Origin of the sequence: Rhodanobacter sp. K2T2 (genome assembly GCF_013408815.1) — a bacterium.
Classification (GTDB): Bacteria; Pseudomonadota; Gammaproteobacteria; order Xanthomonadales; family Rhodanobacteraceae; genus Rhodanobacter.
Map to the genome: position 1 here is coordinate 228,287 of NZ_JACCCA010000002.1, position 114,322 is coordinate 342,608.

At 61.1% G+C, this 114,322-nt stretch carries 108 protein-coding genes, 2 tRNA genes, 1 pseudogene and 1 riboswitch (2 of these 112 cut by a window edge); of the genes and pseudogenes, 52 read left to right on the forward strand and 59 right to left on the reverse strand.

The window, feature by feature from the left end; all coding sequences use genetic code 11:
- The 5 genes from HDE78_RS04430 to HDE78_RS04450 form a co-directional block, all read left to right on the forward strand.
- Positions 1-254, forward strand: partial view of an SPFH domain-containing protein gene (locus HDE78_RS04430; RefSeq protein WP_179477318.1) — the 3' end only. It extends 616 nt beyond the left edge of the window; 254 of the gene's 870 nt are visible here — the last part of the coding sequence; its start codon lies off the left edge, out of view; its stop codon occupies positions 252-254.
- Positions 255-265: 11 nt separating this feature from the next.
- Entirely contained in the window at positions 266-619 is a 354-nt protein-coding gene (locus tag HDE78_RS04435; RefSeq protein ID WP_179477319.1) for a hypothetical protein, read from the forward strand.
- Positions 609-797 carry an Arc family DNA binding domain-containing protein gene (locus HDE78_RS04440; RefSeq protein ID WP_179477320.1) on the forward strand — a complete coding sequence of 63 codons (189 nt, stop codon included), beginning with the start codon at positions 609-611 and terminating at the stop codon, positions 795-797. Before HDE78_RS04435 ends, HDE78_RS04440 begins: the two co-directional genes overlap by 11 nt.
- A gap of 151 nt (positions 798-948) precedes the next feature.
- On the forward strand, positions 949-1,239 hold the full coding sequence (locus HDE78_RS04445) for a DUF3887 domain-containing protein (protein WP_179477321.1): 291 nt from the start codon (positions 949-951) through the stop codon (positions 1,237-1,239).
- 11 nt (positions 1,240-1,250) lie between these two features.
- Positions 1,251-2,036: a CPBP family glutamic-type intramembrane protease gene (locus tag HDE78_RS04450; protein WP_179477322.1), complete on the forward strand. Its 786-nt coding sequence runs from the start codon at positions 1,251-1,253 to the stop codon at positions 2,034-2,036.
- 7 nt (positions 2,037-2,043) lie between these two features.
- Here HDE78_RS04450 and HDE78_RS04455 read toward each other — a convergent pair whose 3' ends face one another.
- Entirely contained in the window at positions 2,044-2,430 is a 387-nt protein-coding gene (locus HDE78_RS04455) for a hypothetical protein (protein ID WP_179477323.1), read from the reverse strand.
- A 64-nt stretch (positions 2,431-2,494) separates the two neighbouring features.
- The gene (locus HDE78_RS04460) at positions 2,495-2,872 is read right to left on the reverse strand and encodes a DUF423 domain-containing protein (RefSeq protein WP_179477324.1); all 378 of its coding nucleotides are present in this window, start codon (positions 2,870-2,872) and stop codon (positions 2,495-2,497) included.
- A gap of 82 nt (positions 2,873-2,954) precedes the next feature.
- Here HDE78_RS04460 and HDE78_RS04465 point away from each other — a divergent pair, with 82 nt between their 5' ends.
- Positions 2,955-3,569 carry an SCO family protein gene (locus tag HDE78_RS04465; RefSeq protein ID WP_179477325.1) on the forward strand — a complete coding sequence of 205 codons (615 nt, stop codon included), beginning with the start codon at positions 2,955-2,957 and terminating at the stop codon, positions 3,567-3,569.
- Complete coding sequence (locus tag HDE78_RS04470; RefSeq protein ID WP_179477326.1) at positions 3,566-4,018, forward strand: copper chaperone PCu(A)C; 453 nt, start codon at positions 3,566-3,568, stop codon at positions 4,016-4,018. Before HDE78_RS04465 ends, HDE78_RS04470 begins: the two co-directional genes overlap by 4 nt.
- An 11-nt stretch (positions 4,019-4,029) precedes the next feature.
- Here HDE78_RS04470 and HDE78_RS04475 read toward each other — a convergent pair whose 3' ends face one another.
- From HDE78_RS04475 to HDE78_RS04505, 7 genes are all read right to left on the reverse strand, one after another.
- Positions 4,030-4,905, reverse strand: a complete 876-nt coding sequence (locus HDE78_RS04475; RefSeq protein WP_179477327.1) for a cytochrome c oxidase assembly protein — start codon at positions 4,903-4,905, stop codon at positions 4,030-4,032.
- Positions 4,906-4,933: 28 nt separating this feature from the next.
- Entirely contained in the window at positions 4,934-6,901 is a 1,968-nt protein-coding gene (locus tag HDE78_RS04480; protein ID WP_179477328.1) for a Gldg family protein, read from the reverse strand.
- Positions 6,902-6,904: 3 nt separating this feature from the next.
- Entirely contained in the window at positions 6,905-7,639 is a 735-nt protein-coding gene (locus HDE78_RS04485) for an ABC transporter permease subunit (RefSeq protein WP_179477329.1), read from the reverse strand.
- A complete protein-coding gene (locus HDE78_RS04490; RefSeq protein ID WP_179477330.1) occupies positions 7,636-8,595 on the reverse strand; it encodes an ABC transporter ATP-binding protein in 960 nt (319 codons plus the stop codon). Before HDE78_RS04490 ends, HDE78_RS04485 begins: the two co-directional genes overlap by 4 nt.
- A 235-nt stretch (positions 8,596-8,830) precedes the next feature.
- Positions 8,831-10,183 (reverse strand): polyketide cyclase, encoded by a 1,353-nt coding sequence (locus HDE78_RS04495; protein ID WP_179477331.1) that lies wholly within the window; start codon positions 10,181-10,183, stop codon positions 8,831-8,833.
- A gap of 438 nt (positions 10,184-10,621) precedes the next feature.
- The gene (locus HDE78_RS04500) at positions 10,622-11,263 is read right to left on the reverse strand and encodes a response regulator transcription factor (RefSeq protein WP_179477332.1); all 642 of its coding nucleotides are present in this window, start codon (positions 11,261-11,263) and stop codon (positions 10,622-10,624) included.
- 154 nt (positions 11,264-11,417) lie between these two features.
- The gene (locus HDE78_RS04505; RefSeq protein ID WP_179477333.1) at positions 11,418-12,641 is read right to left on the reverse strand and encodes a sensor histidine kinase; all 1,224 of its coding nucleotides are present in this window, start codon (positions 12,639-12,641) and stop codon (positions 11,418-11,420) included.
- Positions 12,642-12,856: 215 nt separating this feature from the next.
- Between HDE78_RS04505 and HDE78_RS04510 the strand changes: the two genes are divergently transcribed.
- The 6 genes from HDE78_RS04510 (at position 12,857) to HDE78_RS04535 (ending at position 17,920) form a co-directional block, all read left to right on the forward strand.
- Complete coding sequence (locus HDE78_RS04510; RefSeq protein ID WP_179477334.1) at positions 12,857-13,483, forward strand: GNAT family N-acetyltransferase; 627 nt, start codon at positions 12,857-12,859, stop codon at positions 13,481-13,483.
- Positions 13,483-14,277, forward strand: a complete 795-nt coding sequence (gene minC / locus HDE78_RS04515) for a septum site-determining protein MinC (RefSeq protein ID WP_179477335.1) — start codon at positions 13,483-13,485, stop codon at positions 14,275-14,277. The genes HDE78_RS04510 and minC overlap by 1 nt, the downstream gene beginning before the upstream one ends.
- A gap of 73 nt (positions 14,278-14,350) precedes the next feature.
- The gene (minD, locus tag HDE78_RS04520) at positions 14,351-15,166 is read left to right on the forward strand and encodes a septum site-determining protein MinD (RefSeq protein ID WP_179477336.1); all 816 of its coding nucleotides are present in this window, start codon (positions 14,351-14,353) and stop codon (positions 15,164-15,166) included.
- Positions 15,167-15,171: 5 nt separating this feature from the next.
- Entirely contained in the window at positions 15,172-15,456 is a 285-nt protein-coding gene (gene minE / locus HDE78_RS04525) for a cell division topological specificity factor MinE (protein WP_179477337.1), read from the forward strand.
- A 56-nt stretch (positions 15,457-15,512) separates the two neighbouring features.
- Positions 15,513-16,028 carry a hypothetical protein gene (locus HDE78_RS04530; RefSeq protein WP_255457626.1) on the forward strand — a complete coding sequence of 172 codons (516 nt, stop codon included), beginning with the start codon at positions 15,513-15,515 and terminating at the stop codon, positions 16,026-16,028.
- 110 nt (positions 16,029-16,138) lie between these two features.
- Positions 16,139-17,920: a DUF885 domain-containing protein gene (locus tag HDE78_RS04535; RefSeq protein ID WP_218862029.1), complete on the forward strand. Its 1,782-nt coding sequence runs from the start codon at positions 16,139-16,141 to the stop codon at positions 17,918-17,920.
- Positions 17,921-17,974: 54 nt separating this feature from the next.
- Here the strand turns inward: HDE78_RS04535 and HDE78_RS04540 are convergent, their stop codons facing one another.
- Positions 17,975-19,243, reverse strand: a complete 1,269-nt coding sequence (locus HDE78_RS04540; protein ID WP_179477339.1) for a multidrug effflux MFS transporter — start codon at positions 19,241-19,243, stop codon at positions 17,975-17,977.
- A gap of 113 nt (positions 19,244-19,356) precedes the next feature.
- Positions 19,357-19,479: riboswitch (Fluoride riboswitch) on the forward strand.
- Between the two features lie 73 nt (positions 19,480-19,552).
- Here HDE78_RS04540 and crcB point away from each other — a divergent pair.
- The 9 genes from crcB to HDE78_RS04585 all read left to right on the forward strand — a co-directional run bounded on the left by crcB (position 19,553) and on the right by HDE78_RS04585 (position 27,301).
- The gene (gene crcB, locus HDE78_RS04545; RefSeq protein ID WP_179477340.1) at positions 19,553-19,939 is read left to right on the forward strand and encodes a fluoride efflux transporter CrcB; all 387 of its coding nucleotides are present in this window, start codon (positions 19,553-19,555) and stop codon (positions 19,937-19,939) included.
- Between the two features lie 17 nt (positions 19,940-19,956).
- Positions 19,957-20,295 (forward strand): DUF190 domain-containing protein, encoded by a 339-nt coding sequence (locus tag HDE78_RS04550; RefSeq protein ID WP_179477341.1) that lies wholly within the window; start codon positions 19,957-19,959, stop codon positions 20,293-20,295.
- A 70-nt stretch (positions 20,296-20,365) separates the two neighbouring features.
- Positions 20,366-21,484: a cyclopropane fatty acyl phospholipid synthase gene (gene cfa / locus HDE78_RS04555; RefSeq protein WP_179477342.1), complete on the forward strand. Its 1,119-nt coding sequence runs from the start codon at positions 20,366-20,368 to the stop codon at positions 21,482-21,484.
- Positions 21,485-21,571: 87 nt separating this feature from the next.
- Positions 21,572-22,303 carry a DUF4386 domain-containing protein gene (locus HDE78_RS04560; protein WP_218862030.1) on the forward strand — a complete coding sequence of 244 codons (732 nt, stop codon included), beginning with the start codon at positions 21,572-21,574 and terminating at the stop codon, positions 22,301-22,303.
- Entirely contained in the window at positions 22,300-22,749 is a 450-nt protein-coding gene (locus HDE78_RS04565; RefSeq protein WP_179477343.1) for a DUF6326 family protein, read from the forward strand. The genes HDE78_RS04560 and HDE78_RS04565 overlap by 4 nt, the downstream gene beginning before the upstream one ends.
- Positions 22,750-22,781: 32 nt before the next feature.
- Positions 22,782-23,654, forward strand: coding sequence for a TraB/GumN family protein (locus HDE78_RS04570; RefSeq protein WP_179477344.1), 873 nt, complete (start codon positions 22,782-22,784; stop codon positions 23,652-23,654).
- Between the two features lie 4 nt (positions 23,655-23,658).
- A complete protein-coding gene (locus tag HDE78_RS04575; RefSeq protein WP_179477345.1) occupies positions 23,659-24,315 on the forward strand; it encodes a hypothetical protein in 657 nt (218 codons plus the stop codon).
- 82 nt (positions 24,316-24,397) lie between these two features.
- The gene (gene parC, locus HDE78_RS04580) at positions 24,398-26,638 is read left to right on the forward strand and encodes a DNA topoisomerase IV subunit A (protein ID WP_179477346.1); all 2,241 of its coding nucleotides are present in this window, start codon (positions 24,398-24,400) and stop codon (positions 26,636-26,638) included.
- A 114-nt stretch (positions 26,639-26,752) separates the two neighbouring features.
- Positions 26,753-27,301 (forward strand): hypothetical protein, encoded by a 549-nt coding sequence (locus HDE78_RS04585; RefSeq protein ID WP_179477347.1) that lies wholly within the window; start codon positions 26,753-26,755, stop codon positions 27,299-27,301.
- A gap of 27 nt (positions 27,302-27,328) precedes the next feature.
- Here the strand turns inward: HDE78_RS04585 and HDE78_RS04590 are convergent, their stop codons facing one another.
- Entirely contained in the window at positions 27,329-27,817 is a 489-nt protein-coding gene (locus tag HDE78_RS04590; RefSeq protein ID WP_179477565.1) for an 8-oxo-dGTP diphosphatase, read from the reverse strand.
- 172 nt (positions 27,818-27,989) lie between these two features.
- Here HDE78_RS04590 and HDE78_RS04595 point away from each other — a divergent pair, with 172 nt between their 5' ends.
- The 3 genes from HDE78_RS04595 (at position 27,990) to HDE78_RS04605 (ending at position 33,227) form a co-directional block, all read left to right on the forward strand.
- Positions 27,990-28,760 carry a phosphodiester glycosidase family protein gene (locus tag HDE78_RS04595; protein ID WP_345776027.1) on the forward strand — a complete coding sequence of 257 codons (771 nt, stop codon included), beginning with the start codon at positions 27,990-27,992 and terminating at the stop codon, positions 28,758-28,760.
- Positions 28,757-31,171: a penicillin acylase family protein gene (locus HDE78_RS04600; protein WP_179477349.1), complete on the forward strand. Its 2,415-nt coding sequence runs from the start codon at positions 28,757-28,759 to the stop codon at positions 31,169-31,171. Before HDE78_RS04595 ends, HDE78_RS04600 begins: the two co-directional genes overlap by 4 nt.
- Positions 31,172-31,460: 289 nt before the next feature.
- Entirely contained in the window at positions 31,461-33,227 is a 1,767-nt protein-coding gene (locus HDE78_RS04605; protein ID WP_218862032.1) for an aspartyl protease family protein, read from the forward strand.
- A gap of 159 nt (positions 33,228-33,386) precedes the next feature.
- On the opposite strand, the gene HDE78_RS04610 is transcribed toward HDE78_RS04605, so the two are convergent.
- The 5 genes from HDE78_RS04610 to HDE78_RS04630 all read right to left on the reverse strand — a co-directional run bounded on the left by HDE78_RS04610 (position 33,387) and on the right by HDE78_RS04630 (position 38,846).
- The gene (locus tag HDE78_RS04610) at positions 33,387-34,133 is read right to left on the reverse strand and encodes an SDR family NAD(P)-dependent oxidoreductase (RefSeq protein ID WP_179477350.1); all 747 of its coding nucleotides are present in this window, start codon (positions 34,131-34,133) and stop codon (positions 33,387-33,389) included.
- 72 nt (positions 34,134-34,205) lie between these two features.
- Positions 34,206-35,051 carry an SDR family oxidoreductase gene (locus HDE78_RS04615; protein WP_218862034.1) on the reverse strand — a complete coding sequence of 282 codons (846 nt, stop codon included), beginning with the start codon at positions 35,049-35,051 and terminating at the stop codon, positions 34,206-34,208.
- The gene (locus HDE78_RS04620; RefSeq protein WP_179477351.1) at positions 35,048-36,001 is read right to left on the reverse strand and encodes a fumarylacetoacetate hydrolase family protein; all 954 of its coding nucleotides are present in this window, start codon (positions 35,999-36,001) and stop codon (positions 35,048-35,050) included. The genes HDE78_RS04615 and HDE78_RS04620 overlap by 4 nt, the downstream gene beginning before the upstream one ends.
- A 53-nt stretch (positions 36,002-36,054) precedes the next feature.
- Complete coding sequence (locus HDE78_RS04625) at positions 36,055-37,134, reverse strand: VOC family protein (RefSeq protein ID WP_179477352.1); 1,080 nt, start codon at positions 37,132-37,134, stop codon at positions 36,055-36,057.
- A complete protein-coding gene (locus HDE78_RS04630) occupies positions 37,131-38,846 on the reverse strand; it encodes a bifunctional 3-(3-hydroxy-phenyl)propionate/3-hydroxycinnamic acid hydroxylase (RefSeq protein WP_218862035.1) in 1,716 nt (571 codons plus the stop codon). Before HDE78_RS04630 ends, HDE78_RS04625 begins: the two co-directional genes overlap by 4 nt.
- Before the next feature lie 79 nt (positions 38,847-38,925).
- Between HDE78_RS04630 and HDE78_RS04635 the strand changes: the two genes are divergently transcribed.
- Positions 38,926-39,690: a TetR/AcrR family transcriptional regulator gene (locus HDE78_RS04635; protein ID WP_179477353.1), complete on the forward strand. Its 765-nt coding sequence runs from the start codon at positions 38,926-38,928 to the stop codon at positions 39,688-39,690.
- A gap of 157 nt (positions 39,691-39,847) precedes the next feature.
- On the opposite strand, the gene HDE78_RS04640 is transcribed toward HDE78_RS04635, so the two are convergent.
- The 16 genes from HDE78_RS04640 to HDE78_RS04715 form a co-directional block, all read right to left on the reverse strand.
- Positions 39,848-40,735 (reverse strand): EamA family transporter, encoded by an 888-nt coding sequence (locus tag HDE78_RS04640; RefSeq protein WP_179477354.1) that lies wholly within the window; start codon positions 40,733-40,735, stop codon positions 39,848-39,850.
- A 115-nt stretch (positions 40,736-40,850) separates the two neighbouring features.
- Positions 40,851-41,651, reverse strand: coding sequence for a hypothetical protein (locus tag HDE78_RS04645; RefSeq protein ID WP_179477355.1), 801 nt, complete (start codon positions 41,649-41,651; stop codon positions 40,851-40,853).
- A 131-nt stretch (positions 41,652-41,782) separates the two neighbouring features.
- Positions 41,783-42,481, reverse strand: a complete 699-nt coding sequence (locus tag HDE78_RS04650) for a lysozyme inhibitor LprI family protein (protein WP_218862037.1) — start codon at positions 42,479-42,481, stop codon at positions 41,783-41,785.
- Positions 42,482-42,725: 244 nt separating this feature from the next.
- Positions 42,726-42,851 (reverse strand): type IV secretory system conjugative DNA transfer family protein, encoded by a 126-nt coding sequence (locus HDE78_RS04655; protein ID WP_179477356.1) that lies wholly within the window; start codon positions 42,849-42,851, stop codon positions 42,726-42,728.
- Between the two features lie 129 nt (positions 42,852-42,980).
- The gene (locus tag HDE78_RS04660) at positions 42,981-44,102 is read right to left on the reverse strand and encodes a peptidoglycan-binding protein (RefSeq protein ID WP_179477357.1); all 1,122 of its coding nucleotides are present in this window, start codon (positions 44,100-44,102) and stop codon (positions 42,981-42,983) included.
- 190 nt (positions 44,103-44,292) lie between these two features.
- Positions 44,293-45,186, reverse strand: a complete 894-nt coding sequence (locus HDE78_RS04665; protein WP_179477358.1) for a DUF4189 domain-containing protein — start codon at positions 45,184-45,186, stop codon at positions 44,293-44,295.
- Positions 45,187-45,246: 60 nt separating this feature from the next.
- Positions 45,247-45,873, reverse strand: a complete 627-nt coding sequence (locus HDE78_RS04670) for a type IV secretory system conjugative DNA transfer family protein (protein ID WP_255457627.1) — start codon at positions 45,871-45,873, stop codon at positions 45,247-45,249.
- 27 nt (positions 45,874-45,900) lie between these two features.
- Positions 45,901-47,226: a peptidoglycan-binding domain-containing protein gene (locus HDE78_RS04675; protein WP_179477359.1), complete on the reverse strand. Its 1,326-nt coding sequence runs from the start codon at positions 47,224-47,226 to the stop codon at positions 45,901-45,903.
- Between the two features lie 46 nt (positions 47,227-47,272).
- Entirely contained in the window at positions 47,273-47,707 is a 435-nt protein-coding gene (locus HDE78_RS04680) for a lysozyme inhibitor LprI family protein (protein WP_179477360.1), read from the reverse strand.
- Entirely contained in the window at positions 47,704-49,509 is a 1,806-nt protein-coding gene (locus HDE78_RS04685; protein ID WP_179477361.1) for a type IV secretory system conjugative DNA transfer family protein, read from the reverse strand. The genes HDE78_RS04680 and HDE78_RS04685 overlap by 4 nt, the downstream gene beginning before the upstream one ends.
- Positions 49,510-49,685: 176 nt before the next feature.
- Entirely contained in the window at positions 49,686-50,699 is a 1,014-nt protein-coding gene (locus HDE78_RS04690; RefSeq protein ID WP_218862038.1) for an NADP-dependent oxidoreductase, read from the reverse strand.
- Between the two features lie 46 nt (positions 50,700-50,745).
- Entirely contained in the window at positions 50,746-51,534 is a 789-nt protein-coding gene (locus HDE78_RS04695) for an SDR family oxidoreductase (protein WP_179477362.1), read from the reverse strand.
- A gap of 39 nt (positions 51,535-51,573) precedes the next feature.
- A complete protein-coding gene (locus tag HDE78_RS04700; protein ID WP_179477363.1) occupies positions 51,574-52,344 on the reverse strand; it encodes an SDR family oxidoreductase in 771 nt (256 codons plus the stop codon).
- Between the two features lie 65 nt (positions 52,345-52,409).
- Entirely contained in the window at positions 52,410-53,099 is a 690-nt protein-coding gene (locus HDE78_RS04705; RefSeq protein ID WP_179477364.1) for a histidine phosphatase family protein, read from the reverse strand.
- A 2-nt stretch (positions 53,100-53,101) separates the two neighbouring features.
- Positions 53,102-54,172: a phosphotransferase family protein gene (locus tag HDE78_RS04710; RefSeq protein WP_179477365.1), complete on the reverse strand. Its 1,071-nt coding sequence runs from the start codon at positions 54,170-54,172 to the stop codon at positions 53,102-53,104.
- On the reverse strand, positions 54,169-55,407 hold the full coding sequence (locus tag HDE78_RS04715) for an acyl-CoA dehydrogenase family protein (protein ID WP_179477366.1): 1,239 nt from the start codon (positions 55,405-55,407) through the stop codon (positions 54,169-54,171). Before HDE78_RS04715 ends, HDE78_RS04710 begins: the two co-directional genes overlap by 4 nt.
- Before the next feature lie 152 nt (positions 55,408-55,559).
- On the opposite strand from HDE78_RS04715, the gene HDE78_RS04720 reads away from it, so the two are divergent.
- Entirely contained in the window at positions 55,560-56,486 is a 927-nt protein-coding gene (locus HDE78_RS04720) for a LysR family transcriptional regulator (protein WP_179477367.1), read from the forward strand.
- 78 nt (positions 56,487-56,564) lie between these two features.
- Here HDE78_RS04720 and HDE78_RS04725 read toward each other — a convergent pair whose 3' ends face one another.
- Complete coding sequence (locus tag HDE78_RS04725) at positions 56,565-57,356, reverse strand: hypothetical protein (protein ID WP_179477368.1); 792 nt, start codon at positions 57,354-57,356, stop codon at positions 56,565-56,567.
- A 263-nt stretch (positions 57,357-57,619) separates the two neighbouring features.
- Between HDE78_RS04725 and HDE78_RS04730 the strand changes: the two genes are divergently transcribed.
- A complete protein-coding gene (locus HDE78_RS04730) occupies positions 57,620-58,036 on the forward strand; it encodes a hypothetical protein (protein ID WP_179477369.1) in 417 nt (138 codons plus the stop codon).
- Between the two features lie 40 nt (positions 58,037-58,076).
- Here the strand turns inward: HDE78_RS04730 and dapE are convergent, their stop codons facing one another.
- From dapE to uvrB, 6 genes are all read right to left on the reverse strand, one after another.
- Entirely contained in the window at positions 58,077-59,216 is a 1,140-nt protein-coding gene (dapE, locus tag HDE78_RS04735; RefSeq protein WP_179477370.1) for a succinyl-diaminopimelate desuccinylase, read from the reverse strand.
- Between the two features lie 24 nt (positions 59,217-59,240).
- Entirely contained in the window at positions 59,241-59,633 is a 393-nt protein-coding gene (locus HDE78_RS04740; RefSeq protein ID WP_345776028.1) for an ArsC/Spx/MgsR family protein, read from the reverse strand.
- The gene (locus HDE78_RS04745; protein WP_179477371.1) at positions 59,626-59,976 is read right to left on the reverse strand and encodes a Spx/MgsR family RNA polymerase-binding regulatory protein; all 351 of its coding nucleotides are present in this window, start codon (positions 59,974-59,976) and stop codon (positions 59,626-59,628) included. Before HDE78_RS04745 ends, HDE78_RS04740 begins: the two co-directional genes overlap by 8 nt.
- A complete protein-coding gene (gene dapD, locus HDE78_RS04750) occupies positions 59,973-60,800 on the reverse strand; it encodes a 2,3,4,5-tetrahydropyridine-2,6-dicarboxylate N-succinyltransferase (RefSeq protein WP_179477372.1) in 828 nt (275 codons plus the stop codon). The genes HDE78_RS04745 and dapD overlap by 4 nt, the downstream gene beginning before the upstream one ends.
- Positions 60,801-61,124: 324 nt before the next feature.
- Positions 61,125-61,199, reverse strand: a tRNA-Val gene (locus HDE78_RS04755).
- 103 nt (positions 61,200-61,302) lie between these two features.
- Complete coding sequence (uvrB, locus tag HDE78_RS04760; protein ID WP_179477373.1) at positions 61,303-63,324, reverse strand: excinuclease ABC subunit UvrB; 2,022 nt, start codon at positions 63,322-63,324, stop codon at positions 61,303-61,305.
- Between the two features lie 152 nt (positions 63,325-63,476).
- Here uvrB and HDE78_RS04765 point away from each other — a divergent pair, with 152 nt between their 5' ends.
- Positions 63,477-64,064 carry a GspH/FimT family pseudopilin gene (locus HDE78_RS04765; RefSeq protein WP_255457628.1) on the forward strand — a complete coding sequence of 196 codons (588 nt, stop codon included), beginning with the start codon at positions 63,477-63,479 and terminating at the stop codon, positions 64,062-64,064.
- Between the two features lie 94 nt (positions 64,065-64,158).
- Here HDE78_RS04765 and HDE78_RS04770 read toward each other — a convergent pair whose 3' ends face one another.
- The 10 genes from HDE78_RS04770 to grxD form a co-directional block, all read right to left on the reverse strand.
- On the reverse strand, positions 64,159-65,463 hold the full coding sequence (locus HDE78_RS04770; RefSeq protein ID WP_179477374.1) for a cytochrome c: 1,305 nt from the start codon (positions 65,461-65,463) through the stop codon (positions 64,159-64,161).
- Positions 65,460-67,733 carry a molybdopterin cofactor-binding domain-containing protein gene (locus tag HDE78_RS04775; protein ID WP_179477375.1) on the reverse strand — a complete coding sequence of 758 codons (2,274 nt, stop codon included), beginning with the start codon at positions 67,731-67,733 and terminating at the stop codon, positions 65,460-65,462. Before HDE78_RS04775 ends, HDE78_RS04770 begins: the two co-directional genes overlap by 4 nt.
- Positions 67,730-68,245 carry a (2Fe-2S)-binding protein gene (locus tag HDE78_RS04780; RefSeq protein WP_179477376.1) on the reverse strand — a complete coding sequence of 172 codons (516 nt, stop codon included), beginning with the start codon at positions 68,243-68,245 and terminating at the stop codon, positions 67,730-67,732. Before HDE78_RS04780 ends, HDE78_RS04775 begins: the two co-directional genes overlap by 4 nt.
- A 764-nt stretch (positions 68,246-69,009) precedes the next feature.
- Positions 69,010-69,086, reverse strand: a tRNA-Asn gene (locus tag HDE78_RS04785).
- Between the two features lie 68 nt (positions 69,087-69,154).
- Positions 69,155-70,555 (reverse strand): nucleotide 5'-monophosphate nucleosidase PpnN, encoded by a 1,401-nt coding sequence (gene ppnN, locus HDE78_RS04790; protein ID WP_179477377.1) that lies wholly within the window; start codon positions 70,553-70,555, stop codon positions 69,155-69,157.
- A 168-nt stretch (positions 70,556-70,723) separates the two neighbouring features.
- On the reverse strand, positions 70,724-73,270 hold the full coding sequence (locus tag HDE78_RS04795; RefSeq protein ID WP_179477378.1) for a TonB-dependent receptor: 2,547 nt from the start codon (positions 73,268-73,270) through the stop codon (positions 70,724-70,726).
- 659 nt (positions 73,271-73,929) lie between these two features.
- Positions 73,930-75,642 (reverse strand): GNAT family N-acyltransferase, encoded by a 1,713-nt coding sequence (locus HDE78_RS04800; RefSeq protein ID WP_179477379.1) that lies wholly within the window; start codon positions 75,640-75,642, stop codon positions 73,930-73,932.
- A gap of 93 nt (positions 75,643-75,735) precedes the next feature.
- Positions 75,736-76,335 (reverse strand): YhgN family NAAT transporter, encoded by a 600-nt coding sequence (locus tag HDE78_RS04805; RefSeq protein WP_179477380.1) that lies wholly within the window; start codon positions 76,333-76,335, stop codon positions 75,736-75,738.
- A gap of 79 nt (positions 76,336-76,414) precedes the next feature.
- Entirely contained in the window at positions 76,415-77,182 is a 768-nt protein-coding gene (locus tag HDE78_RS04810) for an SDR family NAD(P)-dependent oxidoreductase (protein WP_179477381.1), read from the reverse strand.
- Positions 77,182-77,505: a Grx4 family monothiol glutaredoxin gene (gene grxD, locus HDE78_RS04815; RefSeq protein WP_179477382.1), complete on the reverse strand. Its 324-nt coding sequence runs from the start codon at positions 77,503-77,505 to the stop codon at positions 77,182-77,184. Before grxD ends, HDE78_RS04810 begins: the two co-directional genes overlap by 1 nt.
- A gap of 113 nt (positions 77,506-77,618) precedes the next feature.
- On the opposite strand from grxD, the gene HDE78_RS04820 reads away from it, so the two are divergent.
- The gene (locus HDE78_RS04820; RefSeq protein WP_179477383.1) at positions 77,619-78,197 is read left to right on the forward strand and encodes a Fe-Mn family superoxide dismutase; all 579 of its coding nucleotides are present in this window, start codon (positions 77,619-77,621) and stop codon (positions 78,195-78,197) included.
- Between the two features lie 78 nt (positions 78,198-78,275).
- On the opposite strand, the gene HDE78_RS04825 is transcribed toward HDE78_RS04820, so the two are convergent.
- Entirely contained in the window at positions 78,276-79,430 is a 1,155-nt protein-coding gene (locus HDE78_RS04825; RefSeq protein ID WP_179477384.1) for a 5-(carboxyamino)imidazole ribonucleotide synthase, read from the reverse strand.
- Positions 79,427-79,930 carry a 5-(carboxyamino)imidazole ribonucleotide mutase gene (gene purE / locus HDE78_RS04830; protein WP_179477385.1) on the reverse strand — a complete coding sequence of 168 codons (504 nt, stop codon included), beginning with the start codon at positions 79,928-79,930 and terminating at the stop codon, positions 79,427-79,429. Before purE ends, HDE78_RS04825 begins: the two co-directional genes overlap by 4 nt.
- Before the next feature lie 68 nt (positions 79,931-79,998).
- Here purE and HDE78_RS04835 point away from each other — a divergent pair, with 68 nt between their 5' ends.
- The 4 genes from HDE78_RS04835 (at position 79,999) to HDE78_RS04850 (ending at position 84,043) form a co-directional block, all read left to right on the forward strand.
- A complete protein-coding gene (locus HDE78_RS04835) occupies positions 79,999-80,271 on the forward strand; it encodes a Trm112 family protein (RefSeq protein WP_179477386.1) in 273 nt (90 codons plus the stop codon).
- Between the two features lie 125 nt (positions 80,272-80,396).
- Complete coding sequence (locus HDE78_RS04840) at positions 80,397-82,724, forward strand: DUF1631 domain-containing protein (RefSeq protein WP_179477387.1); 2,328 nt, start codon at positions 80,397-80,399, stop codon at positions 82,722-82,724.
- Positions 82,724-83,581 carry a carboxylating nicotinate-nucleotide diphosphorylase gene (gene nadC, locus HDE78_RS04845; RefSeq protein ID WP_179477388.1) on the forward strand — a complete coding sequence of 286 codons (858 nt, stop codon included), beginning with the start codon at positions 82,724-82,726 and terminating at the stop codon, positions 83,579-83,581. The genes HDE78_RS04840 and nadC overlap by 1 nt, the downstream gene beginning before the upstream one ends.
- A gap of 45 nt (positions 83,582-83,626) precedes the next feature.
- Entirely contained in the window at positions 83,627-84,043 is a 417-nt protein-coding gene (locus HDE78_RS04850; RefSeq protein ID WP_179477389.1) for a DUF3301 domain-containing protein, read from the forward strand.
- An 89-nt stretch (positions 84,044-84,132) separates the two neighbouring features.
- Here the strand turns inward: HDE78_RS04850 and HDE78_RS04855 are convergent, their stop codons facing one another.
- From HDE78_RS04855 to petA, 5 genes are all read right to left on the reverse strand, one after another.
- Positions 84,133-84,576: a ClpXP protease specificity-enhancing factor gene (locus HDE78_RS04855; protein WP_255457629.1), complete on the reverse strand. Its 444-nt coding sequence runs from the start codon at positions 84,574-84,576 to the stop codon at positions 84,133-84,135.
- A complete protein-coding gene (locus HDE78_RS04860; protein WP_179477390.1) occupies positions 84,576-85,214 on the reverse strand; it encodes a glutathione S-transferase N-terminal domain-containing protein in 639 nt (212 codons plus the stop codon). Before HDE78_RS04860 ends, HDE78_RS04855 begins: the two co-directional genes overlap by 1 nt.
- 82 nt (positions 85,215-85,296) lie before the next feature.
- A complete protein-coding gene (locus tag HDE78_RS04865; protein WP_179477391.1) occupies positions 85,297-86,043 on the reverse strand; it encodes a cytochrome c1 in 747 nt (248 codons plus the stop codon).
- Positions 86,044-86,074: 31 nt separating this feature from the next.
- Entirely contained in the window at positions 86,075-87,376 is a 1,302-nt protein-coding gene (locus tag HDE78_RS04870) for a cytochrome bc complex cytochrome b subunit (protein ID WP_179477392.1), read from the reverse strand.
- Positions 87,376-87,981 (reverse strand): ubiquinol-cytochrome c reductase iron-sulfur subunit, encoded by a 606-nt coding sequence (gene petA / locus HDE78_RS04875; RefSeq protein ID WP_179477393.1) that lies wholly within the window; start codon positions 87,979-87,981, stop codon positions 87,376-87,378. Before petA ends, HDE78_RS04870 begins: the two co-directional genes overlap by 1 nt.
- A 155-nt stretch (positions 87,982-88,136) precedes the next feature.
- Here petA and HDE78_RS04880 point away from each other — a divergent pair, with 155 nt between their 5' ends.
- Positions 88,137-89,324, forward strand: a complete 1,188-nt coding sequence (locus HDE78_RS04880; protein WP_179477394.1) for a trypsin-like peptidase domain-containing protein — start codon at positions 88,137-88,139, stop codon at positions 89,322-89,324.
- 43 nt (positions 89,325-89,367) lie between these two features.
- Here HDE78_RS04880 and HDE78_RS04885 read toward each other — a convergent pair whose 3' ends face one another.
- Positions 89,368-90,234: a lytic transglycosylase domain-containing protein gene (locus HDE78_RS04885; RefSeq protein ID WP_255457630.1), complete on the reverse strand. Its 867-nt coding sequence runs from the start codon at positions 90,232-90,234 to the stop codon at positions 89,368-89,370.
- Positions 90,235-90,857: 623 nt separating this feature from the next.
- Here HDE78_RS04885 and HDE78_RS04890 point away from each other — a divergent pair.
- From HDE78_RS04890 to HDE78_RS04945, 12 genes are all read left to right on the forward strand, one after another.
- Positions 90,858-91,187, forward strand: a complete 330-nt coding sequence (locus HDE78_RS04890) for a hypothetical protein (RefSeq protein WP_179477396.1) — start codon at positions 90,858-90,860, stop codon at positions 91,185-91,187.
- Between the two features lie 34 nt (positions 91,188-91,221).
- Positions 91,222-92,766, forward strand: a complete 1,545-nt coding sequence (locus HDE78_RS04895; protein ID WP_179477397.1) for a PepSY-associated TM helix domain-containing protein — start codon at positions 91,222-91,224, stop codon at positions 92,764-92,766.
- The gene (locus tag HDE78_RS04900; protein WP_179477398.1) at positions 92,763-93,113 is read left to right on the forward strand and encodes a DUF3325 domain-containing protein; all 351 of its coding nucleotides are present in this window, start codon (positions 92,763-92,765) and stop codon (positions 93,111-93,113) included. Before HDE78_RS04895 ends, HDE78_RS04900 begins: the two co-directional genes overlap by 4 nt.
- Positions 93,114-93,121: 8 nt before the next feature.
- Positions 93,122-95,329 (forward strand): TonB-dependent siderophore receptor, encoded by a 2,208-nt coding sequence (locus HDE78_RS04905; RefSeq protein ID WP_179477399.1) that lies wholly within the window; start codon positions 93,122-93,124, stop codon positions 95,327-95,329.
- 189 nt (positions 95,330-95,518) lie between these two features.
- A complete protein-coding gene (gene miaB, locus HDE78_RS04910; RefSeq protein ID WP_255457631.1) occupies positions 95,519-96,877 on the forward strand; it encodes a tRNA (N6-isopentenyl adenosine(37)-C2)-methylthiotransferase MiaB in 1,359 nt (452 codons plus the stop codon).
- On the forward strand, positions 96,874-97,368 hold the full coding sequence (locus tag HDE78_RS04915) for a GNAT family N-acetyltransferase (RefSeq protein ID WP_179477401.1): 495 nt from the start codon (positions 96,874-96,876) through the stop codon (positions 97,366-97,368). The genes miaB and HDE78_RS04915 overlap by 4 nt, the downstream gene beginning before the upstream one ends.
- Positions 97,365-98,420 (forward strand): PhoH family protein, encoded by a 1,056-nt coding sequence (locus HDE78_RS04920; RefSeq protein WP_179477402.1) that lies wholly within the window; start codon positions 97,365-97,367, stop codon positions 98,418-98,420. Before HDE78_RS04915 ends, HDE78_RS04920 begins: the two co-directional genes overlap by 4 nt.
- A 20-nt stretch (positions 98,421-98,440) precedes the next feature.
- Complete coding sequence (gene ybeY, locus HDE78_RS04925) at positions 98,441-98,914, forward strand: rRNA maturation RNase YbeY (RefSeq protein ID WP_179477403.1); 474 nt, start codon at positions 98,441-98,443, stop codon at positions 98,912-98,914.
- A 126-nt stretch (positions 98,915-99,040) separates the two neighbouring features.
- The gene (locus HDE78_RS04930; protein WP_179477404.1) at positions 99,041-99,886 is read left to right on the forward strand and encodes a transporter associated domain-containing protein; all 846 of its coding nucleotides are present in this window, start codon (positions 99,041-99,043) and stop codon (positions 99,884-99,886) included.
- Positions 99,887-100,157: 271 nt separating this feature from the next.
- Positions 100,158-101,378 (forward strand): DUF4105 domain-containing protein, encoded by a 1,221-nt coding sequence (locus HDE78_RS04935; RefSeq protein WP_179477405.1) that lies wholly within the window; start codon positions 100,158-100,160, stop codon positions 101,376-101,378.
- A gap of 48 nt (positions 101,379-101,426) precedes the next feature.
- On the forward strand, positions 101,427-102,446 hold the full coding sequence (locus tag HDE78_RS04940; RefSeq protein ID WP_179477574.1) for a magnesium and cobalt transport protein CorA: 1,020 nt from the start codon (positions 101,427-101,429) through the stop codon (positions 102,444-102,446).
- An 87-nt stretch (positions 102,447-102,533) separates the two neighbouring features.
- Positions 102,534-104,357 (forward strand): hypothetical protein, encoded by a 1,824-nt coding sequence (locus HDE78_RS04945; RefSeq protein ID WP_179477406.1) that lies wholly within the window; start codon positions 102,534-102,536, stop codon positions 104,355-104,357.
- A gap of 286 nt (positions 104,358-104,643) precedes the next feature.
- On the opposite strand, the gene HDE78_RS04950 is transcribed toward HDE78_RS04945, so the two are convergent.
- Both HDE78_RS04950 and HDE78_RS04955 read right to left on the reverse strand, forming a co-directional pair.
- The gene (locus HDE78_RS04950) at positions 104,644-106,779 is read right to left on the reverse strand and encodes a S9 family peptidase (protein ID WP_179477407.1); all 2,136 of its coding nucleotides are present in this window, start codon (positions 106,777-106,779) and stop codon (positions 104,644-104,646) included.
- A gap of 102 nt (positions 106,780-106,881) precedes the next feature.
- Positions 106,882-107,940: pseudogene (locus HDE78_RS04955) on the reverse strand (IS3 family transposase).
- A 378-nt stretch (positions 107,941-108,318) separates the two neighbouring features.
- On the opposite strand from HDE78_RS04955, the gene HDE78_RS04960 reads away from it, so the two are divergent.
- The 5 genes from HDE78_RS04960 to HDE78_RS04980 all read left to right on the forward strand — a co-directional run.
- Positions 108,319-109,743, forward strand: a complete 1,425-nt coding sequence (locus HDE78_RS04960) for a glycosyltransferase family 39 protein (protein WP_179477408.1) — start codon at positions 108,319-108,321, stop codon at positions 109,741-109,743.
- A 95-nt stretch (positions 109,744-109,838) separates the two neighbouring features.
- A complete protein-coding gene (locus tag HDE78_RS04965; protein WP_179477409.1) occupies positions 109,839-110,279 on the forward strand; it encodes a pilin in 441 nt (146 codons plus the stop codon).
- A gap of 384 nt (positions 110,280-110,663) precedes the next feature.
- Positions 110,664-111,098, forward strand: a complete 435-nt coding sequence (locus tag HDE78_RS04970; RefSeq protein WP_179477410.1) for a pilin — start codon at positions 110,664-110,666, stop codon at positions 111,096-111,098.
- 84 nt (positions 111,099-111,182) lie between these two features.
- Entirely contained in the window at positions 111,183-113,327 is a 2,145-nt protein-coding gene (locus HDE78_RS04975) for a tetratricopeptide repeat protein (protein WP_218862040.1), read from the forward strand.
- Between the two features lie 31 nt (positions 113,328-113,358).
- On the forward strand, positions 113,359-114,322 hold the 5' portion of the coding sequence (locus tag HDE78_RS04980; RefSeq protein ID WP_179477575.1) for a hypothetical protein. 1,130 nt of this gene lie beyond the right edge of the window; only the first 964 of its 2,094 coding nucleotides appear in the window; its start codon is at positions 113,359-113,361; its stop codon lies off the right edge, out of view.

Consider the following 114,322-nt stretch of genomic DNA (forward strand, 5'->3'; position numbering starts at 1 on the left):
TCGCCTACGCGCAGGAAATTGCCCAGGCCATGCTGCAGCGGCAGCAAGCCGGCGCCATCATCGCGGCACGCACGCAGATCGTCGAGGGCGCTGTGAGCATGGTCGAGATGGCGCTCGATCAGCTCTCCAAACGCGGCGTGGTGCAACTCGACGAGGAGCGCAAGGCGTCGATGGTCAGCAATCTTCTCGTGGTGCTGTGCGGTGAGCGCGGCACCCAGCCAGTGGTGAATACCGGCTCGCTCTACAGCGGCTGAGGAGTTCCGCCATGTCCACACCACTTTCCGAACTGCTGATCCATCTGTTCACCGCCGCCGTAGTGGCGGTACTGGGCTGGACGATTCGCACTCGCGGCCCGCAGGGGCTGGTGCATGGCGTCGTCGACTGGAACAAAGTCGATGAGGCAAAACGCCGGCGCGCCGGCCGGGATATAGGCAATGTCTTTTTTGCGATGGCGACATGGATGTTCGGATTCGCCGTGTTCCGCTATCAGGGCGGCTACGACCAAGCCAGCAACAATCTGGCCCACGTAATCTTTATCGGCGGACTTTGCGCTCTAGTGCTGCTAATGCTCTTCATGCTGCTGCACCTGCGGGAAACCAAGCGAACGCATGGCCGCTGAGAAAAAAGCCTATCCGCTGCGCATCGGCGCCGATGTGCTGAAGGCCATGCAGCAGTGGTCTGACGACGAGTTGCGCAGCGTCAATGCGCAGATCGAATACGTGCTGCGGGAAGCGCTGCGCAAGGCGGGGCGAATGAAGGGCGGCAAGCCGTCCGATACCGACGAAGAGGCCGGCTGATCTACCCGCGACGCCAAAAAACTGAGCATTCGCCTGAATCTGATGCATTCAAAAGGAGCTTTCGATGAAACATCGCCCATGGCTTGTCGCGACACTCTTTTTTCTTTCAGCCGCAAGCGCACTCTCCGCCCAGGCGGCTGATTGCAAAGCCATGTCCAGCAAGCTGCTGGACGATCTCGATCACGGCCAATACGCCGTCGCTGGCGCCGACTTCGACACAAAAATGAAGGTACTTACCCCGGAAAGGCTGCAAAGTTTTTGGGAAAAACTTCCGGAACGGTGGGGCGCCCTCGGCGCCCGCGATAACGCCCGGCTCGTGCAAAAAGACGGCAACGACATCGTGGTGACACCGCTGCATTTCGGCGACAAGGTCGCCAACGCCGTGGTGGTCTGTACGCCCGCTGGCCAGATTTCCGGCTTCCACGTGTTTCTGCAGCCGTAATCGCTACGACCATGTCTGAACTATCGCAGCCAATGCCAGGACGCGGGCCGCACCTGAAACTTGCCCTGTGTTTCGGCGTCGCCGGCGTTATCGCAACCCTGCTGCTGTTTCCCTACCTGCTCGCGATGATGCCGCTGAAATTCGCCATGCTGCGGCAACCCTGGTGGATCGTGATGCTGCTGCAATCGGCGCAGTCCGGCGTGCTGTGCCTGCTGCTGGGCTGGCTCGGCCTGGTTCTGGGAACGCGGTACGGACTGGATGCACCATGGCTGCGTGCCTGGGTTTATCGCCAACCGCGTGATCCCGCAGCGCGACCGCACTGGTTCATCGGCCTCGCGCTGGGCATGCTGGCGGGATGGCTCGTCATCGCCATCAGCCGGCTGCTGCCTCACCCTGCGGCCACAGCGGCAGCACCGTCGATGGGCTGGGCATGGCGCGGTGCGCTGGCATCGTTTTATGGCGGCTTCGTGGAAGAGGTGGAATGCCGGCTATTCCTCGCCAGCCTATTCGTATGGCTGCTGGCACGACTCAATCGCCGAAGAGCCCGACCGTGGACGTTCGTCGCTGCGATCGCGCTGGCGGCGCTGCTGTTCGGCGCAGGCCATCTGCCGGCGGCGTTTGCCGCGGGCATGAAGCCCGCGTTTTTGCCCATCTCGCGGATCATTCTGCTGAACGCGCTGGTAGGCGCCGTCACCGGTGGGCTGTTCTGGAAATGGGGACTAGAACACGCGATGCTTGCGCACTTCGGTGCCGACCTTGTACTGCACGTGGCGTGGCCCCTGGCCGGCAGCCTGTAGGGACGATTCAGGGCCGGTTGGCGGCGACCATCTGCAGCTGCGGCAAGCTCAATTCACCGAGCTTTCCATCATCGCCGACAACGAACAGGCGACCGTCGCGCTGGGCGAGTGCGTTGGCGTCGTTGAGGCCGTGCCGCACGGCAACGCGCCGTACCAGACTACCGTCGATGGCGTTGTAGATGCTCAACCGGTCGCTCGCGCCGTCGCCGACAAGCAGCCAGTCGCGGCTGGCATCGTGCCAATGAACCAGCGTCGTCGGCGTGGCCGGTGTCACGCCGGCCAGCGGCGCCGCGTGATTCAGACCGAAGCCGCTCATCACCACGACGACGAGCGCTGCCAGCGAGGCCGGAGCCAGAATCCAGGCTAAAATGCGCGAGCGGGTGAGCATGTCCATAGCGGCATGCTGACGCCGCTGCATGACACGGGGATGACGCAGCCGGTTGACACCGGCTTCGGCGTCAGTCGCGACGCCAGCGCAACGACAGTCCGAGCGCCATCCAGCCGATGATGAAAGCCAGGCCGCCGAACGGCGTGATGATCCCGGTCCAGCGCGGCGCGCCCAAGGCGAGTGCGTAGATGCTGCCGCTGAACAACACGATGCCGAGAGCGAAGGCCATGATCGCCACCCGTCGACTGCGGCCCGCGCCCAGGCCTACCGCAAGAGCCAGCGCCAGCGCGTGCCAGACGTGATAGTTCACCGCCGTATGCCACAGCTCGAGGCTGTGTGCGTCGAGCACCTTCTGCAGCGCATGCGCACCGAAGGCACCGAGCAATACCGCGCTAGCGCCCGCCGTTCCAGCCAGCAGGGCGGTTCGGGTACTGACGAGCTGACGCATGATGAGCGGCCTTTCGAATGGATCAACGCCGACTCGGGGCCGGTGTCGTATGCTTGATGGGATGAACCGTCTGGATTCTCGCATGAAGCTCCTTCATCCCAAGCACCTCGCCCTGCTCTTCCTTCTGCTCGCGCTGGGGACGCTGGTGGGATGTCATCGCGACAAGAAGCTGCCGTTCCGGCTGACCGACGTCAGCGGCCACATGCCCGACCTCGATTTCAAGCTCACCGACGATCACGGCAAGCCGGTCACCGGCACGGATTATCGCGGCAAGGTCGTGGTGCTGTATTTCGGCTACACCCACTGCCCCGACGTCTGCCCGCTGACCATGGCGCAGTTGCACGTGGTGATGCAGCGGCTGGGGCCGCTGGCGGACAAGGCACGGATCTTGTTCGTCAGCGTCGATCCGACGCGCGACACGCCGCCCGTGATGCATGCCTACGTGAATGCGTTCGACCCACGCGCCGTCGGCCTGACCGGTGATCCGCGCGACATCGAAGCGCTGAGCAAGCGCTATCGCTCGGCGTATACGCGCGAGCCGGACGGCAAGGACGGCAATTACGAAGTCAGCCACAGCTCGGCCATGTACGTCTTCGACAGCAAGGGCGCGGCGCGCGTGCTGGCCACACCGGCCGACTCCCAGGATGATCTGGTGCACGATTTGCACCTGCTGCTCGACAACGGAAACCCATCATGAAGCCACAGGCACTGCTGTTTCTCGTGACCGGATTGCTGCTGACCGGCGCTGCCCAGGCCACTGAGGCCGAACACGTTCGAGCCAGCCACGCATGGCTGCGCGTGCTGCCGGGCGAGCTGCCCGCCGGCGCGTATGTCACGCTGGAAAATAGCGGCGATCAGCCGGTCGCCCTGAAAGGCGCCAGTAGCGACGCTTACGCCGACGTGATGTTGCACCAAAGTTCCAGCGAGGGCGGCATGAGCCGCATGGCCATGGTCGACTCGGTGACCGTACCGGCGCACGGCACAGCCACACTGGCGCCGGCCGGCTACCACCTCATGCTGATGAAGTCGACGCATCCGGTGAAGCCCGGCGACACGGTTCGCATGAACTTGAAATTCGCCGATGGCAGCACGCTGGTTACCGATTTCGTGGCCCGCCCCGCCAATGCGGTGGATGCCGGTAGCTAAAGCCTTCCGGATTACTTGTTCAATACGGTGCCGCTGGATGAGCGAACGATCGCCTGCCGAGGTACGCGGCGCGGCAGGCGGCCGTGGCGCGACAGCCACAGCCACTGTCGCAGGGCCATCAGCCCGCCGATGGATTCGATCAGCGCTGCCGGCACCCAGGTGATCACGCCGCCGATCAGCTGACCGGTCAGCACGTTGAAGGTAAACGCGCGCCCGCAGATTTCGAAGATGGGATAAAGGTCGGTTTTCGAAAACGTGACGATGGCGCCGGCCAGAATCTGCGGCGTCATGGTGATCGCCGGCGACAGCACGCGCAGCCCGGCGATCATGCGGCCGGGCGGATGCGGCCGGTGGTCGAGCACCAGCGACCAGTAGGCGAAGCCGCTGATCAGCATCGTCCAGTTCATGAAACGGTACACGCGCCAGTCCAGCATGGCCGTGGTCTGCAGCGACGGGATCAGCCAGATCAGGATGAAGCCGATGAACATCACCGTCGCCACCGCTGGATTCAGCAGCACGCCCATCACCAAGCGCCACGGCCACGATCGCTGCAGCGGCCGCAGCACACGTACGCGAAACGCCAGCGGCAGACCGGCGCGCAGCACGCTGGCCGGATACGCCGTGACGATCAGCAGCGGCGCCAGATGATGCAGCAGCACCTGCTGGATGCGGTGCATGAAGAACTCGTGCTCGGCGTAATAGTCCAGATACGTCTGCAGCGACAGGTAGATGATCGCCATGCCGATCCAGAACACCAGCTGCCGGCTGAAGCTCACCGTCAGCCGACGGCTGCCGCGCACGTACAGCACGCAGGTGACGAGAAAAACCGCGAGAAAAACCCACGAAAACTCCCACGGCACCACCCATTTCAGCAGCGTGGCGATCACTCAAGCACCTGGCCCAAGGTCGGCGCCATCAGCGGCGCTCGCGACTGCGCCGGGATCGACGCCAGCCGTATAGCAGTCCAAACGCAATCACCAGTATCGGCACCAGCACGATATTGATGAACTTCAGGCGGAAGCCCAGCCGGTCGATCTCCGCGTTGAGCTGGTGCTGCACGTCGCGCAGCTCCTTGTTGATGGCCAGCTGACGCTGCCGGAACTGCTCGATCTCGCGCCGCTGCTCGGTACTGGCGGTGCTGGGCTGGCTGCTCTTGGCCGGCTGCAGCTCTTCCAGGCGGCGACGCGTCTCGGCCAGCTGCTGTTCCAGCTCGTGCTCTTTCTGCAGAAACTTCTGATCGGCCACGTTGCGCAGCGCCTGCACGCGGGTGAACGGCCGCTGCGAGGTCGAACGCCCGCGTATCGAAAGCAGCGCCGACGATCCGCTGAGATTGTCGACCAGGTTGGTGACGAAATCGCCGTTGTTGGCGAACACCCTCAGCATCGTTTGACCCAGAATATTCTGCGGCTCGACCCACAGCCGGTCGCTCAGCATGTCGGTATCGGCCACCAACACCACCTCGGCATTTGGCACGGACACCGAAAGATGCCCCGCCTTACCGGCGCGTTCGGGAAACGCCGAATCGAACGGGCCGCGCAGCCGCGCCGCCAGTACGTAGTGCGCATTGTCCGGCTTGTAGCCCTGCAGCAGCTGGGTCGGATCGTTGCTTGCCGCCATCACCCGCTGGGTCGACACCAGTTCGGCTTCGGCGCTGCTCTGGAACAGCGGAATCAGGCGCGTGCGCGCATTCGGCGCCAGATCGAAATGACCGGCATTGGATACGTTGATGCGCTGCAGGCTGGCGGTAATGACATCGTTGCGGTTGAGCTCCTGCGAGCCCAGCCCGAGCATGGCCGGATGATTGAAGCTATTGCCGCCCTGCTCGATCGACAGCATGCGCGCGCGGTCCAGCACGACCTTTGTCGGATCGAAAAGCACACCCCACGCAGCGAACAGGCGCGGCAGATCCGAGCTCTGATCGGGCTGGCCGCCGCCAACCAAGCTGGATGCATCGGTGCCGGTGTCAAGTTCGGCGTCAGGATCCACAAAAACCGCCAGATGCCCGCCGCGGAGCACGTACTGGTCGATCGCATACTGCGCGTCGGCCGACAGGTGGCGCGGCTGGATCAGCAGCAATACCTTGATCTTTTCATCGACCTGCTTAAGCTTGTCCGCATCCAGTCTTTTGACATCGAACAGCTGCCCGAGCTGCTGCAGCACCGCCCACGGCTGCTCGCCCAGTACGGGGTTACCGTCGATCGGCAGCAAGCTGATCACGCCGATCTCCGGCTTGCTGGTCTGGTTCAGCTCATACAGCAGCTTGGCCACGTCGTATTCGAGAAACGCCTCGCGGGCCGGATCGAAAAACGGGATCGACAACGCCCGCTCCACCGGCCGATCTTCGGTTGCATCGCCATCCGCTGCCGCGGCATCTGCAGGCGCGCCGTCGTTGGTGGCGGCCACCGCGGTGCCGGCGAGGCCGAAAAACATCCGCTCGCCGTTGGTGCCGCCGCTGGCCGCGGTGAGGCCACTGCCTTCCGCGCTGGCCTCGTCGTCGGAGTAAGGCACCGGGTCGACGATCTGCAGCTGTATACGCCCGTGCGAACGCGCCACCATTTCCTGCAGCATTTCGCTGACGCGCTGCTCGTAGCTGCGCAGCTGCGGCAGATCGCGTGCCGCGTGGTCGGAAAAATACAGGGTGATTTTCAGCGGGCGCTGCAGCGTATCGATGATGTGCAGCGTGCCAGGGGTGAGGGTGTACAGCTGGTCGGTGGTGAGATCGATGCGCGAGGCGCGCAGCCAGCGGCTGGTCGTGACGATCAGCGATGCAAAAATCAGCATCAGCACGATCAGCAGGCCGTACAACACGGTGCGCCGACTCGGCCGCGGCAGTGTCGAAAACGCATGGCGCAAACGCTGGCGAATGGAGGGCGATTCGACCATGGCTCAGCGCGTCCGCTTCAGGTCGAGCAGCAGCACGCCGGCGATCAGCCAGCCGATCATGCTGATCAGGAAATACAGCAGGTCGCGCACATCGAGCACGCCGCGCGAGATCGCATCGAAATGCTGCAGCATGCTCAGATGCGCGATGGCGTGCACCAGCTTGCGCGGCAGCGCGCCCTGAAAAAAGTCCAGCACCTGCGGCTGCCCGGCCAGTATCAACAGTACGCAGACCAGCGCGGTGAGGATGAACGCCACCACCTGGCTGCGCGTCAGCGCCGACAGGCAGGCGCCGATGGCAATGAAGGTACCAGCCATCAGCCAGCTGCCCAGATAGCCGGCGGCGATCACGCCGTTGTCGGGGGCGCCCAGATAATCGACGGTGATCCAGATCGGAAAAGTCAGCCCCAGCGCCAGCCCGATAAATAGCCACGCCGCCAGAAACTTGCCCAGCATGGCCTGCCACAATGTCAACGGCAGGGTCAGCAACAGCTCCAGCGTGCCGCCCTTGGCTTCCTCCGCCCACATGCGCATGGTGATCGCCGGTACCAGGATCAGGTATAGCCACGGATGCATCACAAAGAACGGCTGCAGATCGGCCTGTTCGCGCTCGTAGAAGTCGCCGGCGTAGAAGGTGAGCGTGCCCGCCAGCACCAGAAAAATCACCAGAAACACGTACGCTACGGGCGTGACGAAATAGCTGCGCAGCTCGCGCCGCATCACGGCGGTGATCGGACTCATGCGTTCACTCCGGCTACCGCGTCGCGTGCGCCGTCGGTTTCCTGCGTGGTGATCTGACGGAACACTTCATCCAGGCGGCCACGCTCCAGCTGGATCTCCGACACCTCCAGACCCTGCTCGCGCAGCAGCCTTTCCACCGGCTCCAGAATGCGTTCGCCGACTTTGGGAAACACCGTGATGCGCCCATCCAGCGGATCGACCTCGATCGAGGCCACCTGCGGCAGGCGGCCAAGCATTTCCTGCGACATGCCGCTGCCCGGTGCACTGAACGACACCGCGCCGTGATAGCGCGAGCGCTGCTCCAGCTCAGCCGGCGTGGCGTCAGCCAGCAGCTTGCCGCGGGCGATGATCACCACGCGATTGCACAGCGCATGCACTTCTTCCAGCAGATGCGTGGAAATCAGAATCGTGCGCTCGCGCGCCATCGTGTCGATCAGCTGACGCACCGCATGCTTCTGATTCGGGTCGAGGCCGTCGGTGGGCTCGTCCAGCATCAGCACCGGCGGATCGTGCAGGATCGCCTGGGCCAGACCCACGCGCCGCCGCAGGCCTTTGGACAACGTATCGATGCACAGCCCGAGTACGTCCTCCAACTGCAGCCGCTGCACTACCTCGTCAAACCGTCGGTACGCGGCATCCGCCTTCAGTCCGCGCATGCGCACGATGAACTGCAGGAACTCGCGCACCGTCATTTCGCCATAGCTTGGCGCACCTTCGGGCAGATAGCCGAGCGCGCGCTTGGCCTTCAGCGGCTCGCGAGCCACGTCGTAGCCGCACACGCGGGCGATGCCCGAGGTGGGAATCAGGAAGCCGGCAATCATGCGCATGGCGGTGGACTTGCCGGCGCCATTGGGACCGAGCAGGCCCAGCACCTGGCCGGGCTCGACGCGAATGCTCAGCGCATCGACGGCGGTCAAGTGGCCATAGCATCGGGTGAGCTGGTCGGTTTCGATCATATCCGCGAAAAAAGAGGTGCTAAGCGAATCATCGCATGCCCGTGATAACGATCAGCGGCGCGCCATGAGCCGCTTCAACGCCGCCGGATTCAATCATGGCCACGGCCATGTGGCGTAAGAGGCCTCAGCATCGGACCGCGTTGCCGGCGGCCAGCCAATCCCCGATAGGCCCGTCGATAAAAACAAAAGGCTCTCCCTGAGCGGAAGAGCCTTTCGATGATCGACCGCGGCGGCCTTACTTGCCGACGCTGGCTGCCTGCGCGGGAGCGGCGGCGGTGCCGGCAGCAGCCGGAGCGGCGGCAGCCGGGGAGTCGCTATCCGGCGACGGCGGCTGCATGCCGGCTTCCTGCTCCGGCGTCTGCTGCGGCGCGTTGGTCACCGGCAGGTAGACCTCGTACTTGGCATAGGTGGTGACGTTACCGCCGGCGTCCTTCACTTCAGGCGTGACCAGGATGTCGTACGAACGATTGACGACGTCGTCGAACTTGTAGCCGTGGGTCTGCGCGTACGCCTTCAGCATGTCGCGCACCTGCGGCACGCCAGCGAAGGTGCCGTTCCACACGCCCTTCAGCGCGGAGCCGCCGAACGCCAGTTCGGCGCGCACGTTGCCGTCGATCACGAGGCGACCGAAGCGGTCGCGGCTGCCGGGAGCGGCGTTGTCCGTAGCCGGCGCCGCGGCCGTGCTCGATGCGGCCGGCGCGTCCAGCGAAGGTGTCGTGGCGGCGGTGAGCTGCTGGCTCTGGCCGGCGACGGTCAGCGTACTGGAGTCGATCGCCATCGCAATGTCGAAGGTAAATGTCTCATCGCCGTAGTTGGTGGTGATCAGCACGCGCGGGCCGGTGACGTTGACGCCGAGCTTCTTGGCCGCGGCCTGAATCTGGCCGATGGCCTTCTTGGTGGCGTCATCCAGGCCGTCCAGACCGTCCTTGCGGGCAATCTGGGTGGAAACGAGCAGCACAGGCGCCTGTTGGGTCTGCGCAATGAACGGAATCAGCTTGCTGTAGTCGATGTTCGGCACCGCCGCCAGCACGTTCTGCAGGTTGTTCAGACTGAACTGGATGAACGAGTCGGGATCGCCGTGGATGTAGAGGTTGGCCATGCGGTTGATCAGGTTCCAACCGTACTTCACGTCGTACGACCACTTCACGTCGGTCAGCTGGCCACGGTTGCCCTGGCGGTGCAGATCGAGGGTGAAGTGCTTGTCCAGACCGCGCCAGCTGTTGTCGACGTTCCAGACAATGGACGCGTCCTTGGTGTTGCTGTCGATCTTGTCGAAGTTCGGGGTGGCACTGGCAATGGTCAGGCCGCCGTTGCCGACTTTCGGATCGGCGCTCTCCCAGCTGACTTCCGAACCGGGGCCATAGGCCTTGCCGGAGAACTTGAACTCCATCTGCGGATCGTAGGTGTGCAGCACCGAGTAATCCGGGAAGCGGTGGAAGTTGTCGAGCACGTCGTAGACCTGACGCATGTCCTTGCCGATAACCAGCGAGCGGTCGATATGACCACTGCCTGGCATGACCACCGCAGCCAGCACACCGAGTACGGCGACGATGACCAGGGCTACAAGAAATTCAAGGGCGCGCATCATTCCAGAGTTCTCCGAGCGTCTCTACGCCATACCTAACTAAAGAGGGGTTGCCGGCTGTAGCACCCGTTGGGCCACAGTGACGACGAGGTCCGGCACATGCCGAGCTTACGGATGTTACTTGCTCGCGCGCTTGAACGCCACGACGTTTTCCCGGGCTCGACGAAACGCGCAAACCCAGCTGCAGCGCCCGTGCCCACCTCGTCGACCCAGCGCAAATTTCGTCGCGTCGCAACAAAATCCCGGTCAAAAGCGGAGCTGTTCGCCGACGCAAAAACTTAGAGCCTGTTCAAACGTCTCCGCGTAGCCCGCGCCGGGAGCTGTTTGCACGCAGGCCAAGGAAGAACGAGGGAGTGGACGTCCGTCCACGACCGAGTCATGACGCCGGATGGCGGGCAAACAGCTCCCGGCGCGAGCTACGTGGAGACTTTGAACAGGCTCTTAGACGATGCCCAGTTCCAGCGCCTTCAGCACCGCGCGGGTGCGGTCGCGCACGCCCAGCTTTGAAAGGATGTTGGAGACGTGGTTCTTGACCGTGCCTTCGGCCACTTTCAGCGAGTTGGCGATTTCCTTGTTGCTGTAGCCACCGGACAGCAGGCGCAGAATCTCGGTCTCGCGCTCGGTCAGCGGATCGGGCTGCTCCAGGCTGGTGAACTGGTTATGCATGCGCGACACGCCGGCCATCAGCCGCTGCGTCACCATCGGCGCCACCAGCGAGCCGCCGCCGGCCACCGTGCGCACCGCCTCGACCAGTTGTTCCAGCGACACATCCTTCAGCAGATAACCGCGCGCGCCGGCCTTGAGCCCCTGCAGCACCAGCTGATCGTCGTCGAAGGTGGTCAGGATGATCGTGGGCGGCAGCTCGTTACGCGCCGACAGCGCCTGCAGCACCTCGAGCCCGCTCATATTGGGCATACGCAGATCCAGCAGTACCACGTCGGGCTTGATACGCGGAATATCCACTACCGCCTGGGCGCCGTCGGCGCACTCGGCAATCACCCGAATATCTTCGGAAAGATCGAGCAGCGAACGCACGCCTTGGCGCACCAGATTCTGGTCGTCGACGAGACAAACGGAAATCATCGCGAATCCTCGGACAAACGTTTCAGACAGTCATGAGCTCGGCGAACGCAGCCCGCCATACAACGAGTGGACCGATGCTCGATAGACGCAACGCGTGCGGCGACCCTGCCCCAGCCGACAGTACCCATTCTTGCACGACCACCGAGGCCGGCGGTCACGACACGCTCAACGCCGGCTGCTCGAAGCGGGTCGGCGCGTGCGCCAGCGCGCTGTGCTCGCCCAGCGGCAGCCGTATGGTCAGCGCGAAACCCTGGCTCATGCCGGTTTCCAGAGTCAGACTGCCGCCGAATTCGGCCAGCCTCTCGCGCATGCCCGAAAGGCCGTTGCCCGGCTCGATCTGCTCGGCGCCACGACCGTCGTCGCGCGCATGCAGCCCGAGCAAGCTAGCATCGGCGTAGGCAAAATTGAGCCACAGGTTGCGCGCGGCGGCGTGCTTGGCGGCATTGGTGATGATTTCCTGGGCACAGCGCAGCAGCACCTGCGCGCGCCGGGGGTCTTCCATGCTGAAACGCGGCGGCATGGCGACGTGGATACTCAGGCCCGGCACGCCGTCGGTGAGGCTGCGCAGCGCCTGGGTCAGATCGATGGCATCGTCCTGGCGCAGCTCGCTGACCGCCTCGCGCACGTCGGCCAGCAGATGCTTGGCCGTGCTCTGCGCCTTGCGTACATGCGCACCGGCCGCCTCGTTGCTGAGGTGGCTGGCCACTTCCAGATTCAGGCTCAGCGCGGTGAGGTGGTGCCCGATAAGATCGTGCAGGTCGCGGGCGATGCGCATGCGCTCGGCGATGCGGCTGGATTCGGCCAGCAGCGCGCGGGTGGCGCGCAGCTCGGAATTGAGCCGCCGCTGCACGTCGCGCTGCTCCGCCTGCTGGCTGGCCACGGTGGAAGTGACGAACACCAAGACCGAAATACCTAAATAGATGCTCGCCTGCAGCAGGCTCAGCGCGATGCTGTGGTCGTATTCGGGAAAGGTGACGAAGATCGCCACCAGGCTCAGCTGCTGCAGCACCAGCCAGGACACGCCCAGCCAGAACGGCAGCAGCCAGGGCAGCACCAGCGAGGCCACCACCATCAGCATCGCCGACAGGCCGCTGTGGCTGTACCAGCCCACCGCCACCGCCACCGCCGTCATCAGGGTCAGGCCGAGCAGTTTCAGCACGGGATGCCGACGCGAGCCGAGGTTGCTGGTGAGCAGCCAGTACATCAGCCCGAAGACGAGATAGCACAGTGTCCACAGCAGCAGCGCAAAATTCGGCCGCTGCAGCTGATTCAGCCGCTCGGTCGCCCAGTTCGTGATCAGCGGCGTACCCACCGACAGATAGGTAAAAAAACCCGCGTAGCGAAGCAGTCGGGTGTGGTTGAAAAGAGGCCAGCGCATGCCGGCATCATTGGACGTGATGCGGTTTTGCGCAATGCGCAAAAAGTCATGCCCGAGCACGTAAAATATCACCGCATCACGACGCGAGAAGCGCCCCCCTTGCCGGATCGCTGCCGCGGCGCGGGATGTAAGGCCCGCATCCGCATGCCATAATGGCGGCTTGCACGAGGCGCGGAACCGACCTCGTTATCGACCCCATCATTGCGGAGCAACGCATGGCTCTTGCCATCCGCGACGTGCACGAGCACGATCTGGACGCCGTACTGGCACTCAACAACACCGCCGGTCGCTCCATCCTCGCCCTGGACGCCAGCCGCCTGCGCTACTTCCACGATCACGCCGAATATTTCCGCGTGGCGGAGATCGACGGCAACCTGGCTGGCTTCGTTATCGCCCTGCGCGAAGGCGGTGATTACGAAAGCACCAACTACCGCTGGTTCGCCGCGCATTACCCGCAGTTCGTCTATATCGACCGCATCGTCATCGCCAACGCCTACCGTCGCCACGGCCTGGGCCGCATCTTCTATTCCGACGTCAACAGCTACGCCGAAGTGCGCGTGCCGCTGATGACCTGCGAAGTGTTTCTGGAGCCGCGCGACGACGTGGTCGTGCTGTTCCACGGCACCTACGGTTTTCAGGAAGTCGGCCAGCAGCGCATGGGCGAGGACGGTCCGCAGGTCAGCTTGCTGGCCAAGGACCTGCCCAGTTACACCTATGTGCGCGAAACCTGGCTCGACCACGGCGGCCTGCCCGACGTGCCGTGGCTGGCCGAAAGCCCGCGCCTGATGTCCCCCATCGATCTTTCACACCTTGCCAAATCATCGTCCGGAGAGCCCCGCTGATGAACGCCAAAGCGGAAACGTCCGACGCCTGCGACCTGCGTTTCGGTCAGGTCGGCATAGCCTGCGTGCGCGTGCGCCGCGTCGATGCGGCTGCCCTGTGCGAGGAGCTGGAGCGCCGAGTTCGGGCCGCGCCGGCGATGTTCGCGCGCGCCGCCGTGGTCCTTGACCTCAGCCACCTGCTCAATCTGCCCGACGACGGCGCTGTCGACGCCCTGCTCGAAGCCGTGCGCACTGCCGGCATGCTGCCGGTCGGCCTGGCTTACGGCACCAGCGAGACCGAAGCGCTGGCCAAACGCATGGGCCTGCCACTGATCGCCAAATTTCGCGCAGCCTACGAACCGGCCGCAGGCAGCCCGGCGCCGGCTGACGAGCCGGCACCCAGCGGCAAGGCGAAATCGCGAGAGTCCGCCCCGGCCGAACCGGATCTGCGCGAGCCGATTCTGTCGGCGTCGGCCGCCGGCACGTCGATCGGCGCCCAGCATCACCTGGGCGCGGTACGCTCCGGCCAGCAGATTTACGCGCGCGACCGCGACCTGATCGTCACCGGTGCGGTCGCCAACGGCGCCGAGGTCATCGCCGACGGCCATATCCACATCTACGGCAGTCTGCGCGGCCGCGCCATGGCCGGCGCGCAGGGCGACGAGAAAGCACGCATCTACATCTCGGACTTTCGTGCCGAGCTGGTGGCGATTGCCGGGCAATATCGGGTCTTTGAACAAATTCCTGACGACCTCAAGGGCCAGTCCGTGCAATGCTGGCTCGACGGTGAAAAGCTGCTGATCGCCAAACTGTGACAAACCGGGTGCGATGCCCCGACCGCAAACTAACGCCAACAACAAACTATAAAAATATTCCGGAGATGAGCCATTGACTGCTGAGATTATCGTCGTCACTTCCGGCAAAGGCGGCGTCGGCAAGACGACCACCAGCGCCTCCCTCGCCACCGGCCTGGCCATGGCGGGCAAGAAAGTCGCCGTCATCGACTTCGACGTCGGCCTGCGCAACCTCGACCTGATCATGGGCTGCGAGCGGCGCGTGGTGTACGACTTCGTCAACGTCGTGCACGGCGAAGCCACGCTCAAGCAGTCGCTGATCAAGGACAAGCGCCACGAAAACCTGTTCGTGCTGGCCGCCAGCCAGACCCGCGACAAGGACGCGCTGACCCAGGAAGGCGTCGAGAAGGTGCTCGAAGGCCTGTCCGAAGACGGCTTCGACTACGTCGTGTGCGACTCCCCGGCAGGCATCGAAAAGGGCGCGCATCTGGCGATGTATTTCGCCGATCACGCGGTGGTGGTGGTCAACCCGGAAGTATCCTCGGTGCGCGACTCCGACCGTATCCTCGGCCTGCTCGCCAGCAAGACGCGTCGTGCCGAGCGCGGCGAAAAGCCGGTGACCCAGCACCTGCTGCTGACCCGCTACAACCCGGCCCGCGTCGCCATCGGCGAGATGCTCAGCGTCAAGGACGTGGAGGAGATTCTCGGCATCAGCGTGGTCGGCGTGATTCCGGAATCGGAAAACGTGCTGACCGCGTCGAACAACGGCATTCCGGTGATCGTGGACTCCAACTCGCTGGCCGGCCAGGCCTATAGCGACACGGTAGCGCGCATCCTTGGCGAAGAGCGGCCGCTGCGCTTTATCGACGTGCCGAAGAAAGGCTTTCTCCAGCGCGTATTCGGAGGTTGATCACGATGGGCATTCTGGATTTCCTGAAGCGCAAGGGCGAACCCACCGCCAACGTGGCCCGCGAACGTCTGCGCATCATCGTGGCGCAGGAACGCTCCAACCGCGGTGCGCCCGACTATCTGCCGATGATGCGTAGCGAGCTGCTCGAGGTGATCAAGAAATACGTCCACGTCGATATCGAGGCGATCAGCATCAAGCTGGAGCAGGACAGCGGCCACGAAATTCTCGAGCTTTCCGTGGCGTTGCCGGACGGCAAGGCGCCGGCGAAGAGCGACACGGCGGCCGGCTGAACCCACGCGTTGCCGGAGCGCGGATATCCGGCCAGCGGTCTGATCTGAAAAACCTCATGCATCCTCAAATTCATGCCAGCCCGTCGACGGGCCAGCTGATCGAAGGCGATCCGGCCAATACTGTACTGCGGCTGGGTCAGCTTGGCTTCGACGCGCCCGCGGCCCTGCTCGCCAGCTTTGGCCTGACGCTTGAACGCGTGGCCGACGGCACGCCGATCCCCGGCAGCTTCTGGGGCGACGAGGAAGCCGGCATCATCGGCACCACGGTCTATGCCCGCGACGACACGCCAGTGCACTCGCTGCTGCACGAAGCGGGACATCTGATCGTCTTACCTCCCGAAAGACGTCCAGACGTCCATACCGACGCCACCGATTCGATCGAGGAAGAAGACGCCACCTGCTATCTGCAGATCGTGCTGGCCGACCGCCTGCCCGGCGTCGGGCGTGAACGACTGATGGCCGATATGGATGCATGGGGCTACTCATTCCGGCTGGGCTCGACGCGCGCGTGGTTCGAACACGATGCGGGCAACGCGCGCGATTTTCTCGCCGAACGCGGCCTACCCTGCTGAGCAACAGCCTCGGCAACCGTCGGAATACAAAAGGCGACCCGCGAGCTGCTAATGTTGGACGCTGATTTTGTCACTGCGCTGATTAGCGCATTTGTCCGGGGAAAGAAATGATGAACAGACTTTCGTACGCGCTCGTCGGCGCGCTTGCCGTCGCGGCCTTTGGAAATAGCGTCGCGGCAGCGCAGACCACGCCCGCCGCGGCATTGTCCTCGGCGGCCGCCGACCAGGCGTTCACTCGTCTGTCCGACAGCTATTTCGATAGTTACTACTTTCCCACCAACCCGACCATGGCCACCGCAGACGGCCTGCACGACTTCGACACCAAGCTGGAGGATTATTCGCGCGCTGGCGTCGACGCCAATATCAAAACGCTGCAGCAGTGGCAGGCGAAAGTGGCTGCGGTGGACGCCTCGAAACTCGGCGAGCGCGTGCGCGGCGACCGCGAGCTGGTGTTGAACAATATCCGCAGCACCCTGCTGACGCTGCGAACGATAAAACCGTGGCAGAAAAATCCGGACGTCTATTCCAGCGGCATCACCAATAGCGCCTTTACCCTGATGGAGCGCAAGTTCGCGTCACCGCAGACGCGCCTGCGCGATCTGGTGGCGCGTGAAAAGCTGATGCCGGCGGTACTCGCCGAAGCGCGAAAAAATCTGGACAACCCGCCGCCGATCTACACCCAGATCGCGCTGCAGCAGTTGCCCGGCCTGGTGCAGTTCTTCCAGAAAGACGTGCCATCGGCCTTCACCGACGTCAGCGACTCGGCGCTGAAAAAACAGTTCGCCGACAGCAATGCCGCAGTGATCCAGTCGCTGCAGGATTATCAAAGCTGGCTGAAGACCGACTTGCTGCCACGCTCGCACGGCGACTTCCGCATTGGCGCTGCGGCGTTCCGCGACAAGCTCAAGTACGACGAGATGGTCGACATCCCGTTGGATCAGCTACTCGCCATCGACATGGCCAATATGAAACAGAACCAGCAGGCGTTCGCCGACGTCGCCAAGCAGCTCGACCCCAGCAAGACGCCGCAGCAGGTGCTGGCCGAGCTGGGCTCGGACTATCCGGCCGCGGACAAGATCCTCGATACTTTCCGCGGCACGTTCGACAAGCTGATCGGCTTTATCGAGCTCAAGCAGATCATCACCATTCCCTCCGACGTGCGCCCGATCGTGGAGGAAACCCCGCCCTTCATGCGCGCGACGACCTTCGCCTCGATGGACACGCCCGGACCGTACGAAACCGTGGCCAAGGAAGCCTATTTCAACGTCACCCTGCCCGAGCCCGACTGGAGCGCGCAGCGTACGAAGGAGTTCATGGCGCAGTTCAGCTATCCGGTGATCTCTGCCGTCGCCACGCACGAGGCCTATCCGGGCCACTACATCCAGTTTCTGTGGATGCACAAGTTGGACGACCGCACGCGCAAGCTGCTGGGCGCCACCACCAACGTGGAAGGCTGGGCACATTACTGCGAACAGATGATGCTCGATGAAGGCCTGGCCGCGTATGTCTATCCGAACGACAAGCGTCAGCAGCTGCTGTTGCGCCTGGGCCAGTTGCAGGATGCGCTGCTGCGCAACGCCCGCTTCGTCGTCGGCATCAAGCTGCATACCGGCCAGATGACGATGGATCAGGCGGTCGATTTCTTCGTCAAGCAGGGCTACCAGTCGCGCGCCGTCGGCGAAGTGGAAACCAAGCGCGGTACCTCCGATCCGACGTATCTCTACTACACCCTGGGCAAGCTGCAGATCCTGAAGCTGCGCCAGGATGTAGCCGCCAAAGAAGGCAAGAACTTCAACCTGCAGCAGTTCCACGACCGCTTCATGCAGCAGGGTTTCGCGCCGATCGCCATCGTACGCGAGGCGATGCTGCACGACACGTCGCCGACGCTCTGACGTTCGCCATTGTGCCGGACGTAGGGCCGGACTTCCGCCCCGCGCGCCGGTCGCTTACATCGGCTCGGCGATTTCCGCCTGCAGGGTGACGCTGGCGTCCGCGGTCGCCAGCGGCGGTCCGGCCAAACGTCTGCTGATGCTTCCATACCACCACCACGACAGCATGCCGGCGACGCTCAGCGTCGATGCCCCCAAGGCCAGCGGCAGCATGCTGCCGGAGAGCATCGGCGAGAGCACGCCGGCTACAACGCTGCAAAGTATCAGGCTGGCAAAGGCCTGCACCGACGAAATGCCGCCGCGCTGGCTCGAAAAGCGGTCCAGCAACAGCAGGGTCAGGGTCGGAAACGCCAGCTGCACGCCGATGCCTTCCAGGGTCAGTGGCAGCATCGACCACGGCAGTTTTGGCGCAGGGAACACCAGCGCAAACGTGAGATGCAATGCGCACGCCGACAGCATCGCGGCATAGCCCAGGTTGACCGTAAAACGCGCGCTGCGCCGTTCGGCCATGCGCCCCGACAGCCAGGCGCCACCGACCAGCCCGAAGACCACCGGCATGAACAGCCAGGGGAATCCCGCCGCCGAAAGATGCAGCAGCTCGCGCACGATGCGCGGCGCCGACGAAATGTACAGAAACAGCGCGGCGAAATTGACCGAACTGGAAATCAGCAGCGGCCAGAACGCGCGATCGCGGCTGAAGGAGGCGTAGCCGGCCAGCAACGTCTTGGGCGAAAACGACGTGCGCCGCGAGGGCGGATGGGTCTCTTCCAGCAGCAGCAACAGCGCCAGCGACAGCAGCGCCGTAAACACGGTCAGCACCCAGAAGATGCCATGCCAGCCGTCGAAAGTCAGCAGCAGGGCGCCGATCATCGGCGCGATCACCGGCGCCACGCCGAAAATCATCATCACCCGCGACATCAGCCGCTGCGCGTCGGCGCCTTCGAGGCTGTCACGGATGAGCGCGCGTCCCACCACCAGTCCCGCGCCGGCGCACATGCCCTGCAGGCCGCGACAGGCCAGCAGCATGGGAAACGATGTGGACATCGCCGCGCCGGCCGAGGCGAACGCATACACCAGCATGCCGGTAGCGATCACCGGCTTGCGGCCGATCGCGTCGGAAATGGCGCCGTGAAACAGGCTCATCGACGCGTACATGACCAGATACACGCTGATCAGCTGCTGCAGCGCTGCATCATTCACCCGGAAATGCGCGCCGATCAGCGGAAAGGCCGGAAACACCGCGTCGATCGAGAATGGGCCGATCATCGACAGCGCGGCAAGCAGCCACGGCAGGCTACGTCGCACGGTGCGATGGGTAGAGTTCATGGCGAAAGGGGCCGCGCGCAGGGAAAGCAGCGCCCAGTATATCGAGCCCTGGCGGCCAACTCGCTTGACGAGGCGCTGCCCAAATCGACTAGGATAAGGAACGGATCAAGGCATCGATCCCGGGAGATGGCATACCTCCCGTTCTGGTCCGCCTCGGGCAGCGGCAGAACGAACCACCTCACGCCCGATCCTTGGCGAACAAGGGCAGCGACGAGGTTGATGATGCCTGCACCACCGGTTTCCGGCGGCGCAGGCGTGCCTGTGATCGCAGCAACCGGACACTTTGGCTTTTTTGTCAGGAGACGCGTCATGGGGTTCACCGGATTTGTTGCAGTCGGCGTGGGCGGCGCCCTCGGCTGCTGGCTGCGCTGGGTTCTGGGCAGCTTTCTCAATCAGCTATTCCCCACCTTGCCGCCCGGCACGCTGGCGGCGAATCTTATCGGCGCCCTGATCATGGGCTGCATGCTGGGCGTACTCGATCAATTCCAGGCGCTGCCAATCGCCGTGCGGCTGTTCGTGATGACCGGATTTCTGGGCGGCCTGACCACCTTTTCCACCTTTTCGGCCGAAGCCACGACGCTGCTGCTGCGCCAGCAGTATTTCTGGTTCGGCACCCACATCGCAGTACACCTGATCGGTTCGCTGAGCATGACCGTGCTGGGCCTCACGCTCACCCGCAGCCTGCTGCGTCATTGACCCCGGAGATCGCCACCATGAACCCGAAGCCGTTGCAGCAAGGCGTACACCTTTACTTCTACTGCCACGCGCACACCAGACACCGCGGCATGCTGCTGACCGAATGGCTGCTGGAACAGGCCAGGCAAAACAACCTGGGCGGCGGCTCGGTCTTCCGCGCCATCGCCGGCTTCGGCCGCAACGGCGTACTGCACGAGGAGCAGTTTTTCGAACTGGCCGACGACCTGCCGGTGAAAGTCGAATTTCTGCTCGGCGAGGCACAGGCCGACGCCCTGGTGCAGTTGGTCAGCGAGGCCGGTGTCGACGCGGTCTATGCGCGATCACCTGCAAGCTTTGCCATGCTCGGCAACACATAAGCGGCTCGACAGCACGCCCATTGTCTTGCCGTAACCTCCACCACCACACCCAGACTCCATTGAGGAACGCATGAGTCAGGACACCCTCAAAGAACGCGCCAGCGCCCTGCTCGAACTGGCCGATATCCGGCTCAACGGCAATCGCCCCACCGATCTGCGCGTCCACGACGAACGTCTCTACGCCCGCGTGTTCGCGCACGGATCGCTGGGACTGGGCGAGTCGTACATGGACGGCTGGTGGGATGCCGATGATCTGCCGGCGCTCTGCACCCGCCTGCTGACGGCCGGGCTGGATCAGGAACTCAAGACACTCGACACCCTGCTGGCACATCTGAAGGCACGCTTCCTCAATCTGCAGCGCGGCGAGCGCGCGTTCGAGGTCGGCAAGGTGCACTACGACCTCGGCAACGATCTGTTCCACGCCATGCTGGGCAAGCGGATGGTCTACTCCTGCGGCTACTGGGCGGCCAGCGACAATCTCGATGACGCGCAGGCCGCCAAGCTCGACCTGATCTGCCGCAAGCTGCAGCTCAAGCCAGGCCAATGCGTACTCGACATCGGCTGCGGCTGGGGTGAGGCACTGAAGTACGCCGCGGAGCATTACGGCGTCGCTGGCGTCGGCGTCACCATTTCGCAGGAACAGGCCGAGTACGCGCGCCAGCTGTGTGCCGGCCTGCCGGTGGAGATTCGCCTGCAGGACTACCGCCAGGTCGACGAACGCTACGACGCGGTGTACTCGATCGGCATGTTCGAACACGTCGGCCGCCGAAACTACCGCACCTACTTCGAGACCGTGCGCCGCTGCCTGAAAGACGATGGCCTGTCGTTGCTGCACACCATCGGCAGCAACGGCGCGCCGGCACAAACCGATCCGTGGATCGAAAAATACATTTTTCCCAATTCGATGATTCCGGCCGCCAGCGAAGTCAGCGCCGCGCTGGAGGATCTTTTCGTCGTCGAGGACTGGCACAACTTCGGCACCGATTACGACCGCACACTGACGGCCTGGCGCGACAATATCGAAGTCGCGTGGCCCACCCTGCCGACCAGCTACGACGAACGCTTCCGCCGCATGTGGCGCTATTACCTGGCCGTATCCGCCGCGGTATTCCGCAGCCGCCGCGATCAGCTGTGGCAACTCACGCTGAGCCCGCACGGGGTGGTCGGTGGCTATCGGGTACCGCGCTGAAAGACTGTGCGCGTGACTTGAGGCACATCCGGGCGTGCACTCAATCACCTAACCTCGTGTCGTCATCGGGACAGGGAGGAGGCGGACGTGGCATCAGACAAGCGCATCGCGCGGGCCGCGGGCCTGCTGTACCTGATTGTTGTGATAGCCGGCATGTTCAGCCTGGTCTATGTGCCCTCGCATATCGACACGCATACCGATGCGCAGACTACGGCCGCCCACATCACTGCCTCGGCATCGCTGTTTCGCTGGGGCGCGCTGAGCGAGTTGCTCATGGTGCTGGCGTTCCTGCTGCTGCCCTTTGCCCTTTACCGACTGCTGCATTCGGTGAACAGAAACGCCGCGGTAATGATGGTGGTACTGGTTGCCGTGAGCGTGCCGATCTCGATCATCAATGTGATGCACAAGCTGGATGTCCTGTCGCTGCTCGGCGGCGGTGCGATGTCGCAGATACTCTCCGGCGAGCAGTTGAATGCGGCCGTGATGATGCATCTCCTGGCCTACCGCAACGGCATGCTCGTCTCTGAAATTTTCTCGGGGCTATGGCTGCTGCCATTCGGTTATCTGGTCTTCCGCTCGACCTTTCTTCCACGGACTCTCGGTGCATTGCTGATACTGGGCGGCGTCGGCTACCTCATCGACTTCTGCGCAAGCCTTCTGCTGCCCGGCTACGGCAAAACCACGCTCGCCGATTTCATCCTGATCCCGGCGAGCGTCGGAGAAATCGGTATCTGCCTGTGGCTGATCATCATCGGCACCAAGCAGCGAGCACGCCAGCAGATCTATCCGGTCACGAGCCAACAACGGAGAAGCGCATGAATCGTCGCGCAGGCAGCGGCACACTGGAAGATTTTCAGGTGCCGGTAAAAGTGAAGCTCTCCGCACTGTGGACGGCCGTGATGTTCTGCTACGTATACGGCGACTATTTCGGCCTTTACGTACCGGGACAGCTGCAAGGCATGCTGGCGGGAAAGATGGTGCCGCTCGGTCCAACGACGCAGGGCGTGCTGCTTGGAACCAGCATCATGCTGGCCATACCTGGCGTGATGGTGTTCCTGTCGCTGGCGTTGAAGCCCGCCGTGAGTCGCTGGGCCAATCTCGCCATGGGTACGCTCTATACGCTCATCATGCTCGCTACGATGCCCGGCGCCTGGACGTTTTATATTTTCTTCGGCGTCGTCGAGGTGATGCTCACCACGCTGGTCGTCTGGCACGCGTGGCGCTGGCCTCGACAGATCCCGAAGTTCTCGCCATCAGGGGATTGAGTTCGCCCACTGCTTGCAACGACACTGCAGGCATGAAGATTACCCTTTCAGCCCGCCTGCTCACCGCCCTTGTCACGACGCTTTTCAGCATTCCGGCTTTTGCGCGGCCGGTGCTGTGGGAAGTGAAAAGCGCGCAGGCCACAGTCTATCTTTTCGGCACCGTGCACCTGCTGCCGACCGATACCGACTGGCACTACCCCGCGCTGGATAAGGCGCTGGCCGCCAGCGACTCGCTCACTATCGAGCTGACCGACGACGATCAGGCGCATATGCAGGCGCTGGTGATGCAGTACGGCATCGACCCGTCGCACCCTCTGTCGGATCAGCTGACCGCAGCCGAAAACGCCACCCTGGCGAAAGCCGCGCAGACCGCCGATATACCCGGCGGGGAACAGACCCTGAACATCATGCGGCCGTGGCTGGCCGCGCTCACGCTCACCGTCGCGCCGCTGATCAAGGCCGGCCTCGATCCGGCGCACGGCGTGGACAAGCTGCTGCAGGCCGAGATGATCAAGGCCGGCAAGCCGGTCAACGGACTGGAAACTTCCGAGCAGCAGATCGGCTTTCTGGCCAACCTGCCGCAGCCGCTGCAGCTGGATTTTCTGCGCGACACGCTGCACGACGTCGACAAGGACAGCAGCGAACTGACCGGCCTGGTAACCGCTTGGAAAAACGGCGACACCGATGCCATCGCCCACTTCGAAGACGACGACGTGCGCAAGGAATCGCCCGATCTTTACAAGACGCTGATCGTCGATCGCAACAAAGCCTGGGCCACGAAAATCGCGGCGCTGCTGCAGCACCCCGGCACCGTATTCGTTGCCGTCGGCGCCGCCCATCTGGCCGGCCCGGACAGCGTGCAGGTGCAGCTGAAGTCGCTGGGCATTACCACCGAGCGTGAGTAGAGAAATGTCGACGGGCCGGCTGCTCCTATGCCGCTGCGTGGCCTTCAGCAGCCTGCTCGCCGCATCGATTTCCGCTTCGGAGCCGCCCCACCCTGCGCGCGACGTCGAAAAAATGCAGTTGATAGAGATCAACAACGGCCTCAACGCGATCGATATCGAGGGCGACGACAGTAGTGGGCTGGTGTTTCAGGCGCATCGTGAAAATTACAACGCACACAGTTTTGAACACGTCACCTTCTATCATCGGGAAACCAGCGCCGAAAACCCCTCGATAAACTCCGACAAGCCCGTATGGAGCGTCATTCCATTCTTCTCGGGAGAGCTCAAGGAGAAAGACTCGCTGGAGACCGTGCAAGGAGCCGATTGCAGGCTCCGCGACTGGGTTGTGCTACGAAAGCGCGGGGAGAAGCGGGCACCGCTCACCGTGATCGTCGCGGACCGGGATTTCGGCAAAACGTACGTCGACAAGAGACTCGTCACTTTTTCGGTCTATCGACTGGTAAGCAATCGAGACGAGTCGCCGGGGTTCCCGGCCCTGTATTTCTCGCAGGTGGATCAGTTCCAGAGCAAGCAGACCTATTGCGATGCCGACGTCGCCCTCCGCCATGAGCTAGGCCTGAAACTGAAATTTCCTCTCGAAAGGAACGGCATCGACGAGTGATCCGTTACCCGCCCACCCCCACTTTCTGGCACCATCGTCCGGCTGATCGCGCCATTCGCGCGCCACTGATTGATGGCATCACATGAACCTGCAAGCCAATTACGAACAGATCCCCCTCAAGGAATACGCCGAGCGGGCCTACCTCGACTATTCCATGTACGTGGTGCTGGACCGCGCCCTGCCCTTCGTCGGCGACGGCCTGAAACCGGTACAGCGGCGCATCATCTACGCGATGAGCGAGCTCGGCCTGGCGGCCACCGCCAAGCCGAAGAAATCCGCGCGCACCATCGGCGACGTGATCGGTAAATTCCATCCGCACGGCGACAGCTCCTGCTACGAAGCGATGGTGTTGATGGCCCAGCCGTTCTCGTATCGCTATCCGCTGGTCGACGGCCAGGGCAACTTCGGCTCGCCGGACGATCCGAAAAGCTTCGCCGCGATGCGCTATACCGAATCGCGCCTGAGCCCGATTGCCGAGGCGCTGCTGGGCGAACTGGGCCAGGGTACGGTCGACTGGGTCCCGAACTTCGACGGCACCATGGAGGAACCCAGCTGGCTCCCCTCGCGCGTGCCGCACGTGCTGCTCAACGGCTCGATGGGCATTGCCGTGGGCATGGCCACCGACATCCCGCCGCACAATCTGCGCGAGCTGGCCAGCGCCTGCATCCGCCTGCTGGACGACCCGGACGCCACCGTGGCCGACCTGTTCGAGCACGTGCGCGGCCCGGACTACCCGACCGAGGCGGAGATCATCACCCCGCGCGCCGACCTGCTGACGATGTACCAGACCGGCGGCGGCTCGGTGCGCGCCCGCGCGGTGTACCAGCGCGAGGAGGGCAACGTCGTCATCACCGCGCTGCCGCACCAGGTCAGCCCGTCGAAGATCCTCGAGCAGATCGCCGCACAGATGCGCGCCAAAAAGCTGCCGATGATCGAGGATCTGCGCGACGAGTCCGATCATGAAAACCCGACACGCTTGGTGATCGTGCCACGCTCCAATCGCGTCGATGCCGACGAGATGATGCAGCACCTGTTCGCCACCACCGATCTGGAAAAGAGCTTCCGCGTCAATCTCAACATGATCGGCCTGGACGGTCGTCCGCAGGTCAAGGACCTCAAGCGCATCCTCAGCGAGTGGCTGGTGTTCCGCACCAGTACGGTCACGCGCCGGCTCGAGCATCGGCTGGCCAAGGTCGAGCGCCGCCTGCACCTGCTGGAAGGCCTGCGCATCGCCTACCTCAACCTCGATGAAGTGATACGCATCGTGCGCACCGAGGACGAGCCCAAAGACGTGCTGATGGCGCGCTTCAAGCTCAGCGAGGAGCAGACCGACTACATTCTCGAAACCCGCCTGCGCCAGCTGGCCCGGCTCGAGGAGATGAAGATCACCGCCGAGCGCGACCAGCTCGAAGAGGAGCGCGCCAAAATCAACGTGCTGCTGAAGTCCCCAGCCAAACTCAAGAGCCTGATCAAGGACGAGCTGCGCGCCGACGCCGCCAAGTTCGGCGACGACCGCCGCTCGCCGCTGGTACAGCGCGGCGCCGCCCAGGCGCTGGACGAAAGCGCGCTGGTGGTCAGCGAACCGGTCACGGTGGTGCTGAGCCAGAAAGGCTGGGCGCGTGCCGCCAAGGGCCACGACATCGATGCCGAGGGCTTGAACTATCGCGACGGTGACGGCCTGCTGGCCTTCGTCAAGGCACGCACCACGCAGCAGGTGGCGTTTATCGACTCCACCGGCCGCAGCTATTCCACGCCGGCGCACACGCTGCCGTCGGCACGCGGCAACGGCGAACCGCTGACCGGGCGCTTCAGCCCGGCCGGCGGCGCCAGCTTCGACGCGGTGATTGCCGGCGACAACGACACCCGCCTGATCATCGCCAGCGATTTCGGCTACGGTTTCGTCACCCGCTTCGAATCGCTCACCGGCCGCAACAAGGCCGGCAAGCAGATCATCAGCCTGACCGACAAGGCCAAGGTACTAGCACCGCAAATCAGCGCCGACCCCGCGCGCGATCGCGTCGTCGTGGTGACCACCGAAGGGCATCTGCTGATGTTCTCGGTCGCCGAGCTGCCCGAGCTGGACAAGGGCAAGGGCAACAAGCTGATCGAAATCCCCAAGGCCAAGCTGACCTCCGGCGACGAGCGTGTGGCCGGTGTGGCCGTGGTCGGCGAGGGCAAGGGTGAGATCACCCTTTACGCCGGTCAGCGTAAACTCACGCTCAAGTGGTCGGATCTGGTCGAGTACGGCGGCAATCGCGCCACGCGTGGCGCCCTATTGCCGCGCGGGCTGCGTCGGGTCGAGCGGATCGAGACCACGGGTTAAGCGACAGCGGACGGAACAGCGGCAGGAACTTCCTGCCGCGCCGCGCTTTCCAACATAGATGTGTACACGTTTAGCCAGCCGGCGCGTTGTACCCGTCATGCCCCCGGAGCTCGTATGAACGTCAAGCCATTATTCCTAGCCTCGGCCATCGGCCTGCTGGCCAGCTCCGCCTGGGCACAATCGTCCACCCAGCCGCTCAACCTGAAGCTACCCGCCAATCTGCCCGCCTCCAGCAGCACCGCTGCAGCGCCCGTCTCCAGCGCCTCCTCGGCATCCAGGCCCGCGCCGTCCAACGTGTCGGCTGCGGCCACTGCCGGCCGCAACGGCAGCGCAAACAGCGTTTCCGCCGCGAACAACCCGCCCATCAGCACCACACCCGGCGTCTACTACGGCGACACCAGCGGTCGTCTGGGCGACAACGACACGGCCGACAGCCAGCGTTGCGACGACTCCAAGTACGACAAGGCGCAGGTTCACGGCTCTGTAAGCACCGGTATTGCCAGCGGCAGCCATATGGGCACCAGTACCTACGAAGGCGGCACAATCAACGTGACCAAGGCCTTTGGCGACTGCGACCACCCGTCCGGCGGCGTCAGCTTCTCGATCAGCGTGGATCAGAGCCACTTCAGCGGCGGGCGCTACGGGAACTACCGCGGCTACTGATCAGGCTGGATCCTCAAGACGGCACGTTTACAGCCGGGTGAACGACCACGACTGCATGCGACCGTCGCGATACGGCATCACGCCGTGGAACGGCCGTGGATCTTCGTCGAATACCAGCGGCAGAAAATGCCGGTCGCCCTCCCACATCGGTAGCGACATCAGTCGATCGCGCGCCACCCATTCCAGCGTGCCTTCGGCATTGCTTTCGAACGCGGTACCGGCATAGCCGTCGATCAGAAAAATAAAACCCAGCCAGTCCTCGCCGTTCTTGCCGAAGCCCGGCCAGTTGAGCGTGCCGCGTAACTGCATCGATTCGCAGGTGATACCGGCCTCCTCGAAAATCTCGCGACGCATGCAGGCGGCGATGTCCTCGCCCGCCTCCATTTTCCCGCCGAGGCCGTTGTATTTGCCCAGATGCTGATCGTCCGGCCGCGCGTTGCGGTGGATCATCAGCACCTCGCGGCGATCCGGCGAGAGCACGTAGCCCAGCGTGGCCACGATCGGGGTGTAAGGCATAGGCAGCGTCATCGGTAAAACGCCGAGTTTAGCGGCTCGCTGGGCGCCACGCTGCAGCCTGCGCTGAATGACCCGCGCTGGCAGACTTGCACAGACCCGGCCGGCCGGCGACCATCGGAGGATGCACGCTCTTTTCTCGACTTTTTTTGCCAAAATGCCAGCCTGCCGTCCCGTGCTGCGCTGGGCACTGTCATCCCTGCTGCTGGCAAACCTGCTCGGCTGCACCTCGCCGGCACAGGCCGTCGACAGCGGCGAACTGGCGTTCGACGGGCAGACCTATCGCGTCGTGCACATCGACCTGAAACGCGAAAAGCTGAGCCTGCACTGGCGCGACCCGCAAACCGCGCAGCCCTTCGGCAGCATCGAAGCACTGCGCCAGTGGGGCGAGGCGCACGGGCAGCGGCTGCTGTTCGCCGCCAACGCCGGCATTTACGACAGGCAGTCGGCCCCCCTCGGGCTGTACGTGGAAAACGGCAAGACGGTGGTACCGCTGAATCTCAATCACGGCAACCCCGCGTCGGGCAATTTTTCGCTGCTGCCCAATGGCGTGTTCGCGATCTACCCCGACGGCCATGCGGCCGTGCGCACCAGCAGCGACTTCAAGGCCGATGCGCAGCCAGTGCAGTGGGCCAGCCAGTCCGGGCCCATGCTGCTGATCGACGGCAAGCTCAACGAGCAGTTCATCGACGCCTCCGACAGCATGAAGTGGCGCAGCGGCGTCTGCGTCAAAACCTCCAACGAAGTGGTTTTCGCGGTGAGCGAAACGCCGGTGAACTTCCACACGTTTGGACGTCTATTTCGCGACGAATTGGGCTGCCGCGACGCGCTATACCTGGATGGCAGCATTTCGCAGATCTACGTCGACGGCGACGGTTACGCCGGCGCGCCGAACATCATGGTCAAGCCATACGCAGGCATCTTCGCCGTGTTTGTCGCGCAATGAGGTCGCTGCCCAGACACATCGTGCGCAGCCTGCTGGTCGCGATCGTCGTCCTGCTGCTGCTCGCCGGTGTCGGCGGCGGCTGGCTGCTGGCCGGCAGCCGCGCGCGGCTGGATGGCAACCGATCCTTTGCCGGCCTTGGCGCCAAGGTAAGCATCGGCCGCGATGCACTGGGCACCGTCACCATCGACGGCGCCGACCGCGACGACGTCAGCTTTGCGCTGGGTTATGTGCATGCGCAGGAGCGCTTCTTCGAGATGGATCTGATGCGCCGCCTGCCCGCCGGCGAGCTGGCCGAGCTGGTCGGGCAAGCCGCACTTCCCACCGACCTCAATCATCGCCGCCATCGCCTGCGCTCCGTGGTCGAGGCCGCCTATGCCCAGCTGCCGCTGGAACAGAAGCATCAGCTCGACCGCTACCGCGACGGCGTCAACGCCGGCCTCGCCGACCTGCGCGTGCGGCCGTGGGAATACCTGCTGCTGAAAAGCCAGCCGCAGCCGTGGCGCTCGGAAGACAGCGCGCTGGTGATCGCCGCGATGTACCTGGATTTGAACGGCGACGGCCGCAACGAGCGCGAACTGCGGCTGGCGCAGATGCGCGCGGTACTGCCCGGTCCACTGGTGGATTTTCTGCTCGCGCCCGATCCCGACTGGGAAGCACCGCTCGACAATCAGCTGTCGCCGCGCACCGCCATTCCAGCCGCCGATGTGTTCGATCTCAATCATCTTGCCACCGTCGCGACGCCTGCCCATCTCACAGCCGCCGTGCTGCCGGCGCTCGACGCACCGCGCCCGGGCAGCAACAGCTTCGCCGTGGCCGGCTCGCTCACCGATACCGGCGCCGCGATGGTCGCCAACGACATGCATCTGGGCCTGCGCGTGCCGAATATCTGGTTTCGCGCACGCCTGCGCTATCCGGATGCCGGCGCGCCCAACGGCGAACGCGATATCAACGGCGTCACCCTGCCCGGCACGCCGGCCATGATCGTCGGCTCCAACGGCCAGATCGCCTGGGGTTTCACCAACAGCTACGGCGACTGGCTGGACTGGGTCCGCGTGCAGCGCGATCACGCCGACCCGACCCGCTACAAGGTGCCCGAAGGCTGGGCCAACATCGACGCGCACGACGAACCCATTCACGTCAAAGGCCAGCCCGACACCGTGCTGAAGGTCGAGGACACCCGCTGGGGGCCGATCATGGCCAGCGACGTCGACGGCACGCCGCTGGCCCTGGCGTGGATCGCCGACCAACCCCGCGGCTACAACGTCAGGCTGATGCAGCTGGAACAGACCAACAACGCACACACCGCGTTGGATCTCGCGCCGCAGTTCGGCATGCCGCCGCAGAATTTCGTGGTGGCCGACAGCACCGGGCATATCGGCTGGACGCTGGCCGGCAACAGCATTCCGCTACGCGCCAATATCGATCCCCTGCTGCCGTCGGACTGGTCCAGGCCCGGCAGCGGCTGGCAGGGCTGGGCCGCACCGTCGCAATATCCGCGCATCGAAGATCCTGCCGACGCGCGGCTGTGGACGGCCAACAATCGCACCGTCGGCAGCGATGCCCTGGCGATGCTCGGCAACGGCGGCCACGATCTGGGCGCACGCGCGCAGCAGATCCGCGACGACCTGCGCGCGCAGAATCGATTCGCGCTGAACAACCTGCTCGACGTGCAGCTGGACGACCGCGCCGTGCTGCTCACGCGCTGGCAGCAGTTGCTGCAGAAGACCCTGGTCGATACGCAGGACCCTTCGCTGCAAATGCTGCGCCAGCTCACCGCCAGCTGGCGCGACCGTGCCGACGTCGACAGCGTCGACTATCGCCTCGTGCGCGCCTTCCGTACGCAGGTCACCGAAGCGGTGCTGGCGCCCTTCGTCGCGCGGATAAAGACACACTATCCCGACTTCGCCTGGCCAGCCGAAAACGCGGCCGAGGGCGCGGTCTGGAATCTGATCACTACGCAGCCGGACAATCTGCTCGATCCGCAGTACCGCGACTGGCACGCGCTGCTTATCGCAGCGGCAGCGCACGTCGCCAATGAACTCGGCCAACAACCCGGCGGTCTCGCCGCCCGCACCTGGGGCGAACGGAATCGCAGCGACATCCGGCACCCGCTGTCCGTCGCGCTGCCCCAATGGCTGGCGCGGCGGCTCGACATGCCCGACCAGCCGCTGCCCGGCGACAACAACATGCCGCGGGTGGCCGCCCCCGGCTTCGGCGCCTCCGAACGTTTCGACGTGGCGCCGGGCCACGAAGCCCAGGGCATTCTCGACATGCCCGGCGGCCAGAGCGACAACCCGCTATCGCCTTTTTACGGCGCCGGCCACGAAGACTGGGTCAACGGCAAACCGACGCCGCTGCTTCCTGGCCCGACGCAGCACAACCTGGTGCTCGAACCGGCCGGTAACGGATGATGGAGTGACAGCATCCGTCGTCTTTTGGCCGATCGCCGACATGAAATAGACAGACGGCAACAGCAAACTTCTCGGGGGAGAAAACCATGCTTATCGCATCGCTATGTTTGGTAGACGCGTTTGCCGCCGCGTCCGTTGCGCCGGCGGCAGCGTGCGAAAGGCTTAAACGAAACAGATTCATACAAACGCCCACCGCGCCATACGCGCATCGTGCATGCCACATTGGCATATATTTACGTTCGACTGCGGCAGCATTTGACGTCGACGGCATACAGGGAGGACACGCGTGATGAGGATTTTGCGTATTTGCTGTCTCGGCATCGGTGTTTTACTCGCCAACCACGCCTGGGCCGACGGCTGCCAGCTGAAGGACTATGGCACGCTCTCCGTGGAAATGGCCGGCGAAAAAGCCACCACCATGGTGAAGATCAACGGAACCGATACGCGATTCATTCTCGACACCGGCGCCTTCTTCAACATCATGTCCAGTGCCAACGCATCGTCGCTGGGGCTAAGGATGTTCCCTGCGCCTTTTGGCCTACGCATCGGTGGCGTTGGCGGATCGGCGGATGCGCAGGTAACGCATGTCAAAGATTTTGGCATCCTCAACGCCACGCTCAAGAATATCGATTTCATCGTCGGCGGCACCGATATTGGCCACGGACTGCTGGGTGCTAACCTGCTCGATGCGGCCGATCTGGAACTCGACCTGGCGCACGGCAAGATGACCCTGTTCAGCGCGGAACACTGCTCCAAGCAGCCGCTGGCGTACTGGGTCAAGAATGGTCAGTACGAGGTCGCCGACATCGATTCCGTTGGCAGCCGGGGCGATCGACGCACGTTTCTCAAGGTGACGATAAACGGCCGCGAGGTGCGGGCGCTGCTGGACTCCGGCGCGGCCGCCACCGTGCTCAGTCGCCCGGCCGCCGAGCGAATCGGCATCGACCTCAGCGCGCCCGACGTCAAGGCGAGTGGTACTAGCTACGGCATTGGCGCGCACCAGGTCAAGACATGGACGGTGCGCATCGACAAATTCTCGGTCGGTACCGAAACCATTCAGCACAGCCAGATGCAGGTTATCGACGGGCGGCTCGGGGACGGTACCGATATGCTGCTTGGCGTGGATTTTATTCTCGCCCACCACATGTTTATCGCCAACAGCCAGTCAAAAGCCTACTTCACCTATAACGGCGGGCGCGTGTTCTCCTTTGCCGAGGCACCCAGCGACGGCAACAAAGCCGATGCCGGCCAAACGGCCGGCGACAAAGACGCCACGCCGAAAACGGCGTCCGACTTTGCCCTGCGCGGCGAAGCGAACCTTTCTCGCGGCGAATCCGGCGCTGCCGTCGCCGATCTGGATGCCGCAATCACCATGGCGCCCGATCAGCCCGCCTACTATTTAGCACGTTCGCGCGCCCATATGGCCAACAAGCAGCCCGATGCAGCGCTCGCCGATCTGGACAAGACGCTGAGCCTCGACCCAAAAAATGCTGACGCGCTTCTGCTGCGCGCCGAGCTCCGCCTCGTGCACAAGGACCGCACCGGCGCACTGGCCGACGTCACGGCAGCAAGCGCGCTTGCGCCGGCCGGGTCCCCGCAATCGCGGACCATCGCACGCCTCTACGTCACACTGGGGCAACCCACATCGGCGCTGCCGCTGCTCGACGACTGGATACGCCTGCACAATCGCGATGCCATGCTCGGCTCCGCGCTCAACGAGCGATGCTGGGCGCGCGGACTGAGCAACCAGATGCTCGACGATGCCTTGGACGATTGCCGCAAGGCGATCAAACGCGATGGCGAAAACCCGGCTTATCTCGACAGCCTCGGCCTCATACAGCTGCGGCTGGGACACTATCCGGACGCCATCAAAGCCTACGAGCAAGCCGTACTGCAAATGCCGAAAAACGCGTGGTCGCGCTACGGCCTCGGCCTGGCAAAAATCCGCAGCGGCCAAACCGAGGCCGGCAACGCCGACCTCGCCGCCGCGCGCGCGCTCGATCCGGAAATCGAGGCACGTGCCAACAAATATGGATTGACGGTGGCGCGGCCATAAGCCCCGAAGTTATGCGGTGTAGCGAAAGTAACGTTCCGGTTGTTGAAATCGAGCCGTCCCCGAAAAAGAATCCGGCGTCAGATCAAACAGACCAGCAGATGGAAGCTTTTCTGCGCAAAAAGCTTTTAGTGCTCTTGTCTTGCAAGACCGAAAGTCTCGTCAACTCTTTGCGACCATGTTTTCGATAAACGAGGGCGCCATTCGCAAACCGAACGGTAGCCAGCGGACGGCGCCGGGATGCACCTCGGATTTCCCATTCGCGACAGCAGTCAGCGCCAACTCGGCAACGCTGGTTGCCGACACCTTTGTTCCGGACCGATGAGCAACCGCTGGCGTATCCACCAGCGGCGGAAGCACTTCGGTCACCGTCACGCCGTGGCCTGCCAGCTGCCGGCGCAGAGCCTTGGCAAATCCACGAAGACCAAACTTGGCAGCAGAATAGACCGGTCCGCGGGTCGACGCTGCCATCGCGTAGCCGGACGTGACCACCACGATGGCGGACGGTGATGCCCGCCTTACCGCAGGCAAGAACGTCGCCATCCATTCAATAGCACCGGCAAGGTTGCTGCGTATTTCTTCTGTCGGGTCCTGATCGGTGATGTCGTCGCGAGTAAAGTCCAGTTCGCGCATTCCACCAGCGTTACTGATCAGCATGTCGATCTCGGGGTGACGCCTTACGACGTCATCGGCAAAGGCGCGTATGGCGGCGGTGTCGCTTACGTCGCAAATACCCGTCTTTACGCCAGGAAAATCCTGTGCAAGTTTTTCCAGCTTCGCTGGATCCCGACCACAGGTGATAACGATGTATCCCCGCGCGTGCAGTTTTTCGACAAAGGCTCGGCCGATACCCGAGGAGCCGCCGCTAATGACGGCAACTTTGCCGCTTGGTTTTGGAGTTGGCTGCATGGTGCGATGATCCTTGTGAGAAGGAGAAGCCTACTTCGACAGTGCATCCGTCGGATTGCAGCGCCAGGTGCGTCATCTATTGTGGACGCGGCGCAGACGCGCAAGCCCGAAGCGTCGCGACAGCAGAGCGTCGCGCGCACGCGATGGCAGCTGCGCCAGTGCCGGCAAGGTGTGGCTATGCTTACCGATACGCAAAATCGACGGTGGCTTATCCGACAACACCGCATTTACCAGCTGCCGCGCGAATGTTTCCGCCGGCATCGCACCGTCTTGCGAAGCTCTGGCACGCTCGGCAATCGCATGGCCCAAGGCGGCGTAGCGAGAGGGCCTGCCGTCGGACGTCGCATTGAGCGTCGCCGTTGCTGTGGCACCGAATTCGGACTCGATACCGCCGGGTTGCACGGTAACCACATGAATGCCAAAAGGCGCAAGCTCCATGCGCAAGGTTTCAGACAAAGAATGCACCGCCGCTTTAGAAGCGCAGTAAGCGCCAGAGAACGGCGTCGCGGTCACACCCGATACGCTGCCGATATTGACGATACAGCCGCGACCGCTGCTGAACATCGGCGGCAGCAGCGCCTGCGTCATAGCCATCAGCGAAAAAACATTGGTCTGGAACTGTCGCTGCAATTCCACCACCGGCAGTTCTGCCAACGGGCCCATCACGCCAAAGCCCGCGTTGTTGACCAGCAAATCGACCGTAGCGCCATCCTGTTCGAGCCGTTGAAGCAACGCCTGGATACTTGTTTTGCAATCCACATCCAGAGCGGCGGTTCGCAATCCTTCGCTGTGCAGCTCGGCAATGCCGACCAGTTTTCGTGCCGTGGCGTAAACCACCAAGCCTTGCGCATGCAGTTCGCGCGCAACTGCGCGACCAATGCCGGTGGAACAGCCGGTAACCAGAGCCGTGCGCATCATGCGGCCATCACTACACGATTGCGCTGCACACCCAGATTGATCAAGCCATCGGTCGTGCCGATATGCGCCTCAACCACATCGCCGGGCTTCAGATACTGCCTGCGACCCGACTGCACCTTGAGAAAAATTTCCCACTTCTTTTTTTCCGGCAGCAGGGCACCAAGCTTCTGCTTTGCAGGTGATGGGACACTGAGGGCGCAACCGGCCGGTGTGCCTGTGGACAGCAGATCGCCGATGCATAAGTCCTGCATGCCGGACAACTCGGTAAGCGTTTCGGCCGGGCCATAGACGAGATTGCTGGTATTGTCCTGCTGGCGAACTTCCCCATTGACGGTCAGCTTCAGATTCAGCGCTTTCAGCAGCGGAATTTCCCCTGCGCTCAACAAGCAGAGATACGGGCCTACGGGACCAAAGCTGCGAAAACTCTTGCCTTTGTAGAACTGCGTCTGCGGAATCTGTATGTCACGCGCCGAGTAGTCGTTGACAATGACCGCGCCGGCCACAAACTCATGCAGGTTCGCGTCTGTGACATGCACCGGTTCGGTGATGTCGCGCCGCAGAATCAAGCCCAACTCGATTTCGTAATCCAGAAACTTGACCTGTCTTGGCCGCACGATATCAGCGTTGGCAGCGACGATGCAGCTAACCGCCTTGGTGAAGATCATGTTGTAGGTCTTCGAATCCGGATTCATACCGGACTCGATCATGTGTTGACGGTAGTTGGCGCCCTGACAAAGAAATTGTTGGTTACGGGTAAGCGGCGACAACAATTCCACAGCGTCTTCAGCAATCAAATCACCGGTCAGTTCGGATAACGTCTCGGTACTGTGAGCCCGAATGAAATCGCCAGTGGTCGGGTAGTCGCCCGGGATCGGCGTGATGCAGTGATTGGCCAACACACCCCACTGTGCGCGACCCTGGTACTTGAAATGGATGACGTGAACGGCCATTGGAATTCTCTGCAGATGATCGGTAGGGAATCGGTGTCCATGCCACGAGCGATCTAGGCAAACAACCGGGCCAGCATAGCTACCTTGGCAAAGCTCAGGTCTGGTGTGCGACGGATAGCGGCCAGCATCCGAAACAGTCCTGCGGGCGTCAGCTTCGGCCGTGTAAAGCTCACGGGCATCGGTGGCCCCCACTGCGACATGGCCTCGCGAGAGGCCGAGTGAACGCCCATCGGCGCGGAGGAAGTCATCACATCGCTGTCAGTGTAGTGCTCGTGTTTGTCACCGAACGGATCATGCCAGTAGTCGAAGATCTGGCTGCCAAGAATGTGTCGCCCCATACCCCAGGCGTGCCTCCAGCCCCGCTCGCGCAATACACGCTGTCCCATGGCGACAGCATCCGCGTCAACCACTTCATAGGCGCTGTGACTGTAAAGTGGGAGCACCCCTTGTGCGAATGCCAGGGTGTGATGATCGGCCGGCGTATCGCCCAAATCCAGCCGCATGAAGGTAACCGCCGGCGAGCCATCCGGTAGTACCTGGACATCGCTCGGGATAAATCCGAAATGCTGCGTATACCAAGCGCACGTCGCCTGAAACTCCCCGACTTCGAGCACCGCGTGACCGAGTCTGATTACCTCCGGTGGCGCCACCGGAGGCCGCTGCGTCTTGTTAATGCGGGGGCGCGCTTCGGCGTAATTAAGCGGCAACGGCTCTCTGTGCTCAAAGCCGTCGACTTTCCCGCAACCGAACACGGCATCCACCCGAAATCCTGATGGGTCGACCAGTCGGACGCGCTCACCGCCCCCAGGCCAATCAACGGCTTCGATCGGCGCTGCGCCCGGCAGCGCAGCGAGCTTCGACAGGTCGTCGCGACTGCCCACCTGCAAACCCAGACCGAGAAACCTATTGCGCCTGGACTTCAACGCGACATAACAGAACGGTGTCTGCGCTGTACCGCGTGCGAAAAGCTTTGTCTGATCACGAGCGACGACATGCAGGCCGAAGTCGTCGAGAAAACGATCGACCACATTCAGATCGTTTCGCTCGAACATCAGGTAGGCGAGTGCTGTCGCCTTGACCGTCGGCTGTGGATGACATGCCGGATGCGGCGTGGTCAGGGTAAGTGTGGTCATGCTGATTTCCGGCTCGGTCTGCAGTTCGGAGTGGAGGCCGCACGCGATGGTGCCGCCAATGGATCCGGGCTACCGAGTATTCGCAACGATTCGCGCACCAACCGGCTGGCCTCGTCGACTGGCCCGTCATTGAGAACGATACGATCGGGCCTTACGACAGCGGCCCACCCGACTGGCACCACCTTCGACAGAAAGCTGCCGTCGATGTCTTCCCACACCGCGTCGTGTGCCGAGAGGTGCAGCGCCTGACCGCGATGACATATCTGAACCACTTGGCCGCCAGCTGCCGCAAATACGGCGGAGACTTCCGCTTCAAGCACGATGTCGGTGCCAAACCCGATCAGGGTCAGCGCGTTGCCGAGCGCTTCATCACTCAGCTCGATGCGACCATCGACGGCGCGTATCCAACCCTGCGGCAGCAATCCGCCACGCAGCAAGCCACTGCGCTTCGCGCCACGAACAAACAGGCCTTTGGCAAAGACATTTTTCGGCTTTGCGCTCTGGTCTTCCAGCTGCCGTCGGAGGACCGGAAATAGACGTGCGATGCGTATGCTGCCGTGAGAGAAAAACGCCGTCATGGCGTTCATCGGCATCACCAACCTACCCATCAGGCGTGCCAGCGCAATCATCGCGCGGGCGTGTGGGCGACGTTCGGTGTTGTAGCTGTCCAGCACCGCTTCGTCGGCATGGTCTCGAAGCACCCAGGCCAATTTCCATGCGAGATTGGCGCAGTCACGCAACCCCGCAACCAGCCCTTGCCCCGCAAAAGGCGGCGTAATATGCGCCGCATCGCCAACCAGAAAAACGCGGCCCATCCGGAAACGTTCCACGACTCTCGCGTGAAACCGGTAGACCGCCTTGCGCTCGATTTTTACCTCAGGTGGGCAACCCCATTCCGCAAGCAGCGCGTGGATGCGCGCATCGTCGGTCATCATATCGGCTGACTCGCCGGGCCTGAGCATGAACTCCCAGCGCTCACGACCGCCGGGAGCCACCATATGGGGAGTGGGACGCTTCGGATCGCAGACAAACTCGACGTGATCTATTGGATGGGGTACATCTAGCGCATCGATGATCAACCAGTCTTCGCCAAAACTGCGGCCGTGAAAATCCTGACCGATGAGTTTGCGTACCATCGAACCGGCGCCATCGGCACCGATCACATAGCGCGCTCGCAGCCAGCTCGGAAGGCCGTTGGCATCGAGCAACGAAACGTTGACGCCGTCGGAATCCTGCTGCAGATCCGTCAGCGAAAGACCCAGCGTCATCTGGACGGTTTTTTGCAGCACCAACCGTCGGCGCAAGGCACGCTCCAGGTCGGGCTGATAGAACGTCACCAACTTGGGGTGACCATCGAGCGTGCCGGTCGTGTCGATACGCGCAAATACGCCGAACATCGGTGAACGCATGCGCACTTGGGGAATGGCGATGCACTCGAAATCGGTTTCGCCGATACCTGCCTGTTGCAAGATGCGAAGCGCTTCGTTGTCGAGTGCAATAGCCCTCGGCGCTTCGTGGATCGTCTGCGCCGAATCGATCACTCGCACCGAGACGCCCAAGTCGCCCAGCAAAACGCCCAGTGTGGCTCCCACCGGTCCGCAGCCGACGATCAGCACGTCGATCGCCGCTTCAGGATGGCGGGAGATCGGCAAAACCTGGAAGCCGGCTTTGTCCATCGCACTGCCGGTGGCCTGTCGAGCGTCTGGCTGCAACGTTTTCTCCTGTAATTTTATATATTATTGTCATAACTGATAAATATGTCAATTATGATTATTGTTCTATGCTGCCAACATGACTAAATCGCCTGCCACTACCCACAAAAAGCCCTCGGCGACGGCGAAAAAAAAGCCTTCCGCGCCAAACGGAAAAACGACTTCGGCACAGAACATCGCCTCAACCGCAGCACCGGCCAGAGGTGCGCGGCGCAAACTTCAGACGCGCCAGCGCCTGCTCGATGCCGCGCTATCGCTGATGTCCAGCAGGGGCATGGAAGGCGTGGCGATCAACGAAATCACCGACAAGGCGGACGTAGGTTTCGGCTCTTTCTACAACCACTTCGAGTCGAAGGAAGCCATCTATGCCGTCCTGATCGACACGTTTTTTGAAGAATTTGCCGATACGCTGGAAGAGTCCACTGCAAACCTCGAAGACCCAGCGGAAATCATTGCGGTCTCGATCAGACACACCATGCGTCGAGCTTCCGACGATCCTGTCTGGGGCCGTTTCTTACTCCGCGAGGGACTGTCGGAGCACGCGCTTGATCGCGGATTGGGGCGCCGACTTCTACGCGATATCCAGAACGGTGTTGCAAGCGGGCGTTTTGGCGCCGCAGACATAACCATGTGCTTTCTTGCGGTAGGCGGAATGGTCCTCACCGCGATCGCGGCGCAGCTGGCACTTCTTGGTCATACCGATGCTCAGGCAAAGGCCTTGTTTGCTGCAGGCGAACATCTTGGGCCGATCGATCAGCGAACATCTGCCATGTGCTTGCAGATTCTTGGACTGAAGCAGAAAGAAGCGATGGCGATTTCTATCGGAGTGTTTGAGAACACCTAGAATCCAGGTGCGCTGCCTTAGCACGTTAAGGATCGCATTGGACTAACGACAAAGCAGTCGAAGATTTTATACGACGAAAGCTTGAGGTCCTTGCGTTTAGGGCAGAAACGGTTTGAAAGGTGCGGCATTTAATGACGCGCCGCCTCATCCTATCTCCTCAATTCGCCAGCGGCGGTTCGGTCAATTCCGGACGCGGCACGCTCAACGCGGTACCGGCCGCCGCCACGATGATGGCGGCGATCGCGAGCCACTGCAGCACGCTGAGTCGCTCATCGAGCAAGGACACGCCGGCCACCGCCGCGACGGCCGGCTCCAGGCTCAGCAAGGTGCTGAAGGTTCGCGCCGGCAGGACAGTCAAGGCGATCATCTCCAGTGAATACGGCAGTGCCGAACTGAGCACAGCCACACCGAGCGCATACGGCAGCAACGACGGCGACAGTAGCGCGCTGCCCGCATGCGCGAAGCCGAACGGTATAGCGAGCAGCGCACCGATCGACGTACCCCACGTCACCGCATCCGCGCCGTAGGCGGCGCCGGCTTTTTTCCCCAACACGATGTAAAGCGCCCAGCCCACGCCGGCGGCCAAGGCGTACATCACTCCCACGGGGTCAAGGGGCTGCATCGGCGAGCGCAGGGGCAACAGCAGCGCCAGCCCAGCCACCACCAGCAGAATCCACACGAAGTCGATCAAGCGACGCGAGCCGAACACCGCCAGCGCCAGCGGCCCGGTAAATTCCAGCGCCACGGCGATGCCCAGCGGGATCGTGCGCAGCGACAGGTAGAACACCAAATTCATGGCGCCCATAGCAAGACCGTAACCCCATAGCGCACGCCAGTTACGCTGCCCTGTCGACCGCCGCCACGGACGTTTCCACAACAGAAGCATCAAGGCGCTGAGCCCGAGGCGATAAGCGGTAGCGCCCTGTGCACCCACTTGCGGAAACAGATGCTTCGCCAGCGACGCGCCGCATTGATACGAGACCATGCTGATCAATAGAGCGCCGATTGCCAGCGCGATCGGCGCAACGGTGGAGCGTGATGACATGGGCGCAGCCGTCGCGGGAAACAGTTCGCCCATCATGCCCGCAGACACGCATGAAACCCAACAGGGAAAACGCGGCAGAGGCCATAAAGCTCATCGGCCATCGAGCCGCTCGATCCTACTCGACGTTTTGAACGCCGTGACCGTTCGCATACCGCGACGTCAACCAGATCACCGCCAGCGGAAACATCAGGTAGCGCGACAGGATGGCGAAGATCTGTGCGATGAGTCCGTAGCTACCTGAGACGGCGCTGTTTCCGGCAAAGAACGAGAAGTACCAGAACGCGGTAAGCGCAATAATCATGGCCAGGCGGCTGCGTTCGCCCGATGAGATGGTTGCATACACGCCAGCAAAGTTTCTGCAGAAAAAGTGATAGACGATGTAGAGCGCCGGCACGATCAGGAACGGAAAGAGCGCCCAGCTGGAAATGCCCAAGCCCTTAGCAGCGATGGCCATATCGGCATGAGTAGTGAGCGCCCGGATAGGCACATAGCCCCAGACGTTTGCCGCGCTCATCAGCGAAAACCAGTAAACGAACGACGTCAGTCTTCGGCGAGACTTTACTGCATTCGTGCGGAGCAGCGCGTACAACAAAAAGTACACTGCAGCATTGCCAACAAATACACCCGCCAACGCAATGACGGCCGCACTCACGCCATGACCGCTAGCGATGATGGGAGCGTAATCGACGTTATCGTCGACATCGTCGAGAAAGATGAAATTGTTGACCGAAGCATGCCCGTAGTCGATACCAAAGGGCTCTTTCATCCAGCCCAGAGCCCAGGCGAAAACGCTGTGGGCGTATTCATGGATGAGATAACCCATGGCATGCGCGACAAGCGCGAAGATCATCGTCTCTACGGCGAATCTGAATGTCCCCGCTGAAATGCCCAGCAATCCTGCACGTCTAGTCGTCACGCTCGAACCCCTGATCATTGAAACGATCGCCGCTTAGCTTTGTGTTAATAACAACGACGTGCAGTTAATCAGAGGGGGGGGATAGTAACGCTATTCGACATGCCAGCTCCTTGCTGGCTCTTGTCTGGAGATCAATCCGTGCAGTTGTCGTAGACGAAATCGATCAGACTTTTGTCGGAAACATCTTGTGGATTAGCCATTTGCAGCTTGAATCCCCCAAGCATATCGTCGTTGCATATTTCAACGTCTTTGCGCTGTGTCCCATCCTGCAATATGCAGACGCCACCAAAACTATGGTTGGCGTATGCCCTACCTACCGGCAGATCGATGAGCTTGCTGCATCCCATGATCTTGCCGCTGTGCTTCTGATGTGCCAATGACTCATTGAACGAATCAATCCGATCGTTCGGATCACGGTAAGGCACCACATAGACACCACATTCGTGCTCGCCCCCGCCACCACTTGGCATCACACAGTATGACTTGCCGTTAATGATGTCTTTCTCATTGCGCGCTAGCACAGCGATGCGCGCGGCATAGACTTGTCGTAGACAAGCCACTTCCTGGCAAATGGCGCGGGTGTATTGAATCCAGTTACGCTGTTCTTTAGCCAAAGCCTTTTTATCGACAGCTTCTGACGCTGCAGCCAGTGCCGTCTTGTAGGCTTGCTGCAGTTTGCTATCCAGGGCAGACGTCTCAGCATCACTACAGATCAGCTTTTCCGTGGGTGCTGCCGCTTTACTGCAATCGAAGCTGGCGGCAAAAGCATGAGGCGGCAGACCTATCAGACCTATCAGACCTAGCGCAAAAATTAGCTTCATCGTGCGCATGGAGTGCATCCTCATCGCTGATCCAAAAAAATTTCAAATGAAGTCGTGTCATAGACTTATCTCCTTTGTCAGCCGGGCTTATTAGCACCAGGCATCAAGCTCACTGCCGCAGGGCCGCAGCGTCTCGATCGCACTTCGGCTCCACGACGTTACTCGGCGCCTCAAGCACCGATGCTTGCCCCATCCGCGCAATCTTCACCGGCTCGATGCTCGCCCGCTTCTTGAAGTTGCCGTCCTTGAAGAATCAATTTTTCTTAGCGCGGATGGGCTTGCAACCTTCGTAGAAGATCAGCTCTTCGTCGGCGGGGATTTCATTGATTTCCTGGGGCAGGAACAGCGCGCGCTTTTCTTCGGTATAGTTGACCGACACCTAGTTTGTGCTGCGGTCGGTTCTGTTCCATACACCTGTCTCGACTAGCCATACCGCCGGCCAACTTGATCTCGGCCGCAGCGATACCAATAGCATGGCGCAGCCGGGAAACGTGCCATCCGACAGCGATCAGCGGCCTGGCCCATTCGGCATCGGACTTTGCTGTGTCTGTTGATTGATCTGCGCATTCTGCGCCTGAATCTGACCCATCATCTGCGCCTGTTGTTGATCGTGTTGCTGAACGTGCTGCATTGTTTGTTGCACGCTGGGCGGAGGAATTGTTGTGTTGACTATGGCCGTGGATGCAAGCGGCGAGTTAGACAAAAACATTATTTTTTGCCCATCCCCATAGACATTTCCAAGATCGTCCGGTCTCTTGATACCAGACATGTAACAAGCGCCGGTGGCCTGTGTAAGCAGCTCAGGAGATGCACCCGGTGGAAATCCCTCCCTGAGAGTGCTGTAAAGCGCATTTTGCGGGTGACCAGGATCGCTAAAGTCACGCAATTGTTGCGCGCCCTCCTTAAACGACATGCCTGAAATTTGCTTGTCTCGAAGAGCCGAATCTAAATTATGCTGGCTGATGGCGCCGATCTTCCCATCAGGGGTTAGGCCTTGCTCACGCTGAAATCTCTCAACGGCGCCCTTGGTCGCAGGACCAAATCGACCATCGATATCGCCCTGAAGATAGCCGAGATCCTTGAGCTCGCCCTGCACGCGTTTGACTTCATCGCCCTGGTCGCCTTGATGAAGCACCTTCTCGCTAATAACCCGGGCATGTCCAGTATCACTACTCGAAACACCTTCTTTCACACCAGCCTGTAGGTCACTCACCTGCTTAGCCGTCAGCGAATGTGCTTTACCTTCATGCCAGCCTTCAAATTTACTTATGCCATCAGCCAAGGAAGAAATTTCTTTGTCCGTCATATCCGATATTTTTTTGGTGCGCAAATCCACACCAGCCGCATCTCCCGTTTTATAAATCATATCCTCCTGTTGCTTATAATGAGTAGGCCCAGAATAATCAGGCTTTGAATAGTCACCGAGCATCTGGGAAACAGTCTTATCGTTACCATGGCTTTGAATAAAACTAATTTGTGCTGCGCGCCCATGATCATAGGAATCAAAAATTACATTTCCTCGCTGATCTAAATCAACAACACCGTCGTAGTGAGACTTTGCACTTTCAAGCGCATGCTCTTTAGTACGATTGGTGTGGACTGTGGAATCAGCACTGTTTGCATATTCCACCTTTAAGTTTCCTGGATTATTATGCCGCCATGAAGCGCTTCCACCAGAGCGCTCCTCAAATTCTCCATTCGATAACTCTTAAACCCTTTTCGTATCTTTTGTGTATAGAAGCTTAGCAATATCCTTGTTGGGCTGCACATCGTCATCGTTAGCCATTAATAACTCCTTGTATCTAGGTATATTTCACAAATTAATTTACGCAATCGCCCCGAACTTCCTCGCAAGCGTTATTTCCATTCAACTCACATGAATCCATGGCCTTGCTTTTCGACTCACTTTTACCAGCTTCTTTTAACTTATTTGAAACACCAATAAAAAATTGTTTTTTGTTGTTTTTGGCTAAAGCAATACATCCTTTCATCTGCCTTCCTAACTCATGGCATGAAGGTCGACCCGAACAATTGGACTTTACTTTTTCATCAAGCTCACTTTTGTCATCAGCATGCAAAAAGGAAAAAACCTCTAAATTGCTATCTACAGTTATCGCCACCCCGGGCTCTTTTGGAACCCAATTAGGATTAAAATTGGCTAGTAATGTCTCCCGAGGAAAATTTAATACGTGTGGCGCTTTTATAAATTCCGATGTCACTGGGCTTTGTTTAACATCCGTGTTGATTGCACTCACAACTACCCAACGACTGATTTTAGTATCGTAAATAAAATTATATATTGCGGTCGAAGGCTCCAGACTGTAATCCTGTTCTACTGTGAGATTATTCTTATCGAGTCTAATTCCCTCGCGAATAAATGGGTCTGTGCCGCCATTTCCGCATGTTGAGCAGGCAATTATTTTGTCGCTTCGATCGATTTCTTTATAGCTACCCTGCTCTTTGCGGAAAAGAACAAGCAGTCTCTTTTGAGATTCTGATTGAGGACCGTTTGGCAGCACGACTTTATTCTCTAAAATCATGACGACGCTCTGACCATCCGATACATAAAAAATAGGACTCATTCCATTCGGAGCTAATGCCTTAATGTTTTCTGGCAAAGTTACCGTTTCAGAAAGCGAAGCACCCGAGACAACTTGAATTGCCTGCACACCGACGCCTGCTGTGAAAGCAAACAAATATCGAAAAAATTTCATGAATTCCTCACGTGAAAGATTTCAAACGCGTTAAATTTGCTAACTATTTGTTAACCGCCTTTAGCCGTTACCGCCTTCCGAAAATGCAAATATCCTCTGAGGCTTACCAGCGGTGGCTACGGCCTTAATCTTCACCGGCTCGATACTCGCCCGCTTTTTGAAGTTGCTGTCCTTGAAGAACCAGTTCTTCTTGGCGCGGATGGGTTTGCAGCCTTCGTAGAAGATCAGTTCGTCGTCGGCGGGGAGTTCCTTGATTTCCTGCGGCAGGAACAGCGCGCGCTTTTCTTCGGTGTAGTTGACCGAGACAGTGGAGCGCTGCCCGCCGCCACTGCTGCGACTCTGGTGGCGCTTGCGGATGGTCTTGTAGCCAAGCATTTCGCTGTATTCGGTGGCGTCACTCTGCTCACGCGGCGCGAACACGATCTGCGCGCCGTGGTTGGTGATGAAGTTCTGCGCGTCGTTGTCGCCGTAGGCCGAGCGCAGCTGCGCGCGGCTCTGCACGATGCACAGGTCGCGCACGCCGTAACTGGCCGAAATCGAGATGCGCTTGGCCTTGCTCTTGAGGATAGGAATCAGCAGTAAAGCCCACGCCGACAGTGGCGGGCCAAAGACGAAGGCGCCGCTGACCGCAATCTCCCTTGAATGAGAAACAAGGGCCGGGCTCGTCGCAGTTTGAAAATGTGCCATCGAGAGCCCGGACCGAGACCTCCGTCATCACCGACCGGGCATGCCCGGCGTCGATCCTTGCGCTGCCTGCTGATTGATCTGCGCGTTCTGCGCCTGTATCTGACCCATCATCTGCGCCTGTTGTTGATCGTGCTGTTGGACGTGCTGCATCGTCTGTTGCACGCTAGGCGGAGGCTTCGTAACGTCAACCACGGCCATTGAGCCAAGCGGTGAGTTGGACGAGAACATTATTTTTTCGGCATTTCCGTAGACGTTACCCAGATCATCAGGCTTTTTTATCCCCGACATGTAACAGGCGGCAGTCGCCTGCGTAAGCAGCTCATGAGACGCCCCAGTTGGGAATCCTTCCTTGAGAGTGCTGTAAAGCGCATTTTGCGGATGGCCTGGATCACTAAAATCCCGCAATTGCAAACTTGGCGGAGAGGCCATGCTCAAAATTTGTCTATCCCTAACAGCTTCATCCAGATGCTTTTGGGTTACCGGACCCAGCTTTCCGTCGGGATTTAAATCCTGATCGCGCTGAAAACGCTCTACAGCTGCTTTCGTGGTGGGGCCGAAGCGCCCATCCGGCTCAGCTGTTAAATAACCAAGATCACGCAGTTCGCCTTGAACACGCTTTGTACTGTCACCTTGAGAGCCTTGGCTTAAAACGGGACTTTGTTCGCGCGATGATTGGCGTTGATCGCCGTGATGATGGGTACTTCCCGTGTGTATATGCCTGCTCGGATCTGGTGACCTACCTTCAGCCAAGGCCTCCAGATCCATTTTCTCATTGACGGCCCGATCCGAAAGAGAGGTCCATTGTGCCGGCGAATGTTTAAAAAGAGATTCGTTATGATTTATTTTGTAATCTTGGACAGAGTCGACGATATCCTTGTCGGTCAAGCTAGACAACTTATAATCTTTACCAAATTTCTCCTCCAAACCTTTTTCAAAAATTGTCGGCGTGAGACCTCTGAATTGAACCGAGGTACTCCACAAGGCATCCTGGACTGCCGGACCTCTACCACTAAGGTCCAGACCGTCGTCCTTTAACGACTTTGCCTGAACATCGTAATGAGTTCTTTTGATGAAATCAGATTGATCCTGTCCGAATCCCGCATCACTATGTGCGAGCCTTGTCCATTCTGCATTAAAATCTTTAGTTCCAGGCTGCAAATTTTTGAAATTTTTAGCATACGCCGATTGATTCAAATATTCCTTTAAAGTCCCTGAATTGGTCGAAAGCTGATAGGTTCCGTACGATACACCACCGTAATCGCCGCTTCCTGATGAAATAGTTCCAGGTCCACTGCCACCGCTTTCGTAGGACTCGGACGTCTGACCAAGATGCCAGTTGTTTGGATTAGCCATATTTTAATTTCCTTATCAATTATCAGCCATTTTGCAAAGCGTCGAGCTATTTATGCAAACGAGCCTCTAACAAATTGGCGCGCCTAGCAGTCTGTTCTACTTTGCACCCAATCGAATCCACGTCTGATGCCGTTCCACTTTGTGGATCGGCAGAACAATATGAGTCTCGATACGCAATCCATTTACGCTCATCTTCACGCAACAAGGACATATCTTTGGCGCCAAGCGTTTGGGAAAGAGATTTATAGACTCTGTTTAGCCGATAATCTTGGTACTTAAATTCAGCCGCATTGCAATTAAGTAGACTAAATGTGACGCCGCCAGAATCATCCAAACACTTTGTATAAGACGATCTCAACCCTATGTCCTTTAAATCAACACCGGGATTTTTATCCTCCGAATGTGCGACACAGACTAAAATAGGATTCGCTAACAAGATGGAAATAATAGCCCCGATAAATCTTGGTTTATATATTTTCATTTAGCTTGCTCCTGATTGGTTAGTCCATCAAATGCAAAAATTCTAGGTGTCGATTGACTTTCAGGCGATTTAACTTTGATCTTCACCGGCTCGATACTTGCCCGCTTTTTGAAGTTGCTGTCCTTGAAGAACCAGTTCTTCTTGGCGCGGATGGGTTTGCAGCCTTCGTAGAAGATCAGCTCGTCGTCGGCGGGGAGTTCCTTGATTTCCTGCGGCAGGAACAGCGCACGCTTTTCCTCGGTGTAGTTGACCGAGACAGTGGAGCGCTGCCCGCCGCCACTGCTGCGACTCTGGTGGCGCTTGCGGATGGTCTTGTAGCCAAGCATTTCGCTGTATTCGGTGGCGTCACTCTGCTCACGCGGCGCGAACACGATCTGCGCGCCGTGGTTGGTGATGAAGTTCTGCGCGTCGTTGTCGCCGTAGGCCGAGCGCAGCTGCGCGCGGCTCTGCACGATGCACAGGTCGCGCACGCCGTAACTGGCCGAAATCGAGATGCGCTTGGCCCATACGTCCACGCGACCCATGGCCGTGAACTCGTCCATCAGCATCAGCATCTGGTATTTCAGGTCCGGCTCTTCGCCCAGCTGCTTGGTGAGATTGTTGCCGATCACGGTGCTGAAGAAGATGTTGAGCAGTTTGCTGCTCTCGTCCAGCTTGTTGGTCGGGATGATCACGTACAGCGTCGTCGGCCGCTTGCGCAGGCTGCCGATGTCGATGTCCGTGGCATTGGTGGCCGCCGCCAGCACCGGGCTGAGGAACTGCTGCAGCGGTGCCTGCATGGTGGCGATGACGGAGGAGAAGGTCTGTTCGGCCAGGCCGGCGAGGTTGCCGAATACCGTGCGCGTTTGCGGGCTGACGAACGCATAGCTGGGATCTTTCAGAATGTTTTGCAGCATCTCCTTGGTGCTCTGGCCGTCCGTACCGCTGGAGAAACGCAGGATGCGCTCGAGGCTGGGAAATTTCGGCGAGGTATTGATATCCGGCATCACCAGCGGTGGCGCTCGGCCGGTCATCAACTGACGGAACTCCTCGTCCCACGCCTCGAACAGGTAAGAAGCAAAGGCGGTGAACGCCGCGCGACCCTGCGAGGTCCAGAACGGATCCTTGCCCTGCTCGTCCGGATAAAGAATGGCCGCGATGGTCTGGATTTCGCCGATGCGCTTGCCCGGGTCCATGCCGGCCAGGGTGCTCATGGGATTGAAGCGGTGGGTATTGCCCGCTTCGTCGTACGGCGCCCACACGCGTATGGCCTGCCCCTGCGACTCGCGCCATCCGCTGGTGGCTTTGAACAGCTCGCCTTTCAAGTCCAGCACCACCATCGACTGCAGATACGACAGCAGCACCGGAATCGCGATGCTGGTGGTCTTACCCGAGCGGGTGGGACTGATAGTGATGACGTGCTGCGCGCCGCCCAGCCACAGATAATGGCCCTGATACTTGCCGACCAGGATGCTTTGCGGCGTGCGCGTCAGCAGCCCGGCCTTTTTCAGGTCGGACAGTTTCGCGAAGCTCGCATCGCCGTGCAGGGATTCGGCCTTGCCCTTGAAGATCGGGATCAGCAGTATCGCCCATACCAGCAGTGGCAAGCCGAAGCCGACGGCGCCGGCCGCTTTTATCTTGCCGACGTACGGCGCGACCTGCGGCAGATCCAGCGCCTGAAAGTACTGCCACCAGGTGTTCCAGGCCACGGGCACGTTTTTCAGCCCAAGCATCCACAGCACCAGCCAGTCCGCGAAGTAGAGGCCGCCCACCAAGGCCGCCAACAGCAACGCCAATGCAAAAACCAGCTTGCCCGTACTCATCGCTTATCTCCGTTCCGTGGGGAGTCCGATGCTGGTGCAAGCCTTGCTGCCGTGTCAATCCAGATGGATGTATTGCCTGCCCGTAAGCGGCCGCCCTGTGGGGTAATGAAAGCGGGCTCGGCCTCGCGTCCGATTTCCGGAAGATTTCAGACGCGTGGCAAATCGGCGGCAGGTCATCACATGTCCGAAGCGACCTTCAACAGCAGCTTGCCGCGGTGGCTGCCGTCGAACAGGCGATTGATGACCTCGGGCGCGTTTTCCAGACCGTCGGCCACGGTTTCCTCGGCCTTGAGCTTGCCCTCGCGGATCCAGCCGGCCAATGCCTGCACGGCTTCCTTGGTCTTGGTGTAATCGAGTACCAGGAAGCCGCTGACGATAAGGCGCTTGATGATGATCACGCTGTAGTTGTCGCTGGCGCGACCATCGCTGTTGTAGCCGGAGATCAGCCCGCAGAGCGCGACGCGACCGCCGATGACCATGCGCGACATGACCGCCGCCATGATTTCGCCACCGACGTTTTCGAAGTTGACGTGGATACCGTCAGGGGTGGCTTCCTTCAAGGCCTGCTTCCAGTTCTCGGCCTTGTAGTCGACGGCGGCATCGAAGCCCAGTTCGTCGACAAGATACCGGCATTTGTCCGCGCCGCCGGCAATGCCGACCACGCGCGCGCCCATGATCTTGCCGATCTGCCCCGCAATCGAGCCGACCGAACCGGCCGCCGCGGATACCACCAGCGTTTCGCCGGCTTTGACCGGTGCGATATCGGTCATGCCGTAATACGCGGTGACGCCGCTCATGCCGCAGGCGCCCAGCAGGGTTGGCAGCGGAATGCCAGGGTCGGCCGGCAGACGCACGTAACCCTTGGCGCTGTCGTTGATAACCAGATAGTCCTGCCAGCCGATCAGGCCCTGGACGAGGTCGCCTTCGCTATAACGCGAGGAGCGCGACTTCACCACACGGCCCAGGCCGAAGCCGCGCATCACCTCGCCAATGGCTACCGGCGGCATGTATTGCGGGATATCGCGCATCCACACGCGATTGGTCGGGTCCATCGAAATGTACAGCGTGCGCACCAGCACTTCGCCGTCTTGCAGCTCATCGAGCGGCTGCTCGACGAGATCGAAATTGGCGCGCTGCACGAGCCCTTCGGGACGGGTTTTCAGGCGCAGCTGGCGGTTGATCATGGACATGATGATTTCCTGTAGGAACGAATGGAATCGGTGTCGGCCCGGCGCATCAAACGGCCGAAGCGCCGCCGTCGATGCGGAACTCGGCCGCGGTGATGTAACGGCTCTCGTCGGAGGCGAGATAGAGCACAGCGTAAGCCACGTCGTCGACGTCGCCCAGCCGGCGCAGCGGCACACCGCGAGTGAGTTTCTTCAACGCCTCTTCTTCGCCGAGCTGCTCAAAGAACGGCTCGACGATGCCGGTGCGGATAAACGAAGGGTGGATCGAGTTGCAGCGCACGTCCATCTTCTGCCGCGCGCAGTCCAGCGCGACGGATTTGCTCAGCGATGCCACCGCCGCCTTCGAGGCATTGTAGACGGTGTAGTCGGGATCGACCTTGAACGCGGCCATCGACGAGATATTGATGATCGAACCCGGCTGATGTTGACGCAGCAGCGGCAGCGCGTATTTGCAACCCAGATAGACCGCGTCGAGATTCACGCCCATCACCCGCTGCCATTCCTTTGGTTGCAGGCTTTCGACACCGCCAATCGCACCGATGCCCGCATTGTTCACCAGCACCGAGATGCCGCCGAGCACCCCGTTGGCCTCGGCCAGAGCGCTCTGCCAACGGTCCTCGTCGCGCACGTTCTGTGCCGCCGACCAGGCCACGGTGTGGTCGTGCTCCGCGTTGATGGCGGTGGCCACCTCGTACACGGCGGCCTCGTCAATATCCGTGAGAAACACTTTGGCGCCGTGACGCGCCAGCAGCTTGGCCATCGCGGTGCCGAGGCCGCCGCCGGCGCCGGTGATAAACGCTTTCTTGCCTGCGACGCGGTGTGCGGAAACATGGGTCATGCGGAAACTCCAGAGTAAATAACGGGACGACCGAACCGATCAGACCGACAGATAACCGCCGTCGACATTCAAGATGGCGCCCGTGGTGTAGGACGCGGCGGCCGACGAGAGATACAGCACCGTGCCAGCCATTTCCGACGGCTGCGCCACCCGTTTCATCGGTACGTGCGCCATCGCCTGCTTGAGGATCGCCGGCGTGTTCACCAACACCGAAGCGAACTTGGTGTCGGTCAGTCCGGGCAGCAATGCGTTGCAGCGCACGCCGCCTTCGGCGCACTCCACCGCAAACGCCTTGGTCATCGAAATCACCGCCGCCTTGGTGATCGAGTAGATGCCCTGCAGATGGCCGGGCACGACGCCGTTGATCGAGGCGACGTTGACGATGGAGCCGCCGCCGTTTTTGATCATCAGCTTGGCGCCGTGGGTGCACATATAGAAATAGCCGCGGATATTGACGTCGACGGTCTTCTCGAAGATCGACAGCTCGGTATCCAGGATGCTGCCGAAGTACGGATTGGTCGCGGCGTTGTTGACCAGAATATCCAGCCGGCCGTGCTTTTCCTCGATGGCCGCGAACAGCGCAGCGATCTGATCCATCTCGCCGATGTGACAGGCTATGGCTTCGGCCGAGCCACCAGCCGCCACGATCTGATCCACCACCGTCTGGCAGTCGGCCTGACGACGGCTGGAAACGATGGTGTGCGCACCTTGCGCCGCCAGCAGCTTGACGATTTCTTCGCCGATGCCGCGGCTGGCGCCGGTAACGAGGGCGATCTTGCCGGAGAGGTCGAACAGTTCGGTAGCGCTCATGAGTGATAGTCCTTGATGTCGGATGAATCGTTTGAAGTTTGGCCGTCTATTTGGAAGTACGACAACTAGCGATAGGTGACCATTGCCTTCGTATCGGCACCTTCCAGATGCGGCCAGCCGTTGTAGCTGATCAGGCTGCGACGCTGCGGGCCGATCGAGACGCGACTGATCGAGGTATTCACCAGCGGCCAGCTCAGCGTAAACACCTCGGCGATCGGCGCACCGACCAGCGCATTGGCGATCACCGCAATTGGGCCGCCGGAAGTAAATGCCCAGATCGTGCGCGCCTGCTGCGCCGCCAGCGCCTGCATGCCGCCTATCACTGCGGCGCGAAACGCCGGCCAGCTGCGCGTGTATTCGTGATCGAACTCGCCGCCGGTCCAGCGTGCCACGGCTTCGGAAAACATCTGCTGGAAGGCACGATGCGGGTGTTCTAGCTTCGCCAGCTCAGCCACCAGCGCCTCGTGCGAGGCGAGCTCGGGGCGATGGCGAGCCAGCACTTCTTCGTGATCGAATTCGTCGAGCCCGTCGATCGTGATACGCGGCGCCGATACGCCGGCCGCTTCCACGCACAGATCGGCCGTATGCGCGTGCCGACGCAGCGGACCGACCACAATAAGATCGGGAACGTGGCCGGTGTGCTTGAACCAGCGACCGAGTCGGCGCGACTGCTCCTGGCCGACGTCCGAAAGCCGATCGTAGTCGGCCGTGCCGAAGCTGGCCTGCCCATGACGAATAAGCAGCACGCTCGCCATGCTCAGAGGCTCGATGCGGCGATGAGCTTGCGGCAGCGCTGGCTCATGTACGCCACCGCCTGGCCGAAGCCGGCGAACTGCGGGTTGGTGGTTTGCCCCAGCACGAAGCGCCGGTAGATCTGCTGGATGATCACGGTGACGCGGAACAGCCCGAACACCTCGTAATACTCGAAGTTGTCCACGTTCCAGCCGGTGCGCTCGCCGTAGTACTCCACCAGCTCGCGCCGCGTCAGCATGCCCGGCGCGTTGGTCGGCTGACGTCGGAACGACTGGAACACCGGGTCGTCATCGGCCTGTATCCAGTAGCCCAGCGAGCCGCCCAAATCCATCAGCGGATCGCCCAGCGTGCTCAGCTCCCAGTCGAGCACGCCGACGATGTCCAGCGGGTGCTCGGGATCGAGCACGACGTTATCGAAGCGGTAATCGTTGTGGATGACGCAAATGGCGGTTTCGCGCGCGGGCTGTTTTTCGGCGAGCCAGGCGAGCACGTCGTCGCAGGCGTCGGTGTCGTCGTTCAGGGCCTTGCGCCAGCGATCGCTCCAGCCGCCGACCTGCCGTGCGATATAGCCCTCGCCCTTGCCCAGGCTGACCAGCTCCGGCAGCGACGCATCGACCTGATGCAGTTCGACCAGGCGATCGATAAAGCCCTTGCACAGCCGGCGCACGCCGTCGGCATCCAGCCCGAGCTCCGGCGGCAGGTCGCGACGGAGGATGATGCCGCGCAGGCGCTCCATCACGTAGAAGTCGTAGCCCAGCGTGGCCGGATCATCGCCGATCGCCAGGATGGTCGGCACGCGCGGATAATGGGGCTTCAGCGCGGCCATGACGCGCGCCTCGCGCAGCATGTCGTGCGCGGATTTGGCCTTCACGCCCGCCGGCGGGCGGCGCAGCACCAGTTCGCGTTCGCCGTAGCTGATCAGGTAGGTGAGGTTGGATGCGCCGCCGGGAAACTGCGAGATTGTCGGCTCGCCGTTCAGGCCGTCGATATGCTGCTTGAGAAACGCATCGACCTTGCCGATATCCAGCCGGTCTTCCTCGCGCACGCTGCGCGCCTGATCGACGGCCGCCGTCATCGTGCTTTCCTCGCGGCGATGGCAGCTCCCTGGGCGCGCATTTCCAGCTTGGCGATCAGGCCGCGATGCACTTCATCCGGGCCGTCGGCCAGGCGCAGGATGCGCGCGTTGGCAAACAGCGCGGTGATCGGAAAATCGTTCGACAAACCGGCTGCGCCGTGAATCTGGATGGCCGCATCGGCGGCCTTCTGCGCCAGGTTCGGCACGATGACCTTGATCTGCGATATCTCGCTCATCGCCGCCTTCACGCCCTGGGTGTCGATCAGCCACGCTGCCTTCAGCGTGAGCAGGCGCGCCTGTTCGATCGCCATGCGCAGGTCGGCCACGATGTCCTTGTTGCCGCCCAGCTCGATCAGCGGCTTGCCGAAGGCCACGCGCGCGCTGGCGCGCTCGCACAGCAACGACAGCGCCCGCTCGGAGGTGCCGATCGCACGCATGCAGTGATGAATGCGGCCAGGCCCAAGGCGGCCCTGTGCGATCTCGAAACCACGGCCGGTGCCCAGTATCACGTGATCCAGCGGCAGCCGCACATCGGTAAAGCTGACCTCGCCATGGCCGGACGGCTCGTCGTAGGCATGAAACACCGGCAGCATCCGCTCGACCCTGACGCCCGGCGCATCGAGCGGGCACACCACCATCGTGTGACGCTGGTGCGGCGGTGCATCGGGATGGCTCAGGCCCATGAAAATCACCACGCGGCAGTGCGGATGACCGATACCGGTGGACCACCACTTGCGCCCGTTCAGCACGATGTGGTCGCCCTCGATCGTGGCGGTCGCCTGCATATTGGTGGCGTCGGACGAAGCCACATCCGGCTCGGTCATGCAGAAGGCGGAGCGAATCTCGCCGTCGAGCAAGGGCTTCAGCCAGCGCGACTTGTGCATGTCCGAACCGTAGCGCAGCAGCACTTCCATATTGCCGGTGTCCGGCGCGTTGCAGTTGAAGATTTCCGGCGCGATAAACGAGTGGCCCATGATCTCGGCCAGCGGCGCATAGTCGACGTTGCTGAGGCCGGCGCCGTACTCGGGCTCGGACAAAAACAGATTCCACAGCCCGGCCGCCTTCGCCTTGGCCTTCAGCGTTTCCATCACCGCCGGCTGGTGCCAGGTGCGCCAATCACCGTTGCCGGTAAGCTCGTCGGCAACGATTTTTTCAGCCGGGTCGACTTCGTCGCGCATGAAGCGATTGAGCGTTTCTGCCAGCGCGCGCGAGCGTTCGGAATGAGCGAAATCCATCGAGCTTCTCCTGCGGGTATGCCTTCTTTATTCCCCAAGCGTACGCCCGTCGGCATCAATCAGTGACATGAATATCTTTTATATCCACCCATCAGCTCAGTTAATATGTTTAATCGTGCAGCGCAGCATGTCGAATACATCCGAGGCCCACCATGAATCGCCCCGACCTGCGAATGGATCTGAATCTTTTTCGCGTGCTGGACGCCATCCACACGCACGGCGGCATCAGCGCGGCGGCGCGTGCGCTGCACCTCACCCAGCCGGCGATCACCCATTCGCTCAATCGCCTGCGCGAGCTATTCGGCGACCCGCTGTTCGTGCGCCAGGGCAACCGCGTGGTGCCGACGCACAAGGCGCGCAGCGTGATGGCCGACGTGCAGCTGCACCTGCGCGGCCTGCAGGCCACCACGCAGATGCACGCGAGCTTTCGCGCCGACGAACTGGACATGACCTTCACCGTCGGTTTTCGCGACGTGCTGGAGTCCATCGTGTTTCCGCCGCTGCTGGCGAAGATGGCCGCACTCGCGCCGCATACGCATATCGTCAGCCGGCGCATTGCCGCCGCGGATGTCGATCGCGAACTGAGCGCCGGCACGACCGATCTGTTGGTGGACCGGCGGCTGCAGGCCGGGCCCCGACGGTGCAGCCAGCACCTGCTCGACGAGTCGCTGGTGGTCGGCATGCGCGCGAAGCATCCGCTGGCCGGCAGTGCGCTGCGCCGCAGCGACTACCTGAGCGCACGCCATGTGGCGGTTTCCCAGCTCGGCGAGGCCGTGCCGCTGGACGTGCTGCTGGCGCAGGACGGCCGCTCGCGCGATATCCAGCTGGTCTGCCAGCACTATTTTTCCGCCTGCCAGGTCGCCGCGTCCAGCGATCTGCTGCTGACCATGCCCCGCTCGTACGCCGACTGCTTTTCACAGCTGCTGCCGATCGTGGTGCAGCCGCTGCCGATCAAGCTGAAGCCGATTCCGATTCTTGCCTACTGGCACCCGTCGAAGAACGACGACCGCGCCCACGAATGGTTCCGCCAGCGGGTGTTCGAGATCATCGGCACGGCGCCGGAATTCAACGATCGCTGAGCCTTAGCGCTCGCCGACCATACCGATCCGAGCTCGCTAGCCAGCAGACGCGAGCGGCCCGGTGCGGCCGGATGGTGCTTACGAACCGCTGCCGTTTTTCGGCGGCAGTGGCTTGCCGTCCTTGGTTTCCACTGGCTGCAGCGGTTCGACCGTAACGTGGCCGTGCCAGTCCTCGAAAACATCGGCTGCTTTTTTGTCGATCTGTACGGCGAGCGTCGTCGTCTGCGGACAAGCCATCGCCTGGTCGGGCCCTATCGTGCTGCCCGCCAGCTGCGCCGCATCGAACATACCCTGCATGCAGTAACTCGATCCGATGCCCTTACTGCGCAGCATCTGCATGCCGTCGTGGTAGCGGGCCTCCGCACGCGTGGCGGCGGTCGCATCGGCGTAGGTCGGCTGTAAATCATGCAGGAGTTTTTCGGACTCGGCGCGCTCACGCGGAGACAGGTGCGCGCGCAGCTCGACATAAGCCTGATTGAAGCGCTCGGTGTGCCGCTCGGCTGCCAGCGCCAGCCACGCCAGAGCAAGTGGGCGATTCACCGGCTGGTGGTCACCGTTAAGCGCCATCACACCCAGCACATACTGCGCGGGCTTGCTGGCCCAGGATGCCGCCGTGTGGAAAAACCTCTGCGCCTCGCCGTAGTTCTTCTCGCCGTAGCTTTGCGAAGCGAGGCAGTAGTAGTAATCGGCGGGCAGAAATTTTTCCAGGCCGATGATGCAGCGCGTGTCGGCCAACTGTTTGTCGGTCGGCGGCGGCTGGTCGACAGCCTGTGCGCGGGTCGCGCTTACCAGACCGAACGTCAGCAGCAGCCCGGTGACCAGAGTCGTGCAGACTAGCCCGACCGCTTTACTTCCATATCTGCGCAACATCGCTTTACTCCATTCGTCGTTAGTTTTATCGAGCGCCGATGATATGGAAGCACGATGACGCTTTGAAATTCCAGCATCCGGTAACCACGGCATTCGAAAAGCGCAAGACGTGCAGCGCAAGCTCTTGCCGTGCGTGATGGAAAGCCTTGCGCCGAGCCTGAAGCCGAGAGGCACTGTCGAAACTTGTTGCGTTCATTGCGCTAATCTTCATCGGCACGAACGTCGGGAGGAAGACATCTGCGATGAAACTCGGTACTGCCACGATGCTTGCCATGGCCGCTTTGACCATATGGCCGCCCGTTTCGACTGCGCAGTCGGCGCCGCATAGCGAGAATGCGGCGCTGTTCGTGGCCGAACATCTCGACGTGCTGTCCATCCCCAGTTCGATCTATGCACGCAGGAAACCCGGCGCGAATACATTGAAGGATTACGGTTTCGCCGATTTCGAAAAGATCGATGGCGGCGTACGATCGATCGATCATGAAAAGCAGTGGCTTTTTGGTATCCGGATCGTCGAGGACAACGGCGGCATCAAGGTACTTTGCATCCAGGATGGCCCTCGGATCGGCGGGAGTTTCCCAAGTCAAACAACCGCCGAGGTCAAACTTGGTCGGGACGGACTATTCCACGGCACCGGCCGGTTTCCGCAAAGCGATCAGTGCCCGCCGTTTCAACGCTGAATAGGGTCAGACGCGCGAATGCGTACGCGCATCATTGGCGTCACACCAACAATCGTTCGCACACCGCCTGGTAGATCGCCGGCAGCTGCTCCAGCTCATGCACCGCCACGCATTCGTCGACCTTGTGGATCGTCGCATTGACCGGGCCGATCTCCACCACTTCGGTACCCAGCAAGGCAATAAAGCGACCGTCGGAGGTGCCGCCGCCCGTGCTTTGCTCGGGATCGAGCTGGCACAGATCGCGGCATACGGCGACGACGGTTTCGCGCAGCCTGCCGCCGGGTGGCGTGAGAAACGGCTGACCCGACAGCTGCCAGTCGATATGAAAATCCAGACCGTGCCGGCGCAGGATCGCCTCGCTGCGCGCCTGCAGGTCTTCGGCCCGACTGGCCGTGCTGTAGCGAAAGTTGAACAGCGCCGTGAGCGTGCCGGGAATCACGTTGTTGGCACCGGTGCCCGCGTGGAGGTTGGATACCTGCATGGAGGTCGGCGGAAAGTCAGCATTGCCTTCGTCCCAGCGCTCGGCCGCGAGCGCGGCGAGCGCGGGACCAAACGCATGAATCGGATTGAGCGCCTTTTCCGGATAGGCGACATGACCCTGAATACCGCGTACGGTCAACGTCGCCGACAGCGAACCACGACGTCCTACGCGAATCAGATCGCCCAGCCTTTCCTTGGCCGACGGTTCGCCCACCACGCAAAATTCGATGCGCTCGTCGGCGGCGCGAAAGTGCTCGATCACCTTGCGCACGCCGTCGATGGCCACGCCTTCTTCGTCGCTGGTGATCAGCAAGCCGACGCGGCCTGGGTGATCCGGGTAAGCACCGACGAACTGCTCCAGCGCCACCACCATGGCCGCCACCGAGCCCTTCATATCGGCCGCGCCGCGGCCGTATAGACGGCCATTCGTTATCGTGGGTTCGAACGGTGGACTTTGCCAGGACGTTTCCGGGCCGCTGGGCACGACGTCGGTATGCCCGAGAAACATCAGCGTCGGGCCTGACGCACCCGAGCCGCGATGGGTGGCCCAGAGATTGTCCACGTCGCCGTAGCGCAGGTTTTCCATCGTGAACCCGACGCGCGCCAGCCGTTCGGCGATCAGCGCCTGACAGCCGGCATCGTCCGGCGTGACCGAGCGGCGGCGGATCAGTTCGCAGGTGAGGTCGAGCACGTCGCTCATGGTTGATGGCTCATCTTGCACAGGTCAGTGTTTCGCTTTGCCCTTGCCGAGCAGGCGCTCGTAGGTGCCGCCGGTAAAACCGACCGCGACGCGCCCGTCGGGGGCTACCGTGATCGGCTGACGCAGAATTTCGGGGTGCTCGCGAATCAGCAGCGTCCACTCCGGATCGCTGCCCGGGTTGCGCCGCTGCGGCAGCAGGCCTTTCCAGCCGATTCCGCTGCGATCGACCAACGCATCCCAGCCGCCGAGCGACGCCGCCCACGCTTTGAGCACGTCCGGCTCGGGCCGCGTGCGCCGCAAATCGACGAAGCGATAATCCGGCCCGAAGCGATCGAGCCAATGGCGCGCCTTGCCGCAGATGTCGGTGCCGTCGAGCCCATAAACGGCGACCACGGCATCGGCGGTCGCTTCAGCCACCGAACAGCTCCTTGAACTTTTTCTCGCTGAAGCCGGCGCTGACGCTGTCGCCCTTCACCACCACCGGGCGCTTGACCAGGGCAGGATAATCTTTGATCAGCTTCAGCCAGTCGGCGTCGGTACTGGCCGATTTCTGCGTGTCGGTGAGATCGCGCCAGGTGTAGCTGGCCCGGTTGACCAGCTTTTCCCAAGTCAGCTCCTTCGCCCACTGCTTCAACGAAGCCGGCGCGATGGGATGCTCGCGGTAGTCGGTAAAGCTGTATTTGACCTTGTGCTGATCCAGCCACGCGCGGGCCTTGTCGCAGGTGCTGCACTTTTCCAGGCCATAGAGTTCGACGCTCATTCGACGCTCCTCAAGAGTTCGTTGATACCGGTCTTGCTGCGGGTCTTTTCATCGACCTGCTTGACGATGATCGCGGCATACAGGCTGTGGCTGCCGTCTTTGGCGGGCAGGCTGCCGGCCACCACGACGCTGCCGGCGGGCACGCGGCCGTAGCTTACTTCGCCGGTGGCGCGATGGTAGATGCGGGTGGACTGGCCGAGAAACACGCCCATGCCGATCACGCTACCCTTCTCCACCACCACGCCTTCGACCACTTCGGAGCGCGCGCCGATAAAGCAGTTGTCCTCGATGATGGTCGGATTGGCCTGCAGCGGCTCGAGCACGCCGCCGATACCGACGCCGCCGGACAGGTGCACGTGCGCGCCGATCTGTGCGCAGGAGCCGACCGTGGCCCAGGTATCGACCATGCTTCCGGCACCGACGTAGGCGCCGATATTGACGTAGCTGGGCATCAGCACCGCGTCTTTGGCGATATGTGCGCCACGACGCACCAGCGCCCCGGGCACCACGCGCGCGCCGAGATTTTGCAGCTCGCTGTCATTGCCCTGCATGAAACGCAACGGCACCTTGTCGAAAGCCATCGCCGCACCGCCGTCGACCACGACGTTGTCGTTCAAACGAAAATACAGCAGCACGGCTTTCTTGATCCACTGGTTGACGATCCAGCCGCCCTTGCCGTCCGGCTCGGCCACCCGACGCTCGCCGGATTCGAGCAAGTCGATCACCTGGCCGACAGCCGGGCGCAGATGGGTTTCGATTTCGGTCGAGCCAAGTTCGTTGCGACGCTCGAACGCGTCGTTGATCAGTATTTCTATCGATTGCATGGACTCAATTCACCCGCGACAGGAGGAGTGCCGACGAAGAACGCGGTCGTCATCGGCAGTCCCTCAAGAGTACACGCACCACCGGAGGCCTCGGCAAGCCTCCGCTCGCTCCCTGGATCGAGCCGACCGTCATGGCGCTGACGCTACGAAGCTGCACTCCTCGCAAAAGACCCTGCGCGGCGCTGGCCTGAAGAGCGATATACCGGGAGTGAGCAAGCAGGGTAATCGCCCCGTCATTGGGGCACTTAATACGGCCCAGGCCGGAAGCCGTCAAACAAAAAAGGCGTCGACTCTGCCGAGCCGGCGCCGTTTTTCTTTGCGAATTGGTGGGCGGTACAAGGATCGAACTTGTGACCCCTTCCATGTCAAGGAAGTGCTCTACCGCTGAGCTAACCGCCCGTCATCACCGCGGCACGTGCGGGTGAGCTGCGTATTGTACGGTAGTAGAGCACGCCCCACAATATGCTCGCCGCGTACCGGCAACCGGTATGGCGCCTCAAGCTCAGCGCAAGGTCTTCTCCCGCAGCTGATGAATCTGGTCACGCAGCTGGGCGGCGGATTCAAATTCCAGGTTCTGCGCATGCTTGTACATCTGCGCCTCCAGCTTCTTGAGCAGCGCCGAGGCCTGCGACGCGCTGATCGCGGAATAATCGGCCGCCGGTTCCGCGACGGCCTTGGCACGAGTGGCCGACTTGCTGCCGCGACGCCCGGCCGGCTCGCTGCGCGCGCCTTCCATGATGTCGGCGATGCGCCGCACGATGGTGGTGGGCGTGATGCCCTGCTGCTCGTTCCACGCCATCTGCTTTTCGCGGCGGCGCGCGGTTTCGTCGATCGCCGCCTGCATCGAACGGGTGATCGTGTCGCCGTACAGGATCGCCTTGCCACGCACGTTGCGCGCCGCGCGGCCGATAGTCTGGATCAGCGAACCGGTCGAGCGCAAAAAGCCTTCCTTGTCCGCATCGAGGATCGCGACCAGCGATACCTCCGGCATATCCAGACCCTCGCGCAGCAGGTTGATGCCGACCAGCACGTCGAACTCGCCCAGGCGCAGATCGCGGATGATCTCGCTGCGCTCGACCGTCTCGATGTCCGAATGCAGATAGCGCACGCGTACCTCGTGTTCGCTGAGGTATTCCGTGAGGTTTTCCGCCATGCGCTTGGTCAGCGTGGTGACCAGCACACGATCGCCGAGCGCGACGCGCTTGTGCACTTCGCCCAGCAGATCGTCGACCTGGGTCCGCACCGGCCGCACTTCCACTTCGGGATCGACCAGCCCGGTCGGACGCACCAGCAACTCGACCACCGCATCGCCCGACTTTTCGAGCTCGTACGAACGCGGCGTGGCAGAGACGTAGATCGCGCGCGGCACGCGCTGCTCCCACTCCTCGAAGCGTAGTGGGCGATTGTCCATCGCCGACGGCATACGGAAACCGAACTCGACAAGGGTTTCCTTGCGCGAACGGTCGCCCTTGAACATGGCGCCGATCTGCGGCACGGAGACGTGCGACTCGTCCACCACCAGCAGACCATCGGCAGGCAGGTAATCGAACAGCGTCGGCGGCGGCTCGCCCGGCGCGCGCCGGGTCAGATGGCGCGAGTAGTTTTCGATGCCCTGGCAGTAGCCGACCTCGGTCATCATCTCGATGTCGAAACGCGTGCGCTGATCCAGCCGCTGCGCTTCGACCAGCTTGTTGTCCCTGTAGAGCTGTTCCAGCCGATCCTTCAACTCGAGCTTGATCGTCTCGATCGCGTTGAGCACGCTTTCGCGCGTGCTGGCGTAGTGCGTGCGCGGATAGACCGTATAGCGCTGCACCTTGCGAATGACTTCGCCGGTCAGCGGATCGAACAGCGCCATGTTTTCCACTTCGCCGTCGAACAGCTCGATGCGCAGCGCCTCGGTTTCCGATTCGGCCGGAAACACGTCGATGCTTTCACCACGCACGCGATACGTGCCACGGCGCAGCTCCATTTCGTTGCGCGTGTACTGCAGTTCGGTCAGCTGATGAATCAGCTTGCGCTGATCGATGCGCTCGCCCTTGGCCAGAATCAATCGAAGCGACAGATAGTCGGCCGGATTGCCGAGCCCGTAGATGGCCGACACGGTCGCCACGATGATCGAATCCCGGCGCGACAGCAGCGCCTTGGTGGCCGACAGCCGCATCTGCTCGATATGCTCGTTGATCGAGGCGTCCTTCTCGATGAAGGTATCCGACGCCACCACGTAGGCTTCCGGCTGGTAGTAGTCGTAATAGCTGACGAAGTACTCCACCGCGTTGTTCGGAAAGAACTCCTTGAACTCCCCGTAGAGCTGCGCCGCCAGCGTCTTGTTCGGCGCCATGACGATGGTCGGCTTCTGCACACGCTCGATGACGTTGGCGATGGTGTAGGTCTTGCCCGAGCCGGTGACGCCCAGCAGCGTCTGCGCCGCGAGGCCTGCCTCGAAGCCTTCACTGAGCAGCTGGATGGCCTGCGGCTGATCGCCGGCGGGTTGGTAAGGAGAAACGAGCTGGAAGCGGTCAGTCATGGATTACACATAGGGGTTCAAAGCGGCATTTTAAATTGGCTGTGCTGACACCGGCTGTCAGCAGACACTCACGGCGACAGCATCCAATGGCCGCTTGGCGCCATTTGGCTCGCCGATAGCATGGCTGACTCCGGCAACGCAGGAGCTGTGCCATGAAAAGCCGCCATCATTTCGAGGCTCGAAAGCAACGGATTGGCCCGGCGCAGCATCGGCGGCAGTACGGTGCCAGCCTGATCGAGCAGATCATGGTGCTTGTCATTATCGCGTCACTGGCCGGCATGGCCACGCCGCCGCTGCGCAAGATGTTGACGCATAGCCAGATTCAGACCGCCCAGTCCGACTTTATGTCGGCGCTTCAGACCGCGCGTGAAACCGCCGTTACCAGCGGCAAGCAGACGCTGTTCTGCCCGACTATTGATCGCACGCACTGCAGTGAGGCGGTGCGCTGGGATACCGGCTGGCTGCTGGCGAGCGATGCCGACCAGGACAACCAGCCCGATAGTGCGCCGATATATACAGGCTCCGGCTACGCCGGTAAATTGGCGATAGTGAGCAGCAACGGACGGCGCTTCGTGCGCTTTCATCCCGACGGTAGCGCCAGTGGAAGCAATCTCACCCTGCTGTTTTGCAGCCCGTCGAATAACGACAATGTCTTGGCCGTGGTGATCGCCAATTCCGGCCGCGTGCGTGGTGCCTCGGCGACCTCCGATCAGGCTGCAGGCTGCGCCCAGGCGCGCTGACTCGCTGTTGCCAAAGCGCCAACAAAAAGCCGGCAATCTCGCCGGCTTTTTGTTGGATAGAGAGGTTCGCTGCACCTCTCGCGCAGTCAACGCGTCAAAGCTTGCGCCGATCGGCGACATCCTTCGGCGTGACCGTTCCTTTCTTGTCACCGAAATGCGCCACCACGTAATTGGCGAGCGCGGCCACTTCGGTATCGGAATATGCGCTGCCAAAGGCGGGCATATACACATCGTTCTGCCCGATGCGCATCTTGACGCCCTGCAGAATCACCTGGGTCACGTTGGCACCGCTGACGTCATTCACGCCGCGCGTACCGAGCAACGATGCATACGGCGTTTGCTGCCCCCTGCCGTTCCACTGATGGCAGCTGGCGCAGGCGCTTTCGAACAGCTTGAGGCCTTGCTGGTTGGCACCATCCGTATCGGCAAGCGGCGCTGCGTCTGACGACTTCGCTGCGGGGGCCGCGTTGTGATCGATGTCGATCGGATCAGTACCGTCACGGGCCGGCACACTGCGCAGATAGGTAACCAGCGCGGCAGTATCTTCCGGTTTCAGATACTGCAGGCTGTGCGCCACTGCTTCGCCCATCGGACCGGCAGCGGAGCCGCGGCCGTCGGCATGTCCGGTCGACAGATAGCTGGCGATATCGCTGTCGCTCCACGCCCCGATGCCATGCGCTGTGTCCGAGGTGATGTTGTAGGCACGCCAGCCTTGTAGCGAATAGCCGGCCAATTCATTGCTATGTTCCAGGCCAAAACCGAGGTTGCGCGGCGTGTGGCACTCGGCGCAGTGGCCGAGCGCCGTGGCGAGATACGCGCCGCTATTCCACTGCGGCGACTTCGATGCATCGGCGACGAAACGATGGCTCTTGAAGAACGCCGCGTTCCAGAAGCCCATCGCCCAACGCTGGTTGAACGGAAAGCCCAGATCGTTCGGCGTCGCCGCCTGCGCCACTTTCGGCAGGCTGAAGAGATAGGCCTTGATAGCCAACACGTCGCTGCGGCTCAGCTGCGTGTACGAGGTGTACGGGAATGCCGGGTACAGCTTTTGCCCATCCTTGCGCACGCCTTCACGTACCGCCCGGACAAACTCGTCATCGCTCCAGCTGCCGATACCGGTCGCCTCGTCGGCCGTGATATTGGTCGAGTAAATCGTGCCGAACGGCAGCTTGAATGCCACGCCGCCGGCAAACGGTCGGCCGGTTTCAGGCACGGTGTGGCAGGCAATGCAGTCGGCCGCCTTGGTCAGATACTCACCGCGGGCGAGAACGGCAGCGCTGGCCGGCGCGCCGACGATGGCGGGCGCCTGCCCGTCCGAACTATCGGTGCGGTTGAGCGCCACATAAGCAACGGCGCCGATAACCAGCAGCAACACTATGATGGAGAGAAAGCGCTTCATGCGACGCCCTCCCCGTTGGCGTTGTCGGCAGAAACCACCGACTTCAGCGCATCGGCATCCTGCACCAGCAGCGAGCGATCCACCGGCAACTGGTAGAGACGCACGCCGGTGGCGGCAAAGATCGCGTTGGCCAGCGCCGGTGCGGCAATTGCCGTACCGACCTCGCCCAAGCCGCCAGGCGACTCGAAATTTTCGATGCGGTGCACCTCGACCGACGGCGCCTCGTTGATGCGCATATTGCGATAGTCGTTGAAGTTGCCCTGTTCGACAGCGCCGTTCTTGATCGTGATGCTGCTCCACATCGCAGCGCTGAGGCCGAACAGCAGACCACCCTGCACCTGCGCCTCGATCGAGCTGACGTTGACGCCGATGCCGCAGTCGAGCGCGACCACCGCGCGGCGCAGCCGAACCTCGCCCTGCGGCGTGACTTCGGCTTCGACTACGGCACAGACCCGGCTGCCGAACGGCTCGCCCAGCGCAATGCCTCGCCCCACGCGTGCCGGCAGCGGCGTGCCCCAGCCGCTTTTTTCCGCCGCCAGGTCGAGCAAGGCCAGCGTGCGCGGATTCTTTTGCAGCATGGCGCGACGAAAGGCGACCGGGTCTTTGTCCGCACGATGCGCCAGTTCGTCCATGAAGCTTTCGACGGTAAACAGATTGTGCGTGGGTCCCACGCCGCGCCACCAGCCGACAATCAGACCCGGCGGCATGTCGTGGCGGATCCACTCGACCTTCATGCCGGGGATTTCGTAAGGCATTTCGGCCAGCGACTCGACCGCGTCGCTGTCCAGCCCGTTCTTGCCCATCGCCATCGGTGCCCAGCGCCCCAGCACGGTGCCGCCGCTGGTTCGCGCGCCGAACCAGACCGGCAGGCCATCCGCATCGACGACCGCGGAAAAGCGGTCGTGATACATCGGCCGCACGCGATCGTGGCGAATATCCTCCTCGCGCGACCACACCACCTTCAGCGGATAGCCGACCTGCTTGGCGAAGGCCACGGCCTGCTCGACCTGGTCGGTTTCCAGACGTCGACCAAAGCCGCCGCCGAGGTACTGGTTGTGCAGCAACACCTTGTCTTCGGACAGCCCGGTGATCTTCGCCGCCGCCGTTACGCAACGCGTCGGCACCTGCGTGCCGGTCCAGATCTCGCATTGGTCGGCCGTCACCGAGACCGTCGCGTTGAGCGGCTCCATGGTGGCGTGGGCCAGCATCGGCAGTTGGTATACCGCATCGACCGCAGTGCCGCTGGCCGGACGTTTGCCGACTTCCTTGGCCACGATCGATGCACCGTTGAGCGCGCTCTCGGCCAGCGCATCGCGCAACTGCTGGGTAGTGAGGTTGGCGTTGACACCGCGATCCCACTCGATATCCAGCGCCTCCAGCCCCTGCTTCGCGGCCCAATAATGATCGCCGACCACCGCCACCGCGTCGCCGATGCGAATGACGTCCACCACGCCCGGCATCGCGCGCGCGGCCTTGTCGTCGACGGAAACGAGCCTGCCGGCAAACGTGGGGCTGGTCTTCACCGCGGCGATCTTCATGCCCGGCACTTTCACGTCCAGGCCGAACTGAGTAGCGCCGGTGATCTTGTCGGGCGAGTCGACGCGTCGTAGCGGCTTGCCGATCAGCACGAAATCTTTGGGATCTTTCAGCGGCGGAATCTTGTCCGGCATCGGTAGCTTGCCCGCCGGCGTCGCCAGTGCGCCGAAGCCGAGGCTGCGACCGCTTGGCACGTGATGCACAACGGCGCGTTCGACCGTGCACGTCGACGGATCGACCTTCCACTGCGCCGCCGCCGCCGTCACCAGCTGTACCCGCGCCACCGCGCCTGCTTCGCGCAGCACCTGCCATCCGCTGCGCGTGCTGGTGGAGCCGCCGGTGATCTGCCCGCCCAGCGCCGGCATGCCGTAAAGCTCCTCGCTGGCCGGCGAGTGCTCGACCTTGATCTGATCCAGGCCGACGCCAAGCTCTTCGGCCAGCAGCATGCTGAAACCGGTATAAATGCCCTGCCCCATTTCCACGCTGGGCATGACCAGACGAATCGAGCCGTCGGTATCGATACGCACGAAGGCGTTCGGCGCAAACGGCGGGTTGCCGTCAGCGAGTGCGGCCGCAGCATCCCCAGGCTGGCGGCGGGCGCTGACCATGGCCGAGGCGGCACCCGTGCTACCCAGCCACAAAAAGGCGACCGCGAGGCCACCGGACTGGATCGCGCGGCGCCGGCCTAAATCGATCGCTTCGCTTGCCTCGGAGGGGCTGTTCTTGATCTTCATGGCGTAGCCTCCGCCGCCGGTGCGGCAGGCGAGGTGACTGTCGTCTGCAGAATCTCCAGCTTGCCCGTCGCCGCCTGCTTGATCGCCGCGCGAATACGCACATAGGTTCCGCAGCGGCAGATATTTCCCGACATGGCCGCATCGATATCGGCATCGGTGGGATTGGGCGTGCGGGCCAGTAGCGCCGTTGCCGACATGATCTGGCCGGACTGGCAATAGCCGCACTGCACGACATCTACGTCCAGCCAAGCCTGCTGAATCTTCTGACCGCTCGGCGTTTGTCCCACCGTCTCGATCGTCGTCACCGCCTTGTTGCCGATCGACCCGACCGGCAACACGCACGACCGTACGGCCTGACCGTCCAGATGCACGGTGCACGCGCCGCACTGCGCAATACCGCAGCCGAACTTGGTGCCCATGAGGCCGATGACGTCGCGCAGCACCCACAGCAGCGGCATGTCGGGCGGAACATCGACGGAATGCGATTCACCATTCACTTGCAAGGAAAGCATCGATGTCTCCCGGTTGACGATAAAGCGGAGAAATAACGCGCGACGACGAATCGTGCCGATAAGCAAAAGATCGGGCTATTCGGCGTTATCCAAAGACAACCAACGTGGATTCACCGGCGCCAAAACCATACTCAGCATACTAGCGATAATCGTGCGAAAAACCGCGCATGAGAAACGCTCGCAATAAACAAAATCGGCGCTACACGCATGCCGCCGAAAATGATCGACGGGAAGCTTTGACAGTGGGCTTTTCTATAAACAGCGCTTTATTGAACAAGCTCTGATGCGAGACACTTCGACGACAGATACGCTCGCGCGATAGCGTCGTTTTGAGTTACGAACGTCTACAAAAACTCGTGAAGCGCGACAATGCGAAGCCGCCAATATCGCAGACGCACGGTAGGTTGCAAACTGTTTATTCGCGGACACTGACAACGGCACTCGGACGAATAAAAAACAGCCACGATTGGTGCATGCCGCATGCCGCACGATCCAGCCAGTGATTAAGCAAACTGCGTGCTGAGTTTTATTCAAATCCTACATCGTTGAACCGTGACCAGCAGGACTGGAAAAAGCCGTCGACATGGACTTATCCGGTTAGACGGAATGCTCGGATCGAAAACTACGGCCGACGTCCACCGCCGACATGTTGCCGAGCCGGCCAATCTTGCATAGGCACGTCGATCCGACTGAACTTGCACGGACATTGCGTGCTACGCAACCAAAGAAAAAGGCCCTGCATTGCTGCAGAGCCTTGGTTTTCTTGGCGCCCGAAGCTGGACTCGAACCAGCGACCCCCTGATTAACAGTCAAGTGCTCTAACCAGCTGAGCTATTCGGGCGTGAGCTGCGTAGTTTGTAGATCGTGCGGCGAGCTGTCAAGCCGTGGCGACGGATTCGGCCCAGATTTTCAGGCCGTTCGTACCCGATAGCAGGGCACGTAAGCCGCGCCGCCGGGCAGCTTCATGCGGTGCTGCTCGACGAATGCCTGCAGCAATTTGTCCAGCGCGCGCATGATGTCGGCGTCGCCGTCGATATCGAAGGGGCCAAAGCGCTCGATGGCCTTGACGCCTTCTTCCTTGACGTTGCCCGCAACAATGCCGGAAAACGCGCGGCGCAGGTCCGCCGCCAGCTCGTGCCGCGGGCGATCGCGGTGGATCTGCAGCGCCCGCATGGCCTCGTGAGTGGGTCGGAACGGCGTCTGGAACGCGAACGGAATCTGCAGCGCCCAGTTGAAGAAGAACGCGTCCTTGGTATCCAGCCGATGCTTGCGCACCTTGTCGATGCCCTTGACCATCGCGCGCGCCACGGCGGGCGGATCGTTCACGATGATCTGGTAGTGCTGCGCCACCTCGTCGCCCAGCGCCAGTCGCAGAAAACGATCGATCTGCTCGAAATAGGCGGCCGACTGGCTCGGGCCGGTGAAGATCAGCGGGAACGGCACACCGGCGTTGTCCGGATGCAGCAGGATGCCGAGCAGATAAAGAATCTCCTCTGCCGTGCCGACGCCACCGGGAAACACGATGATGCCGTGGCCCATGCGCACAAAGGCTTCGAGGCGCTTCTCGATATCCGGCATGATCACCAGATGATTGACGATCGGGTTCGGCGATTCGGCCGCGATGATGCCGGGCTCGGTGATGCCGATATAGCGATTCTGCCGGCGGCGCTGTTTGGCATGCCCGATCGTGGCGCCCTTCATCGGCCCCTTCATCGCACCGGGACCGCAGCCGGTGCAGATATCCAGGCTGCGCAGACCCAGTTGATAGCCTACCGACTTGGTGTAGTCGTACTCCTCGCGTGAAATCGAGTGGCCGCCCCAGCACACCACCAGGCTGGGATCGATGTGCGGCTTGAGAATCCGCGCGTTGCGCAGGATCTCGAACACGCCCTGAGTCAACCCGGCGGCGCTATTCAGATCGACGCCGGTCTGCTCCAGCTGGGTCGAGACGTAGACGATGTCGCGCACTACCGCGACCAGCAGTTCGTTAATGCCGCGAATGATCTGGCCATCCACGAATGACTGCGCCGGCGCGTTGGTCAGCTCGATCTTGATGCCGCGGTCCTGCTGCAACACCTGGATATCGAAATCCGGATACTGCTCCAGAATCGCTCGCGGATCGTCGCTGATGCTGCCGGAGGTGAGCACCGCCAGCGCACACCGACGCAGCAGCGCATGCAGGCCTGAGTCGCTGGCACCGCGCAGGCGCGCCACTTCGTTACGGGAAAGAATATCCAGGCCACCCACGGGCGAAATGCGCGCGCTGACGGTGGCGGATTTCCCCTGCGACAGCCTATTTGCATCGTTCATGTAAATCATTCTCCTTGCAGCGGCAGTAGCGTGCGCCACTTTCAAAACAAAATTGACCGCACAGCTTCGTCCGCTTGTGCAACTAGGTCAAGCGTGCACAAAAAAACCGGCGCCCGAAGACGCCGGCCTTGTTTCATGCCACTCGATCAAGCGTAATTACGCTTTCGATCAGAAGAACGAGGCGCCGAAGGTCACCATCACAGTACGGCCTTCCAGCAGCGAGTAGTAAGGCGCCGTGGGATACAGCGTCGTCCCGTTCACGTCCTTGATGTTGTTGGGATTGGACGCGAGAAAGGCCGTAATGTTGTTGGCGTTGGTCAGCGCCTGACGATCCGCCAAGTTGTAAAGATTCAGCTTGATATACGGCTTGTTGAACCACGAGGAAAAACTGCTGAAGCGCCAGCCTGCACTCAGATTGAGCGTGGTGTAGCCGCCGACTTTTTCCGTGTTGGACCAGTCGCCATAGATGGAGCTGCGGTATTTGGCATCGAGACTCGCCCAGAACGGTCCATTGTCGTAGCCCAGGCGTACATAGCCGATATTTCGCGGCGTATTCAAGAAGGTCTTGCCGTCCGTGTTGTAGATGCCGTCACCCAGTTTGCTTGGCGCGATACCTGGACCTGGGTTGATGGTGTCGGTATTGAGGTTCGTTTCCAAAGTCGATTTGGTGTAACCGTAAGAGCCGTAAAGAGTCCATTCGGGCGTGATTTTGTAGCTGGCTTCCGTGTTCAGGCCGCGCATGTGCACTTTCGGTATCGATATGTAGACCGACTGGAACGTGTTCTCGTCGAAGCCGCTGACCTGCTTGTTGTTGAGATTGGACGCATAGGCATCGACGCTCGCCGAGAACGTGTCGTCGTAATAGCGCCAGCCCAGATCGGCCGTGGTCGCGGTTTCCGGCTTGTTGTTGACGACGTTTTCCGCTGGAACGCACTTGGGACAATTGGCGTTGAGGTACGCAATGGTTGCTCCGTTCTGCAGAACAGCCCCGTTGATCGGTGCACGGAATGTTCGGCCGATGCCGAAGTAGAACTGGTTCTGCTCGTTCAACTGAAATTTGGTGCCCGCTGTCGGGCTCCATTCGTTATAGGTCTGGCTGCTCTGATCGACGCCATACCCTGCATAACCGCTGCGTACCGAGCCAGGATACTGGTAATCGAAACCGCTACGCTTTTCGGACAGAAACGACGCGCCCGCGGTGAACGTCCAGAAATCGTTGGGCGTCCAGGTATCCGTGGCAAACGCCTTGCGGGTTTCCGTGACCGTGTACTCGTTGTATGCCTTTTGCACTGCACCGTTGGGATAACGGATCAAGTCCGACAGACCCTGGATGTCCGAGGGCACGCCGGTCACCGGGTTCACCGGCGTATAGGCCTGACTCTGCTCCTGGCGCGGACGCTCGTACCAGAAACCGTATTCGAGGCTGTTGTTCTGACCAAAGTCCTGATTGAACTTGACCGTGACGCCAGGGCGCATGGTGTAGGTGTTGCTGATGGAATACGCCAAGGCCTTGGCGTTCTTGCCGCCGACAACGCCATTGCCGTTCAGATCCTGATTGCTGTATTGGTACCAATTAAGCGGCTGGGTCGATTCGGTGAAAATGCCCGCGCCGCCGCCGCCGCCGTTGCCGTACCAGAAGTAAGGCACCACGGATAGGCGAAGGTCGTCAGTCAGCTTGAACTCGCCATCGAGGCTGACCATGGCGCTGGTGAACGGGTTGGTATGCAGCTTGTAATAGCAGGCCGCGTTGTTCTGCGGAGAATTGCCTGAACAAAACGTCGTGCTGGTCGAACCGAGATTTGCCGCATTGAAGACGCTGGCGTAACCCTGGTTGTAGCCGCCGGAGGCAATCTGACCTTTGGTCAGGCTTTCATAGGTGGTGTTGGATTCACGGTTGTACTGAAACGATGCGGCGATCGAGTTGTTGTCGTCGATCGTCCAGATCGATTTGCCATCCACCTTGTTCACGTTTTGCGTACCCGCCCCGCGCCACAGATCGGCCTTGTTATTGGAGTAGGACAGCCACGAGCGCACCGAACCGATGTCGCCCGTGTTGAAGCGAACGAAAGTACGCTCATAGCTATTGCTGCCGAAAGTCTGACTCACGTCCACGCCGGGTTTATGCGATGGGTCGATCGTCGCCCAAGCGACCGATCCGCCGGCCGCACCGCTGACCGGCGTATCCACATCGGGATAGCCTTGCAGCACAGTGATGTCGCCATAGTTTTCGCTGTCGCCGTATTCGGTCGAATAGACCTTGTAGTTGCCGCTGTCGTTGGCCGGCACACCGTTGACGGTGGTGCCGATCTCATCACTGGTGAAACCGCGGATGCTGTAGTTGCCGTTGGCCAGACCGGTGTAATCGTCGGTCGAGGCATTGACACCGGGAATGCTGTCGATCATCTGCACGAACGTGGCACCCGGCGCGGCCTTGACGATGGCGTCGCGGGTAATCGTGGAAACAGCCTTCGGTGCCGTCTGCACCGACATCAAGCCACCACCGAGCGAAAGCGACTGTCCCTGTACCTGCACGGCCGACAGCTGTTGCACGCGCTTGGTGTCGTTCGACGTAGTGGTGTTGGACGTGCTGGATACGCCAGCGCGCGGAGCGGCCTGCGTGCTGGCGGCCTGGTCGGTGGCCGTCTGCGCCATGACCATGCCCGATCCCATAACACAGGCAAGCGCAATCGCGGCGGATAGGTGGCTTCGCTTCATTTGGATAGTTCCCTGTTGAGTCATGTAATGAGTTGCTGCGGGCCTGAGCTACGCATGAAGCCATGCAGGCACAGGCTGGTTCGCGAAAGCGCGTTTGAGTCTGCCAATCTGGATTTGCTTTGGCTGGCAAGCCGACGTTGTGGGGCGTCGCCAGCGATGAAGCGTTGCCCGAACAAAAAACCTGCGACCACATCCCCCGGAGTCGTCGATGCCAAAAACGCATGATTCCACGCGAATTTTACAGAGTCTTTACAAAAGTTTCATTCCAAGTGTGAACGCAATATATTGCGATCACACTTGGTGATGCACGACTCCTCCAACAGGCGCCAAACCCTTAGAAAGGCTGGCTTTCCGATTCGAAAGGGCGCGAAAGCGCTGGAAAGCCCGCACGTGCCGCATAAAAATACGATGCGAAAAATCGCTCCGGCACGATTACGCTGTCTTCGAATCGCACGCGGGTGGTGGTAACCGCAGATGGCTACGACAGATTCGCAGCGTCGGCTTAGAGCATCTCGCCGTGCCTCGCGCCGGGAGCGTTTTTTGCGCTCAGACCAAGGAAGAACGAGGGAGCGGACGTCGATCTACGACGGAGCGTGATGACGCCGGGATGCGATCAAACCGCTCCCGGCGCGAGGCACGGCGAGATCGAGAACAGGCTCTTAAGCAGCTTTGCCCAGATAACGCGCACGCTTGGCCGGCTTGAGCCGAGCCAGGTCCAGCATGACGAGACCGTCCACGCAGCCGGAAAAATCGGGATCTTCACCGAAGTCGAGAAACTGCACCCCGTCGGCATCGACCAGATCCACGTACTGGCGATACAGCACGGGTAGGCTCACGCCCAGCGCGTCCAGATGGTGCTTGAGTTTGCCCAGCCCCGCCGATGCGTCGAGCCCCTGCAAGGCCTGCCGCACGCCGTCGCTGACGTCGCTGGAAATAACGAACGGCCGACGCGCTTCGGCCAGGCCCGGCGTGCCGAAATAATGCTGATGCGCGGCCACGATCCATTCGCGCGCTTCGCGCGGCATGGACACCGACATGCTGACCGGACCGAACATGTAGCGCAGGTCCGGATGCCGCTGGAGATACAACCCGATGCCCTGCCACAGCTGGTCGAGCGCACGCGAGCGCCAGTACGCCGGCGCTACAAAGCTTCGGCCCAGTTCCAACCCTTGCGCCAGACGTGACTCGAGCGCCGGCGAGTAGCGAAACAGGCTGGCCGTATAAAGACCGGCCATGCCGCGCTCGGCGAGCAGCCTACCGCCGTGACCGAAACGGTAGGAACCGACAATACGCAGCGCCTTGGTATCCCACAGCACCAGATGCTCGTAATGCGGGTCGTAGGCATCGAGATCACGCCGCGTGCCGGTGCCCTCCCCCACCTTGCGGAAGGTAAGTTCACGCAGGCGACCGATCTCGCGCATCACCGGGCTGTCGAGCGCGCCCTTGAACAGCCATGCCTGCTTGCCATCGCCGAGATCGGCGAGTTTTTCCGACTGCATCAGCTCGGCCGCTACCTGATCGATCGGCTCCGGGTGCGCCAGAGGCACCTGGCCGCCGAAAATCAGCCCGCGATGCCGGCCCACGCGATACACGTGCCGACGCATCAGCTTGGCCGCCTGCTCGGGCGAGCCACCGCTGCGCTGGGCCAGTTCGTCGGCGCCGATCAGCGCGCCGATGCTGAAGCCGATCCGTCGGCTACCGACCGTCACCGCCTCGCGCGGCAGCATGGCGGTACTGAGCGGCTTGGCCAGCATCGACAAGCCGTAGAACATCGCCGAATTGCGTGCGGCGACGTGGACCGGCAGCACCGGCACTTTCCTGCGCATAGCCAGTCGCGCAAAGCCGTCCGACCAACGGCCGTCGCGCACGCCGTTGGCGCGCACGCGGGACACCTCGCCGGCAGGAAACACGATCAGCGCCTGACCTTCCTCCAGCGCGCGATAAATGCCACGCAGTCGCGAAGCGCTGCCTTTGCCGAACACGTCCACCGGCAGCAGCAGTTTTTTCAACGGGGGCACCACGGCCAGCCAGTCATTGCCGAGAATCCGCACGTCGCTGCGCACCGAACCGATCAGCTGCAGCATGGCCAGTGCATCCTGCATGCCCAGCGGATGGTTCGCCACGACCAGCAGGCCGCCGTCGACCGGAATGTTTTCGCGCTCGCGCGGGCTGATGTGATAGCTGGTGCCGAGCAAGTCGAGCACACGCTCGACGAAATCGAAGCCTTCGGCGTTGCCGACTTTATCCAGTACGCGGTTGAAACCGTCTTCGTCGGCCAGTCGCCCCAGCATGTCGGCGACGGGGCGGCGGATTCTGGGATGCACTGCAAGCCAGGGCAACCGCTCGGTAAGGGTCTGTTCGATGGAGAGCATGACCGTGTCCTCAGGTTTTCGCTCATCCTGAAGATCAATTGTTACAAGGACCTGTCACGCGGACGCCAAACAGAAATTACTGCGCTGTTTTGCTCACAAACTTACGTGCATGAACGAGGCGACGCCCGACATGAACATCTGCACCGACAGCGCAATCAGCAACATGCCCATCACCCGCTCCAGCGCAGTGAGCACACTCTCGCCCAACCAGCGGAACAGATAGGTGGCGCTGAGCAGAATCAGCGACGTGGCCAGCCACGCCAGCAACAGCGCAGTGACCCAGTCCGCCGTGCGGCCTGGTTGGGTGTTGGTGAGCAGCAGAAGGGCGGCCATCGCCGAGGGGCCGGCCACCCCGGGAATCGCCATCGGCACGATAAAAGGCTCGCCCTCGCCGGGCTTGCCGAAGATGCCGCCGCCGTCGGCCGGCGGAAACACCATGCGGATGCCGATCAAAAACAGCACGATGCCGCCGGCGATGCTGATCGAGTCGGGTTTGAGCTGCAGCAGCTTGAGAATGTGCTGACCGCCGAACAGGAACGCCAGCAACACGCCGAGCGCGATCAGCAGCTCGCGCACCATCACCGCACGGCGACGCTTGGGCGGTACATCCTTCAGCAAGCTCAGAAAAAACGGAATATTGCCCAGCGGGTCCATGATCAGAAACAACATGATCCCCGCCGACAGGGTGGTCATCTCCGTTTCCATAATGAATCACTCCCCTTGAGGCCATCACAGGATAGCCGTTGCCGCATCGGTCGCACCGACGGGTGTCTCAGTTGGCGCGAAGATCCAGCACCGCACCGCGTGCCTGCGCGGACTGCGCGCTCAGCAGATAGACGGCTGCGGCTGCGGTGGCATCCGGCAGCGGGCGCTGCATGATGTCCTCGCCGAAGTACGCCTGCCGCCGCAGCGCGGTGCGCATCGGCGCGGGCAGCAGCGCGTTGACGCGCAGAGGGCCGGCATCGTTTTCCTGATGCAGAATCGCCACGAAGCGTTCCAGCGCGGCTTTCGATACGCCGTAGGCGCCCCAGTGCGCGCGTGCCAGCAGATCGGGGTTGTCGAGGACGAAAACCACGGCGCTGTCGACGGCTTGATTCAGTAGGGGCATGCACGCCTGGGTCAGCGCGAACGGCGCGGAAACATTGACGTGCAAGGCGCGCAGCCAATCGTCCGGCTTGTGCATGGCGATCGGGCTGAGCCCGGCGAAACTCGCCGCGGCGTGCACGATACCGTCGAGCCGGCCGAAGTCGCGCTCCAGTCCTTCGGCTAGATTTTCGTAGTCACGCGGCGTCGCCGTCTCCATATCCAGCGGGTGGATCACCGGCTCGCTCAAACCCTCGGCGAGCATCGCGTCGTATAGCTGCTCGAGCTGACGTTTGCGTTTGCCCGTCATGACGACCGTGGCACCGGCGCGAGCGGCGGCCCGCGAAACCGCCGCGCCTAGTCCACCGTAGGCGCCCGTCACCAGCATCACGCGATCGCGCAAGGTGTCGGCGGCCGGCATCCAGTCGGCCGGCAATCGGGAAACCGGCAGCGACATTAATTCGCTATCCCGGCGACATCGTTCGCCATGCGCGCCAGCTCACCGGCGGCGTTCAGGTCTTCGACGATATCGCAGCCGCCGATCAGCTCGCCCTGTATGAACAACTGCGGGAACGTCGGCCAGTTGGCGAAGTGCGGCAGGCCGGAGCGCAGCTGAGGGTCGGCCAGGATATTCACCGCATGGAAATCGGCGCCTGCATCGGTGAGTGCTTTCGCCGCACGGCTGGAGAAGCCGCACATGGGAAACTGCGGCGTGCCTTTCATGAAAAGCACGATGGGATGCTCGGCGAGAATGGCGCGAATTCGCTCGTTGATATCCATAGGTGACGTTTCATCTTTACAATGCAGGCAGATCGGTATTGTATCAGTCACCCGATGGCCGCTGCCCGCTGGGCCGGCCAAACCTCCCCCAGCCACCGCTAAGGAGCCACACCATGGCGATCGAATTGCCCCCGCTTCCGTACGAAAAGAACGCGCTGGAGCCGAATATCTCGGCCGAAACGCTGGAATACCACTACGGCAAGCACCACCAGGCGTACGTCACCAACCTCAACAAGTTGATCGAAGGCACCGAGTTCGCCGATGCGAAGCTCGAAGACATCATCAAGAAATCCTCCGGTGGCGTGTTCAACAATGCCGCCCAGATCTGGAACCACACGTTCTATTGGAACTCGATGAGCCCCAAGGGCGGCGGTGCGCCGACCGGCAAGCTTGCCGACGCGATCGACAAGGCGTTCGGCTCGTTCGACAAATTCAAGGAAGAGTTCAGCAAGTCTGCCGCCGGCAACTTCGGCTCCGGCTGGACCTGGCTGGTGCAGCGCCCTGACGGTTCGCTCGGCATCGTCAATACCTCGAACGCCGCCACGCCGATCACCGGCAGCGACAAGCCGCTGTTCACCACCGATGTGTGGGAGCATGCGTACTACATCGATTACCGCAATGCCCGCCCGAAGTATGTGGAAGCATTCTGGAATCTGGTGAACTGGGAATTTGCGGCCAGCAACCTGGCCTGATCACCCGCAGCAGCACACAAGTAGAAACGGAGCCCATGCGACTCCGTTTCTACTTGTGTGCGTTGTGAAGAACAGGGCTCAGCGAAGCGCTTTCACCACCGGACCCGCCTGCTCGCCGCGGTCGAGTGCATCGGCCAGTTCCGTCAATCGTGTAGCCAGCTCTTTTGCATCCGGCGCACACAGTGTGGCGTGCCCAACCTTGCGTCCCGGCCGTGCCTGCTTGCCGTAGTCGTGCCAGTGCCCGTCGATGGCGCGCAAAACGGGCGCTGCATCAGGCAGATCGCCGATCCAATTGAACATCGTCGATACGCCACGCGCACCGGTATCGCCCAGCGGCAGACCGAGCACGGCGCGCACATGGTTCTCGAACTGGCTGGTATGCGCGCCCTCGATGGTCCAGTGACCGGAGTTGTGCACCCGCGGCGCCATTTCGTTGCCGAGAAGCTCACCGTCTTTGACAAACAGCTCGAGCGCAAACACGCCGACGTAGTCCAGCCGCTCGGCCAGCGTTTTTGCCAGCGCCGTGGCGCGCTGCTGCAGCTCGCTGATCGTCGGGGCCGGCGCCAGACTCATCGACAGCACACCGTCGACATGCCAGTTCTGCGTCAGCGGCCAGATGCGGAAATCGCCGTCTCTCCCGCGTACGGCAATCACCGACAGCTCGCGCTCGAACGGCACGAACGCTTCCAGAATCAATCCAAGCGTAGCCGCCTGCTCACCCAGTGCAGCCCATGCCGCATCGGCGTCGTCGACGGTTTTGAGTCGGAACTGGCCCTTGCCGTCGTAGCCGAGCCGACGCGTCTTGAGGATGGCCGGCGCGCCGATGGTCGTCAGCGCCCGAGCGAGATCCTCGCGGGTGTCGACGGCCATGAACTCGGGCGTCGGCAGGCCGCATTCGCGAAACAGGGTCTTCTCGGCCAGGCGATCCTGCGCGATCGCCAACGCCTGCGGCGAGGGATGCACGGCCACTCGCTCGACCAGCCTGCGCGCGGTTTCGGCCGGCACGTTTTCGAAATCGAAAGTGACCGCGTCGACTTGACCCGCAAACGCCTCCAGCGCGGCGTAGTCGGTCCATTCGGCGACCACCAGCGGCGCGACCTGTCCCGCACAGGCATCGCTGGCGCCATCGACCGCCAAAGTCTTGATGCCAAGCGGCGCCGCGGCGATAGCCAACATGCGCGCCAGCTGGCCGCCGCCCAGCACGCCGAGCACCGGTTGCTTACGATCGCTCATTGACGCGGGTCCGGCTGATCGAGCACGGCCTGCGTCTGCCTGGCGCGCCAGGCGTCGAGCGCCGTCGCGAGTTCGGCATCGTGCAGAGCCAGCATGGAAACGGCCAGCAGGCCCGCATTGACCGCACCAGCGCGGCCAATCGCCAGGGTCCCCACCGGAATGCCGGCCGGCATCTGCGCAATCGACAGCAGGGAGTCCATGCCGCTGAGCGCCTTGGACTGCACCGGCACGCCCAGCACCGGCAGCCGCGTCTTGGCCGCCAGCATGCCCGGCAGATGCGCCGCGCCGCCGGCACCGGCAATGATGACGTGCAGACCTCGGCCAACGGCTTCTTCGGCATAGCGAAACAACAGATCCGGCGTGCGATGCGCCGAGACCACGCGCACCTCGTGCGGCACGCCCAGTTCTTCCAGCACGCCTACCGCGTGCTGCATGGTTTCCCAGTCCGAGCGCGAGCCCATCACCACGCCGACGCGCAGCGGATTGGTTGTCGATGTCATGGCCGAGCCGTCCAAAAACGGTTATCGTACTTGCTTTCTCCAGCTACGGCATACCCAGCGAACCCGCCATGGACAAGCGTCTGCTCGACATTTTGTGCTGCCCGGTCAGCAAGACCCCGGTTCGACCGTTGAGCAAGCACGAACTCGATGCGCTCAACGGCGCCGTGGCCGCCAGCATGGTCAATACGGTTGCCGGCGCTCCGGTCCGCGAGAAGATCGCCGAAGCCCTGATCACCACCGATCGCAAGGTGATCTACCGCATCGAGGACGGCATTCCGGTCATGCTGCCCGAGGAAGGCATCGGCACTACCCAACTGACCGACTTTCCGGCGGCCGCCTGAACCGTTCGTGTCGCAGTTCTCAGTTCCGATATAACTATGCATGACATGCCCCCCAGCCTCGCTTATTGTCAGGCTCGTGCGGGCCATTCGACTCTCACCGCGTGTCGCAATACCAAGGCGTGGCGATGAAAGAAGTCAATGACCTCTCGAAAGTAGTCGACCTCGGCCCGCGCCTGGACCCTACCAGCGAGCGAGTCGGCCAGTTGCTGAACGCGGTTCGCGGCATCGCCAACCGGCGTCTGCAACAGTGGGTGGGCAACGCGTTCGAGCATGTCGACGATGCGCTGTTCGACCTGGCCGAAAAAGCCGAAAACAACGCCGCCCAGATGCACTACTTCGACGGCATGCGCGACGTGCGCAAGCGCCGCCCGCTGGTGGAGCGCAACTTTCTGGCCGCGATTAACCGCGAACTGGGCGAGCTGACCCATCCAAAGTCGCCGTCCCCGGCGACGACTTCAGTCGGTATCGGCGGCAACGCGGAACTGACGCTGGTAGCGGACAACGAGCTGGAAGAATCGCTGGCTATCACCAGCATGATCAGCAAAAACGATTCGCGCCTCGCGCGCGACCTGTTTGCGGTGAACCAACGGCTGTCGGTGATCTGCGGCGGCCATAAAATCGACGACGCCAGCAATCCAGTCGCGCCAGCCATCCTGTCCCAGGCGTTTCGCCAGGCGCTGCGTGAACTCACCGCGGACATGCGCGTCAAGCTGATCATCTACAAGCTCTTCGATCGGTATGTGCTGTCGTCGCTGGAAGAGCTCTACCAGGAGATCAACGACGAGTTGATCGAAGCCGGCGTGCTGCCGCAGCTTCACCACCAAGTGGTCCGTACGCCGGCCGCGAGTAGCGCCAGCTTGTCGAAATCGGTGGACGACGATGCGGTGGTGCGAGCGGTCGCGGGGGCGGAGTCCGGCGACATCCCGAACGACCTGCTGCAGACCTTGCACGCCCTGTTCAGCGCACGCCGTGCGCCGACATCGGCCGGTTCTGCATCTGGCTACGCTGGCGCAGTCGGCGGCAGCATAGGCAGCGGCCGCGCCTTGTCCTCCGGACCGCTGCCGTCGGCGCACGAACTGCTCGGCGCACTCAGCGTTTTGCAGAATCAGATCGCCAGCGCCGGCCCGCTGCCGCAGGCCGCAACGGGCTCCGATCGCGATGCAGCCGATCTGAGCCGCGAAGTCCAGCAACTGAAATCGCAGCTGCTGAACCAGATCGGCGCGCTGCGCGGCGAACGGCCCAGCCATGTGGCCACCATCGATGAAGATACGATCGATCTGGTCGGCATGCTGTTCGAATTCATTCTGGAAGATCGCAACCTGCCAGTGCAGATGCAAGTGCTGCTGGCACGCCTGCAGATTCCCTACCTCAAGGCCGCGATTCTCGACCGCAAGATGTTCGCTCATCGTCAGCATCCGGCGCGCCGCCTGCTCGACGGCTTGGCCGAACAGGCCAAGGGCTGGTCGGACGAGTCCGACCGCGATCGCCGGCTGTATGAAAAAGTAAAAGTCATCGTCGAAAAACTGCTGCACGAATTCGACGACGACCTGAGCATCTTCGAGCGGCTGCTGGTCGACCTGCAGCAGTTCCACGACATCAACAAGCGCCGCTCGGAGCTGGCTGAACAGCGCGTGGCCGAATCCACACGCGGGCGCGAAAAGCTCGAACTGGCACGTCGACGCGCCGCGCGCGAAATCGTCGATCGCATAGGACAGCATCAACTGCCGCCGCTGTTGCACGGCATTCTTGCGCGCGCCTGGGCCAACCATTTGGTACTGACCTTGCTGCGCCACGGCGAGGCCTCGAACGAATTTCGCAGCGCGCTGCATTTTATCGACGATCTTATCGCCAGCACGCGTCCGATAAAGAGCGCCGAAGACCGGCATCTGCTGCGCCAGACGCTGCCTAACATCGAACGCGCCTTGCGCCTCGGTCTGGCCAACGTGGCTTTTCAGGAGCAGGACATCGAGCGGTTGCTTGGCCAGCTGCATGCCTACTATCGCCAGCAACTCGGCGAGGCAGGCGACGACGACGCGGCTTCTGTCACGGAAGACGCCGCGATGCTGAGCATGCCCGACACGATTCAGCCGATGGCCGGGCAGGATGCGGGCCGCGAAAACAGCCGCGACCCGGAACCAGCAATGGTACCGCTGGACAGTCCCGAGTGGCAACAGGTGCAGGCGTTGCAGCCGGGGACCTGGCTGGAATTCAGCCATATCGATCAGGCCATGGCGCGCGCCAAGCTGTCATGGATCAGTCCGATGACGGGCCGTTACCTGTTCGTCAATCGTCGCGGCCTGAAAGTGGCGGACTATGCGCCGGAAGAGCTGGCGGTGCTGCTGGCCGATGGCAAGGCCACCGTGCTAGCTGCCAACGCGCTGTTCGACCGGGCAATGAGCTCGATCGTCACTCGTCTGAGTCAGCCTGAAAATCCTATCGCTCCGGATGCCTGATGAGTTTCGCACCCTTGTTTGACGCGCCCACTGCCGCACAGATTTCCGACGACATCGAACGCGCCTTCGCCGAAGATCTCGGCTCCGGCGATGCCACCGCCGAGCTGTTGCCGGCGCAGGGCCGTGCGCAGGCCGAACTGACCTGTCGCGAAAGCGCCGTCGTTGCCGGCATTCCCTGGTTCGAGGCGTGCTTCCGCCGGATGGACCCCGACGTCAGCATCCACTGGCATACGGCCGACGGTCACCGTGTCGAACCCGGCACGGTGATCTGCCGACTGAGTGGACGCGCACGCGCGCTGGTCAGCGCCGAACGCACGGCGCTGAATTTTCTGCAGCTGCTGTCGGGTACGGCGACTCAGACGGCCAGATACGTGGCCGCCGTGCAGGGCACCAACACCCGACTGCTGGATACTCGCAAAACCGTACCGGGCATGCGCCTGGCGCAGAAGTACGCGGTGCGCTGCGGCGGCGGCCACAACCAGCGGATGGGTTTGTACGATGCCATCCTTGTCAAAGAGAACCACATCATCGCGGCCGGCGGCATCGCGGCCGCAGTTGAGGCCGGACGTCGTCTGCATCCGACGCTGATGCTGGAAGTCGAAGTGGAAAATCTCGATGAGCTGGCGCAGGCCATCGACGCCGGCGTGGATCGAATCATGCTGGACAACTTTTCGCTGCCGCTGATGACAGAAGCCGTCGCGCTCACCGCCGGCCGCGTACCGCTCGAAGTGTCCGGCAATGTCGATCTGGAAACGATTGCGGCGTTCGCCGGGACCGGCGTGGATTTCATTTCCGTCGGTGCCCTCACCAAACACGTTCGCGCGGTGGACCTGTCGCTGAGACTGCGGCTGGACTGACGCCCGGCTATTGCGTGCAAGCAGGCATGCCCACACACTGCGGGCATGAGCGACATCGAAGATATGCTGCTGTTGCTGGTGCTCTGTGCCGCCGTGGTGCTGTGGCTGAAACTCACCTCGGCGCGCGAGCGCGCCATGAGCGAGGCTCGGCGGCAATGCGAGCGGCACGGACTGCAGCTGCTCGATGAAAGCGTCGGCCTGCGCGCCGTGCGCATCCGCCGCATGGACGGTCTTCGCAGGATCGAACGCGGCTACTCGTTCGACGTCAGCATCGACGGCGACGATCGCGAACAGGGGCGACTGTGGATGATCGGCAGCACCGTAAGCGGGCTCAGCCTGCCGACAATCCAGCTGGCCTCGGCCGAATCGATCGTGGCCGAAGCGTTGGTCAAGGCCAAGGCATCAAGCAACGTCGTGCAGTTGCATCCGGGGCGTCGACCGCCGGACGCACCGCTTCACTAGCGTGGATCGCAGCGGAGTTCGCGGCGATCCCCTTTGCAACAACCGATCGCGTCGGCATCACCCCTCACCGCGGCGATCCAGAAGAACGGTTACTTGACCACCCGCAGATGCGGCGCGCCGCGCTTGGGCTTGTCGCCCTGCTCCGCGCTGGGTGCGGGCGGTGCGTCATCGGGGACGTCCGGTGGCGGATTGTCGCCACCTTCCTCGGCCGGAAACATCATGCCCTGCCCGTTTTCCTGGGCATACAGCGCCAGCACCGCCTGCACCGGGATATTGATCGTCTGACTGACACCGGAAAAACGGGCCGAGAAGCTGATCCACTCGTTGCCCAGATCCAGATTGGCCACCGCGCGCATAGCCAGGTTTAACACGACCTGCCCATTCTTGATCACCTGCGGCGGCACGCGAACGCCCTCGATAGAGGCGTCGACCAGCACGTAGGGTGTGAGGTCGTTGTCGCTGATCCAGTCGTAGATCGCCCGCAAAAGATACGGCCGATTCGAACTCATCGAGGTAGGTTCGTTCTTGCTCATCATGCCTGCTCTGGGAGTGGGCGCATGGCTTTTTCCTGTTCGGTCATGCTGCGCGCAAAACCCTGACTGTGGAACAAACGTTCGCCGTAATCGATGATCGGTTTGCCTTCGCGCCCCAGATCCACGTCCAGCCATGGCAGGCGCCAGATCACCGGCGCGACCAGGCAGTCGACCAGACTCATTTCCGGATTCAAGAAGAATTTGGCCGCCTTGAACAGCGGCAAGCTGGCCAGCAGATGTTCGCGCAGGCGTTTGCGCGCGGCATCGGCCGGACGACCGCCGGCACGGATCGAGTCCACTTCGGTAAGCCAGTCTTTTTCGATGCGCACGGCAGCCACGCGAATGCGCGCGCGCGACAACGGATCGATCGGCATCAGCGGCGGATGCGGGTAGCGTTCGTCGAGGTACTCGCAAACGACCGACGTGTCGAACAGCGTGAGATCACGATCGACCAGTGTGGGCGTCGTGACATAGGGATTGAGATCGATCAGATCTTCCGGGGGATTGGCGTGATCCACGATCACACGTTCGTAGCTGACGCCCTTGGCGGCCAGCACGAGCCTTGCCCGATGACATTGAATGTCGTCGGCGGTGGTGTACAACGTCAATACGTTGCGCGAGCGAGCGCTCTGAACCATGCGCGTTTCCCTATCGGTGAGACGACGACGGCGGCCCGTGGCCGCCGCAATCGGATGATGCACATCCGGGTGTAATGGACGTTTAATGGACGTCTTTCCAGTATTCCTTGTTGAGCAAATAGGCCAGGAAGGTAAAGACAGCCAGGAACAGCAGGACCCAGATGCCGTAGTGCTCGCGCTGCAGCGCGGCGGGCTCGGAGGCGTACTGCAGGAAGCTGGTCAGATCGCGCATCGACTGCTGGTACTGCGCCGGCGTCATCGTGCCCGGGTGTGATATCTCCAGCTTTTCCACCACATCGGTGGTGCCCGGCTTCATCGTCGCCGTCTGCAGGCCTTGCAACTCGGCCAGCGGAAACGGCATCGCGGCGTTGGGCAGCACGGTGTTGTTCCAGCCGATCGGGCTGTGCGGGTCGAGGTAAAACGAGTTGAGGTAGGTGTAGACCCAGTCCTCGCCCTTGGCGCTGACTTCCAGCGAGAGATCCGGCGGTGCCTTGCCGAACCACTTGGTCGCCATATCGGCCGGCATGTGCGAGATAACCTGATCGTCGAACTTGCCGCCGGTGAAGTTGAGGTTCTGCATCACGTCCTGCTCGGACAGATTCAGATCCTGGGCGATGCGCGAGTAGCGCACGTATTTCAGCGAGTGGCAGCCGACGCAGTAGTTGAAGAACATCTTGGCGCCACGCTGCAGCGACGCCTGATCGCGCACGCTGGCGCCGGACGACATCAGCTCCGGCTCTTCCGCGGCCTGCACCGCGCTGCCCGCCAGCAGCCCCAGCGCCAGGGCAAGCACGCACAGGAGCCGCTTGGTGAAATACCGCTGATTCATCAGAGGCCGCCGTTTGATGAGAATCGTAGAATTAGTCATGCCCGGTCACCCGCTCCGGCACCGGCTTGGTCTTTTCCCAGCCGAAGTGCGTATACGCCCACAGGAACGGGAAGAAGCCGAAGTAGATGATCGTCATCAGGCGACCGAACAGGTTTTCCCAGGTGGTCAGATCCACGTTGCCGAACCACTTCGGAATCACCTCCGCCGTGATGCCGGTACCCACCGCGCCCAAACCCAGAAACGCCACGACGAACAGGCCGAGCGCTACCTTGTATCCGGTGCCGCGATAGCGGATCGAGCGCACCTGGCCACGATCGAACCAGGGCAGGAAGAACAGCACGGCGATGGCGCCGAACATCGCCAGCACGCCCCACACGGCGCTGCCGAAGAACGACGGCACCATCCGCACGATCGCGTAGAACGGCGTGAAGTACCAGACGGGCTTGATTTCGGCCGGAGTGACCAGGTTGTTGGCCATGATCGAGTTGTCGTGCTCGAGGAACCAGCCACCGAAGGTCGGCGCAAAAAAGATGATGAAGGCGGCGATCAGCAGCAGGAAGCCGATGCCGACCAGATCGTGCACCGTGTAATACGGATGGAACGGCACACCGTCGGCCGGCTTGTTCGCATCCCAACGATTGCCTTTCGGTCCGTGCTTGATGTCGACGCCATCGGGATTGTTCGAACCGACTTCGTGCAGCGCAAAGATGTGCAGCACCACCAGCAGCAGCAGCACGATCGGCAGCGCGATCACGTGCAGCGCAAAGAAGCGGTTGAGGGTGGAGTCGGCCGGCAGGAAGTCGCCCATGATCCACTCGACCAGCGTGTTGCCGATAAAGGGAATCGTGCCGAACAGCGAGATGATCACCTTGGCGCCCCAGAACGACATGTTGCCCCACGGCAGCACGTAGCCCATGAAGGCCTCGGCCATCAGCACCAGAAAGATCAGCATGCCGAGCAGCCAGACCATCTCGCGCGGCCGTTTGTACGAGCCGTACATCAGGCCGCGGAACATGTGCAGAAACACCACCACGAAGAACAGCGACGCGCCGGTGGAATGCATGTAGCGGATCAGCCAGCCCCACTCGACGTCGCGCATGATGTACTGCACCGAGTCGAACGCACCCGCCGCGCTCGGGTTGTAGTTCATCGTGAGGAAGATGCCGGTGAGGATCTGGTTGACCAGCACCACCATCGCCAGCACACCGAAGTAGTACCAGAGATTGAAATTCTTCGGCGCGTAGTACTCGCTCATGTGCTTGCGGTAGAACGGTGCAAGCCCAGGCGCGCGCTCGCCGACCCAGTCGCCGATATTGCTCAATACGTTGGCCATTACGCGGCCCCCTTCGGGTCGACGCCAATCTGGATCGTCGTATCGTCGATGAAATGATACGGCGGAATCTGCATGTTCTTCGGCGCGGGCACGCCCTGATAAACGCGGCCGGCCATGTCGTAACGCGAGTGATGGCACGGGCAGTAGTAGCCGCCTTTCCAGTTCGGATCGAACGGCTCGGGCTTCATTTCGCCGACGTAGCCGGGGACGCAGCCGAGGTGCGTGCAGATGCCGACCATCACCAGCCATTCCGGCTTGATCGAGCGGGCTTCATTCTGCGCGTACTTGGGCTGCTGCTGCGCCGAGGCGCCGTCGGACTTGGGATCGACCAGGCGCGAGTCCTGCGTGGGCAGCGTGGCTAGCTGATCCTTGGTGCGATTGACGATGAATACCGGCAGGCTGCGCCAGCCGACGATGAGCTGCTGACCGCTCTCGATCTTGGCGAGCGACTGGGTGACCGGAGCACCTGCGGCCTTGGCTCGCGCGCTGGGCTCCCATGACTTGATGAAGGGCACGGCTACCGAAACCACCCCGACACCCCCGACCACCGCAGTGGCTGCTGTCAGGAAACGGCGGCGGCCGTGGTCCACAACTTCATTCGCCATCAGGCTCTCCGGAGTGTTCAAGGTTGGGGTTTGGGACCCCTCAAAAATCGCGTTAGTGTAGCGTCAGGCCATCACCCATACAATAAAACCGCATACCCGGCGACGTCGATCCGCCGTGAACATTCGCCACGACCCGCCGGGAATCTCTTTTCGACATGAAACATGCCGCCGGCACGCTCGCCTTCATCGCCCGCTTTGTTGTCCTGGGGCTGGCCGTAGCGTTTGTGATCGGGCTGTTCTGGCCGGCCAGCGGCGAGCGTCTGCGCGCGCGCTTCGGCCTGCCTGCAGCCCATGTGACGGAACCGGCCAGCCTGGCCGCGCCTCCTAGCAGCGCACCGGTTTCCTACGCCGACGCGGTGGCGGCAGCCGCGCCCTCGGTGGTGAACATCTACGCCAACAAGATCGTTACCGAGCAGGCGCTGAAAATGTACAGCAATCCGGTGCTGCAGCAGCTGTTCGGCGGCATGCCCACCACGTATCAGCATCGCGAGCAGACGCTGGGTTCGGGCGTCATCGTCAGCGCGCAGGGCCAGGGCTACGTGCTGACCAACAACCATGTGATCGCCGAAGCGGCCGATATCCAGGTGCTGCTCTACGACGGCCGCATTGCCAAAGCGACCCTGGTCGGCGCGGACGAGGAAACCGATCTGGCCGTGCTGAAGATCGATGCCAGCAACCTGCCGGTGATCCAATTGGCCGATACGCAGCAGTTGCGTGCCGGCGACGTGGCGCTGGCGATCGGCAATCCGCTGGGCCTCAATCAGACGGTGACCATGGGCATCGTCAGCGCAGTCGGCCGCCAGCTCAACAGCTCCAGCGCCGAGGACTTCATCCAGACCGATGCGGCGATCAACCTGGGCAACTCCGGCGGCGCGCTGATCAATACCAAGGGCGAGCTGATCGGCATCAACACCTTGCTCATCGGCAAGGCCGCCGGTGCCGAGGGCATCGGCTTCGCCATCCCGGTCGCTACCGCGCAGAAGGTGTTGGATCAGATCATCGCCAGCGGCCACGTGGTACGCGGCTGGATGGGCGCCAACTACGCCTTTGTGCCGGTCGCTGCCGACAGCGGCCTGCCGTCGGCGGCGCGCGGTGTACAGGTCACCGACGTCACACCCGGCGGTCCGGCTGCCCAGGCGGGCATCCAACCCCGCGACATCCTGCTGAAAATCGGCAGCGATGACATTCTCGATCCGGCCGACCTGCGCCGGCGCGAGGCCGCCATCAAGCCCGGCAGCAAGGTCGAGGTGGCGGGCCTGCGCAACGGCAGCCCGTTCCATCTCGATGTGACCCTGACTCAGCGACCAGCGATGACGAACGCCGCGCCGGTGGTGACCAACTGAGCTTTCCTGCCGAAGCGCACAGAGCACTCCAGTAGAGCATCGCTCAACCAGACCCGTTCGACGAGGTGAGCGGCGGATGGATCGCCGCACCGTAGCGTTTGCGCAACGTGCCCACACGTTCGACATAGACCTGCGTTTCGGCATACGGCGGCACACCGCTGTAGCGCACCACGGCGCCGGGACCTGCGTTGTAAGCCGCCGCGGCCAGTTGCTCGTTGCCGTTGAAGTCGTGCAGCAGCAGGCCGAGATAGCGCGCGCCGCCGCGAATGTTCTGGCTGGTATCGAAGGCATCCAGCACGCCCATGTCGCTGGCGGTGGCCGGCATCAGCTGCATCAGCCCCTGCGCGCCCTTGATCGACAGCGCGCGCGGGTTGAACGCGCTTTCGGCATGGATGATGGCGCGCAGAAACGCTTCGTCCACGCCGTATTCGAGGCTCGCCGCGCGAATCACGTCGGCATAGGCGGTCAGGTTGAGTGCCGTGCTGCCCCAGTGAATCGGCGAATGCAGATTGCAGGCCATGCAGGTTTCAATTTCGGTATAGCTGAAGAGCATCGTGACCGCGTTGCCCTTCAGGTGCACCGGCGGCACATTGGTGTATTCCACCACGCCGTCGGCGCGCACGACGCGATACGTCGAACCGCGTCGAACCCGGTTTCCGTTTTTATCGATCTCAAGAAGCGGCGTCACGGCCTCTTTCGATTCGTGATAACCGGGCTGGATGGCAGCGACAGCGTCGACAACCGCGTTGGGTACGGGCGCCAGCAATAGCTTCGCCGTGGTTTGCACCGATCCCTGCATACCGTCGAGTGAGACGCGTTGTGCCGTGCTGTCGCCAGCGGCACCACCTGCGAATTCGACTCCAGCAACCACCCGATCGAGCGAAACGGCATCGGCGCCATTGGCCGCCATGCTCCGAGCCGATGTTGTGACGGAACCGCTGACCAGGTTCAGCGAGCTCGGCAGATTTCGTATTTTGGGCCGCGTGGCTGGAGGCGCCGATGCAAAAGTGGCGATCCTCTTGCAGCCGCGATAGCCCGCCGTGCTGCTGCTGAAAACAGTCTCTCCGTTGACACCGGTGCAGCGGTACAGCGAGCCCGCGTGCGCCAGCGAGAATGCCTGCCGAAAAAAACAGCCGCCCGTCCACAGCAAAAAGCCGATCAAGGCGGCGGCAAACCAGCGATGGGAGCGGGATCGAGCGCCACAGCGCTCGTCTCGGTGGACGACAGCATTCATGGCAGCGAGTCTGACGAAAGGTCTCGGGCAAGCCAAGTCGCGACCGGCGCCATGCAAAATAGTTATTGCGAATCATTCGTAATAACTATTTAATAGCCGACAGGCTTCCCAGGTAACGCCCGATGAGCCGCGCAGCAATGCGCTTGCGTTCGAATGTTCGCCGTAAGGAAACCCCATCGCAGCCGCGCCTACGCCACGTCATCTCTACCGCTTCCGTGTCAGGCCGGTTGCCGCGCGTCGCGCGCATAGCGCTTGCAAGACGCCAACCCAGAAAACCTTCTCACCTGCCGAATTGATGCATGTCCGAAATACCTCATGGCCACCTGAAACGACGCCAGTCGACAACCGCACGCTTTCGATGGGCCGTGGCGTCGAGAACCGCCGCCGCCTTGTTCGGTGGCTATCTGGTTGCGTACGCCAGCGCCGCCCTGCTGACCGTCGTGCTGCCGATGAGCCGAATCAACCGCGCGGTGACTGCCAGCCTGCTCAGCTTCGTGGTGTGGACCGCGGTGGCGATCTGGGTGTTCGCTGCACGCAGCGCGTGGCGCGGCTGGTGGACGTTGCTCGTCGCAGGCGCCGTGATGATGGTACTCGCCATGACCTGGCGCGACTACGGCATGCGTCCGTGAGCGCGCGTCGGTGAGGGGCAGCTTCGTACAATCGATGGCGTGGCTGCATACCTGGGCCGGGCTGATCGTGAGCTGGGTGCTGTTTGCGATTTTCCTCGGTGGCACGCTGGCCTGCTTCGACAAAGAGCTGGACTACTGGATGCGTCCGGCGCTGCACCAGCTCGCACCGGGACCGATCGCCATGGATGCCGCCGCGACCACCTTGCGCGAGATGGCACCGCATGCCGAGACGTTTTATCTCAGGCCCCCAAGCGCGCGCGATCCGTCGATTCACGGCTTGGTCTTCGAACCGGGCAAAACGACTATCGACGTCGCCCTCAATCCGCGCGACGGAACGCGGATCCCGCCGACCGTCGGCGGTAATTTCTTTTTCGTCCTGCATTACAACCTGCAGGCTGGCACGCCTGGCGTGTATCTGGTTGGACTGGCCGGCATGCTGATGCTGCTGGCGTTGGTCAGCGGCGTGATCATCCATCGCCGTGTGTTCAAGGATTTTTTTGTGTTCCGACCGCAGGCCGGCGGTCAGCGTGCGTGGCTGGACGGACACAACCTCACCGGCGTACTGGGCCTGCCGTTTCATCTGATGATCGCCTACACCGGGGTGATCATCATGATGTCTACCTACATGACCGCCGGCGTACAGATCGGCTATCACGGTGACTTAGCTGCGTACTACGCAGCGCTGTCCAGCACACCGCATCCGGTCGAGCAACACCGACTGCCAAGCCGGGTGGCGTCGCTGAACAAGGTTCTCCACGACGCTGTGCAACGCCTTGGTGGCCCGGCGCAGTATCTGGAGATCGAGCATGTCCACGATGCGTCTATCACGATCAGCGCGCTGGCAGCCGGCAACGATGAGGTCGCTGGCGGCCGCCGCAATCTGATCTACGACGGCACCGATGGCCACTTCCGCGGTGAAAGCGAGAGTCCACCGGCCGCCTATCGCACCTACCAATTCCTGAGCGGACTGCATCGCGTACAGTTTGGCGGCGCGGCGATTCGCTGGCTGTACTTTCTGCTCGGCGCCACCGGCTGCGTGATGCTTGCCACCGCGGCGCAGGTCTGGATCGAAAAGCGCCAGCGGAAAGCGGAGGCCGCCGGCCTGCGCTCCGGCTACGGGCTGGTGCGCGCACTCAACATCGCCGTGATCGCCGGCATGCCGCTGGCAAGCGTCGCCCTGCTATGGGCGAACCGCCTGCTCCCCGGCAATCTGGCCGTTCGGGCCAGCTGGGAAGCGCAGAGCTTTTACGCCGTGTGGCTGCTCGCCACGATATGGGCCGTGCTGCGCCTGCGCCGCGGCAAGCCGTGGCGCGAGCTGTTCGGCATGACGGCCGCCTTGCTGCTTGCCCTGCCGCTGTTGAATGCGCTGACCGAACCGCGCAGCAGCCTGCTTGCCAGCACCGTCGATCACGATTGGGTTCTCGCTGGCGTCGATGCCACCGCTCTAGCCGTGGGCCTCGGCTTTGCCTGGCTGGCCTGGCTCAACACGCGTCAGCGCAAAAAAGTCCGGCGCGATGCACGCATCGGCGCTGCTTCAGCGTCCTCGCACGCCGCACGCCCGCGGGAAAAATCTGCATGACGCTATGGCTGATCTTGCTGGCGTTGAATTATTCGAGCTGGGCCCTGCTGTGCCTCGCCGTGGCGCGTCACCACCGCCAGCACTTCGGCGCCGAAGCATCCGTTCGCCGCAGCCGCCTTTTACGCCTCGGCGGCTGGCTCACGATGCTGGCTGCCTGGGTCATCAGCGTGCACTGGCGCGGCTGGGACATCGGCAGCGTCGACTGGTGTGCGAGCTGGATGCTGGCCGCCATCGCCTGGGTGCTGCTGCAACCGTATCGCCCCCGCTTCGCGCGCTGGCTGGCCTTCATCGCCGGCGCGGCGAGCCTGTTCGCCCTGATCTCTTTTCTATCACCCACGCTGTTTTGAGGAACGTCATGAACACTTCGACCAAGCGGCAGGTTGCAAGCCATCATTCTGTAGGCCTGCGCCGCGCCGCTCTGCCCTGCCTGCTGGCCGTGGCACTGGCCGGCAGCTTTGCCGCGCACGCGCAAACCCAGCCCTTCGATGGCAACGGCAACAGCGATACGAGCAGCGCCAAGGAGCCTCGCAAGGCGCAAACGATGGACACGGTGAATGTGCAGGGCGTCGGCTTGCCGACCTTCGGCGGTGGCGACATCGCCCGCCGCGGCAATCTGGGCGTGCTGGGCGAACAGGATGTGATGAGTACGCCGTTCGCGATGACCAGCTATACCGAGAACTACATCGCCAGCCATCAGGCGTACACCATTGCCGATGTGGTGGCCGACGATCCGGCGGTGCGCGTCGCCGACGGCTTCGGCAATTTCGCCGAGACCTTCGTGCTGCGCGGCTTTCCTCTCAACGGCGATGACATCACCTTTGGCGGCCTCTACGGCATCATCCCGCGACAGATGGTCGACGCCGACGCGATCGGCCGGCTCGACGTGCTGCGTGGCGCCAGTGCGTTTCTCTACGGCGTATCGCCCGGCGGCAGCGGCATCGGCGGCTCGATCAACGTGGAGCCGAAATGGGCGTTGGACGCGCCGCTGACGCGCGCCACGGTCGACTACGGCAGCGACAGCCAAGCCGGCGCCCAGTTCGATGTCAGCCGACGCTTTGGCACGAACGACGAGTACGGCATCCGCGTCAATCTGGGCGGGCGTGATGGCGATACCTCGATCGACCGCGAGAGCCGCAAGTCGAACGAGCAGTCCATCGCGTTCGATTACCGCGGCGACAAGTTCCGCATAAAGGCCGACGTGAGCCATCAGCTTCAGCGCATCGATGAGGGCCGCAGCGTGGTCTATCTCAGCGGCGACGGCGTGCCCAAGCCGCCGCCGGCGAGCGCGAATTACGCCCAGCCCTGGAGCTACTCCAGCCTGGAAGATACCTACGGCCTGGTCCGCGCCGAGTACGATTTCCTGCCCAACCTGACCGGCTATGTCGCCGTCGGCGCCGATCATTCCAACGAAAACGGCGAATACGCGTCGCCCACCGTGGACGGCAGCGGCAACGGTTCGATCTACCGACTGGGTGTGCCGTATCAAAACGACGCGCAGAGCGGCGAAGCCGGCCTCAACTGGACATTCGACACCGGCCCGGTCAGCCAGAAGATCAACCTGGGCGTCTCCGCGTTGAACCAGAAAAAGACCGTCAGCTATACCTTCTCCGCGTCCTCGCCGACCAACCTCTACAACTATGTGGCCATGCCGTACCCGCCAACCACCTTCAGCGGCGGCGATCCGGTGGTGACCGGCCGCACCAAGCTGCACAGCCTGGCGCTGTCCGACACGCTGGGCTTTGCCGACGATCAGGTACTGCTGACCCTCGGTGCGCGCCGGCAGACCCTGCAAACCCTGGGCTATGCCTACACCACCGGCGTGCAGACCGCGGACTATCGCAAGATCGCCACCTCGCCGGTGCTCGGCCTGGTGGTGAAGCTCAACCCGAACTTCTCGCTGTTCGCCAACTCCATCCAGGGCTTGTCGCAGGGACCCGAAGCACCGATCGGCTCGGCCAATGTCGGCCAAGTGTTTGCGCCGTACAAGTCGAAGCAGCTCGAAACCGGTATCAAGTACGACCAGGGCACGTTCGGCAGCACCTTCAGCCTGTTCCAGATCAAGCAACCCAGCGGCATCACCGATGGCGTGACGCGCGTTTTCAGCATTGCCGGCGAACAGCGCAATCGCGGCGCGGAATGGAGCATCTACGGCGAGCCGGTGAGCGGATTGAAATTGATCGGCGGCGCGAGCTACATCGACGCCAAGCTGACCCAGACGGCCGGTGGCCTCGACAACGGCAACACCGCGGTCGGCGTACCGAAGTGGCAATACAACGCCGGCGTGGACTGGGCGGTGCCTGGCACCACGGGCCTGGGGTTGAACCTGGGCGTGACCCGCACCGGCGGTGAATATGTCGACCTGGCCAATACCTTGCGTATCCCCGCCTGGACGCGGGTCGACGCGGGCGCCAGCTACGTCACCGCCATTGACGGTCGCCAGGTGACGTTCCGCGCCGCAGTGCTGAATATCGGCAACAGCAACTACTGGGCATCAGCCTTGGGCGGCTACCTGACCGAGGGTGCTTCGCGCACGATCAAGCTGTCGGCCAGCGTCGACTTCTGAGTGCGCTATAGCTTGGCCGCCCGCCATCAGCGCGCGGCCGGTTCACTGGCGAGGGGGCCCACGGTGGCGTAAACTGCGCGGTTCGATGCCGCATTGCGGCGGCGTCGCGATGGCAAAAAGTTTCGCGGCCGTCGACTTCGTTATACGAACCACGGTAAATCACCAGTCATGAGCGGCAAGCCAGCTTCAATGAAGCTCTTCATCAAGACCCACGGTTGTCAGATGAACGAGTACGACTCGGCCAAGATGGCCGACGTGCTCAAGGCGTCGCATGGCATGGAATTGACCCAGGACGAGTCCGAAGCGGATGTCATCCTGATCAACACCTGCTCGATCCGCGAGAAGGCGCAGGAAAAAGTCTTCAGCCAGCTCGGCCGCTGGAAGCAGCACAAGAAGGACGGCAAACCGGTGCTGATCGGTGTGGGTGGCTGCGTGGCTTCGCAGGAGGGCGACGCCATCGTCAAGCGCGCGCCGTATGTCGACCTGGTCTTCGGTCCGCAGACCCTGCACCGCCTGCCCGAACTGATCGAGAAGCAGCGCGCCACCGGCCGGCCGCAGGTGGACATCAGCTTCCCCGAGATCGAAAAGTTCGACAATCTGCCCGAGCCGCGTGCCGACGGCCCGACTGCCTTCGTCTCGATTATGGAAGGCTGCTCGAAGTACTGCAGCTACTGCGTTGTGCCCTACACCCGCGGCGAAGAAATCAGCCGTCCGTTCGACGACGTGCTGGTCGAGGTCGCCCAGCTCGCCGCCCAGGGCGTGCGCGAAGTGAACCTGCTCGGCCAGAACGTCAACGCCTATCGCGGCCCGACCCATGACGGCAGCGTGGCCGACCTGTCCGTGCTGATCCACGCCATCGCGCAGATCGACGGCATCGGTCGCATCCGCTTCACCACCTCGCATCCGCTGGAGTTTTCCGACTCGCTGATCGAGGCCTACGCCAACGTGCCGCAGCTGGCCAATTACCTGCATCTGCCGGTGCAGGCCGGCTCCGATCGCATCCTCAGCGCGATGAAGCGCGGCTACACCGCGTTGGAGTTCAAGCAGAAGATCCGCAAGCTGCGCGCGGTGCGGCCGGACATCTGCGTGTCGTCCGATTTCATCGTCGGCTTTCCCGGCGAAACCGCCGAGGATTTCGACAAGACCATGAAGCTGATCGACGACGTCGGCTTCGACCAGAGCTTCTCGTTTATCTTCTCCTCGCGCCCCGGCACGCCGGCGGCGAATCTCGCCGACGAGACGCCCGCGGCGGAAAAGCACGCGCGCCTGATGCGCCTGCAGGCCACGCTCAACGACAACGCCAAAAAGATCAGCGCCGCGATGATAGGCAGCGTGCAGCGCGTGCTGGTGGAAAAGCCGAGCACGCGCGATCCGAGCGAGCTGACCGGCCGCACCGAAAACATGCGCTTCGTCAACTTTGCCGGCCATCCGCGACTGATCGGCCAGTTCGTCGACGTGCTGATCACCGACGCGATGAGCAATTCGCTGCGCGGTCGGATTGTGCTGGACGAGCCCGCCATCGACGCGCCGGTCGCGCTGGCTTCGTGACGCAAAACCTCGTGCTGCGGGAAATCGGTGCCGACGAATTTGTGCGCGTCTGGCCGCTGTTTCAGCAGGTGATTGCGGGCGGCGATACGTACAGTTATCCGCCCGACATGCGGTTTGAAGAGGCCCGCGATGCGTGGACCTCGCCGCCCAGCCGTTGCTTTGTGGCCGAACGCGGCGACGACGTGCTCGGCGCTTATCTGCTGAAACCGAATCAGCCTGGCCTCGGCAACCATGTGGCCAATGCCGGTTATATGGTGGCACCCAGCGCACGCGGCCAGGGCATCGCCAGCGCGATGTGCGAGCATTCGATGGCGCAGGCTCGCTGCGCCGGCTTCACTGCGATGCAGTTCAACTTCGTGGTTTCCACCAACACCACCGCCGTGCGCCTATGGCAGCGCCACGGTTTCCAGATTGTCGGCCAGGTACCCGGAGCCTTTCGTCATGCGGGGCACGGACCTACCGACGTTTATGTGATGCACCGAGAACTATGACCAGCCCAAGCGCAAACCGCAGCATCGACCAGAACGATTTCGTCCTCGATCCCGAAGACAATGCGCGCCTTGCCAACCTGTGCGGGCCGTTCGACGAACACCTGCGGCAGATCGAGCTGCGCCTGGGCGTAGAGATCAACCATCGCGGCAATATTTTTCAGGTGCTGGGCGAAACGGCAGTGACGCGGGCCGCTGAAAAAGTACTTCGCGCGCTGTACGTGGTGACCGAAGACGAATCGTTGAACGGCGCCAAGGTGCATCTGCATCTGGCCGAATCCGGCATCGACGTCATCACCGATGCGGCGGCCGAGAGCACGCAGGAAGTTGCCATCCGCGTGAAGCGCGGCGTCATCAAGGGACGCGGCGCCAACCAGGCGCGCTACCTGCACGCGATCGCCACCCACGACATCAACTTCGGCATCGGCCCGGCCGGCACCGGCAAGACCTATCTGGCCGTGGCCAGCGCGGTCGAGGCGCTGGAAGCCAATCGCGTGCAGCGCCTGCTGCTGGTGCGTCCGGCGGTGGAAGCCGGCGAAAAGCTCGGCTTCCTGCCCGGCGATCTGTCGCAGAAAGTCGACCCGTATCTGCGCCCGCTGTACGACGCGCTGTACGAAATGCTCGGCTTCGAAAAGGTCGCCAAGCTGATCGAGCGCAACGTGATCGAGATCGCCCCGCTGGCGTATATGCGCGGCCGCACGCTCAACGATTCCTACGTGATTCTCGACGAAGCGCAGAACACCACCGTCGAGCAGATGAAGATGTTTCTGACCCGTATCGGCTTCGGCACCGTCGCCGTGATCACCGGCGACGTGACCCAGGTCGACCTGCCCCGCCACGTGCGCTCCGGCCTGCGTCAGGCCACCGAAGTGCTGCGCGACGTCAACGGCATCAGCTTCACCTTTTTCACCTCGCGCGATGTGGTGCGTCATCCGCTGGTGGCGAAGATCGTGCGTGCCTATGAAGCGTTCGAAGAAGAGGCCGGGAGCACGGATCGGAATGCCGCCAAAGGCGATTCGATGTCGAACGGCGCCAAGCCGATCGGCGCCAGTTAACGCGGCTGGCGGAAAACCGTATGTCCAAGCCAACGACGCCGCCCAACCGTATCACCGTCGGTTACGCCCTGCCGCGGTCGGGACTGCCTGCGGCCAACAGTTTTCGGCAGTGGGTCGAGGCCGCGCTGCGTGGCGCGAGATACCGCAAGTCTGCCGAAGTGGCGATCCGTCTGGTGGATGCCGACGAGGGTCGCGCGCTCAATCGCGACTATCGCGGCAAGGATTACGCGACCAACGTGCTGTCCTTCCCCGCCGAGCTACCGCCGCAACTCAAGCTGCCGCTGTTGGGCGACCTCGCCATTTGTGCACCCGTGGTGCTGCACGAAGCCCTGGAGCAGGGCAAGCGGCCGCGCGATCATTGGGCACACATGACCGTCCACGGCGTACTGCATCTGCTCGGTTACGACCACATCAGGAACCGCGAGGCCGAGGCGATGGAAGCATTGGAGACGCGCATTCTCGCTGGCCTGGGCATCGCCGATCCTTACCAGTGAGCGAATATGGCGGCCGGCGACATCGACCGGCGCCGAGCGCACCTCAATGCCACTGCGCTGAATCGTCACGAATTTTCCGTTAAACTCGATTCACCGTCCCGCTTGCGGGCAGCACCCACGCGATAAATGAACGACGACCCTGGCAGTACCAGCGGCCCGGCGCACCGTAGTTGGTGGGACCGACTGGGCCACATGTTTTCCGGCGAGCCACGCAACCGCGTCGAACTGATCGAGGAATTGCGCGCCGCTCAGACCAACGGGCTGCTTTCCGCCGACACCCTGACCATGGTCGAGGGTGCCATCAAGGTCACCGAGCTGAGCGTCGACGATGTGATGGTGCCGCGCGCCCAGATCGTGATGCTGTCGGCCGAATCGTCGCTGTCGGACATGCTGACCGTGGTCGTCGAGTCGGGCCATTCGCGCTTCCCCGTGCACGGCGAAGACAAGGACGACATCCTCGGCATCCTGCTGGCCAAGGATCTGCTGAAATCCTTTGGCGACACCAGCCAGTTCGACATCATGGCCATTCTGCGCCCGGCCGTGCTGATTCCCGAATCGATGCGGCTCAACGTGCTGCTGGCCGAGTTCCGCCTCACCCGCAACCATATGGCCGTGGTGATGGACGAATACGGCGGCGTGGCCGGACTCATCACCATCGAAGACGTGCTCGAGCAAATCGTCGGCGAAATCGACGACGAGCACGACGACGACGAGCCCGAGCTGATGCACGAACAGCCCGGCGGCGACTGGATCGTCAGCGCACTGACGCCGATCGCCGATTTCAACGAAAACACCGGCGCCGATTTCTCCGACGAGGAATACGACACCGTCGGCGGCATGGTCACCTCCGAGTTCGGCCATTTGCCGGAAGTGGGCGAGGAAGTAGTGATCGGCGCGTACCTCTTCCACGTTACCGAAGCGGACGATCGCCGCGTGCAGGCCTTCCGCGTGGTGAAACAAGGCAAGGACTGAAGCAAGGCGAGGCGCTGCGGGGCTATCCGTGCAGCACTTCGCTCTGCGAGTGCGACGTTGAAGGTGGCCGCGGCGTCTGAACTCGTCGACACTCAAGCATCGTCGTTCGCCCGAGGCGTAGCGAAGTGGCCGGGCAGCAGCGATACTTTCAGACAGCTGTCCGAGTCGATTCCATCCATCGAGCCGCTTCGCCGCATCGGTACAAAGTCACAAACCGTGTCCCGCCATTCGAGCGACACCGCCCGATCCATTCTGCACCGGCCTTCCCTACATGCACTCCATCCATCGCCTGCTGCTCGTCGTGCTTTTGCTGCTGATCGGCATATCCAGCGCCGGTGCCAGCGTGGCCAACGCACCGGGCGCCAATCTTGAGGTCTCGCTGATCACCTATGGCCCGGGCGAAACCTACTGGGAACGCTTCGGCCACGATGCCATCGAAGTGCGCGACAGCGTCTCCGGCGAGTCGGTCGACTTCAACTACGGCGTATTCGATTTCAACGAATCGAACTTCTTCATCAACTTCGCCCGCGGCCGCATGCACTACTTGATGGACGCGGAATACAGCGCGCCCGAACAGGCCAGCTACATGCAGGACGGCCGTTCGGTGACACGCCAGCACCTGGCGCTATCGCCACAGCAGGCCACCGCACTGCGGGATTTTCTGCTGTGGAATCTGCGCCTGGAAAATGCCGGCTACGCCTACGACTACTACGCCGACAACTGCACCACGCGCGTGCGCGACGCGCTGGACAAAATTCTCGGCGGCGCTCTGAAGAAACAGCTGACCACGCAGCCCGCCGGCATGACGTATCGGCAGCAAACGGCGCGACTGATGAGCGCGCAGCCGTGGCTGATGCTGGTGCTCGACCTGGGACTGGGCCCCTACGCCGACCAACCGCTCAACGCCTGGCAGGAAAGCTTTCTGCCGATGGTGCTGCAGCAACAGTTGAATCACGTACGAATCGACAACGGCTCGGGCGGATTCAAACCGCTGGTGCAAAGCGAACAGCTGGTCTCACCCAACCGATTGGACGTGCCGCCGGTGAACCCGCCCGACCTGCGACTGCCGCTCGCCGCGGCCGGGCTTATTCTTGCGGCATGCATGCGCGCCGCCCGGCGATGGTCGCCCATCGGCTACGCATTACTTACGTCAACCTACCTCATCGCGGCCGGACTGGTCGGCCTGCTGCTGATCGGTCTGTGGACCCTCACCACCCATCACTCCGCATGGGCCAACGCCAACCTGCTTTTCTTCAATCCATTGGCGCTCATCATGCTGCCCGCTATATGGCGCGCGCGCCGCGGCATCGCGCCGTCGCGTTTCATCGAAGCGCTATGGCTGCTGCAACTGCTGGCCATCCTTATCGCCCTCTCGCTACATCTGATGCCCGGCGTCGTGCAGCAGAATCAGCCCTGGCTGCTGTTTGCCATACCTTGCTGGCTGGCGATCGCCTGGAGTCTGCGCCGGGGAGCAAGGCCGCTATCGTCCTAAAGCCTGCTGCAATTGCCCTGACTTGATGCGCCGGGCATCATGCGCAGCATGAACCTGATGAGTCCGGTCCCACCCGCGCCGCCGTCGGCTGAAAAGCAGATGGTGGTCAACTGCATCGCCTATCGGAAAGACGGCAGCCGGATCGGCGACGTCACGCTCGATGAAATCAGCGACGTGCTGGCCAAACCCGATACCTTTGTCTGGGTCGGACTGCATGAGCCCGACGAAGAACTTCTGCTGAAACTGCAGGAGGAATTCTGCCTGCACGATCTGGCCATCGAGGACGCGCACACCGCCCATCAGCGTACCAAGATCGAAACCTACGGCGACTCGCTGTTTTTGGTGGTGCAGACCGCGCAGCAGATCGACGGCAACCTCGCGTTCGGCGAGACCCATATTTTTCTCGGGCCCCGCTATCTGGTCAGCGTGCGCCACGGCGCATCGCTTTCCTACGCGCCAGCCAGGCGCGCCTGCGAACACACGCCCGAACTGATGGCGCTCGGCCCGAGCTACGCGCTGTACAGTATTCTCGATTTCATCGTCGACAACCTGCTGCCGATCGTGCGCGCATCCCGCGAAGAATTGCAGCAGCTCGAAAAAGACATCTTCGCCGAAACCTTCAAACGCAGCACGGTGAGGCGGCTGTACAACATGCAGCGCGACCTGATGACGCTGCGCCTCGCCGTCGCGCCGATGCAGGACATCATCAGCCAGCTCACGCGACTGCATCCCAACCTGATTCCGAAAGAGCTGCGCGCCTATTTTCGCGACGTGTACGACCACGTCTTCCGCGTCAACGAAGCCATCAGCGCCATGCGCGAAATGCTGGCCGCCGCCATCAACGTCAACCTCTCCCTCGTCACCTTCGGCCAGAACGAAGTGATGAAAAAGCTGGCCGGCTGGGCCGCCATGCTCGCCGCTCCCACCCTCATCACCAGCTGGTACGGCATGAACTTCACGCACATGCCCGAGCTCGCTCAACCATGGGCCTATCCCGCCGTCGTTGGCGTCGTAGCGGTCGTCGTCATCGGACTTTTCATCGGCCTTAAGAGGGCAAAGTGGCTATAAAGCCAACGCAAGCTCACGGGGCCAATTAGCTCGTCAATTTAAGGCGTATCTATGCGACGCGCTTTGTCAGCAAAACTGGGGAGATCAATGCGCAACGGATTCAAATACAACCACGGCTTCGCGACGTTTTCGATCGCCATCCTCGCTCTGATTTCTATCCTCTATTGGCCAGTCACTCACGCAAGTTTCGTGTGGGATGACGTGGTCGATTTTCAAGAGAAAGCTTGGCTAACCAGCGGGGACGACTGGAGGCACTATATTTTCAAAGACTTCAACTATTGGACGAATTATTTTCGCCCGATAGGGGTCGCACTCTTTACATTGCAAGTCCGCCTTTTCAACGGCGCGCCGGGTCCTATGCACGCTTTTTCCCTATTCGTGCATTTGATAAATACGTTTCTCGTAGGGCTAGTTTCGCTACTGCTTTCTGAATATGCATTTCCGAATTTTCAAGCGACCGCCAAGCGAATGTATTTCGCCGCCGGCTCTATGCTTTTTTACGGAATCCACCCGGTGCTCATCGAGCCTATCGCGTGGATCGGCAGCCAGTTTGACCTGGTTCTTACGACACTCATACTTCTTGGGCTGCTGGCGCGCTTGCGCGTTCAAAACATTCTTTTACGCGCAGGGACGATTGCCCTCCTTTTTTTTATGGCTGCTTGCGCCAAGGAAGCAGCGGTATCGTTTCCGTTGATTTTACTGGTCTTCGATTGGCTACTAATCGACAAGAAGTCCAATCAAAGTTTCCGCTCCGATATTCTAGCTCTCATACAAAAAAACTGGCCGGTATACCTCGCCATATTTGTAGCCGGCCTTGGCTACCTGGCATTTCGACACTGGGCGCTTGGGAAAATAGTCGATCCCTTCACTCCAAGCTCTCTATCAGCATTCGTCCGATTGCAGGAGGTGTGTTTCCTCTACATGCATTATTGGAAGACGCTCCTCCTGCCCATGACCGCAATGAGCCCTATTCATCCCATTGATGAGCTGCAGTTCAATCATGTTTCTTTCCAGGCACTGGTAACCGATACAGCGGCAATCGGCCTAACTTTGACCGGTCTGTATCTGGCTGTCACGCGTTCACCCAAGATTGGGTGCATGATTCTTGTAGTGACTGCGGCCTTGCTTCCTGTCTTGCATGTCGCTTCATCGAATTTCGACAGCAGCCTCTATCACGAGCGATACGCCATGACGGCGCTGGCATGCGTATGCCCGATGATTCCTCTCGCACTTATGAGCATTTCAGACCCCAGAAATTTACGTAAGTCAGGTCCGCTCGTGTTGGCATCCATCGGTCTATTGTGGCTCGCTATTGCAGTAATCAACATTCGCTCAACATTGCCGCTGTGGTCAAACAACGTGAATCTATGGCGCTGGGCGGTTGCCGAATATCCTAGCTCCGTCGAAGCCTATGACGGCTTACTGAGCGCCTACATCGACTCGAAGGATGATGCCAACGCCCACAAACTCATAAACAAGCTGATCGCGGCGCGTACGGACTGCACGAACTGCATGCTCAATGCTGCCATTCTGGATATCAGTGAAAACAATCCTAAAGATGCGGCCAAGGCTTTGAACCGAGTGAAGAACTCGAAGGAAGTTATGGTGGACAAAAAGATGTTTGGTACGTATCTGCTGACTACGGGTCAAATGCTTGTTCAGCTGGGCCAACTGGACGATGCCGAGGGAGCGCTGCGTGCAGCAGTAGGTTTTGAACCCCTCGATCCTCAACCGCGAATTTCTCTTGCTACTGCGCTAGCTCTGCAGGGCAAAACTGACGAAGCGCAAAAGGTTGGGGATGTTGGCATCCTTATGCTTCCTTCCAGCGAACGCGATGCCAAGCGTGCTGCGCTGAATAAAATTATTTCCCCAAATGCAAAATCGACTTTGCACACTAGTCAACAAAATTAGCCCGCAATTCGTGGTTTAGCTCGCTTCAAATAAATCGAATGTATGCGTTACGCCTCGGCTACCGCCTAGCGCGAACGCCTCCCGGCCTTATATCGCTTAGCGTTCAACAATTAAATCGAATAGCTCTGCAAGAGACTGGCGAAGGACGCAAGAGTGGCCAGCATTAGACGCCGATAAAAATCAGCAGCTGACCCAACCATCACGCTGATTGCCACTTATGAAGCCATCAGCTATAGATCACCTTCAACATTCGGCCAGCACTACGAAAATACCTATGGCCCTCAGGTCAAGGCTTTTCGGTACTGGACCGACCTGTCCACTGCTGCAGCCAGGCATTGACGGCATCGTGCCACTGCACGCTGTTGTGTGGCTTAAGCACCCAATGGTTTTCATCCGGAAAGGTCAGCATTTCGCTGGAAATACCTCGCCGCTGAAGCGCGGTAAACGCCCCTAACCCTTGCGTAATCGGAATACGGAAGTCGTTACCGCTGTGGATAACCAGCATGGGCACGCGCCAGTCTTTGACGTGGTTGACCGGATTGAACTTCTCGTAGTTTTCCAGATGATCGTAAGGCGTACCGACGTTTTCCTTTTCTTCGAACCACAGCTCATCGGTGTCGTAGTACATCGCGCGCGAGTCGAACACGCCATCGTGGTCGACCAGGCACTTCCACGGCTGGTTCCACACGCCGGCAATCCAGTACGTCATGTAGCCGCCATAGCTGGCGCCCAGAGCGCAGGCACGGTTGCCGTCGAGAAAGCTGTATTTGCTAAGCGCCGCCTTCCAGCCCAGCTTCAGATCGTCCAGCGGCTTACCGCCCCAGTCGCCTGAGATCGCGTCGGTGAAGGCCTGCCCGTATCCAGTCGAACCATGAAAGTTGATCGTCACGACCGCAAAGCCCTGACCCGCATAGGTCTGGGGATTCCAGCGGTAGCTCCACTCGTTGTTCATCGCCCCCTGCGGCCCCCCGTGAATAATGAACGCCACGGGGTAAGTCTTGCCCGGCTGATAGTCGACAGGCTTGACCACATAACCCTGCACCGTTTCGTTGTTCCAGCCCGGAAACTTGAAAAACTCTACATCACCAACTTTTGCGTTCTTCAGATCGTCCGCATTGAAATGCGTGACCTGCTTGGGATGCGAGCCTGCCGCGGAGGCCAGGTAAAGGTCGGCCGGGTGCTTCAGATCGTCTCTGGCCATCAGCAGTTTGTCGCCAGCCAGCGAATAACCCTCCACCGCACCGGCGCCCGAGAGCCGGGTGACTTCGCCATTCGTCGTGCTGATGGCGAACAGCGGGTGCTGTCCCTCGTCATCGGCCGTGGCGTAAAGCGCTTTACCATCAGCGGAGATGGTCATGCTACCGGGCGAGCGATCCCAGCGCGGATCGACCTCGCGTTTTGTTCCAGTCGCAAGATCGAGCGCCACGATGGCGAAACGGTCGGCTTCGAACCCCGGCGTCTTCATCGCCAGATAGTAAAGTGTCTTGCCATCCGGTGACGGCAACGGATAGGCGTCCCATGCCTTGTTGTCAGCGGTGAGATTTTGGGGCGCGGAGGAAGCGTCCACTGGCACGCGATATACGTCGAAGTTGGTTGACCAGGGCTCGCTGGCCCCCGCAACGCGCGCGTCGAAATAGACGCTCCGCCCATCCGGCGCGAAGGCGAATTCGCTCTCGTCACCAAAAGGCTTACTTGGAATATCGCCATCGATCCCGCGGCTCAACAGGGTTGGCTCGGCCGGAAGCTGTCCGTTGCTATCGAAGCTGGCGACAAACAGCTGATTGCGCCGTCCGTTGGCCCAGGTATCCCAATGGCGCACAAAAAGCTTGGTGTAAAGCGTACCGCTAGCTTTGTCGTTGTCGCGCGCATCCACGCGAGCCTTGGTGCACGCCAGGGTCGCGCAATCCTTAAAGACCTCGTATGACAAAAGCACATGCTTGGCGTCTGGGGAGAGTTTGTACTCATTGATATCCAGTGACGTGTGGCTGACCTGTACCCCATCGGCATGCTTGGTCAGATCGAACGCGTCCCTGTTGCCTAGACCAAGCCGCCACAGCTGGGCGACGCCATCGGCTGGCGCCAAGTAATACAGACTGCGACCATCTGCTGACCAGCGCACCGAGCTGGCGTTATCCAACACCTTTATCGGCTTGCCAGCCGCCTTCGATCGATAGGCGAGATCCAGTACGTATATGGCGTTAACGCCCTTGTTGGCTGCGTAGTCAGTACTGCGCACGCCAAACGCAACATAGCGACCATCTGGCGACAGCTGCGGATCACTGACCCGATCCATCATCACTAAGTCGCGGATGTTGAAGGCATGTGGTCCTGTCGTTTTGTCAAAGGTCGTGTTGACTACATCGGTAGCCATCGCGATGGTGGCGAGCGAAGCGGACAGCAGCGCGGCAATCAAAAGTTTCATTGGCGATTTTCGACTTGGCCAAAAATGACGACGGTAGGCTCGAACTCGGCTGGAAGCAAGCTGTTGGCAAAACACTCACCTTATCCCGGTAGCTGTAGCGACCTAATGTAAAAAGTTCGGCACTACGGAGTTCATCCGTATCGTCTCAGCGAACAACGCTGGCGCGCTGCTAGCCAGGTACGAGTGCGGACGAAAATGATTGTAGTAGGCTCTCCATTACTCGATCTTTTCTCGGGCGTCTTCCAGCGAAAGAAACCAGTGCGTATTCAGGCATTCGTCGCGCAACGAGCCATTGAACGACTCGATGAAGCAGTTGTCTGCAGGCTTCCCCGGTCGGGAATAATCCAGCGTCACACCGTGGTCATAAGCGAAACGATCCAGTGTTAGGGATATGAATCCGGGTCGTTATCAGCTTGTATGCGCGCCGGTAACGCCCGTCCGCTGCGAATACCTTGTGTGTCGCAACCAGGTCTTCACGCCGCAGGTGATGCGCGACTTCGATGACTAGGCATTCATTGGTAACGTTGTTGACGACAGTCAGTGCTCGGAGGCGACGACCATTGAGGAGCGTATCGGAAACAAAGTCTGTGCTCCACAGCTGATCGGGGGCTGTAAGCACTGGCCGGTCCGGCCGCATCGCGGCGGCCTTACGACGATATTGCCGTTTGGCACGCATGTGCAGCCCGGCCTGTACATTCAGACGATGCACGCGTTTGTGATTCACAGTCAATCCCTCGCGCCAAAGCAGAACATAATTCGCCGCGTGCCGTAGCGCACCCGCATTTCGGTAATTTCAGGCATGCCTTTGACTAGCGACGCATCCTGCACGGGCTGGCGGCGACGGTAGTCCAGCCCGTCAGGGATAGCCTCATGACTGCAAAGGACCCGCACACTAGCACCGTAAGTTTTCTGAAGGTGGCCGGCCAGCGTCTTACGCTGAAACGGCCTCAGAGTTTTTTTGAAGCACATCCTGCAGAATGGCTTTGTCCAGACCCAGATCGCCCACAAGCTGCCTAAGCTTGCGATTCTCTTCGTCCAACTGCCGCAGCCGGCGAAGCTCCGACACGCCCAGACCGCCGTATTGCTTCTTCCAGTTGAAAAACGTCGCTAGACTTCCGCGAAGGTTGCGCCGCTTTCGGACTGACGCAACACAAACGCCACTTGCTCTTTAGTGGACTTAGTATTCTTGGTGGCAAAACAGCCTTCTGATGAGGGTTGGCTTTGCCGAAAACTTTACTTCAAAGCGTTACAAATGGCGGCGATAACCTTAATTCTTTTCGCCATCACAAATTTTAGGCAATGTCAATCATCGCGTTTATAAGGATTAAATAGCTCGCTTACGCATGTCTAACGTCGCTGGATTCGCAATGACTCCGTCGCGTGCCAACAATAAAAAGCGATTTGGTCACTGTGCTGCCGTGCTCTTGTGCCCACGTTTATCATGTTTTTGATGACACGTTAGCGCGCAATTCGCTGCATACTTCCTGATCAACTGCTTGTACCTCATTCTATATAATTTATAACCATGCTGTAACAGTCATGACTAATACCGAACTCTCTAACACCATAATTAATTTTGAAAAGAAAGAAAGCTGGAAATGGGCTCTATCGCTCATCGCTATAACAGTGCTCGCAATTGCGATGCGCTTGTACTACGTGAATCATGCTGTAGTACTTAACCCCGTGAGGGGTGATGCGATACAGTATTATTCCTACGCGTGGAACATGGTAAATCACAGCATATTTTCTTCGAGTTCGCCAGGCTCTATAAACATAACCCCTGATAGTTACCGCGATCCAGGATATCCGTTTTTCCTTGCGCTCTGGATGAAACAGCTTGGCGCCGGTGACAGCTGGTACGCAGGGGTATTGTTGTGTCAGGCGTTGCTTGGCTCGCTAACCGTTACCTTCGCCGCAATGCTAGGAAGGTTATGGCTTTCAACACGCTGGACCCTCTTTGCGGGAATACTTATGGCCATTTGGCCACATAGCGTAGTGATAACTAGCTTTCTGCTCAGCGAGACACTGCTTGGCTTTCTCTGCGCACTGGCAATGCTTCTTTGCGCATTGGCCATCCGAAACCTACGCGCCTATCAGGGCGCCATTGCAGGCTTAGTCATCGGTGCTGCCTCGTTGACAAACGCCGTGTTGGTGCCATTTGGCATTGTGCTGGCGGCATCTCTGTTTTGGCTAAAATTAGCAAATCGAAACTTCGTTTGCGCCTTAGTCCTCGGCGCATTACTTTTACCAGCCGCATGGACGGTACGAAACATGACCATTCCACCATCAACAGGTGACAGCTCACCGCGAGATCGTGCGCTTCTTAACTTTATCCAAGGGTCGTGGCCGGAGTTTCAGCCGGCGTGGCGAATGTCGTTTTTGGGCTCACCAGCCGAAAAAGTCCAGGCGCAATCCATATTATTTTCCTACCAGCAAGAATACGAAAACTTGAAAAAATCTCCTCTTGATGGTGCCAGTTCGGTACTTGAACGTTTTGGCCTCCATCCTTTGCTGTACGCGCGTTGGTATCTTCTAGAAAAACCCGACCTGCTTTGGGACTGGGACATCCGAATTGGCCAAGGTGATATCTACGTTTACCCAACTAGGAAAGATCCTTTTAGCCATTCATCACCATGGATAGCCCTTTATTCCGTATGCCGTTCGATCAACCAAATATTGATGCTATTAGCGATAGCAAGTATTTTTTTCGTATGGTCAAAGCGAAGTCCTCTGCCAAAGCTGCGCGAGCGCTACGGCCGCAGCGCATTTATCATCGTCATCTATCTGACAACATTCATCACCATCGTATACGCGATCTTTCAGGCTGAGCCGCGCTACTCGATTGCCTTTCGCTCTTTCGAAATTTTGCTCGGCACCACTACCCTAGCTGGGCTAGGGATATGCTGGACAAACTACCAACGCACTAGAAAAATCATCGGCAAAGATGGTCCCATCGTAAGCTGATTTCTCAGACTTGCGGCTAAAACGTGATGGATGTCACGAGGCTTCTCGGCAACTCTGGCACGAAATGTGATTGATTTCGTTAGAAAGGGGCTCGCATGAAAAAAAACGCCAATTCGCAGGGCTTCACGTTGATCGAGCTGATGATCGTGGTGGCGATCGTCGCCATTCTCGCGGCGATTGCAATCCCCGCATATCAGATATATCTGATCCGCGCTCAAGTGTCCGAAGGAGCAGAACTAACTGCCGGAGCAAAGTCTGCCGTCTGGGAATATTTTGCCAATACTGGTAGCTATCCATCCAACAACTTGTCCGCTGGGCTTCCTGCAAGCCCTAGCTCTATAAGCGGAAAATATGTTCAATCTGTAACGGTTACAGGCGGAATAGTCACTGCCAGGTTCGGCCTCGCTGCCAACGCAAAAATCAGCAATGGCGGAACATTCGTGCTGTCTGCGATCAACAACGGGGGATCAATTTCCTGGAGCTGCAGCAAATCCCAAGTGTCCCCGTTGTATTTACCAACTGCATGCCGTCAATAGAGGCACTTTTAAAACCAAATGGAACAAGTCAAGTCATCATCCCTGATTGATAGCCGATGCTATGGACCAAGACGGCACAAGCAAGGAGACCAAAAACGTCACAAAGTGACAAATAACGCATGCCTCGCCAGTTACGCCGGTGAGATCATTTAAACAGACATGAGCAGTCGGCTACCTCGGACTACTCTATGTGCGATTTGTGTCAGCGTTACGAGTAATAAATCGACGCAAAGTTGTAAAAGTTTCTCGATGGCACGTAATCTGCTTTATTCAATCAGAGCTTCCTGGTCGTCTCTGACCAAGGGTTAAAGGGGTACCGGTCCCGTCTAGGGATTGCGTGGCCGGGCTCAGGGGCATTACATCCGTTAATTAAGAGGAAACACCATGAAGACTATGCAGAAAGGCTTTACCCTGATCGAACTGATGATCGTCGTTGCAATCATCGCCATCCTGGCCGCAATTGCGATCCCGGCCTACCAGAACTATTTGATCCGCACTCAGGTGTCGGAGGGTGCTGTGCTCACTGACGGCGCCAAAACTGCGGTTGCAGAGTATTATTCCAATACTGGCAAGTTTGCTGCTACTCCAGCTTCACTTGGTCTGCCTGCCACCTCGACGTCAATTTCTGGCAAGTATGTCAACAACGTTACGTTCACAGCTTCCGGTCTTATACAGGCTCAGTTTGGTAACTCGTCGAATATTGCCATCAGTGGTAAATATTTCACCCTTTCGCCGACCGTGAATGGTGGTTCCATCGCCTGGAGCTGCACGCCGAGTACGGTTGCGAAATCATATTTGCCGACGTCCTGCCGCCAGTAATCTCCTGTTGATTTGGAAGCAAAGGGCCACCTAGCGTGGCCCTTTGCTTTTCTTTTTATCACTGACCACAGGTGAGTGGATTACGTGACCAAGCGGCGCCGCCAAGCTTTCTATCTACCGGCCGTGATTCTTTTGCTCGCTGCAACATGGCTCATTTATGCCAATGGATTACACGGCGGATTTCTATTTGATGACTTCGCCAATCTGCCGGCCCTGGGCGCTAGCGGCCCCGTCGACAATTCACCCGCCTTCTGGCGTTACATAACGTCTGGCACGGCAGATCCGCTGGGGCGTCCGCTCGCGATGCTCAGCTTTTTGTTTGACGCCCATGACTGGCCTGCCGATCCGCTTCCGTTCAAGCGCAGCAATCTGTTTATCCATCTTTTCAATGGGATATTGCTGAGCCTGCTACTTCGACTCCTTGGCCGGAGCATGGCCAAAACGCAAAAATCGGACATAGGCGCATTGGCAATTCGGGTAGACCTGGCTGCCGTACTCGGTGCCGGATTCTGGCTGATGCATCCACTCCTGGTTTCCACCACGCTATACATTGTGCAGCGAGAAGCCATGCTCTCCAGCACATTTATTTTGCTCGGCCTGCTGGCGTGGATGCGAGGGCGCCATGCCATGCACCGCGGACACACCGTGAACGGCTTGTGCTGGCTGACGCTAGGCCTCGTCGGTTGCACAGTGCTATCTTTACTGAGCAAGGCTAACGGCATCCTGCTACCAGTGCTGGCTATCGTCATCGACGGTACCGTGATGGCCACCAGCAACTCCCCGGCGGTGCCGGGTATCCACAAGCGTATCTATCGCTCCGCGATGCTGCTGCTGGGCTGGCTGCCCTTGACACTCGTGGCAGGCTACCTCCTCTACCAAGGCTGGTATGGCTTGACGCATGGGATTTCTTCGGTACGCCCATGGACAGCCGGGCAGCGCCTACTGACCGAACCGCGCGTGCTGATGGATTACCTGCACCTGCTCTGGCTGCCGCACCCCTTCACGCCAGGTCTGTTCAACGATCAAATACATGCGTCGACATCGCTATGGTCACCGGCAGCTACGCTACCTTCGCTGCTTGCCGTCACGGGACTGATCCTTGGCGCCTGGGTATGCCGACGTCGCTATCCCGCATGGGCGCTGGCGATACTTTTCTTTTTCGCGGGGCAATCACTGGAATCGAGCAGCGTACCCCTGGAGCTCTATTTCGAACACCGTAATTATTTGCCGGCGATGCTGATGTTCTGGCCTTTAGCTTTATGGCTGTGCGGCTTGGGCTTAACGCCAACATCATACAAAGCAGAATCGTATCCGTTGCTTCAGGCGACGCCCTATTACAGAAAATGGACAGAGTCGAGGAAGCCTATTGCAATATGGCGTATTGCTAAACCACTGTTAGCTAGTGCGCTGCTGCTCGGGCTAGGCCTTATGACATACGCCCTTGCCTCACTATGGGGAAATGCGAGGGAACAGACGCAGCTCTGGGCTGCACTCAACCCCGAATCGCCTCGGGCACAGGCGGATGCGGCAGAGGCCGAAATCAATACCGGTCATCCGGCGCTCGCCGTGGCCCGGCTGCAACGGGCGCTGGTCCGTGCACCGGATCAGGCACAGCTTGCGATGAATCTATTTGACGCGCAATGCCAACTTGGCCAGGTCGAACCGGCTTTCTTAATCACGTTCGGCGAGGCACTGCGCACTACGCGTGACACCGGTCCACTGCTGGTCAACTGGTTTACCCGCGAAATGGATCAAGTTGGAAGAGCGGCGTGTTCTGAGCTGACGTTCAAGACCCTCGGCATGTTCCTGGATGCCGCTGCAGCCAATCGCAAATTAAATGAAGTTTATGGACGCCGGCAAGATATCAGCTATCTACGCGGCCACCTTGCCCTTATCCAAGGCGACCCCGACACCGCATTGCTCGATTTCAATCGTGCACTAGACGAGGATCCGCAAATCTCCATGGCGCTCGAGCAGGCAGCATTGCTCGGTTCAAGCGGATTCCCTCGCCAGGGACTCGCGCACTTGGATCACTACGAACGCGTTCGCAGGCAAGCTGTCGTCCCGGGATTTGGCATGAGTCGACTGCATGCCTGGGTTTTGCAGCGCCAGCATTACTGGCCGGGAGAACTGGCACGTTTGCGCGATACACTGACCAAAGACACCGTCCCTCAGGTAAATGCCGTCCATGAGTCTTGCGAATCGAACAAAAAGAATTGTTCAAACTGATCATTGGTGCTGGTGTCTCTTGCTTTTTGGCATGCTTTTTTGCAGCGCCATTTATAGCGCAGGTCTATCGGGCAGCTATCTATTCGATGACTACCCCAACATCGTCGACAATCATGCTGTACAGCCAACGAGTGCGAGCCTCTCAAGCCTGGTCGGTGCCGCGCTCTCTTCTTCATCAAGCGAGTTCAAGCGACCGCTCGCTTCACTGAGCTTTGCCGCCAATTATCTTGCCAGCGGTCTCGCTCCGTACTGGATGAAGCTCACCAACTTGGTCATTCATCTGTTGAACGGCTTGCTGGTCTTTTTGCTGGGGCGGTCGCTTCTGCGAATAGCTGCAGCGCCACGATCCCGGGCAGACGATTTCGCTTCCGCCGCATGGACCGGCCATTGGAACAATCGAACCGGCGTGGTTGCGTCACTCATTGCGACATGCTGGATGATCTTGCCCATCAATCTCACCGCGGTGCTGTACGTTGTACAGCGCATGGAGAGCATGGCCAATCTATTTGTGCTGCTTGGACTAATCGGATACGTCACTGGACGCCGCCTCATGCTTAAGGCATCGGCCGGCATGTCAGACAAACTCGGATTGATTCGAAAGGCCTCAGTTCTAAACCGTAACTTTATACTATGCTTCGTCAGCATCACCGTACCGACCGCGCTTGGTGTGCTCGCCAAGGAAACTGCCGTGATGCTGCCGCTTTACGCCTTACTCGTCGAGTGGGCCATCTTTCGGTTTGCCGCTGCAACTGCGGCCGACGCAACCACTTTTAACAACGTCTTTGACCGCCGCGTCATTGGAATGTTTTTGCTAGTTTTGGGTATCCCGCTGGTGATTGGAATGAGCTGGCTTTTGCCTGGCATCCTCAAAACCGAAAACTGGGCTACGCGGGACTTTACGCTGGGCACCCGACTGCTCAGCGAAGCTCGCATTATTGTCGATTACATGATTTGGACCACGCTTCCGACACCTCATGCATTGTCTTTTTATCACG

What these genes read in the sequence shown, in the direction of transcription:
- HDE78_RS04435 (WP_179477319.1), top strand. Translation starts at nt 266, where the DNA reads ATGTCCACACCACTTTCCGAACTGCTGATCCATCTGTTCACCGCCGCC.
- HDE78_RS04440 (WP_179477320.1), top strand. Translation starts at nt 609, where the DNA reads ATGGCCGCTGAGAAAAAAGCCTATCCGCTGCGCATCGGCGCCGATGTG.
- HDE78_RS04445 (WP_179477321.1), top strand. Translation starts at nt 949, where the DNA reads ATGTCCAGCAAGCTGCTGGACGATCTCGATCACGGCCAATACGCCGTC.
- HDE78_RS04450 (WP_179477322.1), top strand. Translation starts at nt 1,251, where the DNA reads ATGTCTGAACTATCGCAGCCAATGCCAGGACGCGGGCCGCACCTGAAA.
- HDE78_RS04455 (WP_179477323.1), bottom strand. Translation starts at nt 2,430, where the DNA reads ATGGACATGCTCACCCGCTCGCGCATTTTAGCCTGGATTCTGGCTCCG.
- HDE78_RS04460 (WP_179477324.1), bottom strand. Translation starts at nt 2,872, where the DNA reads ATGCGTCAGCTCGTCAGTACCCGAACCGCCCTGCTGGCTGGAACGGCG.
- HDE78_RS04465 (WP_179477325.1), top strand. Translation starts at nt 2,955, where the DNA reads ATGAAGCTCCTTCATCCCAAGCACCTCGCCCTGCTCTTCCTTCTGCTC.
- HDE78_RS04470 (WP_179477326.1), top strand. Translation starts at nt 3,566, where the DNA reads ATGAAGCCACAGGCACTGCTGTTTCTCGTGACCGGATTGCTGCTGACC.
- HDE78_RS04480 (WP_179477328.1), bottom strand. Translation starts at nt 6,901, where the DNA reads ATGGTCGAATCGCCCTCCATTCGCCAGCGTTTGCGCCATGCGTTTTCG.
- HDE78_RS04485 (WP_179477329.1), bottom strand. Translation starts at nt 7,639, where the DNA reads ATGAGTCCGATCACCGCCGTGATGCGGCGCGAGCTGCGCAGCTATTTC.
- HDE78_RS04490 (WP_179477330.1), bottom strand. Translation starts at nt 8,595, where the DNA reads ATGATCGAAACCGACCAGCTCACCCGATGCTATGGCCACTTGACCGCC.
- HDE78_RS04495 (WP_179477331.1), bottom strand. Translation starts at nt 10,183, where the DNA reads ATGATGCGCGCCCTTGAATTTCTTGTAGCCCTGGTCATCGTCGCCGTA.
- HDE78_RS04500 (WP_179477332.1), bottom strand. Translation starts at nt 11,263, where the DNA reads ATGATTTCCGTTTGTCTCGTCGACGACCAGAATCTGGTGCGCCAAGGC.
- HDE78_RS04505 (WP_179477333.1), bottom strand. Translation starts at nt 12,641, where the DNA reads ATGCGCTGGCCTCTTTTCAACCACACCCGACTGCTTCGCTACGCGGGT.
- HDE78_RS04510 (WP_179477334.1), top strand. Translation starts at nt 12,857, where the DNA reads ATGGCTCTTGCCATCCGCGACGTGCACGAGCACGATCTGGACGCCGTA.
- minC (WP_179477335.1), top strand. Translation starts at nt 13,483, where the DNA reads ATGAACGCCAAAGCGGAAACGTCCGACGCCTGCGACCTGCGTTTCGGT.
- minE (WP_179477337.1), top strand. Translation starts at nt 15,172, where the DNA reads ATGGGCATTCTGGATTTCCTGAAGCGCAAGGGCGAACCCACCGCCAAC.
- HDE78_RS04530 (WP_255457626.1), top strand. Translation starts at nt 15,513, where the DNA reads ATGCATCCTCAAATTCATGCCAGCCCGTCGACGGGCCAGCTGATCGAA.
- HDE78_RS04535 (WP_218862029.1), top strand. Translation starts at nt 16,139, where the DNA reads ATGAACAGACTTTCGTACGCGCTCGTCGGCGCGCTTGCCGTCGCGGCC.
- HDE78_RS04540 (WP_179477339.1), bottom strand. Translation starts at nt 19,243, where the DNA reads ATGAACTCTACCCATCGCACCGTGCGACGTAGCCTGCCGTGGCTGCTT.
- crcB (WP_179477340.1), top strand. Translation starts at nt 19,553, where the DNA reads ATGGGGTTCACCGGATTTGTTGCAGTCGGCGTGGGCGGCGCCCTCGGC.
- HDE78_RS04550 (WP_179477341.1), top strand. Translation starts at nt 19,957, where the DNA reads ATGAACCCGAAGCCGTTGCAGCAAGGCGTACACCTTTACTTCTACTGC.
- cfa (WP_179477342.1), top strand. Translation starts at nt 20,366, where the DNA reads ATGAGTCAGGACACCCTCAAAGAACGCGCCAGCGCCCTGCTCGAACTG.
- HDE78_RS04565 (WP_179477343.1), top strand. Translation starts at nt 22,300, where the DNA reads ATGAATCGTCGCGCAGGCAGCGGCACACTGGAAGATTTTCAGGTGCCG.
- HDE78_RS04570 (WP_179477344.1), top strand. Translation starts at nt 22,782, where the DNA reads ATGAAGATTACCCTTTCAGCCCGCCTGCTCACCGCCCTTGTCACGACG.
- HDE78_RS04575 (WP_179477345.1), top strand. Translation starts at nt 23,659, where the DNA reads ATGTCGACGGGCCGGCTGCTCCTATGCCGCTGCGTGGCCTTCAGCAGC.
- parC (WP_179477346.1), top strand. Translation starts at nt 24,398, where the DNA reads ATGAACCTGCAAGCCAATTACGAACAGATCCCCCTCAAGGAATACGCC.
- HDE78_RS04585 (WP_179477347.1), top strand. Translation starts at nt 26,753, where the DNA reads ATGAACGTCAAGCCATTATTCCTAGCCTCGGCCATCGGCCTGCTGGCC.
- HDE78_RS04590 (WP_179477565.1), bottom strand. Translation starts at nt 27,817, where the DNA reads ATGCCTTACACCCCGATCGTGGCCACGCTGGGCTACGTGCTCTCGCCG.
- HDE78_RS04600 (WP_179477349.1), top strand. Translation starts at nt 28,757, where the DNA reads ATGAGGTCGCTGCCCAGACACATCGTGCGCAGCCTGCTGGTCGCGATC.
- HDE78_RS04605 (WP_218862032.1), top strand. Translation starts at nt 31,461, where the DNA reads ATGAGGATTTTGCGTATTTGCTGTCTCGGCATCGGTGTTTTACTCGCC.
- HDE78_RS04610 (WP_179477350.1), bottom strand. Translation starts at nt 34,133, where the DNA reads ATGCAGCCAACTCCAAAACCAAGCGGCAAAGTTGCCGTCATTAGCGGC.
- HDE78_RS04615 (WP_218862034.1), bottom strand. Translation starts at nt 35,051, where the DNA reads ATGATGCGCACGGCTCTGGTTACCGGCTGTTCCACCGGCATTGGTCGC.
- HDE78_RS04620 (WP_179477351.1), bottom strand. Translation starts at nt 36,001, where the DNA reads ATGGCCGTTCACGTCATCCATTTCAAGTACCAGGGTCGCGCACAGTGG.
- HDE78_RS04625 (WP_179477352.1), bottom strand. Translation starts at nt 37,134, where the DNA reads ATGACCACACTTACCCTGACCACGCCGCATCCGGCATGTCATCCACAG.
- HDE78_RS04635 (WP_179477353.1), top strand. Translation starts at nt 38,926, where the DNA reads ATGACTAAATCGCCTGCCACTACCCACAAAAAGCCCTCGGCGACGGCG.
- HDE78_RS04640 (WP_179477354.1), bottom strand. Translation starts at nt 40,735, where the DNA reads ATGTCATCACGCTCCACCGTTGCGCCGATCGCGCTGGCAATCGGCGCT.
- HDE78_RS04650 (WP_218862037.1), bottom strand. Translation starts at nt 42,481, where the DNA reads ATGCGCACGATGAAGCTAATTTTTGCGCTAGGTCTGATAGGTCTGATA.
- HDE78_RS04665 (WP_179477358.1), bottom strand. Translation starts at nt 45,186, where the DNA reads ATGAAATTTTTTCGATATTTGTTTGCTTTCACAGCAGGCGTCGGTGTG.
- HDE78_RS04670 (WP_255457627.1), bottom strand. Translation starts at nt 45,873, where the DNA reads ATGGCACATTTTCAAACTGCGACGAGCCCGGCCCTTGTTTCTCATTCA.
- HDE78_RS04675 (WP_179477359.1), bottom strand. Translation starts at nt 47,226, where the DNA reads ATGGCTAATCCAAACAACTGGCATCTTGGTCAGACGTCCGAGTCCTAC.
- HDE78_RS04680 (WP_179477360.1), bottom strand. Translation starts at nt 47,707, where the DNA reads ATGAAAATATATAAACCAAGATTTATCGGGGCTATTATTTCCATCTTG.
- HDE78_RS04685 (WP_179477361.1), bottom strand. Translation starts at nt 49,509, where the DNA reads ATGAGTACGGGCAAGCTGGTTTTTGCATTGGCGTTGCTGTTGGCGGCC.
- HDE78_RS04690 (WP_218862038.1), bottom strand. Translation starts at nt 50,699, where the DNA reads ATGTCCATGATCAACCGCCAGCTGCGCCTGAAAACCCGTCCCGAAGGG.
- HDE78_RS04695 (WP_179477362.1), bottom strand. Translation starts at nt 51,534, where the DNA reads ATGACCCATGTTTCCGCACACCGCGTCGCAGGCAAGAAAGCGTTTATC.
- HDE78_RS04700 (WP_179477363.1), bottom strand. Translation starts at nt 52,344, where the DNA reads ATGAGCGCTACCGAACTGTTCGACCTCTCCGGCAAGATCGCCCTCGTT.
- HDE78_RS04705 (WP_179477364.1), bottom strand. Translation starts at nt 53,099, where the DNA reads ATGGCGAGCGTGCTGCTTATTCGTCATGGGCAGGCCAGCTTCGGCACG.
- HDE78_RS04710 (WP_179477365.1), bottom strand. Translation starts at nt 54,172, where the DNA reads ATGACGGCGGCCGTCGATCAGGCGCGCAGCGTGCGCGAGGAAGACCGG.
- HDE78_RS04715 (WP_179477366.1), bottom strand. Translation starts at nt 55,407, where the DNA reads ATGGATTTCGCTCATTCCGAACGCTCGCGCGCGCTGGCAGAAACGCTC.
- HDE78_RS04720 (WP_179477367.1), top strand. Translation starts at nt 55,560, where the DNA reads ATGAATCGCCCCGACCTGCGAATGGATCTGAATCTTTTTCGCGTGCTG.
- HDE78_RS04725 (WP_179477368.1), bottom strand. Translation starts at nt 57,356, where the DNA reads ATGTTGCGCAGATATGGAAGTAAAGCGGTCGGGCTAGTCTGCACGACT.
- HDE78_RS04730 (WP_179477369.1), top strand. Translation starts at nt 57,620, where the DNA reads ATGCTTGCCATGGCCGCTTTGACCATATGGCCGCCCGTTTCGACTGCG.
- dapE (WP_179477370.1), bottom strand. Translation starts at nt 59,216, where the DNA reads ATGAGCGACGTGCTCGACCTCACCTGCGAACTGATCCGCCGCCGCTCG.
- HDE78_RS04745 (WP_179477371.1), bottom strand. Translation starts at nt 59,976, where the DNA reads ATGAGCGTCGAACTCTATGGCCTGGAAAAGTGCAGCACCTGCGACAAG.
- dapD (WP_179477372.1), bottom strand. Translation starts at nt 60,800, where the DNA reads ATGCAATCGATAGAAATACTGATCAACGACGCGTTCGAGCGTCGCAAC.
- uvrB (WP_179477373.1), bottom strand. Translation starts at nt 63,324, where the DNA reads ATGACTGACCGCTTCCAGCTCGTTTCTCCTTACCAACCCGCCGGCGAT.
- HDE78_RS04765 (WP_255457628.1), top strand. Translation starts at nt 63,477, where the DNA reads ATGAAAAGCCGCCATCATTTCGAGGCTCGAAAGCAACGGATTGGCCCG.
- HDE78_RS04770 (WP_179477374.1), bottom strand. Translation starts at nt 65,463, where the DNA reads ATGAAGCGCTTTCTCTCCATCATAGTGTTGCTGCTGGTTATCGGCGCC.
- HDE78_RS04775 (WP_179477375.1), bottom strand. Translation starts at nt 67,733, where the DNA reads ATGAAGATCAAGAACAGCCCCTCCGAGGCAAGCGAAGCGATCGATTTA.
- HDE78_RS04780 (WP_179477376.1), bottom strand. Translation starts at nt 68,245, where the DNA reads ATGCTTTCCTTGCAAGTGAATGGTGAATCGCATTCCGTCGATGTTCCG.
- ppnN (WP_179477377.1), bottom strand. Translation starts at nt 70,555, where the DNA reads ATGAACGATGCAAATAGGCTGTCGCAGGGGAAATCCGCCACCGTCAGC.
- HDE78_RS04795 (WP_179477378.1), bottom strand. Translation starts at nt 73,270, where the DNA reads ATGAAGCGAAGCCACCTATCCGCCGCGATTGCGCTTGCCTGTGTTATG.
- HDE78_RS04800 (WP_179477379.1), bottom strand. Translation starts at nt 75,642, where the DNA reads ATGCTCTCCATCGAACAGACCCTTACCGAGCGGTTGCCCTGGCTTGCA.
- HDE78_RS04805 (WP_179477380.1), bottom strand. Translation starts at nt 76,335, where the DNA reads ATGACCACCCTGTCGGCGGGGATCATGTTGTTTCTGATCATGGACCCG.
- HDE78_RS04810 (WP_179477381.1), bottom strand. Translation starts at nt 77,182, where the DNA reads ATGTCGCTGCCGGTTTCCCGATTGCCGGCCGACTGGATGCCGGCCGCC.
- grxD (WP_179477382.1), bottom strand. Translation starts at nt 77,505, where the DNA reads ATGGATATCAACGAGCGAATTCGCGCCATTCTCGCCGAGCATCCCATC.
- HDE78_RS04820 (WP_179477383.1), top strand. Translation starts at nt 77,619, where the DNA reads ATGGCGATCGAATTGCCCCCGCTTCCGTACGAAAAGAACGCGCTGGAG.
- HDE78_RS04825 (WP_179477384.1), bottom strand. Translation starts at nt 79,430, where the DNA reads ATGAGCGATCGTAAGCAACCGGTGCTCGGCGTGCTGGGCGGCGGCCAG.
- purE (WP_179477385.1), bottom strand. Translation starts at nt 79,930, where the DNA reads ATGACATCGACAACCAATCCGCTGCGCGTCGGCGTGGTGATGGGCTCG.
- HDE78_RS04835 (WP_179477386.1), top strand. Translation starts at nt 79,999, where the DNA reads ATGGACAAGCGTCTGCTCGACATTTTGTGCTGCCCGGTCAGCAAGACC.
- HDE78_RS04840 (WP_179477387.1), top strand. Translation starts at nt 80,397, where the DNA reads ATGAAAGAAGTCAATGACCTCTCGAAAGTAGTCGACCTCGGCCCGCGC.
- nadC (WP_179477388.1), top strand. Translation starts at nt 82,724, where the DNA reads ATGAGTTTCGCACCCTTGTTTGACGCGCCCACTGCCGCACAGATTTCC.
- HDE78_RS04850 (WP_179477389.1), top strand. Translation starts at nt 83,627, where the DNA reads ATGAGCGACATCGAAGATATGCTGCTGTTGCTGGTGCTCTGTGCCGCC.
- HDE78_RS04855 (WP_255457629.1), bottom strand. Translation starts at nt 84,576, where the DNA reads ATGAGCAAGAACGAACCTACCTCGATGAGTTCGAATCGGCCGTATCTT.
- HDE78_RS04860 (WP_179477390.1), bottom strand. Translation starts at nt 85,214, where the DNA reads ATGGTTCAGAGCGCTCGCTCGCGCAACGTATTGACGTTGTACACCACC.
- HDE78_RS04865 (WP_179477391.1), bottom strand. Translation starts at nt 86,043, where the DNA reads ATGAATCAGCGGTATTTCACCAAGCGGCTCCTGTGCGTGCTTGCCCTG.
- HDE78_RS04870 (WP_179477392.1), bottom strand. Translation starts at nt 87,376, where the DNA reads ATGGCCAACGTATTGAGCAATATCGGCGACTGGGTCGGCGAGCGCGCG.
- petA (WP_179477393.1), bottom strand. Translation starts at nt 87,981, where the DNA reads ATGGCGAATGAAGTTGTGGACCACGGCCGCCGCCGTTTCCTGACAGCA.
- HDE78_RS04880 (WP_179477394.1), top strand. Translation starts at nt 88,137, where the DNA reads ATGAAACATGCCGCCGGCACGCTCGCCTTCATCGCCCGCTTTGTTGTC.
- HDE78_RS04885 (WP_255457630.1), bottom strand. Translation starts at nt 90,234, where the DNA reads ATGGCGGCCAATGGCGCCGATGCCGTTTCGCTCGATCGGGTGGTTGCT.
- HDE78_RS04890 (WP_179477396.1), top strand. Translation starts at nt 90,858, where the DNA reads ATGTCCGAAATACCTCATGGCCACCTGAAACGACGCCAGTCGACAACC.
- HDE78_RS04895 (WP_179477397.1), top strand. Translation starts at nt 91,222, where the DNA reads ATGGCGTGGCTGCATACCTGGGCCGGGCTGATCGTGAGCTGGGTGCTG.
- HDE78_RS04900 (WP_179477398.1), top strand. Translation starts at nt 92,763, where the DNA reads ATGACGCTATGGCTGATCTTGCTGGCGTTGAATTATTCGAGCTGGGCC.
- HDE78_RS04905 (WP_179477399.1), top strand. Translation starts at nt 93,122, where the DNA reads ATGAACACTTCGACCAAGCGGCAGGTTGCAAGCCATCATTCTGTAGGC.
- miaB (WP_255457631.1), top strand. Translation starts at nt 95,519, where the DNA reads ATGAAGCTCTTCATCAAGACCCACGGTTGTCAGATGAACGAGTACGAC.
- HDE78_RS04920 (WP_179477402.1), top strand. Translation starts at nt 97,365, where the DNA reads ATGACCAGCCCAAGCGCAAACCGCAGCATCGACCAGAACGATTTCGTC.
- ybeY (WP_179477403.1), top strand. Translation starts at nt 98,441, where the DNA reads ATGTCCAAGCCAACGACGCCGCCCAACCGTATCACCGTCGGTTACGCC.
- HDE78_RS04930 (WP_179477404.1), top strand. Translation starts at nt 99,041, where the DNA reads ATGAACGACGACCCTGGCAGTACCAGCGGCCCGGCGCACCGTAGTTGG.
- HDE78_RS04935 (WP_179477405.1), top strand. Translation starts at nt 100,158, where the DNA reads ATGCACTCCATCCATCGCCTGCTGCTCGTCGTGCTTTTGCTGCTGATC.
- HDE78_RS04940 (WP_179477574.1), top strand. Translation starts at nt 101,427, where the DNA reads ATGAACCTGATGAGTCCGGTCCCACCCGCGCCGCCGTCGGCTGAAAAG.
- HDE78_RS04945 (WP_179477406.1), top strand. Translation starts at nt 102,534, where the DNA reads ATGCGCAACGGATTCAAATACAACCACGGCTTCGCGACGTTTTCGATC.
- HDE78_RS04950 (WP_179477407.1), bottom strand. Translation starts at nt 106,779, where the DNA reads ATGAAACTTTTGATTGCCGCGCTGCTGTCCGCTTCGCTCGCCACCATC.
- HDE78_RS04960 (WP_179477408.1), top strand. Translation starts at nt 108,319, where the DNA reads ATGACTAATACCGAACTCTCTAACACCATAATTAATTTTGAAAAGAAA.
- HDE78_RS04965 (WP_179477409.1), top strand. Translation starts at nt 109,839, where the DNA reads ATGAAAAAAAACGCCAATTCGCAGGGCTTCACGTTGATCGAGCTGATG.
- HDE78_RS04970 (WP_179477410.1), top strand. Translation starts at nt 110,664, where the DNA reads ATGAAGACTATGCAGAAAGGCTTTACCCTGATCGAACTGATGATCGTC.